The sequence below is a fragment of the Nocardioides sambongensis genome, assembly GCF_006494815.1.
In the GTDB taxonomy this organism is placed as follows: Bacteria; Actinomycetota; Actinomycetes; order Propionibacteriales; family Nocardioidaceae; genus Nocardioides; species Nocardioides sambongensis.
The window spans coordinates 680,748-795,401 of sequence record NZ_CP041091.1 but is presented as its reverse complement, the minus strand read 5'-3'; the positions used below and the strand labels follow the sequence as shown (position 1 = coordinate 795,401).

Below are 114,654 nucleotides of genomic sequence, written 5' to 3'. Positions count from 1 at the left end.
ATGCCTCGGCGAGCCGGTCCTGCCACAGGCGCACGATCGCCTCGAGGTGGGCGTCGTCGAGCGCGGTGAGCCCGTCGGCGTCGAGCACCTCGGTGCGTGCCGCCGTGTGCACCCGCTCGGCCTCGTCGGCGAAGTTCATGCCCTTGGCGCCGAGCTCGGCGAGCACCCGCTGCTCGGCCGCCTCGGCCGCCGCACCCTGCGGCATCGGCGGGCCGCCCTCGGGACGGAACACGACGTCGGCCGGGATGTTCCCGTACACGTCGCGACGCACGCTCTGCTCGTCCCACCCGGGCATGTTCTCCACGACGTTCACGCCGACCGAGGCGTTGAGGTAGACCGCGTGGCCGAGCACGCAGGTCATCTGCGAGACGTGCTCGTCCAGCGCGGCGCCCTCCATCGCGAGCAGTTCGCCCATCACCCGGTTGGTGAAGCGGAGGGCGGTCATCTGCACGCTGATCGTCATCGGCGTCATCGGCCGCGGCAGCGCCTCGGAGGTGTTCGTCGCGGTGAGCACCGACAGGCGGGGGTCGAGCAGGGAGTCGAACTCGCCCTGGTAGTCGGCAGGTCCCGCCACCACGAGCGTGCCGTTGTCGACGGCCGGCAGGTTGTGCGGGATGTGCTCGGTGGGCAGCCCCCACTGGGCCAGGTCGAGGGTCGCGACACCGCCCGCGACCGTGCGTCCGCGCAGGCCTCGTGCCGCATCGGCGAGTGCCTCCGCTGCGGACCAGCCGAAGGCAAGGCCGGTGCCGGGGGTCAGACCCGTCACCGGGGCGGTCGGCTCGACGCCGTCGAACTGCTCCGGGACGCCGAACCCGCTCAGCGCCTGCCGGACAGCCGTGCCGTCGACGGACCCGGGGGCGGCGAGCTCCAGCTCGCCCACCTGGTCGGAGGTCGCGACGGTCGCGAGGTGACGCACCAGGTCATCGTGGTGCAGGACCTGGCCCGCGGTCCCGCCCGCGAGCAGGCCGGCCAGCGTGCCGAGGGTCGCCGAGTCCACCCGGCGGCCGGCCAACGGCGCGGTCCGCACCACCAGCAGCGGGACACCGGCGTCCCGGAGGGGGGTGGCCGCATCATCGTCGGCGCCGACCAGGACCACCCGCGTGCCGCCGTCAGCAGCCGCAGGCGCGAGGTCGGCAGCGCCTTCGTTCCCGAGGTGCACGACGGCGTCGGCGGCGGCGACAGCGGCCGCCACCGTCGCGTCGCCGGTCGTCGCGACGAGCAGCTCGACGTCCGGGTCGATGAATCGGTGGGGCTCGTCGGTCTGGCCGACGACCTGGTGGCCTGCGGCCAGCAGCGTCCTGGCCAGGTCGCGAGCGGTCGCGTCGGAGACGCCGGTGATCAGGACGCGCATGGTCCTCCTCCTCGGGTTGTGCCGTGCACCTGCACAGCGGTGGTCGTCGGACCTTGGCGCCTGTGAGCGCGGTCACGACGGGACGTCCCACTGAGCGGGAGACCGCTCGGTGGGCCCTCGGAGGGCCCCCAGGCTGAGCGACCGGACGGGGCCCTCGCCCGGTCCTCGAACGCCTCCGGCCGACCACGGCCGGGCGCACACAGCGACAAGGACAGGTGGCCGCAGATGACGACCGAGACGCACGACCCCTCGACCGAGCAGACCTACGACGTGATCGTGGTCGGGTCCGGCGGCGGCGCGTTGACGGCGGCATGGACGGCCGCCCGCGCCGGACTCGAGGTGCTCGTCGCGGAGGCCACCGACCTCCTGGGCGGCACCACGGCGTACTCCGGTGGTGGCGTCTGGTTCCCCGGCAACCGGCTGATCCGCGAGCAGGTGGACGCGAACGACGGCGCCGCGGCGCAGGAGTACTTCCGCGCCGTGGTCGGGGACCGCACGGACAGCTCGGTGCAGGACGCGTTCCTCGAGGGTGGGCCGAGGCTGGTCGACGCCCTCCTCGACGACGAGGCGTTCGAGTTCGAGCCGATGTGGTGGCCCGACTACTACGGCGCGATTCCGGGCGCCTCGGTCAAGCGGCAGCTCCGCCCGTTGCCGCTGGCCCGCGAGACCCTCGGCGACCTCGGAGCCCTGCTCCGACCGCCGCTCAAGGTGGAGCGGGGCGGGGTGCCCGCGGCCGACGAGCTCGCCGGCGGGCAGGCACTGATCGGTCGTCTGCTCCTTGCGCTGAGCCGCCTCCCCAACGCCACGCTGCGGACCTCGATGCCCGTCGTCGGGCTGGAGACCGAGGGCGGCGCGGTGGTCGGCGTGCGGGTGCAGTCGACCGGGGACCGGAGCGAGCCGACACTCCTCCGAGTGCGCCGCGGCGTGGTGATCGCCGCCGGCGGGTTCGAGCAGAGCGACTCGCTGCGGACCGAGTACGGCGTGCCCGGGAGCACGGCGGGCTCGATGGGCTGTGCCGGCAACCACGGTCTAGCGCTGCAGGCCGCCGTCGCGCTCGGCGCGGACGTGGACCTGATGGACCAGGCCTGGTGGGCCCCGGGTATCACCCACCCCGACGGCACCACCTCGTTCTCGCTCTGGTTCACCGCCGGAATCTTCGTCGACCACGACGGTCGGCGCTTCGTGAACGAGTCCTGGCCCTACGACCGGCTCGGCCGCGCGGTGATCGATGCCCAGCGCGAGGACCGGGTCGGCACCGGTCCGGCCGGCTACTGGATGGTGTACGACGACCGCGAGGGCGACATGCCTCCGGTGCGGTCCACCACCGTCCCGATCGGCGACCCCGCCGACTACCGACGGGCCGGCCTGTGGCACACCGCCGACACCCTGGACGAGCTGGCCGCCGCGATCGGCGTCCCCGCCGGGGCGCTCACGGAGACCGTCGCGCGGTACAACGACCAGGTCGCCGAGGGCCGGGACACCGACTTCGGCCGCGGTGACGAGCCCTACGACCGGGCGTTCTCCGGCGGGGAGTCGCCCCTGGTCAGCGTCGAGAAGGGGCCGTTCCACGCCGTCGCGTTCGGACTCTCCGACCTCGGCACCAAGGGCGGCCTGCGCACGGACGCCGACGGCGGGGTGCTCGATGCCGCCGGGGCCCGGATCCCGGGTCTCTACGCGGCCGGGAACTCCATGGCGGCCGTGAGCGGTACGACGTACCCCGGTGGCGGCAACCCGATCGCCGCGAGCATGGTCTTCGGCCACCTGGCCGCCCTCGACCTCGCCGCCACGCGCTGACGCCGTCCGACCCCACCCTCGAGAGGATCGACATGCACGACCTGCAGGCCCAGCACCGTTGGGACATCCAGGAGCTCAAGCACACCTACGCCCGGTGTGTGGACACCCGGGACTGGGCGGGCCTGGCCGCCACGCTCGCGCCGGAGATGACCGCGCAGTTCCGGCCGGACTGGATCACCGACGGTGCCGACGCGCTGATCACCGAGATGGAGCAGCGGCTCACCGCCGACCGGATCACCGCCCACTGGATGATCCAGCCGACGCTGGAGATCGACGGCGACACCGCCCGCGGCACCTGGACGATGGCCGACCGCACGATCTGCACCGACATCGGCTACGTGATCGAGGGGCAGTCGCTCTCCCACGACGAGTACCGTCGCGACCCCGAGCGCGGCTGGCTGATCACCTCGATCACCTACCAGCGGGTGTACGAGGCACGGATGAGTCTCGCCGACACCCCGAGCTTCCAGGTCACCACGACCCCGTTCGACCTGCTGGCACCGCGATGAAGTGGTGGATGTCGGCGGCCATGGTGCCCGCCGAGGAGCTCCCCGAGGTGGTCCGGACCGCGGAGGAGGTCGGCTTCGAGGGCGTCACCCTGCCCGACTCCGTCTTCTTCCCCGCCGAGGTGTCCGCGGGATATCCGTACACCTCCGACGGCGAGCGTCACTGGCGGCCCGACACCCCGATGCCGGACCCTCTGGTCACGATCGCCGGACTGGCGGCGATCACCGATCGCCTCCGCTTCATGACCGCGGTGCTGAAGCTCCCGCTGCGCGACCCGCTGCTGCTGGCCAAGCAGGTCGCCACGCTCGCCGTCGCCGCCACCGACCGGGTCGCCCTGGGTGTGGGCCTCGCCTGGATGCCCGAGGAGTTCCGCTTCACCGGCACCGCGATGCGCACCCGGGGCGCGCGGATGGACGAGGCGATCGAGATCGTGCGCGCGGTCTGCGGCGGCGGGCCCCACTGGGTGGAGCACCACGGGCGCCACTACGACTTCGACAAGCTGATGATCTCCCCGGCCCCGTCGAGCCGGTGCCGATCCTGGTCGGCGGCCACAGCGAGGCGGCACTCGCCCGCGCGGCGCGGATCGGCGACGGCTGGATCTCGGCCAACCTCGCGGTGGACGACCTCGAGCGCGACATCGCCCGGCTGGGAGCACTGCGTGCGGACCTCGGCCGGACCGGGCCGTTCACGGTGTGCGCCACTCCGGTCTCCGGTGCCGGCGTCGCCGGCCTGCGCCGACTCGGCGCGGCCGGCGCGACCGACGTCTACCTCTCGCCGACGGGCTTCCTCGCCGCCGAGGGCCGGAGCGTCGGCTCGCGGATCGACGCCGTCCGACGATTCGCCGACGAGATCATCGACCCCCTCCGGTGAGGAACCCCGGGCCCGACCGATGCGCACCACCGCACGTCCCTATGGATGGGACGAACGACCGCTGGCCGCCGACGGTGCGGTGCTGTTGGTCCCACACCCGAACCGAGGAGGAAGTCGATGACGTCAGCCCGCACCGGAAGCACTCCGGCGCCGGACGGACCTGCCTGGGACCACGAGGTCGACCTGCTGGTGGTCGGCAGTGGCGCGGCCGGGATGACCACGGCGCTGACCGGCGCGCTCGAGGGCCTGGACACCCTGCTGGTCGAGAAGGCGCAGGTCTACGGCGGCACCACCGCCCTCTCCGGCGGCGGGGTCTGGGTCCCCAACAACCACGTGCTGACCGCGGCCGGCATCTCCGACCCCGAGGAGCGTGTGCTGGAGTACCTCGAGCACATCACCGGGGGGAGCATCGCTCAGGCTCGTCTCGCGGCGCTGGTCCACGAGGGTCCGGCGATGTTCGAGATGTTCCGCGACCGCACGAGCGACCTCCGCTTCCGCTGGTGCCCGGGCTACCCGACTACCACCCGGAGGCACCGGGCGGCCGTCCCGAGGGTCGCAGTGTCGAGTGCCCGCCCTTCCCCATCGACCGCCTCGGCGACTTGGCGGCCACGCAGCGGGGCAACGTCTTCTCCGTGCCCGGCGGACTGGTGATCACCTCCGCCGACTACGTCAAGCTCAACATGGTGACCCGCACCTGGGCCGGCCGGTGGACGGCGTTCCGCCTCGGGGTGAAGGCGACCTGGAACCGGCTGCGTCGTCGTCGTCTGGTATCGCTCGGGCAGTCCCTGGTCGCCCGGTTGCGCAGCAGCCTGGTCGAGGCCGGTGTCCCGGTCTGGCTGGACACCCCGCTGCTCGACCTGGTCCGTGACGGCGACCAGGTCGTCGGAGCAGTCATCGAGCACGAGGGTCACCCCTACCGGGTCCGCGCGCGACGTGGCGTGGTGATCGCGAGCGGCGGCTTCGAACGCAACGAGGCGATGCGCAAGGAGTACCTCCCCGAGGTCGGCCGTCCCGACGTCTCGGGTGGCGTGGAGAGCAACACCGGCGACGGCATCGTCGCCGGTCAGGCGGTGGGTGCCGCGGTGGACCTGATGGACGACGCGTGGTGGATGCCCGCGGTGCGCAAGCCCGAGGGTCGCGTGCACTCGCTGGTCTCGGAGCGCTCCATCCCGAACTCGCTGATCCTCACCCCCGAGGGTGAGCGGTTCACGAACGAGTCGTCGCCGTACGTGACGTTCGTGCACGAGCAGATCGAGCGGGGCCACCCCTACTTGTGGTTCGTCCAGGACCAGACCGCACGGCGGCGCTACCCGTTCGGCGGCATCGTGCCGGGCACCGACCTGCCGCAGACCTGGTACGACGCCGGCACGGCCCACCGCGCCGACTCGCTCGCCGAGCTGGCCGGCCTGACCGGCATGGACCCCGAGGCGCTGGAGAGCGCCGTGGAGCGGTTCAACGACCTGGCCCGCGCGGGACACGACGACGACCACCAGCGCGGCGACAGCGCCTACGACCGCTACTACGGCGACCCCACGCTGCAGAACCCGGTCCTCGGACCGCTGACCCGCGCGCCGTACTACGCGGTCCGGGTCGCCCCGGGCGACCTCGGCACCAAGGGCGGCCTGACCACCGACGAGCGCGGCCGGGTGCTGGATGCCGCGGGCGAGCCGATCACCGGCCTGTACGCCGCCGGCAACGCCTCGGCCGCGGTGATGGGCAACGACTACGCCGGTGCTGGCGCCACCATCGGACCGGCCATGGTCTTCGGCTACATCGCGGCCCGCGACGCGGCCCGGCGTTGATCAACGAACACGGAGGAAGAGGAATGGGAACGCTGGAGAGCAAGGTGGTTCTTCTCACCGGAGGCGCCCGCGGGATGGGTGCCGCGCACGCGCGTCACTTCGTCGAGGAGGGAGCCCGGGTCGTGATCGGCGACCTGCTCGACCACGAGGGTGAGCTGCTCGCCAAGGAGCTGGGCGAACGGGCGCGCTACGTCCACCACGACGTCACCGACCCGACGAGCTGGGCAGGTTTCGTGTCCACCGCGACCGCGGAGTTCGGTCGGGTCGACGGCCTGGTCAACAACGCCGGCGTGCTGGTGTTCCAGCCGATCGCGGAGATGGACCTGGACGCCTTCCGTCGCGTGCTGGAGATCAACCTCACCGGCACCTGGCTCGGCATCAAGACCGTCGCCCCGCTGATGTCCGAGCAGGGAGGATCGATCGTCAACGTCTCCTCGATCAACGGCATGGTCGGCGCTTCCGGCCTCTCCGCCTACACCGCCAGCAAGTTCGGGGTCCGCGGGCTCACCAAGGCCGCCGCACATGAGCTCGGCTCGCAGGGCATCCGGGTCAACTCCATCCACCCCGGTGGGATCGCGACGCCGATGACCCAACGGCCCGGACAGCCGCCCGAGGGCGAGATCTACGCCAAGGTGCCGATCTCCCGCTGGGGCCAGCCCGAGGAGGTCTCGCCCCTGGCGAGCTACCTGCTCTCGGACCAGTCGACCTACTGCACCGGCAGCGAGTTCACCGTCGACGGCGGGATGCTCAGCGGTGCCGGACTCTGAGGAGCCATCGATGACCGCCAGCACGGACGCCACCCTGACCAGGATCGCCCCCGGTGTGCCGGCCGCCGTGGTCCGTCTCGACGGATCCTGCACGCTGGACCGCAGCGCGCTGGGCGGCAAGGCGTGGAGCGTGAACGCGATGCGCGCACGGGACCTGCCGGTCCCCCGGCCGTCGCCCTCACCACCGGGCACTGCCGCTCCTTCTACGAGGCAGGTGGCCAGATCACCGACGAGGTGTGGGCCCAGGTCCGCCAGGGCGTCGCCTTCCTCGAGCAGGAGACCGGCCGTCGGTTCGGGTCCGTGGAGCGACCGCTCCTCGTCTCGGTGCGCAGCGGCGCCCCGATCAGCATGCCGGGGATGATGGACACCGTTCTCAACCTCGGCCTGAGCGAGACCACCGAGCGTGCCCTCACCGCCGAGACCGGTGACGCCGACTACGTCGCCGACACCCGAGACCGGTTCGTCCACCAGTACCGCGAGACGGTGCTCGGCGCTGCGCCCGAGGACACGACCGCGGTCGTCCCCGACGACGCCTGGGCACAGCTGCGTGCCGCGGTGGCGGCGGTCTTCGGCTCCTGGCAGTCGCCGCGGGCCCAGGTGTACCGACGCTCCCGAGGGATCGGCGACGACCTGGGCACCGCGGTCACCATCCAGGCCATGGTCTTCGGGAACCTCGACGCCGACTCCGGCACCGGGGTGCTGTTCTCCCGCAACCCCAACACCGGCTCGTCCGATCCGTTCGGCGAGTGGCTGCCCGGCGGGCAGGGCGAGGACGTCGTCTCCGGCAAGGTCACGCCGCTGCCGCTCGAGGCGCTCGCGTCCGGTCTCCCCGCGGTCCACACCGAGCTGCTCGACATGGCGCGCCGACTGGAGCGACTCAACGGCGACGTCCAGGACATCGAGTTCACCGTCGAGGCCGGCAGGCTCTGGCTCCTGCAGACACGGTCGGCCAAGCGGTCCCCACTGGCGGCGGTCCGGATCGCCGTCGACATGGTCGACGAGGGCGTGCTGACCCCGTCCGTGGCCAGGTCCCGGGTGGACCTGGCGCAGGTGCGCAGCGTCGCGGAGGCCGGCGCCGGACCCGGCCAGGGTGACCCGATCGCGGTCGGCGTCTCTGCCTGTCCCGGTCTCGCCACCGGCATCGCGGTGACCGACCCCGACGAGGCGGAGGAGCGCGCGGAGGCCGGCGAGGACGTCGTACTGGTCCGCGCGACGACGTCCCCCGACGATCTGCACGGCATGCTCGCCGCGGTCGCCATCGTCACCGAGTACGGCGGCGCGACCTCCCACGCCGCCGTGGTGAGCCGGGAGATCGGTCGGGCCTGCATCGTCGGGTGCGGAGACGGGGTCCTCGACCGGCTGGCCGGTCGGGAGATCACCGTCGACGGCAGCACCGGCCAGGTCTGGCCGGGCCGGGTCGCCCCCGGGGTCGGCGCCCTGGAGCCGAGCCTGGTGCGCCTGACCGAGTGGGTCGAGGCGGAGCTCGATGCAGAGACCGTGGCGTCGCTGCGCGACCTCTCCCCCGCCGAGCGGGCCGTCGCCGCGTTCGAGGCGCTGAACGCCGGCTGAACCGCCCGTCCGCACAGAGCAGCCACGGATCGAGCCACGGATCGAAGACAGAGGGGCCGCAGGTGCTTCCCAGCACCTGCGGCCCCTGTCGTCGTCCCCTCCGGGAACGGGGCGGACGTCAGTGGGCGCGACCCGCAGCGGCCTCCTCGAGTCGGGTACGGCCGCACAGCCGGATCAGGTCCTCGTGCAGCTCGAACCAGACGGTGTGGAAGCTGTCGGTGATCGGGCGCGCCACCCAGGTCTGCTCCCCCGCGGCGATGCGTTCGCACGCGTGGGCGAAGCGGCGCGGGTAGGTGGCCAGGCGCGGAGCGATCGTCCCGAACCGCTCCAGCAGCGGGACGAACCGGTCGTGCAGCGCCACGAGCCGGGTGAGCACCGCGTGGTCATACGTGGCGTCGTCGTGCAGGTTCGGTTCGCCGGACGGCGTCACCTGCCAGTCGGTGATGATCTGCTTGAGGTCCGCGTTGAACCCGCAGAACTCGTCGTACGCCGCGACCATCGCCGCGTCGTCGACGTCGTCGTACTCCGCGTCCAGCAGGGAGCCGACCCGCGCCTTGCCGTCGGGCGAGAGGCGGAAGCCGCGTCCGGCCGCGGCGACCAGCCCGCCCTCGACCAGGGCGAGCACCTCGGCGTGCGCCTGCTCCTCGGACAGCCCGAGTGCCGGCGCGAGGTCCTCGGCCCGCACCCGCCCTTGAGCTCGACCAGCCTCAGCAGCTGCAGCTCCGTTGCCACGCCAGGTTGCGCCATCATCAGTCTCTCCTCCGCTTGCGCCGTCGTTGATCCTCACGAGGGTGACCGCGGATCGGGGCGTGACACGAATCTCTCCCGGTGAACGGGACGAGGGTCTGGGGGGCCTGTCGGCGTGGCGATCGTGGGGGCCATGATCAGGGAGATGGAGCCGACCGGAGCAGCAGAGTCGACGGGCGCCGACGCACGGGACCTCGACGGCGACCGCTGGGTGCGGCTGACCGAGGTGGACAACGTGCGCGACCTCGGCGGCCTCCCGCTGCCCACCGGTGGACACACCCGCTTCGGCGTGGCCTACCGGGCCTCCACCCTGCAGCAGTCGGTCCCCGCGGACGTCGCCGAGCTCGTCCAGCGACGCGGGTTGCGCACCATCCTCGACCTCCGGCTGCCCGACGAGGCAGCCCGCGAAGGTCATGGGCTGTTCGGCGACGCGGGCCTGGAGGTGGTCTCGGCTCCGATCCGCAAGACCACCGACACCGGGCTCGACGTGGTGGTGCCGGACACCCGGACCACCGACTTGGGCGTTCTCTACCAGCAGCTGCTGGCCGGCAGCACCGACTCGATCGTCACCGCCGCACGGGTGGTGGCCGACCCGAGCCGCCAGGGCGTCCTCTTCCACTGCGCGGCCGGCAAGGACCGCACCGGCGTGGTGGCCGCTGTCCTCCTCGACGCGGTCGGCGTCGCGGGCGAGGACATCGTCGCCGACTACGTGCTCACCAGCGAGCGCGCACCTGCCATCCGGGAGCGTCTCGTCTCCATCCCCGCCTACCGCAACCTGCCGCCGGTGGCCAACGGGGTGATGAGCGTGGACGGCGAGGCGATCCGCCAACTGGTCCGAGCACTCCACGAGCAGTACGGCGGTGCCGGGCGGTTCCTGCTCGACAACGGCCTGAGTGCCGCCGAGCTGGCCAGCCTGCGCGCCACCCTGGGCGGCACCGGTACCCACTGACGGTACGGAAGTCCACCGACGCGCGTCACTACCGACCCGGGGCGGTCCGCCGGGTCAGCCGCCCAGGGAGCGGAGCCGGGTCGTCAGAGTACGGGCCTGATCGCCGCCCACCCGCACGTCGCGCCACAGCCGCGCCACCGGATCATCGGCGTCCAGTGCGTGCGTACGCATGCTGGAGAAGACCAGCTCCGCCGCCTGGACCGAGCGGTTGACGGCATAGACCTGGTGCTCCAGTCGATCCTGGGGCAGACCGTCCGGGTCCGTGTCCACGTCGCCTGCCAGCAGCAGCGCGGCCGCGTCCAGCAGTGACGCGGCGCGACCGACCTTGGTGGGCGACAGGTCGCCGGTGCGCACTTCCTCGCCGCCGTGCGACAGCGCCACGCGTGCGGCCACCTGGGCGACGTGGGTGTCCAGGGCGCCGTGCGCGGCTCCGACCAGAGCCATCGCCACGACCGCACCCACCGGCGCCGTGGTCGTCGACGGCAGGCCGTCGACCTCGCACCAGTGTTCCTCGGGCACCGCGACCCCCTCGACGGCGACGTCGAGCGACCCGATCGCGGTCAGGCCGATGGTGTCGATCGCGGGCGCCACCCGGCAGGACTCGATCGGCACCAGGACCACACCGAGCGGTCCGGGCGCTTCGAATCCGCGCCGGCGGGCCGCGAGGATCAGGTGTCCGGCGTACGCCGCCCCGGTGACCGCGGTCCAGCGGCCGTCGAGGCGCAGTCCGTCCTCGGTCTCGGTCAGCCGCCCGCCGGGCTCCAGCGTGAAGGCCACGGGTGGCGCCGCCCCTTCGGGACCGATCAGGTCGGCGCGGACGTCCTTCTCGAACGCGTCGAGGAGCCGGGACGCAGCACCGAGGTGCGCGGTGAGCCAGCCCGTGGAGCCGCAGGCACCGGCGACCAGGTGCACCACCTCGAGGAGCTCCGCCGTCCGCTCCCCCGGTCCTCCGGCGAGGAGGTCGAGAAGATGCCCGTGCTCAGCAGAGCGGCCAGCACCTCGGTCGGCACCGAGCGCTGCGCCTCGGTGCGTGAGGCCTCCTCGCGGATCGAGGGGACCAACTCGGCCACCAGCTCGCGGACCGAACCCACTGCGACTCCCTACTGTCCCGGTGCAGATGCCCCGTGCCGAACGACCATCCCGACCGTCCTACCCTAGTATCCATCTGCACGGTGACACCGGTCACCCGGGCAACGAGAGGCCATGGCCCGGCGACGGTCTCGGGCGGCGATCTCCGGCGGGGCCGATCCATCACGGGTCCGCCGCACCCGCGGGTCCGCAGAGACGAGAGGACGGATTGGTGACCGACCGACTGCTCGACGAGATCCGCGTGATGGTGCCCGAGCTCGCCCGCGACGCCGCCGAGGTCGATGTCCAGGGGGCAGTCGACGAGGCGGTGATCGACCGCTTGGACGACCTCGGTCTCTTCCGTCTGTTCCGCCCCTCCTCCCATGGCGGGAGCGAGAGCGACCCCGTGGAGTTCGCCCGGGCGATCCGCCTGCTCTCCCGTGGCTGCACGGCGACCGGGTGGGTCGCCTCCGCCCTGGCATCGAACGAGTGGCACGTCGCGCTCTTCGACGAGGGCGTGCGCGACGAGATCTGGGGCACCGAGGGCGCGCGCTCCCTGATCGCCTCCTGCTACATCCCCGACGGCACGCTTCGACCGGCCGCGGACGGCTTCGTCCTCTCCGGGCGCTGGCGGGCAGCAGCAGGCGTGCACCACGCCGCCTGGGCCTGCCTGGGCGCGGTGCTGCTGAACGACGCGGGCGAGCCCGCCGACTTCACCCAAGTGCTCGTCCCCGCCCAGGACTTCACCATCGAGCGCAGCTGGGATCCCACCGGTCTGCGCGCCATCGGCGCCGACAGCATCGTGGTGAAGGACCTGGTGGTCCGGGGCCACCGCCTCTTCGGATCGCAGGGACGCGCCGTGCACGGGGCACGCGAGCACCTCACCCAGCGCTCCCCCGTCTACCGGTTGCCGTACTCCACCGTGCACACCCACGCCCTGGCCCTGCCGGCCCTCGGCGCGGCGGAGGGTGCCTACGCCGCCCTCGTCGCCGACCGTCCGGAGGCGGCCTCCCTGCCCGTGGTGGCACGCACCGTGACCGACCTGCACGCGGCATGGCGCCAGATGCAGCGCAACCTGATCGAGCTGATGGACGACGTCCGGGCGAACGTGGTGCCCGACACCGGCCTGGCGATCCGGGCCCGCCGCGACCAGGCGTTGCTGGCCGAACGTTGCAGTCGCGCGATCGGACACCTCCTCGACGCCGCAGGAGCCGAGGCCTGGGGGCGTCACCACCCGCTCCAGCGTGCCTGGCGGGAGGCGCAGGTGGCGCGGTCCAACGCCGTCAACCACGCTGAGGACGTGCTGGGGATCTACGGCCGCTGGGCATTCGGGACGGACATCAACGACCGGTACTGGTGAGCCGGCGCCCGACTCCACGAGGACCGTGCCGGTGGCGCTGGCCGGTGGCGCTGGCCGGTCAGATCCAGCCGTCGGCCGGCAATGTCTGCATGACCCGGCCGAGCACGCCGTCGGTGACGGGACGCGCCACCTCCGTGGTGTTCCTGACGCCGGCGAGCCGCTGACTGATGTGCGCGGCGGCCCGCACCACCAGGGGCCCGAGGCGTTCGATCTTCTCCATCGGGACGAAGCCGCCGATGGAGATCGCACCGACGACGCCGTCGGAGCCGAACACGGCGGCTCCGAGCGCCGAGCAGCCCAGCACGAACTCCTCGTTCTCGAACGCGAGCCCTCGGCGTGAACGGATCCCGGAGCACTCCTGGTGCAGGGTGCCGACGTCGCCGATCGTGCGCGGGGTCCGCTTGCTGATGCCGATCCGGTAGAGGGCCTCCACGTCCTCGGCCGACTGGTGCGCGAGGATCGCCTTCCCCAGAGCGGTGGCGTGAGCAGGGATGCGTCCGCCGACGCGAGTGGGCAGTCCGGTGGTGCTGCGACCGACCACCCGGTCCAGCACGAGCACCTCGGTGCCGAGCAGGACACCGAGATGCACCGCCAGACCGGTGTCGAGGTGCAGCCTGTTGAGCACCGGTGCCGCGACCGCGCGCAGCTCGGGGTGCTCCACTAGGGAGTGACGCGTGGTCGATGCGCCGGCGGAGAGCGAGTAGCCGTCCGCACGGCGTTGGATCCAGCCGGTCGCCAGCAGCTGGTCCAGGATCCGGTGCACCGTCGAGCGGGGAAGACCGGTGCGTACGGCGACCTCGTCGAGGCGGAACCGGGCGCCCGGCTCGTCGAAGACCCGCATGATGACCGCGATCCGGGCCACCATCGAGACCGGCGCGTCGCCGGAGCCTGCCTCGCGGCCGCCTGCCTTGCTGCTGCCAGACTTGCTGCCGCTGCTGGTCCTGCTGGTGCTGCTGGACACGCGGGTCGACCTTCTTCCTGTCGCGGACAACGGCCCCGGACACGGTCGCAACGGGCGCTGTGATGGCGATCATACGGCCCTCCAGCGGCCACTCCAGCGACGGTGGGCCGCCTTCCCCGAACGCTCCCCGGGCCGGGCCGCTCTGGCACGTCCCGATGATCGGGATCACTCCGTTGACCCCCCTGACCCGGACCTACGTTCACGAAAGTGCTCGAGTCCACAGCAGGTGAAGGAGGGTCGCGAGGGTGATCGACGACGAGGTGGAGCAGTTCATCGCCGCGCTCAGCGAGGGCGCCCCGAAGGTGCAGACCATGACGGGCCCCGAGGCGCGGGCGGCCATTGCCGCACGCCGCCAGCCGACCCCCAACCCGGACGACGTGCGCTCGACGGAGGACGTCATCATCCCGGGCGCGGACGGCGACATCCGCGCCCGGATCTACCAGCCGCACGGCGCCGATGACACGCCGGCAGCCCGCCCCCTGGTCGTCTTCCTGCACGGCGGCGGCTTCGTCTTCTGCGACGTCGAGTCCCACGACGCCTTCTGCCGGGCGATGGCCCGCGGGGTCGACGCCGTCGTGGTCTCGGTCGACTACCGGCTGGCGCCCGAGCACCCGGCGCCGGCTGCCGCCGAGGACGCCTACGCGGCGCTCGTCTGGGCCGCGGAGCACGCGAGCGGGCTCGGCGCGGACCCGGCCCGGACCGTGGTCGCCGGCGACAGCGCGGGGGGCAACCTCGCCGCCGTGGTCGCACTGATGACCCGGGACCGCCAGGGGCCCGAGCTCGCCGCGCAGGCACTGCTCTACCCGGTCATCGACCCGGCGTGCGACACCCCGAGCTTCACCACCTACGCCGACGGCCCCTACAACACGCGGGCCGCGATGGAGTGGTACTGGCAGCAGTACCTGGGCACGCCGGACCGCATCCCGACCGAACCCGTCGACCTCGTCGCCCCTGCACGGGCCGCCGACCACACCGGACTCGCCCCCGCCGTGATCGCGGTGGCCGGAGCGGACCCGCTGCGCTCGGAGGCCGAGCAGTACGCCGACCGGCTGGCCGCCGCGGGGGTCCCGGTGATCCGCCGCACCTATCCCGGTCTCTTCCACGGCTTCATGACGATGCTCGCCCTGCGCGCCGGCGAGTCGGCCCGCCAACTGCTCTGGCAGGACCTGCGGGTGCTGCTCGACGGCGTGCGGCCGGAGTCGGCATGAAGGCGGCCGACCTGGACCTGGCCGGCCGCGGCGCGCTGGTCACCGGCGCCGCGCGGGGCCTCGGCGCCGCCATCGCGCGGTGCCTGGCGAGCTACGGTGCGCACGTCGTCGTGGCCGACGTCGATCTCGCGGCCGCCACCGCCACGGCCGCCGACATCTCCGCCGGCGAGGACGGCTCCGCAACCGCGGTCGCCCTCGACGTACGGGATGCGGCAGCGTGGGAGGCCGCCGTCGAGACGCTCGTGGAGCGCCACGGCAGCTTCGACCTCCTGGTCAACAACGCGGGCGTCTACCGCAACGCACCGTTGGCCACCTGGACCGAGGAGGACCTCGACCTGGTCCTCGACGTCAACCTGCGCGGCACGCTGCTCGGCGTTCGTGCGGCCGCCCGGACGATGGCCGACGGCGGCGCGATCGTGAACATCGCCTCCACCGCCGGGCTCGCCGGCCTGGCCGGCGCCACGCCGTACTCGGCGACCAAGTTCGGGGTGCGCGGCATCACCCGCTCCGCGGCTCGCGAGCTCGGCGCGCGCGGGATCCGCGTGAATGCGGTGTGCCCCGGCCCGATCGAGACCCAGATGATGGCCAGCGACCGCGTGAACTGGTCACAGATCCCGCTGGCGCGCGCCGCCCGACCCGACGAGGTGGCCGCCACGGTCGCCTTCCTGTGCAGCGACGCCGCCGGCTTCACGACCGGCGCCGAGCACAGCGTCGACGGCGGCCTGACCGCGTGACCGCCTACGCACCCCACCAGAAGGAAGAGGACATGACCACTCCGACCCCCGAGCAGAACGCCCACGACCTGGTCGTGGTCGGTGCCGGCATCGCCGGTCTGTACGCGATGCATCGCGCGACCGAGACCGGCCTCGACGTGGTCGGGCTGGAGGCGGGCAGCGACGTGGGCGGCACCTGGTACTGGAACCGCTACCCCGGCGCTCGCTGCGACGTGGAGAGCGTCGACTACTCCTACACCTTCGACCGGACGCTGGAGCAGGAGTGGGAGTGGACCGAGCGGTTCGCCGCCCAGCCGGAGATCCTGGCGTACGTCGAGCACGTGGCCGACCGCTACCGCCTGCGCGACCGGTTCCGCTTCGACACCCGCCTGGAGCGCGCCGTCTTCGACGAGGACGCGTCCACGTGGACCCTCACCACCGATGACGGCTCCACGATCCGCACCCGGTTCGTGATGATGGCCACCGGCTGCCTCTCCGCGCCGATCAGGCCGGACCTGCCCGGCATCGACGACTTCGCCGGGGAGACCTACTTCACCGCCCAGTGGCCGCACGAGTCCGTCGACTTCCGCGGCAAGCGCGTCGGCCTGATCGGCACCGGCTCCTCGGGCATCCAGGTGGCCCCGATCATCGCCGAGCAGGCGCGGTCCCTGACGGTCTTCCAGCGGACCGCCAACTACACGGTCCCGGCCGCCAACCGACCGCTGACGACGGACGAGCAGGCGGCGATCCAGGAGGAGTACCCGCAGCGTCGGTCGGTCTCCGCCTACGCCCCGGCCGCCAGCCCGCACCTGTCGCATCCGAAGAAGGCCACCGAGGTCACCGCCGAGGAGCGCGAGGCGGCGTTCGAGGCCCGATGGCAGGAGGGCGGCGTGCTCTTCGCCAAGACCTTCCCCGACCAGTCCAGCGACCTGGTCGCCAACGACTACGCCCGCGAGTTCGCCGAGCGCAAGATCCGCGAGATCGTCACCGACCCGCAGACCGCCGACGACCTCACGCCGCGCGGCTACCCGATCGGCACCAAGCGGATCGTCACCGACTCCGGCTACTACGCGATGTACAACCGCGACAACGTCGAGCTGGTGAATCTGCAGCGCGACCCGATCACCGCGGTCACCGACTGGGGCATCAAGACCGAGACCGGCTCGCACGATATCGACGTCCTCGTCTTCGCCACCGGCTTCGACGCGCTCACCGGCGCGCTGACCCGGATCGACCTGCAGGGCGCGCGCGGCGCGAGGCTCGACCAGGTCTGGGCGGACGGACCGCTCACCTACCTCGGCCTGGGGGTGCCCGGGTTCCCGAACCTGTTCACGGTCAACGGCCCCGGCAGCCCGTCGGTGCTCGCGAACATGATGATCCACTCCGAGCAGCAGGTCGACTGGTGCCTGGCCCTGATGGAGACGTGCCGTCGCGACGGCATCGACCAGGCCGAGCCGCGCCTCGACGCCGCGGAGAAGTGGACCGACCACCTCGGCGAGGTCGCCGCCGGCACGCTCTTCGCCGCAGCGGCATCGTGGTACACCGGCGCCAACATCGATGGCAAGGCACGCACGTTCATGCCCTACATCGGTGGCTTCGGCAACTACCGCACCGCCTGCGACCGGGTCCGCGACTCCGGCTTCGAGGGCTACGTGCTGACCGCCCGCTCGCAGCCCGCCCCGGCGGAGGCCGCCCGATGAGCACCGGACAGGTCCCCGACCGCGAGGCGACCCTGCGCGAGCTCCCGACCGAGGACGGGGTGCTGCGCTACCACGAGGTCGGCGACGGGGAGCCCCTGCTCCTCCTGCACGGCTCCGGACCCGGCGTGACCGGGTGGCGCAACTACCGCCAGAACCTGCCGGCGCTCGCGGAGCACTTCCGCTGCCTGGTGCTGGAGTTCCCGGGCTTCGGCGTCAGCCACGACACGGACCAGTCCCCGTTCGTCTCCGGCCTGAGCGCGATCACCCGGTTCGTCGAGTCGCTCGACCTGCGTGGCGTGCCGGTCGTCGGGAACTCGATGGGCGGGGTGCTCGCCCTGCAGTCCGCGATCGCCGACCCCGCGCTGTTCAGCCGGATCGTGACCGTCGGCGGCGTCGGCACCGGCATCTTCAGCCCGTCGCCCGGCGAGGGGATCGTCCGGCTCACCGACTTCTCCGAGAACCCCACGCGCGAGGCTCTCGTGCAGTGGCTGGAGTCGATGGTCCACGACCCGGCGATGGTCACCGAGGAGCTCATCGCCGAGCGGTGGGAGCAGGCGACCGCGCCCGCGACCCTCGAGGCGTCGCTGCGCATGTACGGTCGCGCGGCCACCGCCGCACGCAAGCGGTCGGCCGCCACGTCCGACCGCGCGCCGTACTGGGCGATGCTGCACCGGGTCACCGTGCCGACACTGCTCACCTGGGGACGCGACGACCGGGTCAGCCCGCTCGACATGTCCCTGGTCCCGATGCGCACCATCCCCAACGCCGAGCTGCACGTCCTCCCCCGCTGCGGCCACTGGGCGATGATCGAGCAGCAGGCCGCCTGGGAGTCCGCCGTCCTCGCCTTCCTCCGCCGGACCGCCCGGTCCGCGGAACCCGCCACCGACAGCGCCGCCGAGGGGCTGGCGCGGACAGGAGTCCTCCGATGACCGAGACCGCCACCACCCACTCGGGGTCCGTGCGCACCGCGATCGACGCTCGCGCCGACGAGCTGATCGCGCTCGCGCCGTCCAACGAGGCGCTGGGACGCCTGGACGACCGGGCCGCCGCCGTGCTGCGCGAGTCCGGCATGATGCGGATGCTGCAGCCCGCCACCCACGGGGGTTCGAGGCGCACCCGCGCGAGTTCGCCGAGACGGTGATGCGGATCGCCTCGCTCGACGGCTCCACCGGCTGGGTGGCCGGCATCGTCGGTGTCCACCCCTGGGAGCTCGCGATGGCCGACGAGCGGGTCCAGGAGGAGGTCTGGGGAACCGACCCGGACACCTGGCTCGCGTCGCCGTACGCCCCGATGGGCGTGCTGACCCCCTCCTCCGACGGGGACGAGCCCGGCTACACCCTCAAGGGCCGGTGGCAGTTCTCCTCCGGCACCGACCACTGCGACTGGATCTTCCTCGGCGCGCTGCTCGGTGACGCGGAGGGCAAGCCGGTCCAGCCCGCGGTGCAGATGCACGTCATCCTGCCCCGCGAGGACTACACGATCGTGGCGGACAGCTGGGACGTCGTCGGGCTCAACGGGACCGGCAGCAAGGACGTCATCGTCGACGGTGCGTTCATCCCCGGCTACCGCACCCTCGCCTACCTCGATGTCGCCGAGGGGGTCGCCGCCCGCCGCGCGGGACTGTCCGAGCCGGGCTATCACGTGCCGTTCTCGGCGGTCTTCCCGCTCGGCATCACCTCTGCCGTGATCGGCATGTGCGAGGGTGCGCTGCGGCTCCACTCGCAGTGGCAGGCCGGCCGCACCCTGATCTCCGGGGCGCAGAGCAAGGACGACCCCTACGCGCTGTTCGCCCTGAGCGAGGCGGCCGCCGACATCCAGGCCTCGCGGGCGGCGCTGCTCGACAACATCACCCAGATGTACGACGCCGTGGCGTCCGGCCACACCCACTCCTTCGCCGAGCGGGCGGTCGGCCGGCGCACCCAGGTCCAGGCGGCCTGGCGCGCGGTGCGGGCCATGGACGAGGTCGTCGCACGTTCCGGCGGCAACGCGATGCGCCGGGACAACCCGCTGCAGCGGGTCTGGCGCGATGCGCACACCGGGCTGGCCCACGCGATCCACGTCCAGGGCCCCACCTTCCACTCCGCAGCGCTGACCGACCTCGGGCTCGAGCCCCCGGCCGGTCCGCTGCGCTCGATGATCTGATCCCGCGCGAACACGACGACAGGAGCAACGCGATGACCCACCTGCGCAGCCTCGGCTACCTCCGGGTGCAGAGCACCGACCTCCCCGCTGGCGCGAGCTGGCGATCGACTCCCTCGGCTTCGGCGAGGGGTCCGGCCCCCGGGCCGACGCCCTCTATCTGCGGCTCGACGAGCGGCAGCAGCGCCTGGCCGTGCTCCCCGGCGAGGACGACCGCGTCCTCGCCGTCGGCTGGGAGGTCCGCGACCAGTACGCGCTGGACGCCGTCGCCCGCGACGTCGAGGCCAGCGGTCGTGCCGTCAAGACGCTGGGCGACGCGGAGTGCCGCGAGCTCGGAGTCGAGGCCGCGATCGCGTTCGACGACCCGGCCGGCACCCGGCTGGAGGTCTTCTTCGGCCCCACGCTCGACCACAGCCCGGTGCTGACCCGCTGGGGCCAGAAGTTCCACACCGGCGCCGAGGGCCTCGGGCACGTGGTGCTGCCGACACCCCACGCCGAGGAGACCGTCACCTTCTACGAGCAGGTCCTCGGCTTCCTGCCCCGCGGAGCGATGCGGATGGGCGACGGGCCCAGTCGGATCCGCTTCCTCGGCATCAACCGCCGCCACCACAGCCTGGCGGTCTGCGCCGCCCCGCACGGGGAAGCCCCCGGCCTGGTGCACCTGATGGTCGAGGTCGACGACCTGGACGCCGTCGGACGCGCGCTGGACGAGATCAACAAGCGGGGCTTCTCGCTCTCCTCCACGCTCGGTCGGCACACCAACGACAAGATGATCTCCTTCTACGTCCGGGCACCCGGCGGCTGGGACATCGAGTACGGCTGCGAGGGGATGCTCGTCGACGAGACCTCCTACACCGCCGAGGAGATCACCGCCGACAGCTACTGGGGGCACGACTGGATCGCGCCGGTGCGCCTGGCCGCCTTCACGCCCCCGTCGTGACCGACCGCGCTGCGAGCAACCCGGTCCGACCGGGCGAGGCCGACGCCGACGTGGTCGTCGTCGGCCTCGGCTGCGCCGGCGCCGCCGCCGCCATCGAGGCGGCAGCGGCCGGAGCGCGGGTCGTCGCCCTGGAGGGCGCCGGCGGCCCCGGCGGCTCCTCCGCGCTGTCGGGCGGCGAGCTCTACCTCGGCGGCGGCACGGACCTCCAGACCGCCTGCGGCGTCACCGACGACCCGGACCGGATGTTCGCCTACCTGACCGCGGCCCTGGGACCGTACGCCGACGAGGCCAAGCTGCGCGCCTACTGCGACGGAAGTCCGGAGCACTACCGCTGGTTCGTCGGTCTCGGCGTGCCGTTCCGACCGAGCCGCTACGACGGCGTGTCGTGGCTGCCGCCGACCGAGGACGGCCTGATGTGGCTCGGCGAGAACGCCTGGCCGTTCACCGAGCTCACCGAGCCCGCGCCCCGAGGCCACCGTCCGGCGACCCCGGGTCACGGCGGGCAGGTCCTGATGGACCGGCTCCTCGCCGCCGTCGACGCCGCCGGGGTCGCGGTCCACACCGACACCCGCGCCCACGCCCTGGAGACGGCGGCCGACGGAACGGTGGTGGCGGTGCACGCCCGCCGGTTCGGCGAGGACGTCACCTATCGGGCGCGCCGCGCAGTCGTGCTCACGACCGGCGGTTTCGCCGACGACGAGACGATGGTCGCCGACCACGCCCCCGTCCTCAGCGGTCACGGCCGGGTCAGTGACGGACGCGACGACGGCAGCGGCATCCGGCTCGGGTTGTCGGTCGGCGGCACCGTCCGCCGGATGTCCACGACCCAGATCGCGCTCTCGGCCGTGCCCGCGCTCGCCTGTCGCGGCATGCTGGTCAACGGTCGCGGCGAGCGGTTCATCAACGAGGACGTCTACCCCGGCCGCTTCAGCCAAGGTGCGGTGCTGCACCAGCCCGGCCCTGGTTCACGTTCGTCGACGAGCAGGGCTGGGACGAGGTCACCGAGTCCGAGCGCTGGGGCGTCCAGCCGCTCGCGGTCGGCTCCGACCTCGCCGAGCTCGAGTCCGAGGTCGGGCTGCCGCCCGGCTCCTTGGTCGCCACCGTCGACCGCTACAACAGCGACGCTGCGGCGGGGGTGGACCAGCTCCACCACAAGGACCCCCGCTGGCTGCGGCCGCTCCGTGCGCCGTACGCGGTGATCGACGCAGGCCGTGGCTTCGGGCCCGCGTTCGGCGGACGTCCGGGCTCGACCGGCGTCTCGGGCTTCACGCTCGGTGGCCTGCGGACCGATCTGGACGGCGCCGTCCTCGACGCGGCCGGCGCGCCGGTGCCGGGGCTCTTCGCCGCCGGCCGCGCGTCCTCGGGCATCCACGGCTTCGGCTACGTCAGCGGCACCTCGCTCGGCGACGGCACGTTCTTCGGGCGACGGGCGGGCCGGGCGGCCGCGGCCGAGGGCCGCTGAAGTGCCGGTCCCGCTCGCCGGGACCGGTGCCCGTCTCCCCTCGGTCCGGCTCCAGCATCGAGGCGTGACCAGAGTTCTCGACATCCTCCGTCCCGCGATGCCGACGATCGCCGCCCGATCGGGGATCGCGGACGAGCAGCGCCGGCTTCCGGCCGAGACCATCGACGAACTGATCTCCGCCGGGGTGCTGCGCATGCTGCAGCCCAAGCGGTACGGCGGTCACGAGGCGAGCCCGCAGGAGTTCTTCGAGGTGATCCGGGCGCTGGCCGCTGCCTGCGGGTCGACCGGCTGGGTCGCCTCGGTGCTCGGCGTGCACCCGTGGCACGTCGGACTCTTCTCCGAAGTCACTCAGGACGAGGTCTTCGGCGACACCCCCGACGCCGTGCTGTGCTCGGCGTACGCTCCGGTCGGCCGGCTCGACGCGGTCGAGGGTGGATTCCGGGTCTCGGGCCACTGGAGCTTCTCCTCCGGTTCCGACCACGCCGACTGGGCGCTGCTCGGCGGCCTCGTCTCCGACGGCAGCGAGACCCCCGTGCACACCACCGTTCTCCTGCCGCGGTCGGACTTCCGGGTCGAGGACACCTGGGACGTCGTCGGCCTGCGCGGCACGGGGAGCAACGACATCCTCGTCGACGAGGCGTTCGTCCCCGCCCATCGGGCGCTCACCCACGCCGCCCAGCAGTCCGGCGGGGCCCCGGGACTCCAGGTCAACGACGGCACCCTCTTCCGGCTCCCGTTCGCCTCGATCTTCACCAACGCGGTCACCGTCCCCGTGCTCGGCGCGGTCGAGGGGTGCCTGATCGCCTGGCAGCAGCACATGCGCGACCGGGTCCGCGTCAGCCCCGCCGGCGGCAGGTTCGCCGACGATCCGTTCGCCCAGGTCGCCGTCGCCAGGGCCGCCTCCGAGCTGGACGCGTCCTGGCTGCAGCTGGAGCGCAACCTCGACGACCTCTGGTCGGCCGCCGACGCCGGACCCGGACCGGTCGGCCTGGATCTCCGCGTGCGCGCACGACGCGACCAGGTGATCGCCACCGAACGCGCGCTGCACGCGGTCGAGCTGCTGTTCAAGACCGCCGGGGCCAACTCGCTGCACCGCGGCAACCCGATCGAGCGCGCCTGGCGAGACGCGCACGCCGGCAGCGTGCACGTCGCCAACGACATCGACCGGGCCCTCACCCAGTTCGGCCGTCACTCGTTCGGCCTCGACGTACGCGACAGCCTCATCTGACCACCGGTCCGGCCGCGCTCCTGCTGGTTCAGCGATCGGCTCCGACCGCGGCCCGCCGAGCCCGCAGGCCCTGCGACCCGCCCGTCCACCACCGACCCACGTAGAGAGAGGCTCTCCATGGCCGACGGCCCGAAGATCGGACGAACCCTGGACGACTCCGTCCCCTGGCATCCCCCGCGGCCCCGCCCGGCCGGGGCGCCCAACGTCGTCGTGGTGGTCCTCGACGACGTCGGGTTCGCCCAGATCGGCGCCTTCGGCGCCGACATCAAGACCCCGACCATGGACCGTCTCGCCGCCGAGGGCCTGCGCTACAACCGGTTCCACGTCACCGCCCTCTGCTCGCCGAGCCGCGCCTCGTTGCTGACCGGCCGCAACCCGCACGCCGTCGGCATGGGGCTCCTGGTCGACATGCCCACCGGGTTCCCCGGCTACAACGCACGGATCCCCCGGTCGGCCGCGAGCGTCGCCCGGGTGCTGCGCGACGCGGGCTGGAGCACGATGGCGGTCGGCAAGTGGCACCTGACCCCGCGGTTCGACCGGACCGCCGCCGGTCCGTTCGACAGTTGGCCGCTGGCCCAGGGATTCGAGCGGTTCTACGGGTTCCTGCACGGCGACGCCAACCAGTGGACGCCCAACCTGGTGCGGGACAACACACCGATCCAACCGCCCGAGGCACCGGTGGAGGGTTACCACCTCACCGAGGACCTCACCGACGAGGCGCTGCGAATGGTGCGTGACCAGAACAACGCGGCCCCGGAGAAGCCCTTCTTCCTCTACTTCGCCCCGGGCACGGCCCACGCACCGCACCAGGTGCCCCGGGAGTGGGCCGACGAGTACGCCGGCGCGTTCGACCAGGGGTGGGAGAAGTGGCGCGAGGAGGTCTTCGCCCGCCAGGTGGCAGCCGGGATCGTGCCGGAGGGCACCGAGCTCAGCGAGCGGCCGGACTGGATCCCCGACTGGGAGGAGTGCACCGAGGAGGAGAGGCGCCTCTTCGCCCGCTTCCACGAGGTGTACGCCGGTTTCATGACCCACTTCGACCACCACCTCGGTCGCCTGATGGCGGGCCTGGAGGAGATGGGCGTCGCGGAGAACACCATGGTGATCCTGACCTCCGACAACGGCGCGAGCGCCGAGGGCGGGACGGTGGGCTCCATCAACGAGCACCGCTACGGCTACCGCGTGCCGGAGAGCATCGAGGACAACCTGGCCGGGATCGACGAGATCGGCGGAACGCGGGCCTACAACCACTATCCGTGGGGCTGGGCCTGGGCGGGCAACGCGCCGTTCAAGCTGTGGAAGCGCCACACCTGGCTCGGGGGCACCCGCACCCCGTTGATCGTCAGGCCGGCCGGCGGCGTCAGTGATCCCGGTGCCGTCCGCGAGCAGATGTGTCACATCGTCGACATCGTCCCGACGATCCTGGACGTGTGCGGGGTCAGTGCCCCCGACGAGGTCGACGGGGTGCCCCAGCAGGAGATCGCGGGCCGGTCCTTGCGGGCCTCCTTCGACGACGCCGGGGCCTCGGACACCATGACCACCCAGTACTTCGAGATGATCGGCTCCCGCTCGGTCGTGCACGACGGCTGGAAGGCCACCACCGACCACGTCCCGATGGGGATGCTGGACGAGGAGGCACTGCTGCCGGGCAGCAGGTCCTTCGACACCGACCGGTGGAGCCTCTACCGGCTGGAGGACGACTTCGCGGAGAGCCGGGACCTGGCCGACGACCACCCGGAGGTCGTCAAGGAGCTCGACGGACTGTGGTGGGAGCTCGCCGAGCGCAACCAGGTCCTCCCGCTCCAGGACGACATGCAGCGCCGGGTGATGACGATGGAGCCACCGCTGTGGCCCGCCCCCGACCCGCTCGTCGTCCATCCCGGCGGCTCCCCCGTCGCCGACGAGGCGGTGCCCTCGCTGGGCGGCGGCGCGTTGCTGGAGGCGGACGTGGACGTCCCGGCCGGGGGCGGCAGCGGTGTCCTGGCGGCCATGGGCGACTGGACCAACGGCTGGGCGTTCGTCGTCCTCGACGGCTGCCCGGCGATGTTGCTCAACCTGACCAGCACGCCCTACAGCGTGCGCACGGCCAGTCCGTTGCCCGAAGGGCGGCACCGGGTCGGCTTCCAGTTCCTCCCCTCGGGTGCGGGCGGGGGCACGGCGTGATCCTGTGCGACGGCGTCGTCATCGGTAGCGGAGAGCTCCCCCAGGGCATGGGCATGAGCGGCATGCAGATCGGCGGAGGAGGGCTCCATCTCGGGCACGACTCCGGCTTCCCGGTCAGTGACGACTATGCGCCGCCGTTCCGCTGGACCGGCACGCTGCGGACGGTGACCTTCAGCGGCGCCGCTCGACCCGACGGCGCCGCCAACGAGCAGCTGATGCGGGACCTGATGCGCACCGAGTGAGGTCCCGCCCCGGGGCCACGTTCCGGTCACCCGCGCGACGGCGTCGCGCGGGTGATCGGCGTCCCCGCACCTCAGCGCCGCCCGGCACCGTGATCGTCGGAGTCTTCGCAGGTCAGAGGCGGTTTTCTCAGTCAGCGGGACGTCTGTGATCCCAGCCACAGTGCACTCCTACGTTCAACCCACCTCGCCGCTGTCGACGCACGCGGTCCCGCTACGAGTGGAAGATGGGTGGACAGCTTGACCAGATTCGTGGGCTACCGAGTGCTGTTGGCCGTGCCGACCCTGGCACTGGTCACCTTCCTCGTCTTCCTGCTGATGCAGCTCTCGCCGGCCGACCCGGCGGTGGTGCTCGCCGGCGACGATCCGTCCCCGGAGAGGCTCGCGGCGATCCGTGACTCCCTCGGGCTCGACGAGCCCTTCCTGCACCGCTACCTGGAGTGGCTCTCGCACGCGGTGACCGGCGACCTCGGCACCTCGCCCGTGACCCACCAACCGGTCAGCGACGACCTGATGCGTCGCCTGCCGATCACGCTCTCCCTGGTGCTGCTCTCACTGGTGTTCACCGTGGTCATCGGGGTCGCCCTCGGCACGGTCGCCGCGCTCAACCGCCGGGGGTCTTCGACTGGATCTCCAACACCCTGGCCAACCTGCTGATGGCGATCCCGCCCTTCGTCGCAGCGGTGCTCCTGGTGCTGCTCCTCGCGATCGCCTACCCGCTCTTCCCCGCGACCGGCTACGCGCAGCTCTCCGACGGGATCGGTGCATGGCTGGAGTTCATGACACTGCCGGCACTCGCACTCGCGGCGGTCCCCGCCGCGCTGCTGACCCGTCAGGTGCGCGGGGCCCTGATCGACGCGATGGAGGAGGACTACGTCCGGACCGCCCGCGCCAAGGGCCTGCGCAAGGGTCCGATCGTGGCCAAGCACGCGGCGAAGAACGCCGCGGTCCCGGTGGTCACCGTCGTCGGCCTGGTGGTGACCCAGATGATCGGCGGCGCGGTCGTCGTCGAGCGGGTCTTCGGCATTCCCGGGCTCGGCTCGGTGAGCGTCGAGTCCGTCCTCACCGGCGACCTCATCACCTTGCAGGGACTGGTCCTGGTCACCGCCCTCGTGGTGATCACGGTCAACCTCCTGGTGGACATGTCCTACGGCTACTTCAACCCACGACTGAGGACGCGATGAGCAACGACTTCGTGGCCGGCGCGCAGCCGTCCCCGCCCCGCCCGTGCTCGCCACCGAGCAGGTACCGGCCGCCACCGGCGAGCAGGACCTCGGGACACCCGCACCGACCTCACGCCGGCGTGGACCGCAGCGCAGTCGCGTCCTGCGTCGGCTGATCCGCAACCGTTCGGCGATGGCCTCCCTCGCGGTCCTGGTGCTGCTGGTCCTGATAGCGATCTTCGCCGACGTGCTCGCACCACACCCCCCCAACGTGGGCGAGCTCGCCGACCGCCTGCAGGGCCCGTCCAGCGCCCATTGGTTCGGCACCGACGCGCAGGGTCGCGACGTGCTGAGCCGGACCATCGACGCCACCCGGGTGGATCTGCTGGCATCGCTCCAGGCCGTGGGTCTGGCCCTCCTGGTCGGCGTGCCGCTGGGCCTGGTGGCCGGTTATGTCGGCGGCGCGAGCGACGCCGTGCTCAGCCGGATCATCGATGCGCTGATGACACTGCCCCCGCTGATGCTGGCCGTGGTGGTCGTCGCCATCCTGGGTCCGGGCCTCGGCAACGCGATGATCGCGATCTCGATCCTGATCGTGCCCTCGTTCTACCGCGTCGTCCGCGGCGCCACCCAGTCGGCACGGACCGAGCTCTACATCGAGAGCGCGCGAGCGATCGGGTGCACGCACCGACGCATCCTGGGCCGACACCTGCTGCCGGCGGTGATGCCGCCACTACTGGTGCAGGCCTCGTTCTCCGCGTCGGTGGTGATCGTTGCCGAAGCGAGCCTGTCCTTCCTGGGCCTGGGCGCCCGACCGCCCCAGGCCACCTGGGGCGTGATGCTCCAGGACGCGACCAGCAACATCGCGTCCAGCAGCTACCTGATCTACCCGCCGATCGTGATGGTCGCCGCCACCATCCTCGCGCTGTCGCTCTTCGGCGACGGCCTGCGAGACGCACTGAGCCGCCAGCCCAACCAGGAGCGCTGAGATGACGACGATGACCGAACCGAGCGGGCGCCCGATCGCCCCGCCGTACGGCGAGACGGTGCTCCGGGTGCGCGACCTCTCCGTCGAGGTGGCCACCGAGCACGGTCGCGTCACGCTGGTGGACCGCGTCGACCTGACGGTCCGTCGCAACGAGATCGTGGGCCTCGTCGGGGAGTCCGGCTCGGGCAAGACCGTCACCTCGTTGACGGTCATGGGTCTGCTGCCGGAGAACGCGCGAGTGGCGACCGGCTCCATCCAGATCGCCGGGACCGAGGTGGTCGATCTTCCTGAGCGGAGTCTCGCCGACGTCCGCGGCACCCGGGCCGCGATGATCTTCCAGGAGCCGAGGCGCTGCCTGAACCCCGCTTTCACGGTCGGCGACCAGGTCGCCGAGTCGTTGCGTCGTCACCGCGGCTGGTCGCGCCGCCGCGCTCTGCAACGCACCATCGAGCTGTTCGACCTCGTCGAGATCCCCGACCCCGCGCACCGGGTCACCCAGTATCCGCACGAGTTCAGTGGCGGAATGTGCCAGCGGGTGATGCTCGCCATGGCGCTGGCCTGCGAGCCCGACCTGCTCATCGCCGACGAGCCGACCACGGCACTCGACGTCACCGTGCAGCGTCAGGTGCTCGAGCTGATCCGGCGTCTGCAGGCCGAGTTGGGCATCGGCGTACTGCTCATCACGCACGACCTGGGCGTGGTGGCCGAGATGTGCGACCGGGTCACCGTGATGTACGCCGGCCAGGTGGTCGAGCGCACGGACGCCGACGACCTCTTCCACCGCCCGGCGCACCCCTACAGCAGCGCGCTGCTCCAGTCGATGCTGCCGCTCGCCGACCATCACGGCCCGCTGGCCTCGATCCCGGGGATCGTGCCTCCGCCTCACGAGTTCGGCACGACCTGTCGCTTCGCGGCACGCTGCGCGCACGTGCGCAGCGAGACCTGCGACGTGCCGGTCGAGCTGACCGAGCACCGCGCGGGCAGTTGGAGCCGGTGCGCGCGCACCGCCGACCTCGAGCTTCCGGGGGTGCAGGCATGAGTGGGACGGACACCGCCACGGTGACGGCGTCCGCGCGCGGTCTGACCAAGACCTACGGCCGCCGGCGACTCGGCCGCGGGCGGACCTTCCGTGCCGTCGACGGCGTCGACCTCGACGTCGCCGCTGGTCGCACGCTGGGACTGGTGGGCGAGAGTGGCGCGGGCAAGTCCACCGTCGGACGCCTGGTGCTCCGTCTGATCGAGCCCGACGACGGCTCCATCGAGCTGCTCGGCACCGACGTGCGCACACTCTCCGGCAGCAGCCTGCGAGCCCTGCGTGCCCGCGCGACCATGATCTTCCAGGATCCCTACACCAGCCTCGATCCGCGGATGCTGATCCAGGACGCGGTCGCCGAGCCGCTGGTGGTGCACGGTGGCACCACTCGTGCCCAGCGCAACGCTCGCACCCGCGAGCTGCTCCACCGCGTCGGACTGGGCGACGCCCACCTCGAGCGCTACCCCTACGAGATGTCCGGTGGGCAGCTGCAACGGGTCGCCATCGCCCGCGCCCTGATCACCGACCCCGCCTTCATCGTCTGCGACGAACCCGTCGCCGCGCTGGACGTGTCGACCCAGGCTCAGGTGATCAACCTGTTGCGCGAGCTCCAGCAGGAGCGCGACCTCGCGTACCTCTTCATCTCGCACGACCTGCGCCTGGTGCGGCTCATCGCCGACGACGTCGCGGTCATGCGGCACGGGAAGGTGGTCGAGTCGGGCACCGCGGACGCGGTGTTCTCCGACCCCACGGACCCGTACACCCGCGAGCTCCTGGCCGCGATCCCGGGCAACAGCCCGCGACACCGACGCTTCTCGGCACACCCACACGGTGGCCGGATCACAGACCCCGGGATCCGCACCCGCGGACCCGGCACCGAGACCGTCGGCACCGAGCCGACCGGCGAGAGGACAACGACTCATGAGGTGGACTAGAGGGAGCAGGAGCCGTCGGCTCGCTGCCGCCGGAGCCGCGGTCGCGATGACCGCGACGCTGGCCGCGTGCGGCGGCGCGAGCGGCGACTCGTCGTCGAGCGGGACCGTGGACCCCGACGGGGAGCTGCGGGTGAACTACCCGCTGGGCCAGACCCTGGACCCGCACATGGCGCCCGAGCCGGCCCAGCTGACCATCGCGACCTGGCCGGTCTACGACCGGCTGCTCCAGGTGGCGCCGGACGCGTCGTACCAGCCGATGCTGGCGACCGAGTGGTCCTTCTCCAAGGACGGCAAGACCCTCACCCTCGAGCTGCGTGACGACGTGACCTTCAGCGACGGGACGCCCTTCGACGCCGCTGCCGTCAAGGCCAACCTCGAGGACTCCCTGGCGGCCGAGGGCACCGCGCTGCAGGCCAACGTGGCCAGCATCGCGAGCGTCGACGTCGTCGACTCCGACACGGTGGAGATCGGACTGCTCAAGCCCACGACGACGATCCTCAACGCGCTGGCGAGCCCGATGGGTGGGTCGATGATCTCGCCGAAGGCGCTCAAGGGCGGAGACCTGGCCACCGAGCCGGTCGGCACCGGCGCCTACGTCATCGACAGCTTCGTGCCGGGCGACGAGGTGGTCTACACCCGTCGCACCGACGAGGGCGGGATCTGGGACGACAAGACCGGCAAGCCGGCGACGATCAGCATCAAGGCGATGGACCCCGACGCCGCGGTCAACGCCCTCAAGTCCGGGCAGCTCAACGTGATGGCGTGGTCGGGGCCGCTCGACCAGGTCCAGCCGCAGATCGACTCCGGGCAGATCACGCACACGGTGCTGGACGGCGCGCTGCCGATGCTCGGCATCGCCTTCAACCAGACGATGGCTCCGTTCGACGACCCGGACGTCCGCAAGGCCGTCAACCTCGCCATCGACCGCGAGACCATCGTCGGGGCCTTCAACCCGGACAACCCGGCCCGGGTCCAGCCCTGGCCCGAGGGGGTCAGCGGCTTCGACGAGGCCCGCGAGGACGTGTACGCCTACGACCCGGAGGCGGCCAAGGATCTGCTCGCGCAGGCCGGCCACCCCGACGGGCTCGACGCCGGCGAGCTCCTGGTCGCGCAGAGCAGCGGCATCCCGGAGGCCGCCGAGGCGATCCAGGCGGACCTCGCCAAGGTCGGTATCGACGTGAAACTGCGGGTCGTCGACATCTTCTCGCTGATCGGCGAGTGGGCCCAGGGCAAGTCGACCGCTGAGCTGATGTACATGTCGGTGCCCACCATCGACCCGTACATGTGGGCTCAACGCCTCTTCGTCAACCCGGCGTGGGTGCCCGGCGGTCCCGACACGACGATGGCGGGGCTGGCCGAGGCCGACCTCGACGACCCGAGCCTGAGCGCCGAGGACCTGGAGGCGAAGGCCGATGCTGTCGTCGACTACGCCACCGACCAGGCGCTCTACGCCCCGCTCTACCAGGGATCGGGCTCAGTGCTGGCCGCGCCGACGGTCGGCGGCATGGACGACCTGGCCTCCTTCAACGGCGGCCCCGTCGACCTGCGCAACGCCTACGTCACCGAGTGACGCTCGCCGCTGACCCGACAGCGGCGAGATGACCGAACGACCGGCCCGATGGCACTGCCATCGGGCCGGTCGCATGTTCGCGGCCCGGAGCACCGCGGGCGACCAACCAACCGGGCGGTCGCCTCGACGTCCTCCGCCGTGCGCTCAGTTGCCGCGCGCGGGCCTCGGCGGCAGCGCACGGACCCGCTCGACCATCGACTCCAGCTCGCGCCGGACGTCCTGGCGGGTGTAGCCGAGCACGGTGGTCTCCGCGGGGTCCGGCTCGTAGGAGAGCACGTAGCCGCGGCCCGGGACGATCATCGCGTCGGGGAGGAACGGGTGGGACTCGTCGCGCTCCTCCACCGTCCGGTCGCTCCCCGCGGCCTCGAAGACCATCTGGAAGTACTCGGCGAAGGTGAGGTTCTCGTCGCCGATCAGGTAGGCCTTGCCGGGCTCGCCGGCCGCCACCGCACCGGCCACGGCCTCGGAGAGGGAGCGGACCGACATGTAGTTGGTGCCGCCGGCCGGAGCGAAGTCGGGCACGTCGGGCAGCTCGCCGTCGGCCCACCGCACGATCTTGGCGAACCGGTACAGCGCGATGCCGGGGATCGCGCCGACGATGTTCGGCGGGTTCAGGGTGATGGCCGCGAACGACGCGTCACTCAGGGCCCGGGTGCGCTCGTCGGCGAGCCGGCGGGCGTCGACGTAGACGTTGCCGTCGCAGAGCCGGGGCAGGACCTGGTGGTAGTAGCTGCCGACCTGGACGAACCGGCCGACGCCGGCACGCTTGCACAGCTCCGCGAACGCCGGGACCCCCGAGCTCTGCACACGTTCCCAGTAGTCCGCGAGCGCCGCCGCGTCCGTGACGTCGAGGTCGCGCGGGAGGTGGCGGAAGTCCTGTCCGGCGGCGAACACCACCGCGTCGTACGGCGCCAGCTCCGCCTCGGTGAAGGTGCCGGCGGTGTAGTCGCCCTTCAGCTGCGGGAGGCCGGCGACGAGTGAGTCCTCGGCCACCTCCCCTCGCGCCGAGACCGTGACGTGGTCGCCACGCTGCTCCAGGAGCCGGGCGATGTGCCCACCGATCATGCCAGTTCCGCCCACCACGAGGATCTTCATGTCGGCGAGTCTCCCCACCCCACCCACCCCCACCGGGGCATGTCCCGCTCATCGGGAGGGTCGTGATCGTGCTCACCTGCGACTCCTAGCGTCCACCGCATGACAACGGTCCAGCGAGTCTCAGTGATCAGTGGAGGGGCTTCCGGCATCGGCGGCGCGGTCAGTCGGCGCCTCGCCGCGGCCGGCGACCTGGTCGTGCTCAACGACATCGACGCCGAAGCCGCGAAGGCCGCCCAGAGCGACATCGAGGGCACCGGCGGCGAGTGCCTGCTGGTGGTCGGCGACATCAGCGACCAGGCTGTCGTCGAGCAGGTCCGCGACGTCGCGCTCGGCGCGGCCGACGGACGCATCGACGTGCTGGTCAACAACGTCGGCGACTTCCGCCCGGCCTCCAAGACCTTCCTGCACAGCACCCCCGAGCAGTGGCAGCGGCTCTACGAGGTGAACCTGCGCAACGTGCTGCAGCTGACCCACGCGCTGCTGCCGACCATGGTCGAGCAGGGCCACGGTGCGATCGTCAACAACTCCACCGTCGAGGCGTTCCGCGGCATCCCCGGCCACGTCGCCTACTCGGCGTACAACGCCGGCGTGGTCGCGTTCACCAAGAGCCTCTCGGTCGAGGTCGGACGGTACGGCGTCCGGGTCAACGCGATCGCGCCGGACCTCAACGACACGCTCCAGACGCCGGCGGCGGCGATGCTGCGCGGCCGCGACGCCGGCCAGCTCCCGCTGTGGGTGCCGCTGGGTCGGTTCGGGCAGCCGGACGACTGCGCCCGGGTGGTGGAGTTCCTCGCCTCGGACGCCGCGGCGTTCGTGACCGGGCAGACGCTCCCGGTCGACGGAGGCACCCTCGCCGCCTCGGGCTGGTACGCCCGTGAGGACGGCAAGGGCTGGACCAACATGCCGGACCACCCGTGAGCGCGACCCTCGGCCCAGTCGCCGACACCGGGACCGGCGCGTTCGCTCGGTCGCTGCTCGAGGCGGAGGAGCTCGTGCGCACGGCGCCGCACGTCCGCGACGACCGCGACCTCGCGGAGGGGCTGGACTACCTGGCCGGCCTCGTCAAGGTCGCGATCGGCAGCGCGTGGGCCAGCGACCCGACCGACCCGCACTTCGCCCGCCCCTCGACGATGTGGACGAAGATGGGGCTGGACAACCCGGACACGCTCTACTTCGCGGCCCAGATCTCCGGTGACGCCGAGTACGAGGTCGTCGGAGAGCGCGGCACCGCGGCGGACATGGTGTTCCAGGTGCTGGGCGGCTCGCACGCCCAGAAGACCTCGCCGGCCAGCCACCTCGCGTTCGACGACCGGGACTTCCCGATCGACGAGGACGGTCGCTTCACGATCCGCTTCGGCCCGCGCACCGATGGTGGCCCCGGCTACTACACCCTGCAGCCCGACTCCTCCCGCCTGCTGGTCCGCCAGACCTTGAGCGACTGGACCACCGAACGCCCCGGCACGGTGCGGGTGCAGCGCGTGGACCGGATCGGCATGCCGGCCCGCCAGCCCGGCTCCGCCGAGCTCGCCGAGCGCTTCACCAGAGCGGGCCGCATCCTCACCGGCTACGTGCGGACCTTCCTGGAGTTCGTCGAGCTCTTCTACCTCGACCAGCCGGTGAACACGATGTATGCCCCGAAGCTGACCCCCGGCGGACTGGCCACCCAGTACAGCTCGGCCGGCCACTACCAGCTCGCCGAGGACGAGGCCCTCGTGGTCACCGTCCCCGCCTCGGGGATGCCCTACCAGGGGTTCCAGCTGGGTTCGATGTGGTACGTCTCGCTCGACTACGCCAGCCACCAGACCAGCCTCACCGCCGAGCAGGCCGGCGTCGACCCCGACGGCATGATCCGCTACGTCGTCAGCCACCGGAACCCCGGGCTGACCAACTGGATCGAGACCACCGGACACGACCGCGGCTACCTGCAGGTCCGCTGGCAGCGGGTCAGCGAGCCGCTGACGCCGGACCACGGCCCCACCACCGAGGTCGTCGCCGTCGACGACCTGCCCACGGTCCTCCCGTTCCACGCCGAGCAGCGGATCGACAACACGGCCTGGCGGGAGCGGATCGCCGTCCGGCAGGCCGCCGTCGCCGACCGGATGCCGTCGTGACCGACGTCGCCGTGCCGGCGGCGCCTGCGGCACCGACGACGAACGTGCTGACCGGCAAGGTGGTCCTGGTCGCCGGGGTCGGCCCCGGCCTCGGGGCGGCCCTGGCGGTCCGCAGTGCCGCCGCCGGCGCGAACGTCGTGCTGGCCGCCAGGAACGAGGAACGCCTGCACGAGGTGGCGGCCGCCGCCACCGCCGCAGGCGGCCGGACGCTGGTGGTGCCGACAGACCTCGGCGACGGCGCCGCCGTCGACCGCTTGGTCGCGGCCACCCTCGCGGAGTACGGCCGACTGGACGCGGTGCTGCACAACGCCACCGTCCCGCCCAGCCGGGAGGACCTGCTCGCCACCGGCGTGGACACCGTCCGCGCCGAGCTGGAGTCGCCGCTGATGGCCCTGGAGGTGATCCGCCGGTGCGCGGCGGCGTTGACCGACGGCGCCGGCTCCGTGGTGATCGTCAACTCGATGGTCCTGCGCAACCAGCTGCCGCGGTTCGGCGGCTATCGGATGGCCAAGTCCGCGCTGCTCGCGCTGGCCCGCGGCCTCTCCGTCGAGCTCGGCCCGCTCGGCGTGCGGGTCAACTCGGTCGCCCCCGGCTACATCTGGAGCGACGCCGTGGCTGGCAGCTTCGAGAAGGCCGCCGCCGCCCGCGGCACGACCGCCCAGGCCGTCCACGACGAGATCGCCGCCCAGGCGGACCTGCGCCGCCTGCCGCTGCCCGAGGAGATCGCCGACGCCGCGGTCTTCCTCGCCTCGGACCTGGCCCGCGCCATCACCGGCCAGTGCCTGGACGTCACCGCCGGCGCCACGCACCACTGAGCCGGATGCCCACACCCTCGTGAAGGACGGATCAATGTCTCCACTCGCTTCTCCGACCACTGTCAGCGCAGCGATCGACCAGCTCCACGAGGAGGCGACGACCGTCACCGGACTCGACGACTTCGGCAGCGACGACTACCTGGACGGGCTCGAGGTCCTGCTGGAGGGCTACCGCTCGGAGGCCGCGTTGACCGGGCCGGGTTGGGCCAAGATCAGCGGGAACCTGGGGCAGGCCCTGCGCTCGCGACTGTGCGCGGAGGCGCAGTGGCGCGAGACCGACGGCCACGGCCGCACCAGACCGCTGCTGCGCCCGATCTTCGTGACCGGGCTGCCCCGCTCGGGCACCACCGCGCTGCACCGACTGCTCTGCGCCGATCCGCGCCACCAGGGGCTGGAGATGTGGCTGGCCGGCGCGCCGAAGCCCCGCCCGCCCCGGGAGTCCTGGGCCAGCGACGACGCCTACCTGGAGACCAGCGCCCACGTCGCCCGGCGGGTCGCCGCGGTCGACGGGATGCAGGGCATGCACTACCTGGCGCCGGAGGCGGTCGAGGAGTGCTGGTGGCTCGAGCGTCAGAGCATGCGGTCGCTGGCCTTCCCCAGCGGCGCCCACCTGCCGACGTACCGGGAGTGGCTGGCGGAGCAGGACCTGACGGTCACCTACCGGCGCCACCGGCGACTGCTGGAGATGATCGGCTCCAACGACCAGGATCGCCGCTGGGTGCTGAAGAACCCCGGCCACCTGTTCTCCCTCGCCGCCCTGACCGCCGTCTACCCGGACGCGCTCGTGGTCACCACCCACCGCGACCCCCGCCGGGTGATCGCCTCGGTCAGCAGCCTGACGGCGCGCACCTCGGCCGGCACCTCGACGGCCTTCACCGGCGCGACGATCGGCAGGGACCACCTGGACCTGTGGAGCGCCTCCACCGAGCGCTACCTGGCCGACCGGGACCACGCGGACGAGCGCCGGTTCGTCGACGTCCGGTACGAGAGCTTCGTGGCCGACCCGGTCGGGACCGTGGCCGGCATCTACGCGGCGTTCGACCTCGACTTCGACGACGACGCGCGGGCATCGGTCCGGGCCGCCGACGACGTGAGCCACCGCGGCGAGCGCCGACCCGACCACCAGTACTCGCTGGCGGAGTTCGGACTCAGCGACGCCGAGGTGACCGAGCGGTTCGCTCCCTACCTGGCCCGGTACGGCGCGACCGGCTGACCGTTCAGCGCGACGTGGCCCGCTCCCCCGGGCGCATCCACGTCCAGTCGCTCGGCAGCGTGATGCCGTCCAGCCCGATGCCCTGGTAGATCAGTCGGTAGGCGTCCGGGTCGGTACGGCGCTGCTGGTCGAAGAGCCGGTCCAGATTGGCCCACAGCGGGGTGCTCCGCGCGGAGCCCAGGTATTCGCCCTCGCCGGTGCCGGGCAGGATGCTGGGGTGCAGGCCGGCGGCCGACAGCAGGCGTCGCGCGCGGGCGTCCATGATCATCACCACGGACTCGATGCCGTTGGCCTGCGCGGCGGTGACGATGCCGTGGTACAGCGCGGCCGAGCAGAGCGGGTTGCGCCCCTGCATCCGGCGCACCGCGATGGTGGCGATGTCCCAGGTCCGCGACGGGTCCAGCCCGACGGCGCGGGCCGAACGGTCACCGTCGTTGGCCCAGGGCTCCCGGGCGATGTCGTTGAGGCTCTTCAGGCCGGCCGGTCCGGGCGCGATGATCCGCGTCGTGGCCAGCGCCAGGCCGCACTCGTCGAGCACCGTCATGAAGCCGGTGTCGGCGGCGTAGGGCCCGTACTCCCGCTCGAACTCCTCCGGGGTGTTCCCGTAGGTGGCCAGGAAGACCTCGGCCTCGCAGGCCAGAGCGGCCTCGAGCTCGGCGCCGGCCGGGTCGAGCACCAGTCGCAACGGTGTCGTGTTCACGCATCTCCTCGGGTCGCTGCGAGCGCGCTCACGCCGCTCTGCATCCTGCTCATCGGTCCTCCGGCAGGCCGAAGCCGGCGCCGGGGTCGGTCAACGACGACCGTGCGCCGCGCACCACGCTGCGTCGTACGTCGTCACGGGGGTCGTCGTCGCGGGGTCCGTCGTGGCGAGGCCCGGGGTCGCTGCCGCTCTCCGTAGGACTCCCCACGGAGCCGGACGACGGAGCCGGCCGCCCGGCCTGCGCGTCCTCGCTGCTCGCGGTGCGATCGGCCCACCAGTGCACCCACTGCTCGACGTCCGCGGCCGGCATCGGACGGGCGACGTGGTAGCCCTGCAGGCTGTCGATCCCCATCGCCACCAGCTTGGTCATGTCGGCGGCGTCCTCGACGCCCTCGGCCACGGTGCGCATGTCCAGCGCGTGGGCGAGCTGGATCGTGGACGCCACGATCATCCGGCTCCGATCGTCGGTGGTCACGTCGCGGACCAGTGACCGGTCGAGCTTGAGCTCCTGGACCGGAAGGTCCCGCAGGTAGGTCAACGACGAGAAGCCGGTCCCGTAGTCGTCGATGGCGACCTTGATGCCGCGCTGGCGCAGCTCCAGCAGCACGTCGCGGGCCCGCTGCGGGTCGGCCAGGAACGAGTCCTCGGTGACCTCGACGAGCACCCGGTCGGCCGGCACGTCCCACTCCTCCATCGAGCTGTAGAGCCGCGGCAGGAACGTCTGGCTGAGCAGCTCGGGGGGCGCGCAGTTGATCGCCACCTGGAGGTCCAGCCCGGCGTCCAGCCACTCCCGCAGGTCGCGCACCGCCTGCCAGGCGATGTTGTCCGAGAGCAGCCCCATCAGGCCGACCCGGCGTGCGGCGGGCAGGAAGGCCACCGGGCTGAGCAGACCCTGCTGCGGATGCCGCCAGCGCACCAGGGCCTCGACGGCGTGCACCCGCATCGATCGGGCGTCGACCTGAGGCTGGTACCAGACCTCGATCTGCTGGTCCGCGATCCCCTTGCGCAGGTCCTCGGCGAGCTCCAGCCGGGAGCGGGAGAACTCGTCGAGGTGGGCGTCGTACAGCGCGGCACCCGAGCGTGAGCTCTTCGCCTGGTACATGGCCACGTCGGCCCGGCGCAGCACCTCGCCGCTGTCGGTGTCGCCCTCGTTGAGGACGGTGATCCCGATCGATCCGGACGGACTGATCTCGATGCCGTCCACCACCACCGGCTCCGCCAGCTCGTCGAGCACGCTGCGCGCGGTCTCCATCAGGTCGATCTCGTCCACGGTGTCCAGCAGCAGCGCGAACTCGTCGCCGCCCAGTCGTGCCACCATCACGTCGTTGCCGACGGCCTCCTGCATCCGCACCGAGACGAAGGTCAGCACCACGTCGCCGGCGTGGTGGCCGAGCGAGTCGTTGATCTCCTTGAAGCCGTCCAGGTCGAGCAGCATCAGCGCCAGCGGCTGCCGGTCGGTGAGGCACTGGGCCAACCGGGCCCGGACGGCCCGCCGGTTGGGCAGCATGGTGAGGTCGTCGGTCATCGAGAGCGTGAGCGCCTCGGCCGCGTTGTTGGCGTCCCGCAGTGCCAGCACCATCCGGGTGCCCACCGCGGCCATCGTCAGCACCGCCGGCGGGACGACGTAGAAGGCCAGCGTGTCGTCGGGACGGATCGACAGCACCGCCAGCGCCACCACGCCTGCGGAGACCAGCAGCCGGGTCCCGGCGGGCTTCGGGATCGCCCGGATCACCCGCTGCTCCGGTCGGGACGCCGCCGCGACCAGCAGCGCCCAGGCAGCGCCCCACAGCGCGATGCTGGTGTTGCCGAAGTCGTACGTCGGCGTGGAGACCTGCAGCGCGAACCCGGACTCGGCGCAGGCCAGCAGCACGAAGGCGACACCGAGCATCAGCGACTTGCGCCGGTCGGTCCGGGTCTGCAGCAGGTGCTGGGCGAGCACCACGGTGGCCATCCCGAGCGCGGCGAGCGGATACATCAGGGCCAGCAGGAGCGGCAGCCCCTCCTCGTGCGAGGCGAGCCGGATCGGGGTGACCAGCAGCAACGAGGCCAGGCAGGAGGTCGCGCCGCAGATCACCGCCACGTCGAGCCAGCCCCGGGCGCCGTGCACCTGCCGCCGGTCGACGTCGGTGACCAGGTAGCCGGCCAGGCCGAGGTAGGCGGCCACGAACAGCCACTCGCCGGGCGCCGGGAAGTGGGTCTGCTCCTCCAGGCTGGCGGCGTTCACCAGCATCGACCCCAACGACCACACGGCGACGGTGACCAGCAGCAGCAGGATCGGGAACCGCCGGGCCGGATAGAGCCGCGCCGCCAGCGCGAGCCGCAGCAGGAGCAGCGGGAAGAAGACGCCCAACGACGTCAGCAGGATCGCCTGCCCGGTCTGGTACGACGCGGTCTCGGCGATCTGGTTGATCACCAGCCCGCCGATCAGCACCACCCAGGAGGCACGCGCCACCACCCGCAGCGCCGTCGCCGTACGGTTCCGGCTGCCGCCGTCGCCGCCGGGAGCGCCGCGATCGGCGCCGACAACGGTGCTCGGGCCCGATCCCGTGCCACTGCGTTGCATGTCTCCTCTATCCGCTGCCCTTCGGTCTCCTCCGCACGATTCCCCGGGTCCGGGGTGTGCGGTTGCGTGTGCCCACCGTGGGTCAGGGCGGATCGGCGATCAAGCTCTCCAGCAGCAGGTCGACGTCCGTCTCGCTGGTGCGCGGGTTGACGAAGCAGAACCGGAGCACGGTGCTGCCGGCGAAGATCGTCGGCGTGACCAGCCCGAACCCGGTCACCCGGACGTGGTGCGACCAGCGGGCGTAGTCGGCCGGCTCCCAACCGATCCGCCGGAAGAGAACCACGGAGAGCTGGGGCTCGCCCGCCAGCTCCAGCACCGCGCTCGCCTCGATCTGCTTGGCCGCGTGGTCGGCCATCGCCAGGCACCGCTCGACGGCGTCGACGTAGGCGTCGGTGCCGTTGGCCAGCAGGGAGGCCCACAGCGGCAGCCCGCGGGCGCGGCGGGTGAGGTGGACGGCGTAGTCGGACGGGTTGTCCGCCTCCTCGCCGTTCACGGCGTCCAGGTAGTGCGCCTGCTGGCGGTGCGCGGCGCGAGCCCGCGAGGGCTCGCGATACAGCACGGCCGCGCAGTCGTAGGGGGTGAACAGCCACTTGTGGGGGTCCACGGTCACCGAGTCGGCCCGCTCGATGCCGGCGAACGCGTCGCGGGCCGCCGGCGCCAGCATCGCGGCTCCGCCGTAGGCGGCATCGACGTGCAGCCAGTGGCCGCGCTCGGCACAGACGGTCGCGATCTCGGCGAGGGCGTCCACGGCGCCGGTGTTGGTCGCGCCGGCGCTGGCCACCACCGCCACCACGTCCGCGGGGTCGACGGAGTCGAGAACGGCCGCCAGATCGACCGCATGCAGGGCCGAGTCGGGCACACCGGCCACCGCCACCGTGCAGCCCATGATCGCCGCTGCCGACCACACCGAGGAGTGCGCCGACGCGCCGGCGACGATGATCCCCGGCGGTCGTCCCGTCGCCGCGGTGCGGCCGTGGCGGGCAGCGACCAGGGCGCTCAGGTTGGCCAGCGAGCCGCCGCTGACGAACGCGCCGTGCGCCTGCGCCGGATAGCCGAGGACACCGCAGAGCCAGCCGATCGCGGCTCGTTCGGCGGCCACCACGGCGCCGGCCTCCAGTTCGCTGCCCCGTAGACCGACGCCGCGGAGAGCGCGGCATCGGCCATCACCGCGACCGGGGTGGGGGCGCCGCCCACGAAGGCGAGGTAGCGCGGGTGGTCGGTCGGGAAGGAGGTCGGCAGGACCGCGTCACGCAGGTGGGACCAGGCGGCTTCCGAGCCGAGTCCCTCCCGGCCGATCTCGGGCAGCGGGTCCCGGCCGTGGGCCAGCCCCTGCTGGGTCACCTCGGGCGGGTTCGATAGGCGTTCGACGATCCAAGCGGTGATGCTGGCGAGCGCCTCGCGGTCCGGAGCGACGAACTCATGCATCGCGGCCCGTCGGCACAACGGAGGAGAAGGGGAAGCGGTCACCGGACATCGGGACCAGCCTAGTGCGGCCGGGACGCCCGTCGTTCATCATTCGCCCCAACCGACCCGAAATCCGTGCTCGCCGCCGTGCGAGCGGGTACCACTGGAGATCGGCGGTCGTCGCGTGTCCGACCGGGAGCGAGGTGAGCGTGGTGAACAGTACGCAGAGGCCGAGCGGACCCCGCCCGCCCGAGCAGCTGACCCGGAACTGGAACGAGCTGCTCCAGGAGTTGCGAGTGATGCAGACCGGTGTCCAGATCCTCACCGGCTTCCTGCTCACGGTGCCGTTCTCCACCCGGTTCGACGACCTGGCCCCGCACCAGCGCGACCTCTACCTCGCCGTGCTCGCCGGAGCGGTGCTGACCACGCTGCTGATCGTCGCGCCGGTCTCGTTCCACCGGGTGCTGTTCCGGCAGCAGCAGCGCGGCTGGCTGGTCGCCGCCGGCCACGTCTGCGCCCGCGCGGGCCTGGTCTGCTTCGGGCTCGTCTCGGCCGGCGTCGTGGTGCTGGTCTTCGACGTGGTCGCCGGCACCGTTCCCGGCCTGGTCGCCGGCGGTGTCGTCGTGGTCGCCTTCGCCACGCTCTGGTACGGCGTCCCCCGGCTCGTCGCCCGCGCCGACCGACTGCCCGACGACGAGCCCGAAGAGCTGCGCGACGAGCGCCCCGACGACGTGGAGCGATGAGCCCGGGGGTCCGCCTCGGTCCCGGGCAGCGCCCCGGCCCACCTTCTGGCATCGTCACCGCCATGCAGACCCCTGTGCCCGACTACCTCCTCGAGGTCCTGGAGTCGTGCGGCAGCAGCGCCGACGGTGCCGTCGCCGACTACATCCCCGAGCTCGCCGCGGCCGACCCGGACCGGCTGGCCGTGGCGCTGGCCACGATGGACGGTCAGGTCCACGCGGCCGGCGACGCCACCGTCCGGTTCACCATCCAGTCGATCTCCAAGCCGTTCGCCTACGCCCTGGCCCTGCGCGACCACGGCCTCCCCGCGGTGCTGGCCTCGGTCGGGGTGGAGCCCAGCGGCGACGCGTTCAACGAGATCTCCCTGGAGGAGGCGACCGGGCGGCCCCGCAACCCGATGATCAACGTCGGCGCCCTGGTCACCCACTCCCTGGTCGGCGACGCATCCCTGGAGCCCGACGCCCGCGACCGGCTGCTCCTCGACGGCCTCTCCTCCTTCGCCGGGCGGCCGCTCGACGTCGACGAGCGGGTCTTCGACTCCGAGCTCGGCACGGCCGACCGCAACCTCGCGCTCGCCTACCTGGTGCGCAGCTACGGCGTGACCGCCGCCGATCCCGAGGAGGTGGTCCGCGGCTACACCCGGCAGTGCGCGATCCGGGTCGACGTCCGCGACCTCGCGGTGATGGCGGCGACGCTGGCCCACGGCGGGGTCAATCCGGTCACCGGTGCTGCGGTCGTGCCCGCCTGGGTGGCCCGCCAGGTGCTGAGCGTGATGGCCACCTGCGGGATGTACGACGCCGCCGGCGACTGGTTCTCCCACGTCGGCATCCCGGCCAAGAGCGGCGTCGCCGGCGGATTGATCGGCGCGCTGCCGGGACAGGTGGGCATCGGCACCTTCTCCCCGCGCCTGGACGAGTTCGGCAACTCCGTGCGCGGGGTCCGGGTCTGCGAGCGGCTCTCCGACGACATGGGCCTGCACCTGATGGGCACCCCGGCCACCGGCGCCCACGTGCTCCGCCGCAGCGTCCGCGACGGCCACGCGCACACCCTGGAGCTCCAGGGCGCGGTCCGGTTCTCCGGTGCGGAGGCGGTGCTGCGTGCGATGAGCGACCTCGGCCCCGAGGTGCACGAGGTCACCGTCGACCTCAGCCGGATCACCAGCATCGACGACGTGGGCCGGCGGATGCTGCTCGAGGGCGTCCGACGGCTGGGTCTGGACGGGGTGCGTGTCGCCCTCGACCGTCCGGACTACCTCGAGCGCAGTCCCGACCAGTCCTGAGTGGCTGCCCGACCGCATCTGTTCCGCTGCTTCACCCGAGGTCCTACGGTGGAGGGCATGAGCGAGATCCCCACGATCACCCTCAACGACGGCGCCTCCCTGCCCGCGATCGGCTTCGGCACCTACCCGCTGACCGGGGCGGACGGGGTCGAGGCGATCACCAGCGCGCTGCACACCGGCTACCGACTGCTCGACACCGCGGTCAACTACCGGAACGAGGAGGAGGTCGGGCAGGCGCTGCGGGCCTCCGGGCTCCGCCGCGACGAGGTGTGGATCGCCTCGAAGATCCCCGGCCGCCACCACGGGTACGACGACGCCATCGCCTCCACCGAGGAGTCGTTGCGGCGGCTCGGTGTCGACCACCTCGACCTGCACCTGATCCACTGGCCGAACCCCGGCGTCGACCGGTACGGCGAGGCCTGGCGGGCCCTGGTCGACCTGCGCGAGCGGGGCCTGGTGCGCTCGATCGGCGTCTCCAACTTCACCGAGGCCAACCTGGACCGGATCATCGCCGAGACCGGGGTGACCCCGGCGGTCAACCAGATCGAGCTGCACCCCTACTTCCCCCAGATCCGGATGCGAGCGGCCAACGAGGCGCGTGGCATCCGGACCGAGTCGTGGAGCCCGCTCGGCAAGCGTCAGGCGCCGTTCACCGAGGCCCCGGTGCGCGCCGCCGCCGAGGCGCACGAGGTCACCCCCGGCCAGGTGATCCTGCGCTGGCAGCTGCAGATCGGCTCGCTGCCGATCCCCAAGTCGGCCACCCCCGAGCGGCAGCGGGAGAACCTGGACGTCTTCGGCTTCGAGCTCACCGCCGAGGAGGTCGGCGCGATCACCGCGCTGGGCCGCCCGGACGGACGCCTCTTCGACGGCGACCCGGAGACCCACGAGGAGATGTAGCTCCGCGCCGTCCCCGGTCCGCTGCCGCCCTCGGTCAGGCGTCGGCCGCGTCGCGGATCGGGGTGATCCACGACTGGTGCGTGGTGCTGCTCTTGGTGATCGCGAGCAGCTCGTCCATGTGCGGCTCGAGCCCGGTCACCTTGTCCAGCGGGACCCCGATGATCAGCTGGAAACCCAGCCCGCGCCAGGCCCGCACGGCACGACCCGCGAACTCCGAGTCGGCCTTGACGAACCCCTCGTCGAGGAAGACCGGTGCGAACCGGGGCCGCGACCGCATCTCGTCGCCCAGCCGGAAGCGCAACGCCGAGCCGACGATGAAGGCGACCAGCTCCTGGCTCTCGCCACCGCTCTTCTCCCCCAGCGTCCGGTACGTCGCACGCACCTCACCGGTGAGCGAGTCGTAGCGCTCCGCGCTGATCTCGACGTGGCGCCGCACGTCGAGCAGGCGGTCCCGATCGGTCGGCTCCCCCGTCGGCCCGGGACGGCGGAGCTGGTGCATGAAGCGACTCAGTGCGGTGAACCGCTTCTCCAGGTCGGCCTCGCTGAGCTCTTGCCCGGCCTCCGCGCCGGTCGCGGCGCTGCCGGCCGAGAGGGTGCGGAGGTCCTTGAGGAAGGCCTGCACGTGGGCCGGGGCGAGCCGGCGCAGTCGGATCCGCAGCCGGTCACCGGCACTGCCGAACTCCAACCGCCGCAGGATGGCGTTGATCGGCTCCAGCCGGTCCTCGATCTCCTCCACCGAGGAGGCCATCGCCCCGAGCAGGGGCACCAGGTCCTGGCCGCTCCACTCGGTGAGCCGACGGCGCCACTCCGTGCGGCGCTCGGCCAGGCCCGTGGCCCGGATGTCCTCCAGGATCCGGGCGTAGTCGGGGTAGGACTCCACCCCCGCGGCGAGGTTGGGCGAGTCCCACTGGAACTTGTACATCCGGAAGATGGCGGTCAGGTCGTCGGTGACCCGGCGGATCTCCGCCTCTGCGTCGGCGACCGCCGACCGCAGCCGCTCGGCCAGCCGGTGGGAGTTCTCGGTGAACCGGTCGAGCTCCTCGGGGTCGCCCGGGGCGACGGCGGCGGCGAACTCCTCGGTCAGCGCGGCCGACTGCGCCTCGGTCACCTCGGCGGTCCCGGCCCGCTCGAGAGCCTCGATGCGGTCCTTGACCAGGTCCTCGGAGTCGACCAGCTCGGCGTGCTGGGCGTTGAGCTCGCGCTGCCGTTGGTCCAGCCCGTAGCGCTGCTGCCGGGCGTCCTCCAGGCGCACGCTCAGGTCCTCGATCTGTTCCTGCAGCACCTGCAGCCGGTCGTCGGCGCCCAGGATCTCGGTACGGCGACGCTCCAGGTCGGCGATGCGTCGCTCACTGCCGGCGACGTCGATGTCCTCGAAGCGGGCGACCGCCACGGCGTCGTACGCGGTGCGGCGCTGCTCGAGGACGCCGGCCCGGCGGTCGAGCTCGGCGAGCTGGGCGTCGATCCGCTCCAGGTCGCGCTCCAGCGCGGCGGCCTCACCGTCGATCTCGGCCAGCGCCTCGTCGTTGGAGAAGCCGATGATCGCGCGGGAGTCGTTGCGCCCGTGCGACCCACGGCGACCGCTGCGGGTCTGGCCGGACTCGGTGACCCGGAAGCCCCCGCCGTCCAGTCCGGCGGCGCTCTCCACGCACAGCGCGTTGCGGCCCGGCTCGGCGACGTGGGCCTGCACCCAACCGGAGAACGGGGAGTCCTTGAAGACCAGCTTGCCGGCGACCCGCTCCGGGTCCTCGGGGCCGGTGTCGGGCAGGCCCAGCTCGACGCCCTCGAAGGTGAGTCTCCCCCGCAGCCGGAGGCCGTCGATGGCCGCGGAGAAGCCCGCCAGGCGGTCGATCGGCACCAGCATCATCCGCGCCGAGGCGCCGAGCACGGTCTCGATCGCGGTGCGCCACCCGGCTTCCTCGGGCGCCACGTCGATCAGCTCGGCGACGAAGGGCAGCTCCTCCACGCCGAGCCCGCTGGCACGCGCCACCTCGCTGCGCAGGTCGTCGAGGTGCGCCGGGACCCGCCCCGAGCGGTGCGCCAGCGACGCGCGCTCCCGGCCGAGCTCGTCCTGGCGCTGCTTGATCGGGAAGAGACGGTCGCGGACGGCGTCGCGCTCCCGCTTGAGCCTCGCCTGCTCGTCGTTCCAGCCGTCCAGCCACTCCCGCGCGGTCCGCTGCAGGTCGGCGAACGCCTCCGCCGAGACCAACGCCTCCTCGAGGTCCTCGGTCGACTCGTCGGCGACCTCGAGCAGCGGGAGGATCCGCTCCTGCAGCGCGGCCCGGCGCCCGGCGCGGTCGTCCCGGACCACCTGCTCCTGCTCGACCGAGGTGCCCAGCGACTGCAGCGTCGAGCCACCGGCGGCCCGGTGCGCGTCCTTCGCGTTCTCCAGGTCGGCGAGCAGCGCCGCCTCGGCGTTCGCGCCGGCGGCGAGCGCCTCCGCGGTGGCGAGCCGGTCCACCCGGTTGGTGCCGACCGCCGTCTCGAGCAGCCGCAGGTGGGTGCGCAGCAGCCACTGCCGCAGCGGCGTCTCCCCCGCGCGGGTGACGCCGAACGCGTCCAGGTCGTCGGCGCGCCGCTGCGCGGCGACGAGCCGTTCGTGCAGGTCGTCGATCGGCTCGAGGAGGGCCAGCTTCTGCTCCTCGGTGCGCATCGCGGTGTAAGCGGCGTCGAGGTCGTCGAAGTGGTCAATCGCGCGGTCGGCGGCGGCATAGGTCGCCGGCCGCTCCAGCACCATGTCCTTGTAGAGCTCGTCGACGCTGCGGACCTGGTTGCCGGCCTGGATCCGGGCCAGCAGGCGCAGCGCCTTCGCGCCGTCGCCGTTGGCGCCGATGCCGAGCCGGGCGTGCAGCACCGCGGAGAACTCCGCATAGGTGCGGTGCACCCGGATGCCGGGGAAGAGCTTCTTCAGCGTGCTCGCGTGGAACCGCTCCGGTACGGCGACCTCCAGGGCCTGCAGTGCCAGCGGACCCTCGTGGGTGGCCAGCTGCATCTGAACGTCCGCGGAGCGCAACGCCCGCCGTGGCACGTAGTAGGTGCGCAGCGCGGTGAACTGCCGGCCCTGGTCGTTCACGAACGTGACCGCCACCGCGCCCCAGGTGTCGGCGCCCTTGCCACGCAACAGCTTCTCCACCGGCCGACCGGTCTTCGGATCGTCGATCACGTCGACCGCACCGCGCAGGTAGGAGAGCAGGTTGCGCTGCCCGACGCTCCGGGCACGGCCGGCGACCGCGTCGTTGGAGGCGCCGTTGAACTTGGTGTCCGAGGGCATCATCAGCGCCGTGTAGGCGTCGAGGATCGTCGACTTCCCGACACCGGAGGCGCCGGAGATCATCGTGGCGTCGGCGCCGAGCGGGACCGTGGTCAGACCGCCGAAACCACCCCAGTTGACCAGCTGCAGGAGGCTGGCGCGCCACTGGACGGTGTCGTCGACAGGCGTGGCGACCAGCCTGTGCTCGAAGAGGCCGTCGGCGCTCTCGGCGTCGATGCTGTCGGTGTCCGTGGTCGCGGTGTCCGTGCTCTCGGGGCCGGCCGGATCGGTCACGTCGCTGCTCATGCGGGCTCCCCCGTGCTGTCGGTGCCGTCCCGGCCGCCCAGGCCGTCCCGCCCGCCGGCGTGGTCCGTGCGTCCGGTGATCGCCTCGTCGCCGTCCTGCTCGAAGAGATCGGTCGGCTCGGGCTCGGGCTCGGTGCCGTTCGTCCGCCGCAGCGCTTCCAGCAGGTCCTGCAGCAGCTCCAGCGGCAGCAAGGGCTCGACGGCCTCGCTGATCTCGTAGCGGTCGTCGGCCGGGGCGCCGATCAGCAGCCCGGCCTTGACCACGCTCAGGACGGCGTTGCGGGCGCGCTTCTCGTCGCCGGACTCGTCGGTCGCGTGCGTGGGGCGGAAGCTGGCGACGTACTCGACGATGTCCTCGCGGTCGATGTAGACCCGGGCGTCGCCGGCGGAGAGCCCGGCACGCAGCCGATCACGCAGGTGCACCAGCACCAGCGTCTCCTCCCGCGACCAGGCGGCGTCGTAGAGCAGCGTGGGGAACCGGCCGCCGGTCTCGGAGGTGGCCTGCCGCTTCCAGGCGACCTCGCGGGTGCGGTCCACCGCGAGCTCGAGGAAGAGCTCGTTCAACCGCGAGCGCAGCATCCGCTCGTGGTCGAGCAGCACCTGCCAGTCACGGGGGTGGGTGCGGGCGCTGATGAAGCGCTGCTTGAGCAGGGCCACCAACGCCTGCCGCTGGGCATACTCCAGACCGCCCTCGTCGCCCTCGAAGAGAGAGACCGACATCTCCTCCGCGCGGTCGCCCGGGTCCCCCGGGTCGCTCCAGGTCTGCTCGGTCGGGTCGGCCTCGACGCTCACTGGGTCTTCTCCTCGGGTGCGGTCTCTGCGGGGGCGGGCTGCCGGTCCGGCGCCAGGTCGGGGTCCGGCAGGGCCAGCCTCGGCACGGCGAGGTCCCGCCGGCTCCCGTCCGGCCGGATCGTGCCGTAGGTCTCCAGCCCGCCCGACGCGGACTCCGCGCCGGCCGGCGGATCGTCCGCGGCCAGCCAGCCCCGGTCCGCGGCCAGGTGGAGCAGCCCGAAGATCTCTACCGGGCGGCGCAGGGTCGGCTCCAGCCGCTCGAAGAGCGCGCCGAGCGAGTCGGCCGGCGAGGCCGAGGCGAGCGCGTCGTCGATGCGGCGGCGCAGCGTGGTGAACTGCGGGCCGCCCTGGGCGCGCAGGTCGGCGAGCGCGGTCCGCGGCGCGCCGTCCTGGTCCGCCGCGCCGATCGGCTCGGGCAGCACGTCGTCGGCCGGATCGTAGAAGCGCTCCCGGAGGTGGTCGACGCTGACCCGGGCCGGCAGCAGCGGGACGGCGTGCGTGGCCCGCGGCCCGGTGGTCGCCATCCACGTCATCAGCTCCGACTCGACCTGGCGCAGGGTCTGCTCCAGCTCACGGTCCCGAGCCACGTCGTGGGAGACGATGTACTCCTTCAGCGTGGCGGTCACCCGCGAGCGCTGGGCGAGCACCCGGTCCAGTCCGTCCCGGACGAGCTTGACGGTGCCGCGCAGCTCGGCCCGCTCGGCGTCGGCGAGGATCCGGTCCGAGAGCGGATGATCGAGCAGCGCCCCGAGGTCGTCGCGCAGCTGGGTGACCAGCGCGTCGTCGCGCAGCAGCGCGAACGCGCCCTCGAAGGCGCGACCCTCGTGGGTCGCCGTCATCAGCGTGTCGGCGCGCGCCAGGTACTCGTCGATCACCTCGCCGGCCGGCCGGTCCTCGGCCCGGAAGGCCGCCAGGATCTCGCTGCGGATCTGGCCGAAGCGTTCCTCCACCCGGGCGAAGTCACTGGGGAGCGCGGAGATCAGCGACAACAGCTCGGTGAAGCCCTCGTGCATGAAGTCCTCGGTGGCGCTGACCAGCTCCGCCCCGTCGACGAGCCGGTCCCGCTCGGTCTGGAGCCGCGCGATCTCCTCGTTGAGCAGCGTGACCCGCGCGGTGCGGTCGGGGTTGGCCTCGGAGTTGAACCGCCGGACGGTGCCCAGGATGGTCGCGATCCGGTGCTCGCTCAGCGTCGCCCGGTCCCGGGTCATGCCGGTCACCAGCTCCAGCGCCTGCTGTGCGTGCGAGGTCAGCGAGTAGACCTCGTCGCCGGTCTCGTCCAGCGCCCGGACCAGCCACTGGCCGCGCATCCACCGCTGACACAGGTCGCGTCCGCTCCCGCTGGGCACCTCGAGCTCGCCGGACTGGCGGATCTCGGCGAGGTGCTCCTCGACCTGGGTGTGCAGCCGCGCGGTCGGGATCGGCCGGTTGTTGCGCCCGAACGCCGCCCGGAACACGGTGATCACCACGGGCGCCTGCCGCTGGTGCAGCAGCGTCAGGGTCGGTTGCGCGAACGCGCCCTTGACGCGCGCCAGCTCACCGGCGATGTCGCTCATGCTCTGCGTGCCTTCCTAGCGCCATCCCGGGCGCGCGCGTGTGGTGGGCCAGCATGTCAGAGCGCCCCGCGCGGTCACGGACGGGGATCGGACCGATCCGGGGCCGGGCGGGGGCCGGACACGGTGAACACTGCGTTGCGGCTGCCCGTCCACCCTTTACGCCCGCGATGCCGCCGACGATGCTGAGCGTCATGTCTCTCGGGAAAGGCCGCCGTGCGGCCGCGACCTCCTCCGCCCTGCTCGTCCTCCTCCTCACACTGATCGGCGCGGCCCTGGTCGCGCCGTCGCCGGCCCAGGCCGCCGGCATCTCCGTCGCCGCGGCACGGTCGGGCCAGGACGGCTCCACCGCCACGGTGACCGGGTACGTCGTCGGCCAGCCGACCGCCTCCGACACCGTCGTGACCGACGACTTCCCCAACGACTACGCGCTGGCCCTGTCGGACTCCGCGAGCACCACGAGCACCTCCCAGATGCTCTACGTGCAGATCCCCGGCTCGTTCCGGGCGTCCTGGGGTCTCGCGTCCAACCCCGACCTGCTGGGACAACGGATCGAGGTGACCGGCGCGCTGACGGCGTACTTCTCCCGACCGGGGCTGAAGTCGGCCACCGCCTTCACCGACGTCGGCAGCACCGACCCGACCGACCCGACCGACCCGACCGACCCCGGTGGCGCGACCGGCGGCACCGACGCCTACGACGACACCTACTGGGCCGACGCCCTCGACCTGACCGGCGCGGCCCTCGAGACCGAGCTGCACGAGATCATCTCCACCGGCGTCACCCGGCTCTCCTACTCCCAGGTCTGGGAGGCACTGAAGGAGACCGACGAGGACCCGAGCGACTCCTCGAGCGTGATCGCCCTCTACACCGGATGGTCCCTGCCGAAGTCCGACAACGGCGGCGGCGTCGACCAGTGGAACCGCGAGCACGTCTGGGCGAAGTCGCACGGCGACTTCGGCACCGCGACCGGGCCCGGGACCGACATCCACCACCTGCGCCCCACCGACGTCACCGTCAACTCCGACCGGGGCAACCTCGACTTCGACGACGGCGGCACCGAGAACGACGAGGCTCCCGGCAACTACGCCGACGGGGACTCCTGGGAGCCGCGCGACGCCGTCAAGGGTGACGTGGCACGGATGATCTTCTACATGTCCGTCCGCTACGAGGGCGGCGACGGCTTCGCGGACCTGGAGGTCAACGACCGGGTGAGCAACGGGAGCGCGCCCAACCACGGCAGGCTCTCCACGTTGCTGGAGTGGAACGCCGAGGATCCGCCGAGCGCGTTCGAGATGCATCGCAACGACGTGATCTACGAGGAGTTCCAGTTCAACCGCAACCCGTTCATCGACCACCCGGAGTGGGCGGACGCCATCTGGAACTGACCGGCCCGGTCACCCTCGCCCGGACGGCGGGGGCTCGGGAAGGGGCGCCGCGACCTGGACCACCACGCCGAGCACCTCCGCCGAGGGCCCCAGCCACACCGAGCCGTGGTCGCTGCGCAGGGCCACCCGGCCGAGCTCGAGTCCGTAGACACCGACGCGTCGCCGGCCGCCGTCGATGACCAGGGCGACGTCGCCCCGGCGCGGCCGGCGTCCCCGGGCGACGAGCAGCTCGGTGCCCTCCGGCCAGCCGCGGGAGGCGAGCGCATCGGTCGCCATCCGGTGCCGCAACGGCACCGGGACCACGTCCTGGGGCGCCGCTCTCGCCGCACGTCGTGGGCGTGCGGCCTCCGGGACCTCCAGCTCGAAGGGCAGCATCCCCTGCTCGTCACCCGCCGACCGCTCCGAACGCATGTTCGAAGCCTAGGGGACGGCGTCGGCGGGATCCAGGCCGCGTGCGGCGGTCAGCCGACGGCGACCGGCGGCAGGGCCACCACCTGGCCGGCATAGCTCAGCCCCGCGCCGAAGGCGATCAGCAGGGCGGTGTCACCGGGCTCGGCCTGACCGTCGCGAACCATCCGCTCGATCGCCAGCGGCACCGACGCCGCCGAGGTGTTGCCCGAGTCGACGATGTCGCGGGCGATCCGCACCTCCTCGGGGAGCTTCAGGTTGCGGGCCAACGTCTCGGTGATCCGCAGGTTCGCCTGGTGCGGCACGAAGGCGTCGAGGTCATCGAGGGTCAGGCCGGCCGCCTGCACCGCCGCGCGGGCGACGTCGGCCATCGCGAAAGGTGCCCAGCGGAAGACCGCCGTCCCCTCCATCTGCACCACCGGCGGGTGGTCGGCGTCGACCGAGCGGCAACCGGGCTCCTGCCGGATGACGTGCGCCTGCGACCCGTCGGACCCCCAGGCGACCGGGCCGATCCCCGCCGTCTCCGAGGGACCGACCACCACCGCCCCCGCCCCGTCGGCGAAGATCATCGCCGTCGACCGGTCGGTCGGGTCGAGGAAGCTGCTGAGCCGCTCGGCGCCGATCACCAGCGCGTGACCGGTGTTGCCGCCGCGCACCAGGTCCGAGGCGACCGAGAGCGCGTGGCAGAAGCCGGCGCAGCCGGCTGAGACGTCGAACGCCGCCGCCCTCGAGCCGAGACGGTCCGCGACCAGGGGCGCGGCGTGCGGCGTGTGCTGGGCGTGGGTGGAGCTGGCCACGATCACCAGCCCGATCTCCTCGACCCCCACCCCCGCCACGGCGAGTGCCTTCTCCGCCGCCGCCGTCGCCATGTCGACCAGGCTCTCCCCCTCGGCGGCGAACCGCCGCGAGGCGATGCCGGTCCGGGTCCGGATCCACTCGTCGTCGGAGTCCAGCACCTCGCAGATCTCCGCGTTGTCCACCATCCGCGCCGGGCGATGCACCCCAACCCGAGCAGGGCGGTCGCTGCGGCACCGGTGCGCTGGCTGATCGGCATGTTGTCCTCCTCGACGACGGGGCCGCGGCACTCCGCGACGGCCCCCGGCAGCGTACCGATCCGGATCGTCCCGGGACCCGGAGTCCCGCTCGCCGCGACCTGGGCTGGTGGATGATGGCCCGCGTGAGCGACGAGACGATCCGCCCCGCCGACCAGGACGCCCCCGCCACCGGACTCGACGAGCTGCTCGCGCGGCGCTTCCTGACCACCGACGCCGCCCGGCCCGAGAAGGTCGCCGCCTGGCACGCCAAGGGGCGTCGTACGGCGCGGGAGAACATCGCCGACCTGATCGACGCCGGCTCCTTCGTCGAGTACGGACGCTTCGTCACCGCGGCGCAGGAGCAGCGTCGCCACCTCGCCGACCTGGTCACCGAGACCCCCGCGGACGGCATCATCGGAGGCACCGCCACGGTCGACGGCACACCGGTCGCGGTCCTCTCCTACGACTACCTGGTGATGGCCGGCACCCAGGGCATGCGGGGTCACCGCAAGTCCGACCGGCTGATCGAGGTCGCCGGGCGGATGCGCCTCCCGGTCGTCTTCTTCACCGAGGGCGGCGGCGGACGCCCCGGGGACGTCGACATCCCCCTCGTCTCCGCCCTGGACGTCGGCTCCTTCGCGCTGTGGGGAGAGCTGCAGGGTGCGGCGCCGCGGATCGCCGTGGTCTCGGGGCGTTGCTTCGCCGGCAACGCGGTGCTGGCCGGATCGGCCGACCTGCGGGTGGCCACGCCGGAGGCCAACCTCGGCATGGCCGGCCCCGCGATGATCGCCGGCGGCGGCCTGGGCCGATTCGCGCCCGAGGAGATCGGACCGGTGGCCGAGCAGGCCGCCAACGGCGTGCTGGACGTGGTGGTGGACGACGAGGCCGAGGCCGTCGCCACCGTACGACGTCTCCTGGCCTACACCGCCGAGCCGGTCGCCCCCGCGGCGCCGAGCGACCCCACCGCCCTGCGCGACCTGCTGCCCGACAACGATCGCGAGGCCTTCGACGTACGGCCGCTGGTGGAGGGGCTCGCCGACTCCGGGAGCGTGACCTGGCTGCGCGAGGGGTGGGCGCCGGAGCTGGTCACCGGCCTGGCCCGGGTGCACGGCATCGCGGTCGGCGTGCTGGCGAACCAGTCCACCAGCCTCGCCGGGGCGATCACCGCCGCGGCGTCGCAGAAGGCGGCCGACTTCCTCGGGCTGTGCGAGCGCTGGAGGCTGCCGGTGGTGTCCCTGGTGGACACACCGGGCTTCATGGTCGGCCCCGAGGCGGAGCGCACCGGGCTGGTGCGGCACGCCTCGGCGATGGTCACCGCGGGCTCCCGGCTCACCGTGCCCCTGGTCGGCGTGGTGCTGCGCCGCGGCTACGGGCTGGGCGCGCAGGCGATGCTCGGCGGCAGCACGCACCGCCCGCTGCTGACGGTCGCCTGGCCGCATGCCCACCTCGGGCCGATGGGCCTCGAGGGTGCCGTCCGGCTGTCGATGGCCCACGAGCTCGCGGCGATGCCGCCGACCGAACGCGAGGCGGTCGTCGCCGAGCAGACCGAGCAGATGCGCAAGCACGCGCACGCCCTCAACGTCGCCCGGGTCTTCGAGATCGACGACGTCATCGACCCCGCGGAGTCCGCCGCCGTGATCGCGGCGACCCTGCGCGCCGCGGGCGTCAGCCGTCGAACAGGTGCGGACGGTGCCGGAGGCCCGCCGCGCTGAGCCGCTGCACGATCACCCGGCTGCGCACCACCTGGGCGCCCGCCTCGACCGCCAGCTCGAAGACCTCGCTCGGCACGTCGTAGTGGTCGTTGCTGAAGGCTCGCGGGGGACGCCGAGCCCGGCGGCGAACGCGTGCAGCTCGTCGAGCGAGTGGTCCGAGACGAGGTGGGACCACATCCGTCCGCGCCACGGCACCAGCGGCGGGTCGATCAGCAGCACCATCCCGGCATCCTATGCCGCGTCGCGGGCGCCGGACCCGCCCGCTCCCGGGCCCGAACTATGGTGGGCAGCATGAACCTGACGCACGCTCCCCTGCGCGCCGCGACCGGCGCCTTCATCCTGAACTCGGGCCTGACGAAGCTCGGAGCGGACGCCGAGACGGCGCAGAAGCTGCACGGCTTCGCCTCGGCCGCCTATCCGAACCTGCAGGGCATCGAGCCCGGACAGTTCGCCAAGATGCTCGCGATCGGCGAGATCGCCCTCGGCGGCGCACTGCTCACCCCGAAGGTTCCCTCGGCCGTGGCCGGCACGGCCCTCGCCGGCTTCGGGGCCGGGCTGCTGGGCCTCTACATCAAGGTCCCCGGCCTGCGCCAGCCCGGCAGCATCCGCCCCAGCGAGGACGGTCTTCCGATCGCGAAGGACGTGTGGCTCGTCGGCGCCGGGGCCACCCTGGCCCTCCAGGGCTTCTTCAACGGCGCCCGGCGCGCCGGCAAGAAGGCGGCGAAGAAGGTCGGCACCGCCGCGGACAGCGCGCACGACGCGCTGCCGTTCTGAGCGGTCGTCCTCCCCACACCGGCCGTGCCTGACTCCGGGCGGCGGCCTGCGCTGGTAGGAATAGCCGGACAGTGCATCCACGCCGTGTGCCGGCGTCCGTCGTCCGGAGGTAGTCCCATGGTCCGTCTGTTGTGGAAGACGCTGGTCTTCCTGCTCTCGTCCGCGGTCGGCATCCTGGTGGCGGACATGCTGCTGGAGGACATGCGCCTGGAGGCCACCGGCTTCATCGTCGTGGTCGTCGTCTACTCGATCATCCAGGCCGTGGTGCAGCCCTTCGTCACCAAGATGGCCGCGCTGCACGCCTCCGCCTTCCTCGGCGGCACCGCCCTGGTCGCCACCCTGATCGCGCTGCTGGTCGCGAGCCTCCTGGGCGGCGATTCGATGGAGATCGACGGTGCGGTCACCTGGATCGCCGCCACGGTGATCGTCTGGCTAGTCACCGCGGTCGCGTCGTTGGCGATCCCGTTCCTCCTGGTCAAGGCCGGGGTGGAGCACCTGCGCGAGGACGACGACAAGAAGAGGGTCCGCTGACCACCGCGTCCTCACCGACCCGGTCGCCCGGGGGATCACGCCGCCTGCTGCTGGCCGTCGACGCCCCGTCGCTGCTGCACCGCAACCACCACGCCCGCGCCGAGACCGGCTTGCGCGACCGTTCGGGCCGCCCGGCATGGGCCCTGCACGGGATGCTGCGCCAGATCCTGGAGGCCATCGACCGGTTCGCGCCGGACGCCGTGCTGTTCGGACTCGACGACCGGCAGCACTCGGTGCGCTCGGCCCGCTATCCCGCCTACAAGGCCGGGCGTGCGGAAAAGGACGCCGACCTGGTCGACCAGCTCGAACGGGCGGGCGCGCTGCTCGACGCGCTCGGCCTGGCCACGCTGACCCCGCCGGGGCTGGAGGCCGACGACGTCAACGCCTCGGCCGCCACCTGGGCGGGGCGGCACGGGTGGGACTGCGTGATCATCACCTCCGACCGCGACTCGTTCGCCCACATCAGCGAGCACACCCGGGTGCTGCGGCTGATCAACGGTGGGATCAACGGCTCCCCGCTGCTCGACCCGGCCCGGCTGCGCACCATGTACGGCGTGGCCGCCGAGCACTACCTCGAGTACGCCGCCCTGCGCGGCGACGCCAGCGACAACCTGCCCGGCGTCGCCGGGATCGGTGAGAAGTCCGCGGCCCTGCTGCTGGAGGCCGCCGGGCCGATGGCAGCGGTCTGGGCGGACCTCGAGCACGCCGGCGGCCTGCACGTCGCCGCCGCGGTGGACTCCTACAGCCTCGAGCTCGGCGGCCGCCGGATCGGCACCGGTCTGGTACGCCGACTGGCGGCCGACGGAGCCCGCGAGATGTTCGAGTTCAACGTGGAGATCATGGCCGGCCGCGACGACCTGGACCTGGGCTTCGACCCGGAGCGGCCGGGCTCGGCGGGCATGCTGCCGCTCGACCCTCCGACGGTGTCGCGCGTGGTGGCCCACCTCGACGTCGAGTCGACCCGGCAGCTGGCGCTGCGGGTGCTCACCGAGCCACCGGCCTCACAGGCCCGGTAGCACGTCGCGGACGATGGTCAGCAGCGCCCGGCTGAGCAGCAGGTGGGCCTGGGGCCGGCTGAGGTTCTCCTCCCGGGACCATTCCCGGATGGCACCCCGGGCGAGCTCTCCGTAGGCGCGCACCACGGCCCGGGCCGCCCGGTCGCCGGGGTCGCCGCCGACCATCTCCAGCACCCGCCCCGCGGCGATGTCCTGGGCCTGGTCCAGGATCGCGCGGGTCTCCGCGTCCTCCCCCACCCCCTCGGCCGCGCGGACCGTCAGATAGCTGGCCCGCTGCCGGGTGATCGACCCGAGGAACCAGGTGACCGCGACCTCGACGCGCTCCTCGAGGGAGCCGCGCGGCAGTGGCGCGTCGCCGAACTCCGGAAGCAGCGAGGCGCGGCGCACCACCTCCAGGTAGAGCGCTCGCTTGTCACCGAAGTAGTGGTTGAGCAGACCGCGGGCGACGCCGGCTTCCTGGGCGATCCGCGTGGTGGAGACCTGTGCGTAGGGCCGCTCGGCGAAGAGTCGCTCCGCGGCCTGCAGGATCTGCTCGCGGCGCTCGTCGGGGTCCAGTCGGCGACGCGGAGGCACGGCGGTGGTCATGGCGGCATCCTACTATTGGCACCCTGCCAACAAGCCACTAGCCTGGGCCGCGACCGCCCGCGAAAGGACCCGCGATGACGCTCTCCCCCGACGCACCCGCACGCCCGCTCATCTGATCCCACCCCCGAACGAGAGAAGCATCCCCATGGACTTCGACCTGCCCGAGACCGCCGAAGCCGTCCGCGAGGGCGTGGCGGCCGTCGCCGCGCAGTACGACCACGCGTACTGGTCGCGCTGCGAGGAGGAGCACCGGTTCCCCCAGGAGGTCTTCGACGACCTGGGCAGTGGCGGCTGGTTCGGCCTGTGCGTGCCCGAGGAGTACGGCGGCGGCGGGCAGGGACTGCTCGAGCTGGCCGTCGCGAACATGACGCTGTGTGCCTCCGGCGGCGTGGCCGGCACCTTCTTCTACGTGACCACGCCCGGCTTCGGCGCGATGACGCTGACCAGGCACGGCACCGATCAGCAGAAGCAGCGGATCCTGCCCGGCCTGGCCGACGGGTCGATCCAGTTCTGCCTCGCACTGACCGAGCCGGACGCCGGTTCGAACGCGATCGAGATCAAGACCTCGGCGCGCCGCGACGGCGACGAGTTCGCGATCAAGGGCCAGAAGGTGTGGATCTCCAACGTCGAGAACGCCGACTGGATGGTGGCGGTCACCCGCACCGTGCCGGCGGCGGAGACCAAGGAGCGCGGTCTGCCGCGCACCGCGGGCTTCACCCTGTTCCTGGTCGACGTGAAGCAGGCGTTGGCCGACGGCACGCTCTCCTACACCCCGATCCCGAAGATGGGCAGCAACATCCTGCACTCCTCCCAGGTCTTCTTCGACGACGTCCGGGTGCCGGCGGAGAACGTGATCGGCGAGGTCGACGCCGGCTTCTCCGTGCTCTGGGACGTGCTCAACCCGGAGCGGATCCTGGCTGCCTCCGGCGGGGTCGGCACCGCCGACGCCGCACTGAGGATCGCCAGCGACTACGCCCGGGAGCGGGAGGTCTTCGGTCGCCCCATCGGGGCCAACCAGGGGCTGCAGTTCCCGCTCGCGCAGCTGAAGGCGAAGACCGAGCTCGGTCGCCTGATGACCTACAAGGCGGCCTGGCTGTTCGATCAGGGGCGGCCGTGCGGCAACGAGGCCAACGTGGCCAAGCTGACCGGCGCCCAGGTCGGCTGGGAGGCCGCCAACCAGGCGTTCCAGACGCTCGGGGGGATGGCCTACTCCAAGGAGTACCCGGTCGAGCGGATCTTCCGGGACGCCCGGATCGCGAAGAACATCCCGGTCGCCGAGGAGCTGGTGCTCGCCCACATCGGCACCCAGATGCTCGGCCTGCCCAAGAGCTACTGACGCGGTCGGACCTTCATCCGCATCACCTCCGTGCTATCGTTTTTCGATAGTTAAACATCGTTGCTCGGTAGGCAATGAGGCGGAGAGGAAGCGATGGGACGACTGACGACGGGGGCCCTGCGTGTGGTCCTGGCCCTGGTGCTCGGCGGCTCGCTCTTCGTGCAGGCCGTGATGCTGCCGGTGGTCTACCTCGACCTGGACGACGCCGGCCGCGCCGCGCGCGACCTCCGCATCCCGGCCCTGTCCATCGTGCTGGCCGGGATCGTCTGCTGCCAGGTGGTGCTGGTCTGCACCTGGCGCCTGCTCACCCTGGTACGACGCGGCACGGTCTTCTCGCCCGCGTCGTTCCGGTTCGTCGACATCATCATCGGTGCGGTGGCGTTCGCCGCACTGCTCCTGGTCGGACTGGGCGGCCTCCTCGCACCGGGCGAGGAGGTCGCACCCGGGGTGGTCCTGCTGCTGGGCGGCGCGGGACTGACCGTGGCCGGGATCGCCCTGGTGATCGTGGTGATGCGCGCGCTCCTGGTCCAGGCGGTCGCCCGGGACCGGGAGGCCGTCCATCTGCGGGCCGAGCTGGACGAGGTCATCTGATGCCGATCGTGGTCGACATCGACGTGATGCTGGCACGCCGGAAGATGTCGGTCGGGGAGCTCGCCGAGCGCATCGGCATCACCCCGGCGAACCTCGCCGTGCTCAAGAACGGCCGCGCGAAGGCGGTGCGCTTCAGCACGCTGGAGGCGGTCTGCGCCGTGCTGGAGTGCCAGCCCGGCGACGTGCTCCGCTGGGAGCCCGCCGCCGCACCGGGCGGTGCCGTTGGATCGGCCGACGGCGTCGCGCCGACCGACGCGCGCTGACCGGGCGGACCCGGGGTCAGCCCCGGGGCGCGCCGCCTCCGGTGCGTCGCGAGCGGCGACGGCCGGCCTGACCCGACGCACCCTGCCCGGAACCGCCCTGGCCGGAGCCCTGCTGACCGCGACCGGACTGGCCCCGACCGCCCTGGCCCCGACCGGACTGGGCGGACCCGCCCTGGCTCCGTTGCGCGGAGCCCGAGCGCCGGGACCGCCCACCGCCGGACGCGCCGTTCGCGGAGCCACCGCGCTGGCGACCACGGCCGCCTCCGCCGCTGTTGGCGGGCTGTGCGACGGTCAGCTCGAGGGCGCCGGGACGCTGCCGCTCCCCCGGTGCGAGCTCGGACAGCACCGGGTGGTCGCTGCCGGAGATCCGCGTGGTGGTCGGCTGGATGCCGGCCGCCCGGGTGAGCGCCCGCACGTCACCGCGCTGGTCGCTGGTCATCAAGGTGACCACGGTGCCCTCGGCACCGGCGCGGGCCGTGCGACCGGACCGGTGCAGGTAGGCCTTGTGCTCGGCGGGCGGGTCGGCGTGCACCACGAGCGCGACGTCGTCGACGTGGATCCCCGAGCAGCGATGTCGGTGGCGACCAGCGCCATCGCACGGCCGTCGTGGAAGGCGGCGAGGTTGCGGGTGCGGGCGTTCTGGCCGAGGTTGCCGTGCAGCTCGACGGCCGGCACCCCGTTCCGGTTCAGCTGCCGGGCGAGCGCCTTCGCGCCGTGCTTGGTCCGCGTGAAGACCACGGTGCGACCGGGCGCACTGGCCAGGTCGACCAGCACCGGCACCCGCTGCTCGCGCTCGACGTGCAGCACGTGGTGGCTCATCGTCGACACCGGCGACTGCGCCGAGTCCGCCTCGTGGGTCACCGGCTTGTCCAGGAACCGCTTCACCAGGACGTCGACGCCCGCGTCGAGGGTCGCCGAGAACAACAGGCGCTGACCCTCGCGCGGGGTCTGCCCGAGCAGTCGACGTACCGCCGGCAGGAAGCCGAGGTCGGCCATGTGGTCGGCCTCGTCCAGGACGGCGATCTCGACCGATCCCAGGTCGCACTTGCCCTGGCCGATCAGGTCCTCGAGCCGACCCGGGCAGGCGACGAGCACGTCCACGCCCCGCGCCAGCGCGTTGACCTGCGGCTGCTGGCCGACGCCACCGAAGACGGTGAAGGTGCGCAGGCCGGCGGCCTCCGCCAGCGGCGCGAGCGCCTCGTGGATCTGTCCGACCAGCTCGCGGGTCGGCGCCAGGATCAGTGCACGCGGCGCCCGGGCGCGAGCGGGAGCGCCCGAGGAGAGTCGTGCGACGACCGGCAGCAGGAAGCCATAGGTCTTGCCCGAGCCGGTGCGGCCCCGACCGAGGACGTCACGACCGGCGAGCGCGTCCGGCAGGGTCGCGGCCTGGATCGGCGTGGGCGTGTGGATGTCCCGGGCGGCCAGCACCTCGACCAGGGAGGTGGGCAGGCCGAGCTCGGCGAAAGTGGTCATACGGCGTTCCTCGTTCTCGCGCCCGCCGGCAACCCGGAGCTCCGCGGGTCGCGGTGGGCCCCGCACGGAGCGCCGGACAGACCCGGCACTGCGACATGCGGCCAACTCGCGGCGGGACCTGCGAGCTGATTCCTCCACGCTAGCGGCGACCGGCCCGAGGGGCGGCATCGCCGGGCCGGTTCGACCCGTGGCGTTGCTCACGCAGGTCGACGTAGGATTGAGGACAGGTCAACCATCCACCCCGCGGCTCCCCGTCGCGATCGACGCCGGGTCCACGGACCCGGGAGGAGAGGACCCGTGCCGACCTACACCGAGCAGGGCAAGGCGTTCGACCGGGACATGAACTACATCCCGGACCGGATCACCCGCACCGAAGGGCGCTCCGAGGACGGCCACGACGACCAGGAGCTGGCCGTGCGGACCTGGCCGGTGGAGCCCGGACGCTATCGGCTGGTCGCCGCCAAAGCCTGCCCGTGGGCGAACCGCGCCATCATCGTGCGCACGCTGCTCGGCCTCGACGACGTGATCTCGCTCGGCCTCACCGGCCCCACCCATGACGCCCGCTCCTGGACCTTCGACCTCGACCCGGGGGGCGTGGACCCGGTGCTCGGCTACGAGCGCCTCCAGGAGGCGTACTTCGCCCGCTACCCCGACTATCCGCGGGGCATCACCGTGCCCGCGATGGTCGACGTCCCGACCCGGTCGGTGGTCACCAACGACTTCCCCTGGATCACCCACGACCTCTTCTTCGAGTGGCGCGACCACCACCGCGCGGACGCGCCCGACCTCTGGCCCGACGCCGTGAGGGACGAGATGGAGCAGGTGATGCAGCGGGTCTTCACCGAGGTCAACAACGGCGTCTACCGCTGCGGCTTCGCCGGCTCCCAGGACACCTACGATGCGGCCTACGACCGCCTCTGGGCGGCGATGGACTGGCTGGAGGAGCGCCTGTCCGACCGACGCTTCCTGATGGGTGGCTCGATCACCGAGGCCGACGTGCGCCTGTTCACCACGCTGGCCCGGTTCGACGCCGTCTACCACGGCCACTTCAAGTGCAACCGGAACAAGCTCACCGAGATGCCCGCACTGTGGGGCTACGCCCGCGACCTGTTCCAGACGCCGGGGTTCGGGGAGACCATCGACTTCGACCAGATCAAGGCGCACTACTACGTGGTGCACGAGGACATCAACCCGACCGGCATCATCCCTCGCGGACCCGATCCGTCGGCCTGGCTGACCCCGCACGGTCGCGAGCGGCTGTAGCCCCAGCACTCTCCCCTGTGGGCTAGCCCGTGGCGCGCGGAGGGTCGGCGTCCGCCATCGGGCGCAGGTGCGCCGCGTCCACCCACTGCTGGTAGACGATCAGGTCGTCGGGCGAACGCGGCGGCGGGACCAGGGCGAACACGCAGAGCCCCTGCCACACCCACACGCCCTCACGACGCTCCTGACGCCGCCAGGTCAGCAGGATCCCGGGCAGGGCGCTCGGCCCCCACCGCATGGTGGTGTCCACCCACACGTGCACCGGCGGCGTACGGCGACGCGTGCCAGGACCGACTCCGGGCATGGTCCGAGGATACCGCTGGATCGAACACCTGTTCGAGCCGCCTCGGACCCGACCTCCGCTCCACCCGTGCCTCTGGGGACGCCGCGACGTCGACGCGCGACCGCGCCGAACCGCCCGGGAAAAACAAGATCGGGCCGCGGCCTCTGGGGGGTCGGCCGCGACCCGACGCGACAATCATGGCATACCGTCGGTGAGATCGGCATACTCGCGAGTAGCGACGCGCCGGGAATCTCGTGCGACGCGGCTGCGCGACGCGCCCTAGTCCCAGAACACGCGGTCCACGACCAGGTGCGCGTGCCGCGTGGTGCGGAGGTAGTCGTTGGCCAACGCGTCGGTCTGGTCCAGCGGATAGCCCATGATCCCGGCCACCGCCGTGCGTTCCAGCGACGCACGCGGGAACTGGTCGGCCGGCTTGCCGCGCGCCAGCAGCACCGCGTTGCGGACCCGGCTGACCATGCGCCAGGCGTCGGTCAGCGTCGCGGCGTCAGGCACGCTCAGCAGACCCGCCTCCGCGGCCGCCTCCACCGCCGCCAGGGTGCGCACCGTGCGCAGACCCTCGTGCTCGGCGCCGTAGCGCAGCTGGAGCAGCTGCACCGTCCACTCGATGTCCGCCAGTCCCCCGCGGCCGAGCTTGAGGTGGGTGGTCGGATCCGCCCCACGCGGGAGCCGCTCGGTGTCCACCCGCGCCTTGATCCGGCGCACCTCCTGGATGTCCTGGGCGCTCAGACCGTTCTCGGGGTAGCGCAGCGGGTCGATCAGGTCGGTGAAGCGGCGACGCAGCCCCTCGTCGCCGACCACGGCATCGGCGCGGAGCAGCGCCTGCGCCTCCCACACCTTCGACCACTTCGCGTAGTAGGCGGCGTAGGAGTCCAGCGTCCGCACCAGCGGGCCCTGGCGGCCCTCGGGGCGCAGGTCGGCGTCGACCACCAGCGCAGGGTCCGGGCCCGGTGCCCCCAGCATCGAGCGCACCTGCTCGGCGACCGCCTTGGCGTAGCCGGACGCGGCCTGAGGATCCTGGTCCGGATAGGGGTCGTGCACGAAGAGCACGTCCGCGTCCGAGGCGTAGGAGAGCTCGAACCCGCCGTAGCGACCCATCGCCACCAGGGCGAGGGCGGTGGGCGCCTCGTCCAACCCGCGCTCGGTCCGCACCGCCGCCTCGGCGACCTCCAGCGCTGCGCTCAGGGTGGCGTCGGTCAGGCGGGTCAGCGCGAAGCCGACGTCGGCCACGTCGGTCAGCCCGAGCACGTCGCCGGCCGCGATCCGCAACAGCTCGCGACGTCGTACGGCGCGCAGCGCGCGGATCGCCTTCGTCGGGTCGGACTGACGGCGGGCGGTGGCCACCATCTCCTCGCGCATCTGCTCCGCGCTCAGCGGCGTGAGGTCGCCACCGAGCAGCCGGACGCCCTGCGGCTCCCGCTCGAGCAGGTCGGTGCAGTAGCGGGACGTGCCCAGCAGGTGGGCGAGCCGTTCCGCGGCCTGCCCCTCGTCGCGCAGGGTGCCGAGGAACCACGGGCTGGATCCGAGCGAGTCGCTGAGCCGACGGAAGCCGAACAGGCCGGCGTCCGGGTCGGCACACTCGGCCAGCCACTGCAGCATCGCCGGGAGCAGAGCCCGCTGGATGGAGGCGGTGCGGGAGACCCCGGCGGTGAGCGCCTCCAGGTGTCGCAGCGCGGCCTCCGGGTCGGCGTACCCCAGCGCGGCCAGTCGGTCGCGCGCGGCCTCGGAGGAGAGTCGTGCCTCAGCGCCGGTGATGTGGGCGACGGCGGTGAGCAGCGGTCGGTAGAAGAGCTTCTGGTGCAACCGGCTGACCTCGCGGCGGTGACCCTCCCAGGTCTCCTCCAGGGCCTTGCCGGAGTCGCGGTACATGCCGAGGCTTCGGCCGAGGCGGCGCAACGCGTCGTCGTCGTCGGGCACCAGGTGGGTGCGCTGCAACCGGTGCAGCTGGATCCGGTGCTCGAGCTGGCGCAGGAAGGCGTAGGCGCGGTGCAGCTTCTCGCCGTCCTCCTTGCCGACGTAGCCGCCCTCGGTGAGCCGGGCGAGCGCGCTCAGCGTGGTGGGTGGCCGGATCCGCTCGTCGGTGCGGCCGTGGACCAGCTGCAGCAGCTGGATCGCGAACTCGACGTCGCGCAGTCCGCCCGAGCCGAGCTTGAGCTCCCGGTCCGCCTCCCGCGCCGGGATGTGGTCGAGGACCCGGCGCCGCATCGCGCGCGCCGCCTCGACGAACCCCTCGCGGTCCGCGGCGGTCCACACCATCGGCTGCACCATCGCCACGAACTCGGCGCCGAGCCCGAGATCGCCGGCGACCGGGCGCGCCTTCAGCAGCGCCTGGAACTCCCAGGCAGCCGCCCATCGCTCGTAGTAGCCGCGATGACTGGCGAGGGTGCGACTGAGCGGCCCCGCCTTCCCCTCGGGCCGCAGCGCCGCGTCGACCGGCCAGATCGTCCCCTCGCGGGTCTGGTCGGAGCAGACCTGCATCATCTGCGCCGCCAGCTTGGCCGCGGTGCGACCGGCCGCGGCGACCGCAGCCTGGTCGGCCTCCGGGTCCGCCGCCTCGTGCACGAAGACGACGTCGACGTCGGAGACGTAGTTGAGCTCGTGGCCACCGCACTTGCCCATCGCGATCACTCCGAGCCGGACCTCGGCCGCCTGCTCGACGCCCACCCGCGCCCGGGCCACCGCGAGCGCCGCCTCGAGGGTCCCCGCGGCCAGGTCGGAGAGCTCGGCGGCGCAGTCGTCCACACCGAGGTCGTGGGCGAGGTCGCGGGCCGCGATGCGCAGCAGCAGCCGGCGATACTCGACGCGCAGGGCGTCGACGGCCTCGTGGTCGGGCAGCGTGGCCACCGGACCGCCGGCTCCCCCGGCGTCCTCGGCGGCGACCGCCGCGAGGAGCGCGTTGCGGTAGGCGAAGGCGGGGGTGCGGGTGGAGCCGAGCCTCGGGTCGCACAGCTCACGCCAGTGCTCGGGGTGGGTCACCAGGTGATCGGCCAGCGCACAGCTGGCGCCGAGCACGGAGAGCAGGCGCATCGCCAGCCCCTCGTCGGCAGCGACCTCGCCGATGAAGGCCTCGCGGTCCTCGACCGCATCGGCCAGGTCGGCCAGCGCCGCCAGCGCACCGTCGGGGTCGGCGACCCGGCCGAACATCGCCATGACCTCGCGACCGACCTCACCCAGCCGAGTCAGGTCGGCCTGCGCCCGCTCGGTGTCGACGAAGCCGAGCCGCACCAGCTCGGTGCGCACCGTCCCCCGGATCACCGCAGCACCCGCCGGCAGTCCTCGGTCCCGGCCCCGGTCACAGGACCGGCAGCATCCGGTCCCGCTCGAAGGCCGACACCTGGCCGCGGTACTCGTCCCACTCCGCGCGCTTGTTGCGCAGGAAGTGGTCGAACACCTGCTCGCCGAGGGTCTCGGCCAGCAGTTCCGAGCTCTCCGCGATGATGATGGCCTCGTTGAGGTTCTTCGGCAGCGGCTCGATGCCGAGGCTGCGCCGCTCCCGCTCGGTCAGGGCCCAGACGTCGTCCTCGGCCTCGGGCGGGAGCTCGTAGTCGTGCTCGATGCCCTTCAGGCCGGCGGCCAACACGGTGGCGTAGGCGAGGTAGGGGTTGCAGGCGGCGTCGATGGTCCGCAGCTCGACCCGGGCCGACTGACCCTTGTGCGGCTTGTACATCGGCACCCGGACCATCGCGGAGCGGTTGTTGTGTCCCCAGCAGATGTACGACGGCGCCTCTCCCCCGAACATCATCCGCTTGTAGGAGTTGACCCACTGGTTGGTCACCACGCTGATCTCGGGGGCGTGCTTGAGCACTCCGGCGACGAACTGCCGCCCGGTCTTGGAGAGCTGGTACTCCGCGCCCGCCTCGTAGAAGGCGTTCTGGTCGCCCTCGAAGAGCGACACGTGGGTGTGCATGCCCGAGCCCGGGTGGGTGGTGAACGGCTTCGGCATGAAGGTGGCCCAGATGCCCTGGCCGAGCGCCACCTCACGGATCACGGTGCGGAAGGTCATGATGTTGTCGGCGGTGGAGAGGGCGTCGGCGTACCGCAGGTCGATCTCCTGCTGACCCGGCCCGGCCTCGTGGTGGCTGAACTCCACCGAGATCCCCATCGCCTCGAGCATCGTGATCGCCTCGCGGCGGAAGTCCGACCCGTAGGAGTGCGCGGTGTGGTCGAAGTAGCCGCTGCGGTCGATCGGCTCCGGCTCCACGCCCGGCGCGGGGTCGTTCTTGAAGAGGTAGAACTCGATCTCGGGGTGGGTGTAGAAGGTGAAGCCCTGGTCGGCGGCCTTGGCCAGGGTGCGCTTGAGCACGTTGCGCGGATCCGCGTAGGACGGCGACCCGTCGGGCATCACGATGTCGCAGAACATCCGGGCCGTCGCCGGTCCCTCGGTGCTGCGCCACGGCAGGATCTGGAACGTGGTGGGGTCCGGCAGGGCGAGCATGTCCGCCTCGTAGACGCGGGCGAAGCCCTCGATCGCCGAGCCGTCGAAGCCGATGCCCTCGGAGAAGGCGCCCTCCAGCTCCGCCGGTGCGACCGCGACCGACTTCAGCGAGCCCAGGACGTCGGTGAACCACAGCCGGACGAACCGGACGTCACGCTCCTCGAGAGCGCGGAGAACGAAGTCTTCCTGCTTACCCATGACTGAAGCCTAGGGCGTGAGCGCACACCGTCGGCGGCGGGTGAGCAAAGATGGGCGCCCGGCCTGCCCGGCGTCGCCGCCGAAGCAGCGCAACGCCCCTGCCCGGCGTCGCCGCCGAAGCAGCGCAACGCCCCTGCCCGGTCCCGGGCAGGGGCGTTGCGCGTGGGTGTCCCGCGTGGGCGCTGCGTCAGTCCTGCAGCAGGCCGGAGAGCTGGTCGATCAGCACCGGCAGACCCTCGTCCCACTCGAAGGTGAGGGCGGTCGGCGGCGAGACCGAGGAGATCTGCGGGTTGCCGATCACCTGGGCGACCTGGCCGTCCTTGACGGCCGGGATCGCCTGCGCCTTCTTGTCGGCGAGCATCGCGTCGGCCTCGTCCTGGGTGCTGTGATAGCTGACGACCACGTCCGACTCGAGCTGGTCGGCCTTCTCGTAGCTCATGTCGTAGTAGAAGCCACCGTCGGAGGTGTCCAGGTCCGCGACGCTCTCCGCGACCTCGAAGCCGAGGTCGGTGAAGATCGCGACCCGCGGGTCGAGACCGGTGTAGACCGACAGCGAGTTGGGGGCGGCCCAGATCGCGGCGATGGACTCGCCCTCGAACTCGGGGTGCGCCTCGGCTTGCTCGGCCAGGTAGCCGTCGATGCCGTCGAGCACCTCGGCGCCCTTCTCGCTGCGTCCCAGCGCCTCGGCGGTGAGCTCGATCGTCTTGTCCCACGGCGTGGTCCAGGCGGCGTCCTGGAACGGCACCACCGGGGCGTATTTGCTGAGCTCCTTGTACTGCTCCTCGGTCAGACCCGAGTAGGGAGCCAGGATGACGTCCGGCTTGGCCTCGATGAACTCGTCGTAGACGATCTCGGCACCGCCGGCGGCGTCGGAGAGCACGGCCGGGTGCTCCACGCCGGCGTCGTCGTAGGCGTCCTCGACCCACGGCAGCAGGTTGCCCTCGCCCACCGTCCAGATCTGCTCCGCGACGGCGACCGGGTAGACCCCGACAGCGATCGCGGCCTCGGTCGAGCCCCAGCCCCAGGTGGCGACCCGCTCGGGCGCCTCCTCGATGGTGGTCTCGCCGTAGGCGTGCTCGATCGTGATCGGGAACTCGTCGGTCACGTCGGTGGTCGATGCTGCTTTGGTGTCGTCGCCCGACTCGTCGGCGCCACAGGCGCCCAGGGCGAGGACGGAGGCGAGCCCGGCGATCACGGCCGCGGTCTTGCGGAAGCCACGTGTCGTGCGCACGTGCGTCTCCTTTGCTCTCGGGATAGGTGAGGCAACCCTAACCGATCAGCCGGCGCTCGGGAGCACGACCCCACCCCGCGGACGTCCGCGCGGCACCACCAGCGGGCCGCCGGTCACCGGGTCCGGTATCACCTCCGCATCCAGGGCGAACGCGGAGCGGATGGTCTCGACCGTCATCACCTCCGCCGGAGGACCCTCGGCCACGATCCGCCCTCCGGCCATCACGACCAGGTGGTCGGCGTACCGGGCGGCGTGGTTGAGCTCGTGGAGCACCATCACCACGGTGGTGCCGCGGTCGACGTTCAGGTCGACCAGCAGCTCCAGCAGCTCCAGCTGGTGGGTGACGTCGAGGTACGTCGTCGGCTCGTCGAGCAGCACCGCACTCGTCTCCTGGGCCAGCACCATCGCGATCCAGACCCGCTGCCGCTGACCGCCGGAGAGCTCCTCCAACCGTCGCTCGGCGAGGTCGGCGGTGCCGGTGGCGGCCAGCGACCGCATCACCACCTGGTCGTCACTGCTGGTGTGCCGGCCGAACCAGCCCTGGTGCGGGAAGCGACCGCGAGCGACCAGCTCGGCCACGCGGACGCCGTCCGGCGCCACGGAGGCCTGCGGCAGCACGCCCACCCGTCGGGCGAGGTCCTTGCGGGACAGCGAGGCGATGTCGGTCCCGTCGACCGTCACCCGCCCCTCCTCCAGCGGGTGCAGCCGGGCCAGCCCACGCAGCAGCGTGGACTTGCCGCACGCGTTCGGCCCGACGATCGCCGTCATCTTCCCGGGCGGGATCTCGAGGTCCAGGCCCTCGATCACCCGACGTCCGCGGTAACCGAGGCTCACACCCTCGGCCCTGATCGCCGTGCTCATCGCTTCCTCCTCAGGATCGGCCGGGGGCCGTGTGGTTCGTGGACACTGCTCGCGGTGCCGGGCATCGGCCTCATCTCCCCCGCTCGCTGCGCGCGAGCAGCCAGAGCAGGTACGGCGCGCCCACCACGCCGGTGACCACCCCGACCGGTGCGATCACGGGCAGCGCGTACTGGCCGATCACGTCGGCGGTCAGGGTGAGCGTCGCGCCGATCACCGCCGAGGGCAGCAGCGCCGGTCCGCCGTCGTCGACCAGGCGCCGGGCGATCGCCGGCGCCACCAGCGCGACGAAGGCGATCGGACCGGCGATCGAGGTGGCCAGCGCCACCAGTCCCACCCCGATCAGGAGGGCGATCACCCGTGCCCGGTCCGGGCCGATGCCCAGTCCCCGGGCGTGCTCGTCGCCGAGTGCCAGCACCCGCTGCTCGCGGCCGAACAGCAGCGCCAGCAGCGTCAGCAGCGCCACGCCCACGACCAGCAGTCCCAAGGTGCCCTCGCGCACGTCGGCCACCGACCCGACGGTCCACAGCAGCACCGTGCCCGCCTCGCGCAGCTCGGCCTCGGCCAGGCGCCAGGAGATCAGCGAGGTGCACACGTAGGCGATGCCGACGCCGACCAGGACGAACCGGATGCCGTGCAGGCCACCGCGCCAGGCGAAGAGCCAGATCGCGGCGGCGGCGGCCAGCCCGCCGGCGAAGGCGCAGAGGGTGACCATGTTGCCCGTCGCGCCGTAGCCCATCACCGCGGTGATCGCGCCCAGGGACGCACCGCCGGAGATGCCCAGGATGTCCGGGCTGGCGAGTGGGTTGCGCAGGGTCGACTGGAACAGCGCACCGGCCAGCCCGAGCGCGGCGCCGGCGACGATCGCCGCGACCCCGCGCGGGACCCGCAGGTCCTGGACCAGCAGGACGTCGAAGCGGTCACCGATGCCGACCAACGCCGGGATCGAGCGCGCCGGAGGCAACCCGGCCGCCCCCATCCCGAAGGTCAGCACCAGCACGGTGAAGCAGACGACGGTGCCGATCAGCACCACCGCGCACGCGCGCAGCCACTGCCGTCGGCGCAGCTGCCGGACGGTCTGCGCGGCCGATGCCGCCTCGGGCGACTGGTCGGGAGCGGGCGTCGGCCGCTCGGCGGTCGCGGTCACAGCCCGGCCACCCGCGGGCTCCGGGCGACGGCGATCAGAACGGGGGCGCCGATCAGGGCGGCGACGACGCCCGCCTCGAGCTCGTCGGACTTGACCAGTCGGCCCACCACGTCGGCGGTGACCAGCATCACCGGTCCGAGGACCGCACAGACCGGCACGATCCAGCGGTAGTCGGTGCCGACCAGTCGGCGGGCGGCGTGCGGCACCACGAGGCCGACCAGGGCGATCGGACCGGCCAGCGCGGTCGCCGTACCGGCCAGCGCGATGATGGCCAGACCCGACCAGGCGCGGGTCACGCCCACGCCCTGCCCCAGGGCGGTCGCGACGTCGTCGCCCAGGGCCAGTCCGTTGAGCCGGTGCGAGACGAGCGCGGCGACCACCATGCCGAACGCCAGGAACGGCCAGAGCGCCTGCGCGGTGTCGAGCTCGCGGCCGACCAGCGAGCCGACCGACCAGAACCGGAGCAGGTTGAGCGCGTTGACGTCCTGGAACAGGAACAGGGTGCTCAACGGGGTGAGCAGCGCGGTCACCGTGGCTCCGGCGAGCGCCAGCTGCACCGGGCGTCCGTGACCGATCGCGAAGACCACGATGGCGGCGAGGGCGACACCGGCGAAGGCGAACCAGACCGCGGCGACCGGCGAGGTGATGCCGAACCAGACCGCCGCGATCACGATGCCGACCGAGGCCCCGGCGTTGAGGCCGAGCAGGCCGGGGTCGCCGAGCGGGTTGCGGGTGATCGCCTGGGCCAGCACTCCGGCCAGCCCCAGACCGATGCCGGCGAGCAGACCGATCACGGTGCGCGGTATCCGCTGGTCACGGACCACGTCGTGGTCGACGTTGCCCGCCACCGGATCCACCAGGGCGCGCCACACCTCGCTGGGCGCGACGTCACGCACCCCGAGGGCCAGGCTCGCGATCAGTACGACGACGAGCAGCACGACGGAACCCACCAGCACCAGGGTGCGCTGGGACCGACCGACCGAGGTCACCGGCGGCGCGGAGACGCCCGGCGCCTGTAAGGCTTGCATTACCTAATCGTGACACAAGCGCGCCGCGCCGCCGCCTCGCGGGGCGGGTGCTTCTCAGGCCGTCCGGGTCTCGCGGCCGTCCAGCATCCGGTTCGCGACACCGGCGAGCAGCACCAGCATCGCGCAGACGGCCGGCAGGAACAGTGCCGTGTCGGTGCCCACCCGCTCGGCCACCGCACCGGTGATCGCCGACGCCGAGGCCTGGCCGACGATCACCGCGGAGCCGAGCATGGTCATCACGGTCGCCGAACGTCCGACCGGGCTGCGCTGCGCGCCGAGGCTGTACTGGGTCACCATGGTCGGCCCGATGCCGATGCCGGTGACCAGCAGCGCGACCGTCATCCCGGCCACGGTGCCCGCGGTGGGGATGAGCAGCGTGCCGGCGAGCAGCGTGCCGGCGAAGACCAGCCACCGCGCGGACAGGCGGAACCGTTCCGGGAGGAGCGCGACGCCGAGGGCGAGGGCGGCCGAGCCGACCCCCATCGCGCCGTAGACCAGTCCGGCCTGCTCGGGCCTGCCGAGGTCGCCCATGAAAGCGGTCAACGAGGTCAGCGTGGAGCCGAAGAAGAGGCCGATGCCCCCGATGCCCAGCACCGTCACCAGCAACGGCGCACGGAACAGGTCTCGGGCCGGTGCAGTGACCGGGGGCTGGTGCAGGTCGCCGTGCTCGGCCCGCAGGGCGGTCGGGTGCAGCGCGAACGCGGTGACGAAGCAGGCGGTCAGCGCCGCCGCCCCCAGCACCGGGGCCGACGGGCCGAAGAACGTGCCGAGCACACCGACCACGACCGGGCCGACGATGAAGACCAGCTCGTCGGCGGCCGACTCGTAGCCCATCGTCGCCTGGAACGAGCGGGTACGGCGCGCCGGGTGCACCCGGCGTCCGATCAGGCCCACCAGCCGGGCCCGCGACATCGGCGAGACCTGCGGTGCGCTCGCCCCGATCGTGAAGGCCACCGCCAGCACCGCGGCGTCGGGGAGGTCGCTGTGCACCACCCAGGTGAGCGCGACCAACGCCACCGTGCTGAGCAGGCTGGTGGTGAGCAGCACCGGACGCTGCCCGAACCGGTCCGCGGCGGCCCCCGCGAGCGGCCCGCAGCACGCGGTGCCGATCCCGACCATCGCCGAGACCAGACCGCCGAGTGCGAGCGAGTCGCGGCCGGCCACGACCAGCGTGAGCACGCCGACGACCATCATCGCGTAGGGCAGCCGGGCCGCGAGCGCGACGGGGAAGTACGACGCGCCGCTGGCCTCGATCACCCGGTCGGCGTAGCCGGGGTCGGCTCGGTGCGCGGCGGGCGCATGCACCTGGTGGGACATCTTCTACCTCGTACGGATCGGCTCGGGCGCTCGGGCGGTGGTGCCGCCTTGGCCCCGCTCGGGACTAGGTAGATGCACGTCCAACGACCGCGAGTGCGGCCGTTACCTCGATGTTACCGACCGCCGGCGTCCCGCGGGCAATCGTCGGCGGCACGGATCCGGGCGCGGCTCACGCCTCCGGGACGCGCTCCAGGTCCTCGAGCCACGCGGCGGCACTCGCATCCGACGGCATCCGCCAGTCCCCACGCGGCGACATGGTCCCCCCGGCCACCACCTTGGGCCCGTTGGGCAGCGCCGAGCGCTTGAACTGGTTGGCGAAGAAGCGACGGACGAAGACCTCGAGCCAGCGCCGGATGGTCGGCAGGTCGTAGGCGACCCGGGCGTCGGCGGGAAAGCCCGGGGGCCACTCCCCCTGGTGGGCGTCCCGCCAGGCGTGGTGGGCGAGGAAGGCGATCTTGCTCGGCCGGTAGCCGCGTCGGATCACGTGGTAGAGCGTGAAGTCCTGCAGCGCGTAGGGACCGACGAAGTCCTCGGTGGCCTGGGGCCGCTGCCCCTCCTCGGTCGGGATCAGCTCCGGGGTGATCTCCTGGTCCAGGATCTCCTGCAGCACCAGGTCGCTCTCGGCGTCGTAGGAGCCGCCGTGCAGCTGGCCGGTGTCGATCACCCACCGGATCAGGTGCTGGATCAGCGTCTTCGGCACGCCGGCGTTGACGTTGTAGTGGGACATCTGGTCGCCCACCCCGTAGGTGCACCAGCCCAGCGCCAGCTCGGAGAGGTCGCCGGTGCCGAGCACGATGCCCCCGCGGTGGTTCGCCAGCCGGAACAGGTAGTCGGTGCGCAGCCCCGCCTGGACGTTCTCGAACGTGACGTCGTAGACCGGCTCACCGTCGGTGAAGGGGTGGTCGAGGTCGTGGAGCATCTGGGTCGCGGCCGGCTTGATGTCGAGCTCGGTGAAGGTGCAGCCGAGCGCCGTGGCGAGCCGGGTGGCGTAGGACTTGGTGGTCGCCCCGGTGGCGAAGCCCGGCATGGTGAACGCGTGGATGTCGCTGCGCGGGCGGCCCAGCCGGTCCATCGCCTTCGCCGCCACGATCAGCGCGTGGGTCGAGTCGAGCCCTCCGGAGACGCCGATCACGATCTTCGGCCAGAACTCGGGTCCGCCGATCGCCCGCAAACGCTGCTCGAGCCCGGAGACCTGGATGTTGTACGCCTCGTAGCAGTCGAGCGCGAGCCGCGCCGGGTCGTCCGGGACGAACGGATACCGGTCCACCTTGCGGAGCAGCCCCAGGTCCCGCTCGGGCGGGGCCAGCTCGAAGCCCACGGTGCGGAAGCCCTCGGCCGCCGCGCCCACCGCGCGCCGGTTGTCGTCGAAGGTCCCCTGACGCAGCCGCTCCTGCCGCAGCCGGTCCAGATCGACATCGACGACCGTACGACGTGGGCCCTCCGGGAAGCGCTCGGACTCCCCGAGCAGGTCGCCGCACTCGTAGACCATCGTCTGCCCGTCCCAGGAGAGATCGGTCGTCGACTCCCCCTGGCCGGCCGCGGCATAGACGTAGGCGGCGTTGCACCGGGCGCTGGCGCTGCGCGCGTGCAGGTGCCGGTCCTCGGCGCGGGCGATGGTGATCGGGCTGCCGGAGAGGTTGGCGAGCACCGTGGCGCCGGCCAGCGCGGCGTGGGCGCTGGGCGGCACCGGCACCCACATGTCCTCGCAGACCTCCACGTGCAGCCGCAGGCCCGGCACGTCGGCGGCCTCGAAGATCAGGTCGGGGCCGAGCGGCACCCGCTCACCGGCGATCTCGATGCTCTCCCCGCGCAGGTCGTCGCCCGGCGCGAACCAGCGCCGCTCGTAGAACTCACGGTAGGTCGGCAGGTGGGACTTGGGTGCCACGCCGAGCACCCGGCCGCCCTGGATCACCACGGCGCAGTTGAGCAGCCGGTTGCGGTGCGTGAGCGGTGCGCCGACGACCAGCACCGGGGACAGCTCGGCGGACGCGACGGCGAGCTCGGTGATCGCCTCGGTGACGGCGTCGATCAGCGTGTCCTGGCCGAAGAGGTCGTCGACGGCGTACCCGGTGAGGCAGAGCTCGGGGAACACCGCGACCGCGACGCCGTCGTCGTGGCAGGCGCGGGCCTGCTCCAGCACGCGCTCGGCGTTGGTGGCGGGGTCGGCGACGGCCACCGGCACGGTGACCGCGGCGACGCGGGCGAAGCCGTGGGCGTAGGCGGAGTAGAAGTCCACGTCGCGAGTCTAGGGATGCGGGCGCGGGTGACCGAGGACACACCGCCGCGGTGACCGCGGCCCTCCCCGTGGACCCGGGTGCCGGTCTAGCCTCGGTCACGTTCCTGACCGTCCGTGGACTCCCCCGGTGGAGCCGCGAGATCGAACGAAACGGAGCTCGACGATGAGCGAAGAGACCGCCCCCTACGGGTCCGGGTCGGGTGGCGCGCCGGCATCCGGCGCCCCACCGATCAAGAGGATCCGCACCCAGCACCTGCGCGAGATGAAGCAGCGCGGCGAGCGCTTCTCCATGCTGACCAGCTATGACCAGTACACCGCCGAGATCTTCGACGAGGCGGGCGTGGAGGTCCTGCTGGTCGGGGACAGCGCATCCAACAACGTGCTGGGCAACGCCACGTCCCTGCCGATCACGGTCGACGAGCTGCTCCCGCTGACCCGCGCGGTCAGCGGCGCCGTCTCGCGGGCGCTGGTGGTCGGCGACCTGCCGTTCGGCTCCTACCAGGCCTCCCCGGAGCAGGGATACCTGACGGCGGTGCGGTTCATGAAGGAGGCCGGCGCCCACTGCGTGAAGCTCGAGGGCGGGGTGGAGATGGCGCCGCAGATCGAGCGGATGACCCGTGGCGGCATCCCGGTGATGGCCCACATCGGCTTCACCCCCCAGTCCGAGCACACCCTGGGCGGCTACCGGGTGCAGGGCCGCGGCGACGCCGCGGACCGGGTCCTGCGCGACGCCCGCGCGGTGCAGGAGGCCGGTGCGTTCGCGGTGGTGATGGAGATGGTGCCCGGCGACGTGGCCGCGCAGGTCACCGCGGAGCTGGAGATCCCCACCATCGGCATCGGTGCCGGCAACCGGTGCGACGGGCAGGTCCTGGTGTGGCAGGACGCCTTCGGCCTGCGCACCGGCCGGATGCCCCGCTTCGTCAAGCAGTACGCCGACCTGCGGTCGGTGCTGCTGGACGGCGCCCGCGCCTACGACGCCGAGGTGAAGTCGGGCGCGTTCCCGGCCGAGGAGCACACGTTCTGACGACGCGCTGATCCGCGGCGCCGGGCGGCGTACGGTGCAGCCATGCGCACCGTCGCCGCCCTGGCCGCCGCGTCCACGCTGGTCCTCACCCTCGGGCTGTCCGCTCCCGGGGTCGCCGAGCCGCCTGCCTCGCACCCCGATCACCGGGCCGCCCAGCCCGACCGGACCGCCGACGCGCCGGCGCCACGGCTGCGCGTGCGGGTGGTCACCCGTGGCCTGGACATCCCGTGGGACGTGCGGCCGACCGGGGACGGTGCCCTCCTGCTCACCGAGCGGGACCGGCAACGGCTGAGCCTGATCGAGGACGGCCGACGCAGCACGGTGCGGCTGCGCGGCGAGCGGATCTGGTCCTCCGGCGAGACCGGGCTGATGGGCCTCGAGGTCGATCCCCGGTTCGCCCGCAACGGCCGGTTCTACACCTGCTCGGGCTGGTCAGCCCCGTCCGGAGGCCACGACATCCGGGTGATCCGGTGGCGGCTGAACGAGGCACGCACGTCCGCAAGGATCAGCCGCACGCTGCTCACCGGGCTGCCCACCACCTCCGGACGGCACGGCGGCTGCCGCCTCCTGATCGCGCGCAACGGCTCGCTGCTGATCGGGACCGGCGACGCCGCGGTGAGCCGGAACCCGCAGAACCGGCGCTCCCTGGGCGGCAAGGTGCTGCGCATCGACCGGAACACGGGGAGGCGCTGGCCGGGCAACCCGTGGGCCGGGAGCAAGACCCGCAGTCGCTTCGTGCTCACCTACGGGCACCGCAACGTGCAGGGCCTGGCCCAGCGCGCCGACGGCAGCCTGTGGTCGGTGGAGCACGGCAGCTATCGCAACGACGAGGTCAACCTCCTCCGCGGTGGCCGCAACTACGGCTGGGACCCCGGACCCGGCTACGACGAGTCGGTGCCGATGACCGACCACTCGCTGCCCGGCAAGCAGTGGAACGCCCGCTGGCGCTCCGGCAACCCGACCATCGCCACCTCCGGTGCCACGTTCCTGCCGCGCCGCGGGTGGCGGAGTCTCGGCGGCACGCTGGCGGTCGCCGCCCTCGCCGGTGAGCGGCTGGTCTTCCTCCGCTTCGACCAGCGGGGGCGCCTGACCTCGCAGCGGGTCCGCCTGCGCGGGGACTTCGGCCGGTTGCGCAGCGTCACCGTGGACACCAACGGGTCGCTGCTGGTCACCACCAGCAACGGCGGCGGACGCGACCGGCTGCTCCGGGTGCGCGTGCGCCGCTGACCGCGGCGAGGTCCACCGGTCAGGCCGGCTCGGCCAGTCCGCGCCGCCGCAGCAGTGGCTCCAGGGGCGCCGGCCGCCCACGCCACGCCTGGTACGACGCCAGCGGGTCCGTCGTACCGGCGATGTCGAGGACGTGGCGGCGGTAGACCTCGCCGTTGGCCCGGGTCGGTCCGCCGTTCTCCTTGAACCAGGCGACCGTGTCGGCGTCGAGCACCTCGCTCCAGATGTAGGAGTAGTAGGCCGAGGCGTAACCGGCGCAGAAGGCGTGCGCGAAGTAGGGCGTGGAGTAGCGCGGCGGCACCGCCGGCAGGGCGAGGCCGGCCGCGGCGAGGGTGTCGGCCTCGAAGCGCTCGACGCCGTCGGCGTCGTCGGGGATGTCGGCGGCACCGAGCTCGTGCCAGGCCAGGTCGAGCAGGGCCGCCGCGAGATACTCGCTGGTTCCGAACCCCTCGTTGAAGGTCGCCGCCTCCTCCAGCCGCGCGACCACCGCCGGCGGGATCGGCTCTCCGGTCTCGTGGTGGACCGCGTAGGCCGCGAGGATCGAGGGCCACAGCATCCACATCTCGTTGACCTGCGAGGGGTACTCGACGAAGTCGCGGTAGACGTTGGTGCCGGCCAGCTTCGGGTAGGTCGCCCGCCCGAGCAGGCCGTGCAGGGCGTGGCCGAACTCGTGGAAGAGCGTCGAGGTCTCGTCGAAGGTGAGCAGGGTGGCCTCGCCGGGCGCCGGCTTGGGCACGTTGAGGTTGTTGAAGACCACCGCGGTCGAGCTGCCGACCAGGGTCGCGTGGTCGACGAAGCTGCTCATCCAGGCCCCGCCCCGCTTGGAGTCGCGGGTGTAGAGATCGAGCAGGTAGAGCCCGACCGGGGTGCCGTCCTCCTCGGCGACCTCGAAGACCCGCACCTCGGGGTGGTAGCCGTCCAGGTCGGTGCGCTCGGTGAAGGAGAGGCCGAACAGCTCCGTCGCGGCGCGGAAGACGCCCTCGTGCAGCACCCGCTCGGCCTCGAACCACGGCCGCAGCGTGGCCAGGTCGACGTCGTGGTCGCGGGCGCGCACCTGCTCGGCGTAGAAGGCCCAGTCCCACGCCTCGACCTCGAACCCTGCAGCGGCGCAGAGTGTGGCGTGCTCGGCGCGGGCGTTGCGCGCGGCCGGACCGGCCAACCGGATCAGCATGCCCCGGACGTTGGCGGGGGTGCGGGCGGTGTTGTCCTCGGTGACCAGCGCCGCGTGGTCGGGGTAGCCGAGCAGCGTCGCCCGCTCGGCCCGCAGCCGCAGGATCTCCAGGACCAGCGTCCGGGTGTCGTTGCCGTTGCCGCGTCGGCCCCGAGCGGACTGGGCCTGGAAGAGGCGTCGGCGTACCTCCCGATCGGTCAGCGAGGCGAGGTGGGGGTGGGAGGTCGGGAGCACCAGGGTCAGCAGGTAGCCCTCGTCGAGCCCGCGCGACTGCGCCGCGGCGCGGGCCGCGGAGACCTCCCCGGGCGTCAGTCCGTCGAGGTCGGCGACGTCGTCGACGAGAACGGCCAGGTCGTTGGCGTCGGCCTGCAGCGCCAGCTCGAACGCGGTCTCCTTCTCCGAGAGCGCCGCGTTCGCGGCGGCCAGGCGCTCCTGCTCCGCGACCTCGAGTGCCGCTCCGGCCTGGGTGAACTCGGTGACGTACCGCTCGACCAGGTAGCGCTGCTCCGGGGTCAGCGAGGAGCGCTGGGCGTGGACCGCTCGTAACCGCTCGAAGAGCGCACGGTCGTGGCGGATCCGGTCGGAGTGCGCGGAGAGGCGGGGCGCCAGCTCGGCGCGCAGCGCGTCGATCGTCGGGTTGGTGTCGGCGCTGGCCTTGTTGAAGAAGATCGACAGCATCCGGTGCAGGCCGACGCCACTGAGCTCGAGCGGGACGACGGTGTTGTCGAAGGTGGCCGGTGCGGGGTCCGCGGTGATCGCCCGGATCGCGTCGAGCTGGGCGGCCGTGCCCTCCGCGAACGCCGGGGCGAAGTCGGCGTCGTCGATGTCGGCGAAGGACGGCAGGTGGTAGGGCAGGCCGCTGGTCCCGAGAAGGAAGTGCGTCACCGGGTCACCATAGGACGGACGGACGAGGACGGATGCGAGAATGCCGAACGTGGCTGAGCTGACCTTCCGGACCGGGACGATGGATGCCGGGAAGTCCACCCTGGCCCTGCAGACCAACCACAACCACGCCGCCCGCGGGCGGGTCGGCCGGCTCTTCACCTCCCACGACCGGGCCGGCGCCGCGATGGTCTCCTCCCGTCTCGGCCTGACCGCGCAGGCGCAGGAGGTCGGTGCCGACTTCGACTTCTGGCGCTACACCGTCGACGCGCTCACCCAGGGCGCCCGCCTCGACTACCTGATCTGCGACGAGGCACAGTTCTACACTCCGGCCCAGATCGACCAGCTCGCCAAGGTCGTCGACGAGCTGCAGGTCGACGTCTTCTGCTTCGGCATCCTCACCGACTTCCGCACCCGGCTCTTCCCCGGCTCCGCACGACTCGTCGAGCTGGCCGACCGCACCGAGGTGCTCCAGGTCGAGGCGCTGTGCTGGTGCGGCAAGCGAGCCACCCACAACGCACGCACCGAGGACGGAGCGATGGTCACCGAGGGTGAGGTGATCGTGGTGGGCGACGTGGAGAGTGCGGAGGCCCCACCGGCGCCGCTGCCGGCCGATGTCGAGGTCGCCTACGAGGTGCTCTGCCGCCAGCACCACCGGCGCGGGATGACCGCGGCCCGGGCCCGCGCGGTCAGCCTCTCCCCCGAACCGCTGCCGTTCCCGGGCTGAGCCCGGGAACGGCAGGTCGGTGGGTCGGGCTGGGCGGGAGCTCAGCAGCGGGTGTAGAGCCGCCGGACGGTGGCCTTGCCGCCGCCCTTGAGGTTCAGCTGGGCGACGATGCGGTTCGTGTTGCCCGGCAGGTCAGGCAGATAGGTGGTGCGTCCCGGTGCGATCTGACGGTCGAAGAGCCGGGCGACGACCTTTCCGTTGCCCTTGATCACGGCCGAACGCACCTTCTGGGACTTGCCCCGCCAGGTGACGTTGGTGTCCAGGTTGGCGCAGGAGAACGATCCCGGCATCGACAGGTACTTCTTGCCCGGGCCGGAGGCGGGATAGATCGCCTTGCCGCCGGGGACCTCGATGTCCATCTTGAAGCTGACGCCGCTCTGGGCGAACGTGTCGTCGAAGACCACCAGCCGGTAGGTACGGCCGTCCTCGACGTCGAGGGTGACCGTCTTCTCACCCGCCGGGGTGTCCACGCTGTTGTCCGCGGCGAGGCAGTTCTGGGTGCCGTTGGTCGGGTCGAACGGACCGTCGTAGACGTAGAACGACGCGATGTTCCCGGGGGTGCTGGTCAGCCGGAACTCGGTGGTGCCGCCGACCGGTGCGGTCCACGGGATCACCTCGTACCGGACGTCGGTGGCGCCCTGCGCGCCACAGGTGTCGTTGGTGCCGTTGATGAAGACGACGTCCATGACCGGGTCGTTGGCGTTGATGGTGCCGGATCGGGTGATGACCGCGGCGTCGGCCGGGGAGGTGCCGGCGAGGCCGGGGAGGACCGCCACCAGGGCGGCCGTGGCAAGCACGGAGAGGGCCGTGCGCCCGTGGTTTGCTCGCTTCATGGAGCGAGGACCCGCGACGGCGGCGAAAAGATACCTCGCGAGCTCAGTCGACCAGTACCGGGATCAGCATCTCGTCGGCGGTGAGCGAGCCGTGCATCCCGATCAGCTTCGCCTCGTAGGGGAAGTGCTCGCTGGCGAGCACCGCGGTGTGGTCGCGGCAGGCGACGACGACGTCCCCGATCCGGGGCAGCACCGACGGGTCGACCCGTCCGAACCAACCGCGCTGGACCGCCTCGGCCCGGGTCAGCACGTCGGCGCGCGCACCGAGCTCCTCGCGCCAGGTGGCGACGACGTCGTCCACCGCGCCACCGACGCAGTAGAGGTGGCGGAACCGGGCCTCGCCGCCGACCAGGGCGACCCCGGAGTGCAGGTGGTCCTGCACGCTGACGTCGATCCGGTCCGACGCCGGCACGTCCACCATCCCGTGGTCCGCGATCACCACCATCCGGCGGTCCGCGGGCAGGGCCTCGCGCAGCTGCTCGGCCTCGTGGTCGATCATCGCCAGCTGCTGCAGCCACTCGCTGGAGGCCACGCCCCACCGGTGCCCGGTCCAGTCCAGGTCACCGTCGTAGACGTAGGTCAGCGACGGACGGGGCGCGGAGCACTCGACGACCGCGGCGATCCTCTCGCCGACCCGGTCGACACCCACGTAGTCGGCGCCGCGGTGTGCCGCCACGGTCAGCCCGCTGCCGTCGAACTCACGCTTGTTGACCACGCTCACCCGCACCCCCGCGTTCTGCAGCCGGGTGAAGGCGGTCGGGTGCGGCTGCCACTGCACGGGGTCGATGTCGACGTCCCAGAGCAGCGCGTTCAGCAGCTCGTCGGTGCCCGGCACACGGGTGGTGAACCCGACCAGGCCGTGCCCGCCGGGCGTCAGCCCGGTGCCCAGCGAGGTCAGGCTGGTCGACGTGGTCGACGGCACGGTGGCGGTGGCGCGCGGTGACCCCACCAGCAGCGAGGCCAGGTACGGCGCCGCCTCGGCGTACCGCTCCAGCAGCCGGGCGCCGAGCCCGTCGATCAGGAACACCACGTAGGAGGACGCGTCGGGCAGCTGGAGCCGGTCCGTCGGGACCGCCGCTCCCGGGGCGGGCGCGAGCGGGCTGCCGAGGGCCGCGGCGACGGCCGGGACGATGTCGCTGAGCGAGCGCTCCCCGTAGGCGGGCGGGCAGAAGCCGCCGGAGGCCGGTGTGGGTTCGCCGATGGTGGGGACCTGGGTCACCGCGCGCCTCGGGTCCGGGCCGAGAGGCTGGCGGCGAAGCCGAGCAGGCCACCGACGGCGTCGTTGCCGTCCGCCGCGGCCGAGACCCGCAGCGAGAAGTCGTCGGAGGAGAGCACGCCGGTGTAGCCGTGGTCGGCGTCGCACTGGGGGTCGCTGCAGGTGGCCGGCTCCAGGTCCATCCGGCTGACGCCGCCCCACCCGATGGTCAGCACCGCCTCGACCGGCGGGGTCGGGCCGTCGGTGGGGCTGGTGACCATCCGGGTGACCACGACGGAGGTGACCGAGGAGAGCGCCACCGCCTCCGTCGAGGTCGACGTGTAGGGCTCGGGCAGCAGGTCGTCGCCGGTGTGCTCGTCGGTGTGGGCCAGGATCAGGCGGGTCGGGGTCAGCACGATCACGCTCTGGTGCCGGCGGACCTCGTCGCGCTCGAAGGTGGGCTCGTGGTGGACGTAGAAGGAGATCACGCCCTCCCCGCCGACGGCGTCGGTGACCGCGGCGGCCACCACCTCCGGGTAGTACCCGGTCCGGTCGATCGCGGTGCGCAGCTCGGCGGCGCGGTCGGCGGGCGGTTCGGTGGTGGCGCGGGACATGGTCCGGATCCTGCCACGCCGGGTCGGTGCCGCGTCGACCGATCCCCCGGGTCCGTGCTCACCGGACGGCCGGGGAATCAGTCGGGGATCGTCGTGATCAGGTCCGGCATCCGGCGGACGAAGGAGTCGGGGCGGGGGTCCTTGATCCGGGCCACCCGCACACCGGCGGTCAGCACCGCGGCGCTGCTGGCCCCGGCCAGCACCAGGGACAGCTCCAGACCGCTGATCTCCGGCAGGTCGTTCTGCATGGCGGCGACCTTCGCGATCAGGTGCTCGACCGCCGCCACGTCGATCGGCTCGGTCCCCCGGTACCCGAACAGCAGCGGCGAGCTCTTCACCTCGCGCACCATGGCGCTCACCGTCTGCTGGTCCAGCGGCGGGATCCGGTAGGACCAGTCGCCCAGCAGCTCGATGACCGGACCGGAGATGCCGAAGGAGACGACCGGACCGAACAGCGGGTCCTCGGTGGAACGGATCGCCACCGGCACACCGGGCGGCGCCGTCTTCTGCACCGCGAACTCCGCGGTCGCCGGATCCGCCGCGTGGTGGTTGAGCGTCTCCCACGCCTCGGTCATCTCGTAGGCCGAGCCGATGTTGCGCCACACGTGGGCCATGTCGGGCCGCTCCCGCACGGACGGGCTGGTCGACTTCAGCACGACGTCCCACTCCAGCCGCTCCCCGATCGCCTTCGCCTCCTCGAGGTCGGCCACCGGGTAGACGGGCCACACGTCGATGCCGTAGGTCGCGAGCAGCGCGGAGACCTCGGCGGAGTTGAGCTCGATGCCCGCGTCGGCGGCCTCCAGACCGCCGTCGGTGAGCACCCGGGTGATCAGGCGCTTCGCGGCCTGGTCGTCGACCTCGCCGGGCTCGGTGTGCTCGCCGTCCGGCGTGCGCACCCACACGGCGTACTCCACGACGCGCGCCAGCGCCCGCACCGCGGCCTCCACGGCCGGGTACGACGGCACCGAGCCACGTCCGGCAGAGGAACCCGCGACGTCGGGCACCCGCAGCAGCTCGGGCACGCCCTCGGCGCCGAGGAAGCTGGAGACCAACGGCTTGTCGGACTGCTCCCCGACGGCGGCCAGCACGTTCGCGACCTCCTCGCCGGTGACGTCGAGCGGCGGGATGTAGACCGCGATCACCGAGTCCACGTCCGGGTCGTCGATCGCGCCGTCCAGCGCGTCCTCGAAGTCCTCGGCGGTCGCCTCGGAGCCGAGGGCCACCGACCGGTTCACCACCAGTCCGACCGCCGAGGCGGCGTCGGCGGCGAGCAGGCCGAGCGCGTCGGAGTTGCCCACGATCGCGACGCGGCGCCCGCGCGGCAGTGGCTGGTGCGCGAGCAGCTGGGCGACGTCGAACATGTCGTCGAGGGTGTCCACCTGGATCACGCCGGCCTGCCGGAACATCGCGTCGACGGCGGCAGGCGGTGCGCCGATCCGGCGTACCGTGTGTCCCATCGGAACGCCCTGGGTGGTCCGGCCGGAGCGGACCGCGACGATCGGCTTGCGCCGCGACACCCGGCGCGCGATGCGGGAGAACTTGCGCGGGTTGCCGATCGACTCCAGGTACATCATCACCACCTCGGTGGCGTCGTCCTCCTCCCAGTACTGCAGGAGGTCGTTGCCCGAGACGTCCGCGCGGTTGCCGGCGCTGACGAAGGTCGAGATGCCCAGGCCCCGGTTGCGGACCTTCTCCAGGATCGCCGAGCCGAGCGCGCCGGACTGGCAGAAGAACCCCGCGCGACCGCGGGTCGGCATCACCGATGAGAGCGAGGCGTTGACCTGGACGCCCGGGTCGGTGTTGATCACACCGAGGCAGTTGGGTCCGATCAGGCGCAGGCCGTAGGAACGGCAGAGGCCGGCCAGGTGGCGCTGCCGCTTGCGCCCCTCCTCGCCGGTCTCGGCGAAGCCGGAGGAGATGACGACCAGCCCGTGCACGCCCTTGGCCGCGCAGTCGAGGACCACGTCGGTCACCGAGTCGGCCGGCACCGCGACGATCGCCACGTCCACGTCGTCGGGGATCTCGTTGACGTTCTTGTACGCCGGCATCCCGGAGACCGCGCGGGTGTTCGGGTTGACCACGAAGACCCGGCCGGTGAAGTCGGCGGTGACCAGGTTGCGCACCAGGACGTGACCGATCGTCTCCTGCCGGCGGCTGGCCCCGATGATCGCGACCGACCGGGGGTGGAAGAAGCGGTGGATCGAGGCGGACTCGGCCACGTGCTCCCGGTTGTGCATCACGCCGATCGCGGTGTCGGTCGGGTCGATCGGGAACTCGAGCGTGATCACCCCGTCGGCGTAGCCGCTGGCCACCCGGTAGCCGGCGTCCCGGAAGGTCTGGATCATCCGCGAGTTGTCGGGCAGTACGTCGGCGGTGAAGCGCTCCACCCCGCGCTCCCGGCCGGCCTGGGCCAGGTGCTCCAGGAGCAGCTGGGCGATGCCGCGCCCCTGGTGCTGGTCCTCGACCAGGAAGGCCACCTCGGCCTCCTTGCCCGAGCCGTGGTTGCCGACCACGTCGTAGCGTCCGACCGCGATCATCTTCCCCTGGAGCAGCACCACCAGGGCGACCCGGTCGCGGTGGTCGACGTGGGTGAACCGGCGCAGGTCGGTGGGCGAGAGGGTCGGCATCGGCGAGAAGAACCGGTAGTACTTCGACTCGTCGGAGACGCGGGCGTAGAACTCGGTCATCAGCTCGCCGTCGGCGGCCTCGATCGGCCGGATGTGTGCGGTGCGCCCGTCCCGCAGCAGCACGTCGCCCTCCCAGTGGGTCGGCGGTGCCTCGATCTCGTCCGTGGTGGGGAGGTCCTGGGGGGTCACGCCCCGAATCTATCGGGCGGACCCGACGAGATGAACAGGTCCGCGCCGGATCGCGCGGGCCCCCACGGCGTGCCCTGCCCGGCGTCGGGCCCCTCGGCCGGGGAGAATGACCCCCATGGCACGTCGCACCAAGCCCGATCCGCTCCCGGAGGACTTCGAGGAGCACATCCTCGACACCGACATCCGCGACGAGATGCAGACCTCGTTCCTGGAGTACGCGTACTCGGTGATCTACTCCCGGGCCCTGCCCGACGCCCGGGACGGGATGAAGCCGGTGCAGCGCCGGATCCTCTACACGATGAACGACATGAACCTGCGGCCCGACCGCGGTCACGTGAAGAGCGCCCGAGTGGTCGGCGAGGTGATGGGTCGCCTGCACCCGCACGGCGACAGCGCGATCTACGACGCCCTGGTCCGGATGTCGCAGCCCTGGTCGATGCGGCTGCCGTTCATCGACGGACACGGCAACTTCGGGTCGCCGGACGACCCGCCCGCGGCGATGCGCTACACCGAGTGCCGGATGGCGCCGCCGGCGATCGCGATGACGGAGTCCATCGACGAGGACACCGTCGACTTCCGCCCCAACTACGACAGTCGCGAGTTCGAGCCGACGGTGCTGCCGGCCGCCATCCCGAACCTGGTGGTCAACGGCACCACCGGCATCGCGGTCGGCATGGCCACCAACATGGCTCCGCACAACCTGGTCGAGGTGATCCAGGCGCTGCGCCACCTGGTCAAGCACCCCAAGACCGACGTCGACGGGCTGATGCGCTTCATCCCCGGCCCCGACCTGCCCGGCGGCGGCAAGATCGTCGGGCTCGACGGCATCCGCGACGCCTACGAGACGGGCCGCGGCACCTTCAAGATGCGCGCCACCGCCCGGATCGAGACCTTCGGACGCCGCAAGGGCATCGTGGTCACCGAGCTGCCCTACGGCGTGGGCACCGAGAAGGTGGTCGAGCGGATCAAGATCCTGGTGCAGAACAAGAAGATCCAGGGCATCGCCGACGTCAAGGACCTCACCGACCGCGACCACGGCCTGCGCCTGGTGATCGAGGTCAAGAACGGCTTCGTGCCCGAGGCGCTGCTCGAGCAGCTCTACAAGCAGACGCCGCTGGAGGACTCCTTCGGGATCAACAACGTCGCGCTGGTCGACGGGCAGCCCCGCACGCTCGGCCTCAAGCAGCTGCTGGAGGTCTTCCTCGAGCACCGCTACGAGGTCGTCCGCCGGCGCAGCCAGTTCCGCCGGAACAAGAAGGCCGACCGGCTGCACCTGGTCGACGGCCTGCTGATCGCCCTGCTCGACATCGACGAGGTCATCCAGGTGATCCGGTCCAGCGACGACTCGGCGGCCGCCAAGGAGCGGCTGATGAGCATCTTCGACCTCTCCGTGGCGCAGACCGAGTACATCCTCGAGATGCAGCTGCGCCGGCTGACCAGGTTCTCCCGGATCGAGCTGGAGAAGGAGCAGGAGACGCTGCGCCACGAGATCGAGGAGCTGGACGCGATCCTGGCCGATGTGGAGCTGCTGCGGAAGGTGGTCTCCGACGAGCTCGCCGAGATCGCGAAGACGTTCGGCACCCCGCGTCGTACCGTGCTGCTGGAGTCCGCCGGTACGGCGGCGGTGGCCGCGGCCACCGCCCCGCTGGAGGTGCCCGACGCCCCCTGCTTCGCGCTGCTCTCCGCGACCGGTCTGCTGGCCCGGACATCCTCGGCCGGGGAGATCGGCTCCGGCGGCGGTCGGGCGAACCACGACGTGATCCTGGCCGCGGTGCGCACCACCGCCCGCGCCGACGTCGGCGTGCTGACCTCGACCGGACGGCTGCTGCGGCTGGGGGTGCTCGACCTCCCCGGCATCCCGCCCTCGGCGAACGAGCCGAACCTGCAGGGCGGCCTGCCGGTGAGCGAGATGCTCTCGCTCACCGCCGGCGAGCGCGTGGTCGGGATGACCGCACTGACCCCCGAGGGGCCCGGTATCGCGCTGGCCACCCGCAACGGCGTGGTCAAGCGGGTCAACCCCGAGGTGCTCAACAAGGACGAGTGGGAGGTGATCGGCCTCAAGGAGGGCGACGAGGTGGTCGGTGCCGTCCAGCTGCTGGCCGGCACCGAGGAGCTCTGCTTCATCACCAGTGACGCCCAGCTGCTGCACTTCCCGGCCTCGGACGTGCGGCCGCAGGGACGCGCCGGTGGGGGCGTCGCCGGGGTGCGGGTGACCGAGGGTCACCAGGTCGTCTGGTTCGGCACGCTGGCCAACGGCGACGTGGACAGCCCCGACGGGGCGGTCGTGGTGACCGCGTCGGGCTCGTCGACGGCGCTGCCCGGCACCGACTCCGGCTCGGTGAAGGTGACCCCGTTCGGCGAGTACCCCCGCAAGGGCCGTGCCACCGGTGGGGTGCGCTGCCACCGATTCCTGAAGGGCGAGGACCGCCTGGTCTTCGCCTGGTCCGGGCCCGCCCCGGCACGCGGCAGCGCCGCGAGCGGTGCACCGGTCGACCTGCCGCCCGCCACCGGCCGCAGGGACGGCTCGGGCGTGCCGAGCAGCCAGCCGATCACCGCCTGCGCGGGACCGCTGACGGCTACCGTCGGCGTCGCCCCGGCGCCTCCCGCGGATGCCTGACCGGACCGCTTCGGCGGTGTGTCAGGGTGAGCGCATGAACCGTGCTCCCCTGCGCCGTGGTGGCGCGCGACGCCTCGCGCTGGCCATCGCCGTACCCGCCGTCGCATCCCTCGCCCTGGCCGGCTGCACCGGCAGCGACGAGCCCGAGACCGCCGACCAGACGCCCGAGGACGTGCTGTCGGAGGCCAAGTCGTTGCTGGACGAGACCAGCGGGATCACGGTCCGGATGAGCACGCCGGACGACCCGGGCACCGACTACCTCTCCGAGGCGACGGGCACCATCGTGGCCGATCCCGCCTCGTTCGAGGGGAAGATCTCCGGCCGCGTGGCCGGCTTCCCCGGCAGCGACATCGGCGTGGTCTCCATCGACGGCTCGGTCTACATCGACGTGCCGCTGCAGGGCTGGACCGACCAGTACCAGCCCGCCGACTTCTGCGCACCGGACCCGGCCACGCTGCTCGACCCCGACAGCGGCGTCTCCTCGCTGCTCACCGCGGCCGACGACGTCGAGGCCGGCGAGTCGCAGCGCAGCGAGGACGACGCCTCGGTGGTGATCACCCCTACGCCGGCACCGTGCCCGGCGACGCGCTGCGGACGGTGCTGCCCTGCGCCGCCGCGGAGGACGTCGAGGCCACCTTCGAGGTGGACGGCGACGGCTACCTGCGCACCGTGGAGATGACCGGTTCCTTCTTCGAGAGCGCCGACCCGATCACCTACACCATCGACATCGAGGAGTACGACGTCAGCGAGGACATCACCGCGCCCGAGTGAGGGGTGCGGTGGGAGCGGAGCCGAGGCGATGAACCGCGTCCTGCTGGCGTTCTGTGCCTTCGCCGTCGCGTTCGCGGCCGTCGACACCTACGTCGTGGTGCTGGCGCTGCCGGACATGATGGCCTCGGTCGGCATCTCGGTGGAGCAGCTGCAGCGCGCGGCCCCGATCGTCTCCGGCTTCCTGCTCGGGTACGTCGCCGCCCTGCCGCTGATCGGGAGGATCGCCGACCTGCGCGGCCAGGTGCCGGTGGTCGCGGCGTCGCTGACGCTGTTCTCCCTCGGCTCACTGCTGACCGCGGTCGCCCCGGAGCTGGTCACCATGGTGGCCGGGCGGTTCCTCCAGGGCATGGGCGGCGGAGGGCTGGTGCCGGCCACGATGTCGCTGGTCGCGGCGCTCTACCCGGCCGAGCGCCGTGGCGTTCCGCTCGGGATGGTCTCCGCGGTCCAGGAGTTCGGCAGCGTGCTCGGCCCGCTCTACGGGGCCCTGGTCCTCTCCTTCGCCACCTGGCGCGGCATCTTCGCGATCAACCTGGCGGTCGGCGCGCTGCTGGCCGTGGCGGTGCGCCTGATCGCTCGGGACGCCCGTGTTCCGTCGGGAGCGGTCCCGTCCGGCACGGCCCGGCCCCGCTCGCGGATCGACCTGGTCGGACTGCTGCTCACCGTAGCCGTGCTGGCCGCGGGCCTGATCACCTATCTCGAGCCGTCCGCGATCAAGCGGGACCTCACCTGGGGCCGGCTCTTCATCCCCTACGTCGAGGACGGCTCGCGCTGGATCACCCCGATCGGCGTCATCACGATCGTGGCGGCACTGCTGTGGACCGGCTGGAGCTGGTTCGCGCGGGCTCCGATCGTGGACCTGCGCGGCTGGCTCGGTGCCGCACGGGAGGCCGACCTGCTCGGCGCGGTGCTGCTCGGTGTGGCGCTCGCCGGGGTGGTCCTCGCCTTCGCCACGGCGGACCCGGCGGTGGCGGTCTTCTCCCCGCAGGGTCCCTGGTTCCTGGCCGGCGCAGCGCTGGCGGCGGTCGGCTTCGTGGTCCACCTGCGCCGTGCCGACAACCCGGTCGTCCCGCGCGGGGCGCTCCGGGCCCGCCCTGCCTGGGGCTCGCTGGTGGTCAGCTTCCTGGTCGGGTGGTCGCTGATCGCGGCGCTGGTCGACATCCCGCTCTTCGCCCGGACCACGATCCACCAGGACTCCCAGCTCGGTGCGGCGCTGGTGCTGCTCCGCTTCCTGGCGGCGCTCCCGGTCGGGGCCGTCCTCGGCGGATGGCTGCTGCGTCACTTCGCCGCGGGGCCGGTGACAGCGGTCGGCATGGTGGCCGCGTCCGGCTCCTTCGCGGCGATGACGCAGTGGGAGGCCACCACGCTGGACTCGTTCGCCTCCAACCTGCCGCTGGTGGTCGGCGGGCTGGGCTTCGGGCTCGCCCTGGCCCCGGTCAACGCGGCGATGCTCGCCAGCACCACCGGGGACAGCCACGGCCTGGCCTCCGCGCTGGTCGTGGTCGCCCGGATGGTGGGGATGCTGATCGGGATATCCGCGCTCACCACGATCGGGCTGCGTCGGCTGCACCAGGCCCAGGCCGACCAGCCCGACCTCTCCCTGACCCAGCTCGGCATCCTGCAGGAGCAGGCCGTCTTCGCCGGGGCCGCGGTCACCGCGGGGCTCGCCGCGGTGCTGGCACTGGTGCTGCTGCGCGACGCGGCGACCCGCTCCCTTCCGACCTCTGAGGCGCTGCGCTCGGCCGGCTGAGACCCCACTATTCTGAGCCGCATGGCTGACCTCGACGACCTGCACTTCGACGACCTGCTCAGCGCGAACCGGGAGTTCGCGACCGACTTCCAGTACTCCGGCTTCGACGGCGTCGCCCGTGCCGGCGTCGCGCTGGTGACCTGCATGGACTCCCGGATCGCGCCGCTGGAGATGATCGGCCTGCGACCGGGGGACGCCAAGATCTTCCGCAACCCGGGCGGCCGGGTCACCGACGCCGCGCTCGAGGCGATCGTGCTGGCCGTCCACCTGCTCAACGTCCAGCGTGTGCTGGTGATCCCGCACACCCGCTGCGCGGTGGCCTCCAACAGCGAGGAGACGCTGCGCGACCGGGTCTCGGCCTCGGCCGGCACGGACGCGGCCTGGCAGCGCTTCCACGTCATCGAGGACCAGGTCGCCACCCTCGGCCAGGACGTGCACCGGGTGACTTCGCACCCGCTGGTCCCCGACACCGTCAAGGTCGGCGGCTTCATCTACGACGTCGACACCGGTCTGCTCGACCAGAAGTACTGATCCCGGCCCACCGGCCGCTGCCCGCAGCGGCCGGTGTCAGCCCTCCAGCAGCTCGCGCAGCGGTACGTCGACCAGCGCGCCCGGCAGCTCCACCATCCGCACCGCCAGCGTGCCGAGGTCCCCGATCTGGCCCACCAGGTCCAGATAGCGCTCTGTCTCGGCCAGCGGGTCCTCCCCCAGCTGCAGGTCGACCAGCAGCGGGCAGTCGACCGCGCCGCCGTCCGGCTCTGGTGGCAGCTCGGGGGTCCAGCAGCCGAGCTCGAGGCGGAGCGGAGCAGTCGGTCCCGGGGACTCGGCGCGGAGGTCGACGTACCAGAAGAGGTCGCCGACGGGCAGGCGCAGGTGGCCCTTGCGGGCCTTGCCGCCGCGCTGCTTGAGCAGACGGGTGACCGCCTTGCGGGTCTCGGGGACGTTCATCCGGATCAGGCGTCGAGCGCTTCGACGTCGACCTCGTAGGCACCCTGGACGATGAACTCCTTACGGGGCGCGACGTCGGAGCCCATCAGCAGCTCGAAGACCTCCGCGGCGACCTGCGCGTCGTCGACGGTCAGCCGGCGCAGCGTGCGGCGACGCGGGTCCATGGTGGTCTCGGCCAGCTGGTCGGCGTCCATCTCACCGAGCCCCTTGTACCGCTGTACCGGGTCCTTCCACCGCTGGTTCTTCTTGCGCAGCTCGGCGAGCTTGCGCTGCAGCTCGTCGTCGGAATAGGTGTAGACGTACTTGTCCTGGCCCTTCTTCGGGTTGGTCAGCTCGATCCGGTGCAGTGGTGGCACCGCGGAGAAGACCCGGCCCTCGGCGACCAGCTCCGGCATGTACTTGAAGAACAGGGTCGCCAGCAGCGTGCGGATGTGCGCGCCGTCGGAGTCCGCGTCGGCCATGAAGATGATCCGGCCGTAGCGCGCGGCATCGAGGTCGAAGGTGCGTCCGGACCCGGCGCCGACGACCTGGATGATCGACGCGCACTCGGCGTTCTTGAGCACGTCGGCGACCGAGGCCTTCTGCACGTTCAGGATCTTGCCGCGGATCGGCAGCAGCGCCTGGAACTCCGAGTTGCGGGCGAGCTTCGCCGTGCCCAGCGCCGAGTCGCCCTCGACGATGAACAGCTCGGTGCGCTCGTTGTCCCCGGAGCGGCAGTCGGCCAGCTTGGCCGGCAGGGTCGAGGACTCCAGCGCGTTCTTCCGCCGCTGGGTCTCCTTGTGCTGACGGGCCGCGATCCGCGTCTTCGCCGCGCCCGCGACCTTCTCCATGAGCAGCTTTGCCTGAGCCTTCTCCGCCCTCTTCGAGGAGGTCAGGAAGTCCTTCAGCTGCGTCGCCACCACCTTGCGGACGGCGCCGCGGACCGCCGGGGTGCCCAGGATCTCCTTGGTCTGGCCCTCGAACTGCGGCTCGGCCAGACGGACCGTGACCACCGCGGTCATGCCCTCCAGGATGTCGTCCTTGACCACGTCGTCGTCGTTGACCTTCAGCGCCTTCGTGGCGCGCATGGCGTCGTTGAAGGTCTTGGTCAGCGCCGCCTCGAACCCCGCGACGTGGGTGCCTCCCTTGGGGGTGGCGATCACGTTGACGAAGGAGCGGACCTCGGTGTCATAGCCGGTGTCCCAGCGTGCCGCGATGTCCACCAGGAGCTCCCGGTCGACCTCCTGGGGCGTCATGTGCCCCTTCTCGTCCAGCATCGGGACGGTCTCGGTGAAGGTGTCCGATCCGGTGATCCGGAGCACCTCGGTGACCGGCTCGCCGTGGCTGAGTGCCTCGGCGAACTCCGAGATGCCGCCGTCGTGGCGGATCTTCTCCTCCGTCGGCTCGTCGCCGGAGCGGTCCCGGATGACCAGCTCGAGGCCGGGCACGATGTAGGCCGTCTGCCGGGCACGCCCCAGCAGCCCGGCGAGCTCGAACCGAGCATCCTTGGTGAAGATCTGCCGGTCCGGCCAGAAGCGGATCCGGGTGCCGGTGCGGCCCTTGGCCACCCGCTTGCCCTTCCGGGTCAGTCCCGAGGTGGGGGTGAACGCGGCGGTCGGGCCCTCGCCGTCGAAGACACCCGGCACGCCGCGCTGGAAGGAGAGCCCCTGGGTCGCCGGGGAGCGGTCGACATCGATGTCCATCCGACTGGACAGCGCGTTGACCACGGAGAGACCGACGCCGTGCAGGCCGCCGGACGCGTTGTAGGAGCCACCGCCGAACTTGCCGCCGGCGTGCAGCTTGGTGGCGACCACCTCGACGCCGGGCAGACCGGTCTTGGGCTCCTTGTCGGTCGGGATGCCGCGACCGTCGTCGTACACCTCGACGGAGCCGTCCTCGTGCAGCGTCACCTCGACGCTGTGGGCGAAACCGCCGAGCGCCTCGTCGACGCCGTTGTCGATGATCTCCCACAGGCAGTGCATGAGTCCGCGCGTGTCCGTGGACCCGATGTACATACCGGGTCGCTTCCGGACCGCCTCCAGTCCTTCGAGGACCAGGAGGTGCGCGGCGTTGTAGGTGTTGTCGGCGATGGTGGAACTCCCTTCGAACGCCCCCAATCTACCGGCGACACGCCGGGCGTCGGTGCAGGCACACGGGCCCGGGCCGGTCCACGATGTGCGCATCGCCTCCGCTGTTGGTCACAAGGTTGTTTCGGGCAGTGGAAATCCCGTCGCCGGGGACGATCTGCGTGGTTGGATGTTCGTGGGTTAGACCACACGGGGACGGGAATCTTTGAGCAAGTCGCTACGTTGATCCCGGCACCACCCCCATCAGGTGGTGAACGAAGAGAGAGAGGCCGTCGTGACAACCACAGTTGCCCCCAGCGCTCCGCTGACCGCCGAGGACCGGTGTGACCGGTGCGGTGCTCAGGCCTACCTCCGCGTCGAACTCGCCTCCGGCGGTGAGCTCCTCTTCTGCGCTCACCACGCACGCGAACACGGCGCGGCACTCAAGGACATCGCCGTCCAAGTGCAGGACGAGACCCACAAGCTCACCGGTACCCCGTCGACCGACGCGGACGACGAGCGCTGACGCCACCCATCGACCACCTTCGAAGGGTCCCGGGACATCCTCCTGGGCCCTTCGTCATTTCCGAAGGGTGCACCCCCGATGGGCGTCCTGCTCTCCCTCGCCGCGGCCCTGGCCTACGGCGTCTCCGACTTCATCGGCGGCATCGCCGCACGTCGTACGTCGGCCTGGCCGGTCGCCCTCGCCTCGGGCATCGGCGCCCTCGTCGGCGCCGTCGTGCTGGCACTCGCCTTCCCCGGCGACCCGGCCCCCGCGCACCTGGCCTGGGGCTGCTGGCCGGGCTCGGCAGCGGCGCCGGCACCGCCTTCCTCTACCGCGGCTTCGCGTCCGGGCGGATGGGCGTGGTGGCGCCGGTCTCGGCCGTCGGCGCCGCGCTGCTCCCGGTCGTGATCAGCGTGCTGACCGGGGAGCGTCCCGCGCCGCTGGTGTGGGTCGGGATCGTGGCCGCCCTCCCCGGTATCTGGCTGGTCGCGCGTGAGCCCGACGTCGCCGACCCACTGACGGCGGCGGGTCCACCGGCGGACGAGGGCTCGGCCCGCGGGGTCGTGGACGGGCTGCTGGCCGGTGTCGGCTTCGGCCTGCTGTTCGTGGCGCTCGGCCAGATCCCCGACGGCGCCGGCTTCTGGCCGCTGGCGCTCGCGCAGGTGGTGGCGGTGGTCACCGTGATCGCCCTCGCCACGGGGTTCGGGGTCGCCTGGCGGATGACCCGGCCGGCCGAGGCCTGGGGCATCGTCGCGGGACTGGTGGCCAGCGCCGCCGTGCTCTTCTTCATGCTGGCCAGCCAGAGCGACCTGCTGACGGTGGCCGCGGTGCTGACCTCGCTCTACCCGGCCGTCACCGTGCTGCTGGCGGCCGTGGTGCTCCGTGAGCACATCTATCGCCCGCAGCTCCTCGGCCTGGCGTTCTGCGGCGTGGCCGTGGCGCTGGTCGCGATCGGCTGAGGCGGCGCTCACCGGGCCCGCCCGGCTCCCGCACCCAGGTCGACCGCTCGCGCCCTCACCAGGCGCAGGTCGAACCGACTCCCCCGCGCCAGGCACGGCACGTCACGCACGATCCTGAGCCGGGCCCGGTCCACTCCCACGGTCAGGAACGCTCCCGTGGTCCGAACCTCCTGTCCGAGGGGGATCGAGCGGGCCACGGAGGTCAGGACGCTCCGAGGCGCCTCTCCGTCCAGCTGCAGCCGTCCGGAGCCCGGCAGCACGAGCGTGCACGCCCCGGAGGAGCCGCCGCGGGCCGGCAGCGACGCGGACTCCAGCACGCTGGTCACCGCGGCCACCGACCAGAGTGCTCCCGGCTCGGCCCGGCCGGCCCACCCCAGCTCGGGCAGGTAGGGCAGGCTCTGGACGTAGGCGGAGCAGGAGACCACCACGGTGGCACGCGGGCGGGCGCGCCAACCCCGGTGGCAGGGCTGGGCCGGGACGTCCCCGGGGAGACCGTAGAGAGCGGCTGCCGCGCCACGCTCGCGCTCACCCGTCCCGTCGACGGTCTGCGTGACGCCGTCGTACTCCGCGACCAACTGGAGCTGCTCGGGCTCGATCGCCGCCGACGGGATCCGCAGGTAGAGGCCGTCGGTCGGCACGACGGCGGGGAGGTCGAAGCCCTCCCCGGCGAGCCGCAGCGTCAGCGCCGCCCGCGGCGCCTCGGAGAAGTCGACCCCGAGGCCCCGCAGGCCGAGGCCGGCGCCGACACTCACCCCCACCGGCAGGAAACGCATCCCCGGCGCCGCCGCGATGGACTCGCCGGACTCGGTGCGGCCGGCCGGGATCGTCGCGACCGGGTCACCCACCACGACCTCGACCTTCCCGGTCGGCACTCGCACCCACAGTGTGGTCCCGCGGACCGACCCCGGGCTGGCCCCGGCGACCGTGGACGTCGCCGGCGACTCGGGGCGTTGACCGGCCAGGCCCGCGACCACCAGCGACACGACGACCACCACGAGGACGGCTCCGGCGACCCGCATCGCCGGCCCCCGGTCACGCCACATGGTTCAGGTTGAGGTCGATGATCCGTCGCGCCTGCCGCGCGTAGGAACGCTCGACCTGCGCGTCGACGAGTCCGATCATCCGAGCCGCGTCGCCCAGGGCAACGCCCGCGTCGTCCAACTCCCCCGCAGTGTTGCCGAGCAGCCGGAGTGCGGTCTCCTGGAGCTCCTGGTAGGCCGCCATCGGTCCCGCGACGCCCAACCCGATCCCGGCCGGTCGTTGCCAGGCGCCGGCCGACTCCCAGACGAGCAGGCGTCGAGCGGTGCGCAGGTCCGCGCTGATCGTGGGGATCCACAGCGCGGTGATCCGGGCGATGATCTCCGGTGTGACGATGACGGACTGGGTCCGGTCGAGCAGGTCGCCGGCACCGACGTCGGCCACCTCCGGCTCCGGCAGGTCGAACATGCCGCGTCGGGCTCCGCGCGCGGCCCCTGAGACCGCGGCCAGCATCTGTCGGATCGAGCGCTCCTGGGACCGGATCGACGCGCTGAGCGAGTTGCCACTGCCGCTCAGTGCCGCGCGCAGGTTGGCCAGCACCGCGTGCGGGTCACCGGCACCGAGCGGCAGCTCCGGAGCGCTGTCGTCCGACGGACTGGCGATCAGGTCGCCGGCGCCGCCGGCGCCCGCTGACAGCAGGGCGGCGGCCACGGCAGCGGTGCTGCCGACGGTGGCGAAGGCGGTGACGCCGGCCGCGACCGCGCCGACCACGGTCAGCACCACGCTCCAGTCGATGTCGCCCTCGGAGGCAGTGCCGGAGCCCTGCATCGCGGCGAGGCCGAGTCGTCTCACCTCGGCGACGTCGTCGGCGGCACGGGCCCACACCTCACCCTCGGCGGCCGCGGCCACCGCCAGCACCCCGACCATCGAACGCTGACGCTCGATCACCGCCGGCAGCGGGGTCACGTAGGTGTCGGCGAACGTCGCGGCGTATCGGCCGCTCAGCTGCTTGGTGCGCTCCTCGAGGTTGCTGAGATCGCTGGCGAGGCGCGGGTTGCCGGGTGCGTAGCCGGCGGCGGGGTCCTCCTCCACGACGCCGGCGCTGATCTCGCTCACCGCCGCGCGGGCCAGGCTCGCCGCGATCTCGAACGGCATCGGGCACGGCAGCACCCCCGGCTCCCAGTCCGCGAAGAGCCCGTCGATCGCAGAGGGCCAGTATCCGAAGACCGAGAGCTGCAGCGCGTTCGCGAGCGCCGCCTCCTCGGCCGCGAAGTCGGTGGCGCGGTAGGGCGGGCTCTCCTCGATCCGGGTGTGGACCCGCCCGTCCGCCGCCCAGACCCAGTGCTCGATCTTGACGTGGCCCATCGCGCCGGCCGCGACGGAGCGGTGGAACTCCCCCGGCCCGGTCTCCCGGTAGCCCCGGTGCTCCATGTCGGCCTTGATCGCGGCACGCGCGATCTCATCGTTCGTCGCCACTGCTGCATCCTCCCGAGATCGGTTGCGGGCATCACTGTGCCGCTTCTCGGGGGAGCGCGTGAACGTCATCCACAGGCGGTCGGGATCCGTGCCTGCGGCGCCCAGACAGCTGGGCGGTGGGAGTGTCAGTCCAGGTAGTCGCGCAGGACCTGCGAGCGCGAGGGGTGACGCAGCTTGGACATCGTCTTGGACTCGATCTGCCGGATCCGCTCGCGGGTCACGCCGTAGACCTTGCCGATCTCGTCCAGCGTCTTCGGCTGGCCGTCGGTCAGGCCGAAGCGCATCGAGACCACGCCCGCCTCACGCTCGGAGAGGGTGTCCAGCACCGCGTGCAGCTGCTCCTGGAGCAGGGTGAAGCTGACCGCGTCGGCCGGGACGATCGCCTCGGAGTCCTCGATCAGGTCACCGAACTCGGAGTCGCCGTCCTCGCCCAGCGGGGTGTGCAGCGAGATCGGCTCGCGACCGTACTTCTGGACCTCGACGACCTTCTCCGGGGTCATGTCGAGCTCCTTGGCGAGCTCCTCCGGAGTGGGCTCGCGGCCGAGGTCCTGCAGCATCTGCCGCTGGACCCGGGCGAGCTTGTTGATCACCTCGACCATGTGCACCGGGATCCGGATGGTGCGGGCCTGGTCGGCCATGGCCCGGGTGATCGCCTGGCGGATCCACCACGTGGCGTAGGTGGAGAACTTGTAGCCCTTGGTGTAGTCGAACTTCTCGACCGCGCGGATCAGACCAAGGTTGCCTTCCTGGATCAGGTCCAGGAAGAGCATGCCGCGGCCGGTGTAGCGCTTGGCGAGCGAGACGACCAGGCGGAGGTTGGCCTCGAGCAGGTGGTTCTTGGCGCGCCGACCGTCCTCGGCGATCCACTCGAGCTCCTCGAAGGCCTTCGGGGTGATCTTGCCGCCCTTGGCGAGCTTCTCCTCGGCGAAGAGACCGGCCTCGATCCGCTTGGCGAGCTCGACCTCCATCTCGGCGTTGAGCAGCGGGACCTTGCCGATCTGCTTGAGGTAGTCCTTGACCGGGTCGGCGGTCGCGCCGGCGACCATGACCTGCTGCTCGGGCTCGTCGGTGTCGTCCGCCGCGGAGACCACGAAGCTCTGCTTCTCGGCCTCCTTCTCGTCCTCCTTGATGGAGGGGTCGGCAGCGACGTCCTTCTCGAACTGGTCGTCGGGGATGTCGGGCAGGACCTTCTTGCCGTCGGGGCCGACCACGGGCGCCTCCACGGCGGGCGCCTCCACGACGGCCGCGTCGGCCTGCTTCGCGGCGACCTTCTTGGCGGGCGCCTTCTTCGCGGCCGTCTTCTTCGCCGGCGTCGAGGTGTCCTCGGCGGCGGGCTCGGGCTTCGCGGCCGGAGCCTTCTTCGCGGCAGGCTTCTTGGTCGCGGCCTTCTGGGTCGCGGTGCGCGAGGAGGCGGCGACGGCACGGGTGTCGGCCGGCATCGCGACCGAGATCCCGAGCCCGGCGATGTGCGCCATCAGCGGCTTCAGCTGCGCCGGCGCCACGTCAGCGTCGGTGAACGCCTGACGCACGTCCTCGGGCGTGACACTGCCGGTGGGGGCAGCTCGCTCGACGAGGGCGACGATGGAGGGGTGCGCGAGCACCTCGGTCGGGACCTTGCGTGCGTTCGAGGACACGAACACCTCTCGATAGTGGCAGCGAAGCGTACAAGCGGTCAGGGCGCAGCGAAGCCCGCAGGCGTCAAGAGCGCTGACACTCATTGTGCCACGGCCCCGGTGAGCCCTCCGCATCCCCCGTGCCGATTCGAACCTCCCACTGCAGAGGCACTGCACGACTTCGCGTACTCCCCGGAGTCGTCGGCCGTTCACCGACCGTTCGATCCCACCTCAGTCATGACTCAGGCGGCCCTCAGGCAACACTCAGGAAACCACACGCCTGGTCAGCCTGCGGCCTTGGCCGCCTTCGCGGCCGCCTTGGCGGCCTTCTTGTGGTCCCGCACCTTCTGCAGCGAGGCCGGATCGACCACGTCGGCCACCGAGCGGTATCCCTCCAGCGCATAGTCACCGGCGACCTTCTCCCACCCGGCCGGCACGACGCCGAGCTGCTTGGCGAGCAGCGCGACGAAGATCTTCACCTTCTGGGCGCCGAAGCCCGGCAGTGCGGTGAGCCGCTTGGCGAGGTCCCTGCCGTCGGACGCCTCGGTCCAGATCCGCTCGGCGTGGCCGTCGTACTCGTCGACGACGATCCGGGCCAGCTCCTGCAGGCGCCCGGCCATCGAACCGGGGAAACGGTGGATCGCCGGCGTGGTGGCGCACAGCGCCGCGAACTCCTCGGGGTCGGCCGCGGCGATCTGCGCGGGGTCGAAGCCACCCAGACGGCCGTTGACCTTGTGCGGGCCGGCGAACGCGTGCTCCATCGGATACTGCTGGTCGAGCATCATCCCCACCAGCAGGGCGAACGGGGAGTCGGTCAGCAGCTGGTCGGCGGCGTCATCGCCGGTGATGTGGATCGCCATGCGCCGAGTATCCCGCACCGCTGCGACCGGGTCCGACGCGCCGCTGAGGAGCAGCGCCGGCGAGCACCCGCCAGTTGAACCCCCCTGGGGGTTGTAGGATGGGGCAGCGACCGGCGCCGCCGACGGAGCCGGGACGGGACGCGAAGGACGAAGGAGCAGGGATGGACCTCGAACCCACCGAGATCAAGGCGATCATCACGCGGATGAAGCGCGCCAACGGACACCTCGCCAGCGTGATCCGGATGATGGAGGAAGGGTCGGACTGCGAGTCCGTGCTGACCCAGCTGGCCGCGGTCAACAAGGCGCTCTCCCGTGCCGGCTACGCGATCGTCGCGACCGGACTGCAGCACTGCCTCGCCGAGGGCGAGGAGGGACTCGACGGCGTCGACGCGAAGAAGATGGAGAAGCTCTTCCTCGCCCTGGCCTGAGCCCCGCTCGGGAGGGCCGGTCGGCCGCAGTCAGCCGGACCAGCCGAACGCGATGCCGCCGCCGATCACCACGACGGCCCAGACCACGATCGAGGCGATGCCGATCCGCACGGTCCGCGGCGGGTCCTCGGTCCAGGCGCGCAGGCAGGACAGCAGGAGCCCCGCCCACACCACCAGCAGTAGCACGACCACCCACCAGGGTGCGATCACTCCGCTGGCGGCGTTGAGGAAGAACGAGGACGCCAGCAGCACCAGGGCCACGAACGGCAACGGCGAGACCACCTCGCCGCTCGCCGGGTCGACGGCGAGCGGGCGGACCCGGCGTCGCCGGCGCCACACGATCAGTCTCGTCCGTCCGCGCCGTCCCGCGCCTCGACGTCGTCGTTCCACTGGGGGTCGTTGTCCCACTCCTCGGTCCGCTCGGCAGCCGTCTCCAGCGCCCGGGACGCCTCCGCCTCGGTGTCGTAGGGGCCGAGCCGGTCCTTGGCCCGGCAGCCCTCGTCGCCCTCGACGGTGTGGTGCTTGATGCAGAACCAGAAGGCCATGCGCCCGAACCTACCCCTCTACCCCGTCACGAGCGGTGGGGCGGCGCGCCGGGCCACTCGGGCGCAACGTGCGCGTTACCCGACATGAGTAGGGTCCGAACATGAGCAGCATGTTCGAGGGGTACGGGACGGTAGAGCCGGCCAGCCCGGCCTACGACGAGATGTTCGACGGGGATGCCCTGCGCTCGCCGTACCTGCGACTGCGCGACTCGCTGGGGAGGATGACGACGCCCGAGCTGATCAGTCGGGTCGAGGCGTTGCAGGCGAGCTATCTCGACCAGGGCGTGACGTTCGACATCGGCGGGGAGGAGCGGGCCTTCCCGCTCGACATCCTGCCGCGGGTGATCGAGATGGACACCTGGTCCACGATCGAGAGCGGCGTCCAGCAGCGGGTGAAGGCGCTGGAGATGTTCCTCGCCGACGTGTACGACGCCGGCACCGTCTTCGAGGACGGCGTCATCCCCCGCCGGGTGATCACCACCTCCTCGCACTTCCACCGGGCGGCCGCCACGATCCGCCCCGCCAACGGTGTGCGGGTGCACGTGTCGGGGATCGACCTGATCCGCGACAACGCCGGCGAGTTCCGGGTGCTGGAGGACAACGTGCGGGTGCCGTCGGGGGTCTCGTACGTGATGACGAACCGCCGGGCGATCGCCGCGGCGCTGCCCGAGACCATCGCCCAGCACCGGATCCGACCGGTGGCCGGCTACCCGCAGCGGCTGCTGGCCGCGCTGCGTGCCGCGGCCCCGGCCGGAGTCGCCGACCCGACGGTGGTGGTGCTCACACCGGGCGTCTACAACGGCGCCTACTTCGAGCACGCGCTGCTGGCCCGCACCATGGGCGTGGAGCTGGTGGAGGGTCGCGACCTGGTCTGCCACCGCGGCGAGGTGATGATGCGCACCACCAAGGGTCTGGCCCCGGTGCACGTGGTCTACCGCCGGATCGACGACGAGTTCCTCGACCCGGTCCACTTCCGGCCGGACTCGGTGCTCGGCTGCCCCGGCATGATCGACGCGGCCCGCGCCGGCAACGTGACCCTGGCCAACGCGGTCGGCAACGGCGTGGCCGACGACAAGCTCGTCTACACCTACCTCCCCGACATCATCCGCTACTACCTGGGCGAGGAGCCGGTGCTGCGCAACGTCGACACCTGGCGCTGCGGCGACGCGGACGCCCGCGAGGAGGTGCTCGACCGGCTGGACGAGCTGGTCCTGAAGCCGGTCGACGGGTCGGGCGGCAAGGGCATCGTGATCGGGCCGCGGGCGTCGAAGGAAGAGCTCGACGAGCTGCGCGGCAAGGTGCTGGAGGACCCCCGCTCCTGGATCGCGCAGCCGGTGGTCCAGCTGTCCACGGTGCCGACCTTCGTCGACGGCGAGCTCGGCCCGCGACACGTGGACCTGCGACCCTTCGCGGTCAACGACGGCGACCGCACCTGGGTGCTGCCCGGTGGGCTGACCCGGGTGGCGCTGGCCAAGGGCGAGCTGATCGTGAACTCCTCGCGCGGCGGTGGATCGAAGGACACCTGGGTCCTCGCCGGCCACGGTGACGCCCGGCAGCAGGAACAGCAACAGCAGCAACAACAGGTCGGAGCAGTCACCACGAGCCCGGAGGGTGTTGCCTGATGCTGAGCCGGATCGCCGAGTCGATGTTCTGGATCGGCCGCTACGTCGAGCGGGCCGAGGACACCGCCCGGATCCTCGACGTTCAGACGCAGGTGCTGCTCGAGGACGCCGGGGTGGACGAGGAGCAGACCTGCCGGGACCTGCTGGCCAGCATGGGGATCGAGCCCGAGGACTTCCCCGCAGCGCTCGACATCGACCACGTGCTCGCGGTGCTGGCCTACTCCCCCGCGTCCGCCTGGTCGATCGCCACCGCGCTCGCCAATGCCCGCGAGGCAGCACGCGGCGCCCGGGAGACCCTGCCGGTGCCGCTGTGGGAGGTCATCAACACCACCTACCGCTCGATCCCGGCACGGCGCTTCGAGGCGCTGCGGCCGCCGTACGTCTTCCAGTGGGTGCGCGAGCGAGCGGCGCTGATCAACGGCACCGCCGACGCGACGATGACCCGGGACGAGGGATGGCAGTTCCTGATGCTGGGTCGCAGCATCGAACGGGCCGACATGACCTCGCGACTGATCGCCTCGACCACGTTGACCGGCGGCACCGGCGAGCAGTGGACCTCGACCCTGCGCTCCTCGGGCGCCTACGAGACGTTCCTGCGCACCTACCGCGGCGTGGAGACCGAGCGGGCGGCAGCGGAGTTCCTGATGCTGGACCGGCTCTTCCCGCGGTCCGTGGTCTTCTCACTCGGCCGCGCCGAGCAGTGCCTGGACAACCTCGGTGACGACCCGCGCAGGGCCGGCTTCCAGGACGAGGCGCACCGGCTGATCGGCCGCACCCGCGCCGAGCTGGAGTACGGTTCGCTGGCCGACCTGGTCGCCGACCTGCCCGACGAGATGGAACGGCTGCAACGCACCTGCGCGGCAGCCACCGACGCGATCACCCGGCGCTACTTCGCGGGCGCCGAGGCGGTCTCCTGGAAGGGGGTCCAGCTGTGATGCAGCTGCGCATCGTGCACCGCACGGAGTTCGACTACGACGACCGCGCCTCGGCCTCCTACAACCAGGCGAGGATGACGCCGAGCACCACGCCCGAGCAGATCGTCATCCACGAGCGGCTCGACGTGACGCCGTCGCCGTGGACCTACCCCTACACCGACTACTTCGGCACCCAGGTGATCGCCTTCGAGATCGCCGACCCGCACGAGGAGATGACGGTGGTCGCCACCTCGACGGTGCAGGTGAACCGTCCGGCGCCGCCGGCTCCCAGCACCCCCTGGGACGCGTACGACGACCGCGCCATCGCCGATCGCTGGACCGAGTACCTGGTGCGGCCCGAGCTGGTCGCGCCGCCCGAGGACCTGGTCGCCCGGGTGCGGGAGATCGCGGCGTCCGCCGCGCTGCCCGGTGAGGCGGCGCGGGCCGTCGTACGGCTGGTGCACGACGAGATCCGCTACGTCCCCGGCGCGACCGACGCGGCCAGCACCGCGCGGCAGGCGTGGGAGCAGCGGACCGGGGCGGTGCAGGACATGGTGCACCTGACGATCGGCGCGCTGCGCGCGATCGGGATCCCCGCACGCTACGTCTCCGGCTACGTGCACCCGGTCCCCGAGCCGGTGATCGGCGAGACGGTCGCCGGCGACTCCCGGGCCTGGGTGGAGTGGTGGGACGACGGCTGGCACGCACTGGACCCGAGCACCGACACGGCGCCCGACGACCGCTACGTGGCCGTCGGCTTCGGTCGTGACTACGAGGACGTCCCGCCGCTGCGCGGGATCTACTCCGGCACCGACAGCTCGGAGATGTCGGTCTCGGTGGAGATGACCCGGCTCGCCTGAGGTTCCCACGAGCTCTGTGCAGGTCGCACCTATCGACGGGGCGCCGGTGCTCCCTAGCATCGCGACCAGCGGCGGGCGAGGCCCGCCACCCGTCTCGGAGGAGCTCTCATGCGCCGTCGTCTGCACTCTGGTCTGCGCCTGGGTCCGACCCACCGTTCCCGACCGGCCCGTGCCGGAGTTGCCGTCGTGCTGGGTCTCACGCTCCTCGCCGCCGGCCTCGGCACGGCGACGTCACCGGCCTCCGCGCGCCCCGACAGGCTCGGGGGCGAGCCGGTCGTCCGCACCCAGGAGGGGGCGGTGCGCGGCGTGGACCGGGGCGACCACCGCACCTTCGAGGGCATCCCGTACGCCGCTCCCCCGGTCGGGGATCTCCGGTTCCGTCCGCCGCGGCCGGTGCGTGCGTGGCGCGGCACCCTGGACGCGTCCGCACCGCGCAGCCAGTGCGCCCAGCTCTCCAACGGGACCGGAAACGCGACGACGGTGGAGGAGGACTGCCTCTACCTGAACGTCACCACGCCGACCTCGCGCCACCCCCGCCCGGGTGGCCGTCCGGTGATGGTGTGGATCCACGGTGGCTCCTTCCTCACCGGCACCGGCGGCAGCTACGACGCCGCCAAGCTGGCCACTCAGGGCGACGTGGTCGTGGTGACGATCAACTACCGGCTCGGGCCGCTCGGCTTCCTGGCGCAGTCGGACCTGACGGCCGAGGCCCCCCGTCTCGGGTCGGGCTCCTACGCGCTGCTCGACCAGCAGGCGGCGCTGCGGTGGGTCCAGCGCAACATCCGGGCGTTCGGCGGCAGTCCGGACCGGGTGACCATCGTCGGTGAGTCCGCGGGCGCGTCCTCGGTGTGCGCCAACGTCGTCTCACCGACGGCCCGCGACCTCTTCGACCGTGCGATCGCGCAGAGCTATTCGTGCACCACCGACGTCGAGACACTGCCGCAGGCCGAGACGGTCGGCGCCGGTGTCGTCGAGGAGGTCGGCTGCGCGGAGGCCGGGGACGTGGCGGCCTGTCTCCGGGCGGTCGACACGCAGACCCTGCTGGAGGCCTGGCCCGGTGGCCGGATGGTGGCCGGCGGCGCCGCGCTCCCGCAGCAGGCGCGAGCCGCCTTCGTGGATGGCACCGCCAACCGGGTGGACCTGATCCACGGGAACACGCTGGACGAGAACCGGCTCTTCGTCCCGCTCGACTACGGCACCTCCCTGACCGCCGAGCAGTACGTCGCGATCCTCACCCGGACCTTCGCAGCGGCCGCCCCCACGGTGCTGGACCGCTACCCCGTGGCGGCCTACCCCTCGCCGATCATCGCCCTGTCCACCGTGTTCAGCGACGCCAACAGTCCGCTGTCCACCTGCGAGCACGTGGACGCCTACCAGGTCACCGACCGGGTCCGCGGCACGCGGGTCTACGCCTACCAGTTCCAGGACCGCACGGCCGACCCGCTCATCGAACTCCTCGGCGACCAGAACGGCGCCGCCCACGCGACCGAGCTGCCGTTCCTCTTCCCCGGGCTCTTCGGCGACGGGCTGAGCGCCGAGCAGGAGTCGCTGTCGGACGCGATGGTCGAGTACTGGACCAACTTCGCCACCTACGGCGTGCCCTTCGGTCGGGGCCTCCCCCGTTGGCCGGAGTACCGGAGCCCACGTGACGTGCTGGCCCTCGACATCGGCTCCGCCGGAGGGATCAGGCGCGAGGACGTCGCCGCGGCGTCGAACTGCGCCTTCTGGGCCTCGCTCGCCCCCTGAGCCCCGGCCCTGGACCTGGCCCCTCGAGCCCCGCTTCGTGGGCCCTGCCCGGAGAGCTCGTGCGCGCGCTCCGGTCAGACCTTCCCGGCCAGCCGCTCGACGCGGAGTACGTCGAGCTCGTGCTCGACATCGCCGCTCATCACGGCTGCCAGGCGCAGGTGCGGCAGCGCGTCGTCGTACCTGCTCTGGCGCTCGAGGGCGCGACCGAGGGCGTGGCGGGACCACACGTCGGAGGGGTCGTCCTCGACGAGTCCACGCAGCACCTTCTCGGCGGGACCGAGCTGCGCGCGCATCAGGAAGGCCCACGCCTGCAGGCCGCGCAGGCCGTGGTTGTCCGGGTCGGCCTCGAGCGCGGGCTCAATCAGCTCCAGCGCCTCGCGCGGGGCCCGGCGGGACAACAGGTCCCAGGCGTTGCGGAATGCCGCGGCGTGCCCGGCCGATTGCCCGGGGAACACGATCGCCGGGGCGGCGAGCATCTGCTCGGGGTCGAAGGGCATGCTGTTCATGTCCACCTGAACTGTCCCGGGGACACGGTTGTTCCCGGTCGATGGCCTAGGCTGACCTGCGGACGGGCTGGCCGGGCGACCGCGTGATCCCTTCGGGGGTCCCGAGGAAAGTCCGGGCTCCACAGAGCAGGGTGGTGGGTAACACCCACCCGAGGTGACTCGCGGGACAGTGCCACAGAGAACAGACCGCCGACTCCTCGTGGGTCGGCAAGGGTGAAACGGTGGAGTAAGAGCCCACCAGTGCCCCGGGTGACCGGGGCAGCTCGGCAAACCCCACCCGGAGCAAGTCCAGACAGTGCACGACGACCTCGGTCGGGAGGGCTGCTCGCCCGAGTGCACGGGTAGGGCGCTGGAGGCCACCGGCAACGCTGGTCGTAGATGGATGGTCGCCCCCTGGCAACAGGGACAGAACCCGGCTTACAGGCCAGCCCGTCCACAAAACCACTTCTGACCTGCGGGTTCTCACTTTTCTGTTGAGTGTAGTCCGCACACAGTCCGCAAGAAAAGTCGCTACGGTCGTCACCGACTGCGGCCAACCAGCCACGGCAGTCGGCACCGAGCGAGTCGCGACGGCGACGTGCCCCACCCGCACGCAGCGGGCGTCGGCGCTGGGTCATCGCCGAAGAGGGAGAGATCGTCAGACACGGGGCAATCCTACGAAGCGGGCAGCGCGACCCGGTGACGTGCGCCCGCGGCCCGCCGCGCAGCGACGGAGATCCTACGGAGACCGACGGCCAGGGCAAGGCATCCGACCTTGAGCGTGTCCCATGCGAGAACGAGCACGACCAGGTTGAGCCAACCAGGGGCACCGGCCGCGATGGACCCAGCGATGACGTGCATCAGCACCAGCAGCACGGCGGCGAACGCCAACAGCGCCAAGACCATGCGAAACGTCGGGAACGCCGTGCGGACTCGACGCGCGAGCACGTTCGTGGGCGCGTAGAACTGCAGGTAGCGATGGACCGCCGCGACGGCGACGAGGACGGGCAACGCGATCAAGATCAGCACAGGTCCCTCCAGGTGGTCGAGACCTTCTCGATACGCCGCGCCACCCATTGCGCGGAGGACGTCCCATGTCCCTTGTGGACAACAACACCCCGCGGCCGCCTATGGAACCGGAATGGCTCGAGACTCCATCGACGGCGACGCAGCGGGGCGCTCGAACGCCGACCCAGCCCGACGGAGGGCGGCCAACACACGCTGACGATCCGCCCGTTGGGCGTCATTTTTGGTGCTGCCGCCCACCGGCGGATCAGCGATGATCTTGTAGCGGTCCCGGTATGCCGCGACCGTCGACACCGCATTGAGCCAGGCTTCGTCAGGACCCGGGCCACGCGGACGAGATCCGAGCCGCCGCGTCCACGCCTCATTGCTGGAGACTGCGTCGTTGGCGAGGGCGCGAGCACGCGACTCGATCAGCTCCTTCCGTTCGTCGATCGCCTCCCGGTCCTCAGCTGACATCGGGCCGAGCGGCTCGGGGATCAGGCCGGCGATCAGTCGTGGACGGAGCCGGCAGCCGCGCGGCGGAGTCGCTGCAAGCTTGTCGACTCGGTAGCGGAGCACCGCGGCGATGTCGTCGGCGTCCTCGAGACCGTGCCGCCCGACGACTCGAGGCAGAAGACGCTCAAGGTCGTGGTGGTATGCCTCGGCGCGACGAAGTGCCGCAGCGAGGGGGCCGAAGGCTGTCGACTCGACGACCGCGGCGTGCTGCCCGGCGGTCAGCCCGGAGCGGCTGAGCAGGTCGGCGAAGCGGTCGTGCTGAGCTTCGGCGGCAATCGTCTCGAGTTCGGCCGCGAGACGGTCGATGCCCCCGTGGAGCTCGTACTCGGCCTCGATCGTTTGGGTGGCCGACAGGTCGGCGCCACTGTGCTGCAGGACGCCATACAGAACCGTCCTGGCAGTGACGTCATCCGCCCCGGGGGTGGAGTGGCTGTCGTCGGGCTGATCGAGGGCGACGTACGCGATGTTGGACTCGCGGCCGCGGGTCATCGAGACGTAGAGGTTCTCGCGGGTCGTGGATGCGGTCACGACGACGTGCGCGGTGTCGACGGTGACGCCCTGGGCTCTATGCGCGGTGACGGCGAACCCGAGGTCGAGGTGTTCGGCAACATACTGCGGCGGCAGGACTGTTCGCCGGCCGTCGCCTCCGAGGCGCTTGACGACGACAGAGCTGTCCCGCCGTATGTCGGTGATCAGCCACCGGTCGCCGTTCTTCACCCACCCGCCTCGCGTGGTCCGGATCCGGCGGTCGTTCTGGCGCGTGATGACGACGTCGCCGACCGAGGCTCGGCAGCCGTCGATCAGGTCGACCTCGCGGTGGTCGACCGCACCCTCCAAGAGCAGCCGCTCGGCCCGGGCGCGTTCGTTGAGCAAGCGGACGTCGCGAGCCGACTCCGTCACGAGGATGCTGGCGCGCCCGGCGGCGCAGTCGGAGCGCCAGGCGCCGTATGCGGCGTCGACCATCTCCTCAGTGAGCCCTTCGCGGATCCGCTGGTGGCGGCCGTAAGTCGAGATGACCTGGACGTCTCCGCGGCTCAGCGCGAGTGAGGCTTCCTTCTCCCACTCGTTGGCGAACCGGTGGATCTCGTTCAACCGCGGAGCGTCCGTACGCCGATCGACCAGGAGTGCGAAGGCTCCGCCGACATCGACGGACTGAAGCTGGTGAGGGTCACCGACCAGCAGGACCTTGGCGCCCGCGCCAGCGGCGATTCCCGTGAGCCGATCGATCGTCACCGTGTCAGCCAGAGTCGCCTCGTCGACGATCACCAGCTGACCGCGGCGCAGTTCGGTTCGGCCGTGGTCGTACTCGTGAAGCCACTTCGAGGTGTTCTCGCAGGCGACGCCGAGGTCATCGGCCAGCGCCTGGGCTGCGGCGGCAGACGGCGCCAGGCCGACCACACTCCCCCGCCCGTGCTCGCTGACCCAGGCCGCGCGGAGCGCCCTCATCGTGGTGGTCTTCCCAGCCCCAGCGGGCCCGACCAACACGTCCACTTGGCGCCCTGAGCGACAGATGCTCTCAGCCGCACGCCGCTGCTCGTCAGTCAGCGGGACCGTGCCACCACCACCTGCTCGCCCCGCGGCCCTGGCTGCCACCGTTGGCGCAGTCACCTTCTCGGCGCGTGCCAACAATCGCGCCTCGGCCTCAAGCGCTGCGGTCGAGGAGTACTTCTCGCCATGCCGGGGTCGGAACCGGCTCGTGCCGTCCTCGCGCTGGAGCCTTGTCGGGGTGCTCGCGAGCTCCGGCGGCGTGAGGACTACTGAGCGTGCCTGGGCCGCGTCCACGATGAGGCCGGCGACGGCCTCGCGGTCGGTGGTGGTGGCGAACCGTAGGTCCATGGTCTGCTTCGCCGCCTCGGCCACCAGATTCCAATGCGTCCACACCGCCCGCTTCACCGACACCGCCGCGACCACGTCATCGGCGATCGTCTGGATCGCGGTCGGTGGGACGTCGTCCACCGTCAACGCATCGGGGTCGCGCCCGACCAGGGTCTGTGCCCACCTCGTGGGGTCGGTGCCCAACCGTTCGGCAGCCCGCTGACGCCACTCGGTGGTCAGGTCGGCGAGGGACCGGACCTCCTTCGCCGGACGCGTAGCCAGCGTGGCTTGCGCCCGCAACTCCACAATGGTTTTGGCTGAGGGTCGGCGTCCGTGGCGGGTGAGGTAGTCGGCGATGAGCTCGTCCTTTTTCACCTCGATCTCGCGCGTTCGGCTGGAGAACTCCGTGATCAGGTCATCGGTCACGCCGGTGATCTCCCACCGCGGGTTCCGATCCGGCCCCCTCTGCCGCAACTCCCACTCGATGCCGAGGTCGTCGTCGTTGGTGGCCTCCGACGACGATGTCGGCGCCGAAAATGGCGGAGGCGGGAGGGCCATCAACGATCGTGACATCATCGGGCGGGTCGAAAGTGGCTCTGGGGGCACCTCCAAAGAGGCCGGGTGTCGCAAGGTCACTCTGACCAACAGGAAGCACAACATCTCCCATACTCAGGTTCTGTACAAGTACATTACGTGGACCAAGTGGTGCTGGTTCCGAACACAACGCTGGATCACGGTGAACACTGTGAAAACCGGTTGGGACATTGACGTAGAATGGGGCACGGTGTCCTGGGAGGGCAATGTGAAGACCAAGAAGTACTTCTATGAGTGGTCAGACGGCTCTGACATTAGCGGGCACTATTACTACAAGAAGGGCCACCTCAAGAACGAGTTCGGCGGAGTCACTTTTGGGCACTCGTATCCCGAGAACACAATTCGCGCACACTCAAACGGCACTTGGACCTGGTGGACGAATGACTGACAGGAAAAGTAGGGCACCTCTCATAGGCGCCGTCATGGCGATTCTTGGAGTTGCCGTCCTCGCAGTTTCGGGATTCGCTGTAGGATGGTTCGAGTTAACTCTCGCTGGCACCTTGGTGCTGACCGGCACTCTTGTGCTTCTCCACTCGTTCCGGAACCGACGCGCTAGGGGCGACGACTGAATTTCGGCTTCCCGATATTCGATGGTTGGAGGTCGGGACCTCCCCGCGCAGATCCCAGGATCGTCACACGTGGTCTATCACCTGGATCGTGCCACCGTGGGGCGTCAGTTGGACTCGATGCCCAGCGCGTGAATGAGTTCCCGGGATTGCGAGGGGGGAGCGGGTCGTATGCAATGTTTTCGTGACCGGCGACGCGGAAGCTGATCTGCGGGAAACGGCCGCGGGATCTGGACGACCTTGCGGATGCTGAGCCCGGTCACGTCTTGTAGGCGACGCGCGACAGCGGGCGCGCGGCGAACACGATGCTCAGGTGGCCTCTCGATCGCGTCGGGGGGTGTGGTGGAACATCGGCCGCGCCCGTAAATCGGTATTGCCCATCCGGAAAGACTGCTCGACCCTCCATAGGTCGTGGTAGCAGGCGGTGACCTCGACGGCGGGCATCACGGCGGCGGGGATGTTGGTGGCGTAGCCCTTCAGCCCGACCAGCCGATGTGCCCGAGATTCTCCATCGAGGGTTCTGGTGCCGTTGATGATCATCACGAACCGTGGTGCCTTGGCGATGTTCTCGCCGTTTGACCTGACTCGAGCCAAGTTAGTGCCCCAGTTGATCTGTGCGAGCGCGTCGCGTAGATCGACGGGCAGCGGATCCTCGGCGGTGATCGTGTGTTCGCCGACCTTGATCTGGACGGTGGGATCGCGGCGTGCGGTGCGGGCGAAGTGCTTGATCGACCAGTCGGTCGCGGACTCGACGAGCCGGGTAACGGCGAGCGCGGCGAACACGATGTTCATGTGTGCCTGGATCGATTCGCGCTTGTAGTGGTAGATCGACCGTGCCTTGAGATCGTGTTTGGACATCCGGAAGCTCTTGTCGATGTGCCACAGCTGGTGATGGGCGCCAATCACGAACTCCGGTTCGGCGTCGACCAGGCTGGTGGTGTAGCTCGTCCAGCCAGCCAGCATCCGGGCTTGGCTTCGAGTTCCCGGTTCACCGATCTGGTGCCGCCGGCGAGCTGGAGGTAGCGGTTCCGCTTGACCGCGATCTTCCCGGCGACTGCCTTCTCGGCCTTGCCGACCTGCTCATCGATCCCGCGCAGCGTCCTGCGGGCACGGTCGGCGCGGTACCGGTAGTTGATGACCCGATCCTCCTGAGTCGTGCCACCGGGGTGTGTCACTCGGCAGCGGTGTCCAGGGCGTGAAGGATGGCGGCGGCGCCGGGTGTGAGCGGGTCGTTCGCGAGGTGCTCGTGGCCGGCGATCCGGACGGTGACCTGCTGTAGCGGACGCAGGGTCTGCACGATCTTGCGGATGGTAAGCCCGGTGGCGTCTTGAAGGTGACGCGCGATGGCGAGTGCAGCGAACACGATGGTCAGGTGCGCCTCGATCGCATCGCGGGTGTGGTGGAACATCGGCCGGGCCTTCAGGTCGGTCTTGGACATCCGAAACGACTGCTCGACTCGCCACAGGTCGTGATAGCTGGCGATGATCTCCCCGGGACCCATCACGGTGGCGGGGATGTTGGTGACGTAGCCCTTCAACCCGACCAGCCGCCGGGCTCTGGCCAGCGACGCCTCGTCCAGGCTCCGGTTGCCGTTGCTGGTCTTCACGAACCGCGGGGTCCGCGCGGTCTTCTCCCCGTTCACGACGGCACGGGCCTTGTTCTCCTGCAGCGTGAGCGTCTTGTTGTCGCGCACTGCTCGTTTCGCGGAGTAGGCCCACACCGCGCGCCAGGACCGCTGATGGATCTCGGGGTCCCACACCGGCTCGGCGCGCACGTTCGGGTCACTCGCCGCCGGACCGGTGCTGGAAGTCGACTTGGTGGCGCGTTGGTCGCGTGGGGTGAGGGTGTCGATGATCTGGGCGTCGGTGAACGCATCCCCGTGCCAGCGGAAGTGGGACTCCAGATCCTTGGGCGCCTTGGTGACGCGTGATCCGACGATGAACCGCAGCCCCGCTTCGTCGAGTTCACGCAGGTTGGTCGCGGACAGCATCCCGGCGTCAGCAACCACGACCATGTCCGTCAGGCCGTGGCGGGTCTGGAACTGCTCGATGATCGGCAAGATCGTCAACGTCTCCGCTTTGTTGCCCTCGAAGCAGCCGATCTCAAGGGGAACCCGGTCCGGTCGACCAGCAGCCCGACCACGATCTGCGGGTCGACCCTGCGTTCCTTGGAGTAGCCGACCTTGCGCAGCCCGGGCTTGCCGCCCGCGTCGAGATCTTCCTTCTCGGCCTCGAAGTAGAGGGTGGTCACGTCGTAGAGGCACAGGCTGACGTCGCCGTGGCTGAGCGCGTGGCGGAAGCACGCTGCCGCGATCGTCGATCGGTAGTCCCGCTCCTGGGCACGGGCCAGCGAGCGGAACATCGTGCGTAGCGAGGCGTGCGGGACACCGAGCTCGTCCAGAACACGAAGTGAGTCGGCCTTGCTGGTCGGCTCCACGATCCGCGCCAGGACGAGCTGGGCGAACGCCTCGTCGCCGATGGTGTCGAACCCGAGCCGGTCGTAGCCGGCGCGCAGGGCCTGCCACAACACCGCGTTCGACTTGCTGGTGATGACCGCCGTTCCCGGTCGAGGATCTGCTGCCGTGCTGGTGATGCCGTCCAGCGGCAGCTCGCCCTGGCCGGGGTAGAGCTTCTTGCGGGCTACCGCTATCAGCGCCGCCAACTCGGCCTCGTCGTGGGCGGTCCCGACGTGCTCAAGCACGACGTCACGGCCGTCGCGGCGCTCGGCGATCTGGACCTTGGTCGCTCCCGACCGGCCCGCAGCCTTCCGCACGAACACCATGAACCCCGACCGTAGTGCCCCGCGGGGTGTGTCGATCAGCCCGCCCGCAGGCCGCTGACCAGCACAGATATCAACGCGAACTGCGAATCCGGCTCAAGTGGCACGAGTCAGGCCTGCGGGCACGGTCGGCGCGGTACCGGTAGTTGATGACCCGATCCTGCTTCCCGCGAGCCTTCTCCAGTTGCGTTGCGGGCCACGGCTGGGTCAACACCAACCGGACGGGGGTCGGATCATCGGGATGGCCCTCGTGCCACTCCTTCAACTGGTAAGGGATGTCGGGGATCTTCGCGTGGAGGATGAACGACAACCGCGTGTCCTCCAGCGCCTGCTGGTTGCCTGTGGAGACCATCCCGGCATCGGCGACCACGGTCGCGTCCTCCAGCCCCTGGCGGTCTTGAACGCCTCGATCACCGGCACCGTCTGGCACTCGGCCTGGCTCGATGGCCTGGCCGTCGGTGGACGCGTCGCCGTGCCAGCGGAAGTGGGGCTCCAGGTCCACGGGCGCCTTGGTGACGCGAGAGCGGACGATGATCCGCAGCCCCGCCTCGTGGACCTCGCTCAAGTTGGACTAGAGCATCCCGAGATCCCCCACTACGACCATGTCGGCGATGTCGTGGGTGTCGTGTCAGGCTTGGAGCTGCTTGATGATCGGGGTCGTCGTCAACGTCTTGGCCTGGTTGCCCCTCGAGGCAGCCGATCTTGAGCTCGAACC

98 protein-coding genes, 1 other RNA gene and 10 pseudogenes (2 of these 109 running past the window's edge) are annotated in these 114,654 nt (G+C 71.9%); 61 read left to right on the top strand and 48 right to left on the bottom strand.

What is annotated here, in order from left to right:
• Positions 1-1,351, bottom strand: the 5' portion of a protein-coding gene (locus FIV43_RS03655; RefSeq protein ID WP_141013032.1) for a PEP-utilizing enzyme. 1,064 nt of this gene lie to the left of the window's left edge; the window shows 1,351 of its 2,415 coding nt (coding positions 1-1,351); the start codon lies at positions 1,349-1,351; the stop codon falls past the left edge of the window.
• 225 nt (positions 1,352-1,576) lie between these two features.
• Here FIV43_RS03655 and FIV43_RS03650 point away from each other — a divergent pair, with 225 nt between their 5' ends.
• The 8 genes and pseudogenes from FIV43_RS03650 (at position 1,577) to FIV43_RS03625 (ending at position 8,660) form a co-directional block, all read left to right on the top strand.
• The gene (locus tag FIV43_RS03650; RefSeq protein WP_141013031.1) at positions 1,577-3,145 is read left to right on the top strand and encodes an FAD-binding protein; all 1,569 of its coding nucleotides are present in this window, start codon (positions 1,577-1,579) and stop codon (positions 3,143-3,145) included.
• A gap of 32 nt (positions 3,146-3,177) precedes the next feature.
• Positions 3,178-3,654, top strand: a complete 477-nt coding sequence (locus FIV43_RS03645) for a nuclear transport factor 2 family protein (protein ID WP_141013030.1) — start codon at positions 3,178-3,180, stop codon at positions 3,652-3,654.
• Positions 3,651-4,145 (top strand): annotated as a pseudogene (locus FIV43_RS23680) (LLM class flavin-dependent oxidoreductase); the annotation flags it as partial. The gene FIV43_RS03645 and the pseudogene FIV43_RS23680, both read left to right, overlap by 4 nt.
• 35 nt (positions 4,146-4,180) lie before the next feature.
• Entirely contained in the window at positions 4,181-4,522 is a 342-nt protein-coding gene (locus FIV43_RS21925; protein WP_231123669.1) for an LLM class oxidoreductase, read from the top strand.
• Between the two features lie 117 nt (positions 4,523-4,639).
• Complete coding sequence (locus tag FIV43_RS21920; RefSeq protein WP_231123668.1) at positions 4,640-5,173, top strand: FAD-dependent oxidoreductase; 534 nt, start codon at positions 4,640-4,642, stop codon at positions 5,171-5,173.
• Positions 5,122-6,324 carry an FAD-binding protein gene (locus tag FIV43_RS03635; RefSeq protein ID WP_231123667.1) on the top strand — a complete coding sequence of 401 codons (1,203 nt, stop codon included), beginning with the start codon at positions 5,122-5,124 and terminating at the stop codon, positions 6,322-6,324. Before FIV43_RS21920 ends, FIV43_RS03635 begins: the two co-directional genes overlap by 52 nt.
• A gap of 23 nt (positions 6,325-6,347) precedes the next feature.
• Positions 6,348-7,091 carry a glucose 1-dehydrogenase gene (locus FIV43_RS03630; protein ID WP_141013029.1) on the top strand — a complete coding sequence of 248 codons (744 nt, stop codon included), beginning with the start codon at positions 6,348-6,350 and terminating at the stop codon, positions 7,089-7,091.
• A 123-nt stretch (positions 7,092-7,214) separates the two neighbouring features.
• Positions 7,215-8,660 carry a pyruvate, phosphate dikinase gene (locus FIV43_RS03625; protein WP_196780964.1) on the top strand — a complete coding sequence of 482 codons (1,446 nt, stop codon included), beginning with the start codon at positions 7,215-7,217 and terminating at the stop codon, positions 8,658-8,660.
• 118 nt (positions 8,661-8,778) lie between these two features.
• On the opposite strand, the gene FIV43_RS03620 is transcribed toward FIV43_RS03625, so the two are convergent.
• Positions 8,779-9,345, bottom strand: coding sequence for a hypothetical protein (locus FIV43_RS03620; protein ID WP_141013028.1), 567 nt, complete (start codon positions 9,343-9,345; stop codon positions 8,779-8,781).
• A gap of 195 nt (positions 9,346-9,540) precedes the next feature.
• Here FIV43_RS03620 and FIV43_RS03615 point away from each other — a divergent pair, with 195 nt between their 5' ends.
• The gene (locus FIV43_RS03615) at positions 9,541-10,356 is read left to right on the top strand and encodes a tyrosine-protein phosphatase (RefSeq protein ID WP_141013027.1); all 816 of its coding nucleotides are present in this window, start codon (positions 9,541-9,543) and stop codon (positions 10,354-10,356) included.
• Positions 10,357-10,410: 54 nt separating this feature from the next.
• On the opposite strand, the gene FIV43_RS20820 is transcribed toward FIV43_RS03615, so the two are convergent.
• Entirely contained in the window at positions 10,411-11,271 is an 861-nt protein-coding gene (locus FIV43_RS20820; protein ID WP_181407672.1) for an acyl-CoA dehydrogenase family protein, read from the bottom strand.
• 385 nt (positions 11,272-11,656) lie between these two features.
• Between FIV43_RS20820 and FIV43_RS20815 the strand changes: the two genes are divergently transcribed.
• Complete coding sequence (locus FIV43_RS20815; protein WP_181407671.1) at positions 11,657-12,784, top strand: acyl-CoA dehydrogenase family protein; 1,128 nt, start codon at positions 11,657-11,659, stop codon at positions 12,782-12,784.
• Positions 12,785-12,842: 58 nt separating this feature from the next.
• Here the strand turns inward: FIV43_RS20815 and FIV43_RS03600 are convergent, their stop codons facing one another.
• Positions 12,843-13,745 (bottom strand): IclR family transcriptional regulator, encoded by a 903-nt coding sequence (locus tag FIV43_RS03600; protein ID WP_141013024.1) that lies wholly within the window; start codon positions 13,743-13,745, stop codon positions 12,843-12,845.
• A 245-nt stretch (positions 13,746-13,990) separates the two neighbouring features.
• Here FIV43_RS03600 and FIV43_RS03595 point away from each other — a divergent pair, with 245 nt between their 5' ends.
• The 19 genes and pseudogenes from FIV43_RS03595 to FIV43_RS03525 all read left to right on the top strand — a co-directional run bounded on the left by FIV43_RS03595 (position 13,991) and on the right by FIV43_RS03525 (position 31,223).
• Positions 13,991-14,953 carry an alpha/beta hydrolase gene (locus FIV43_RS03595; RefSeq protein ID WP_231123666.1) on the top strand — a complete coding sequence of 321 codons (963 nt, stop codon included), beginning with the start codon at positions 13,991-13,993 and terminating at the stop codon, positions 14,951-14,953.
• The gene (locus FIV43_RS03590) at positions 14,950-15,687 is read left to right on the top strand and encodes an SDR family NAD(P)-dependent oxidoreductase (RefSeq protein ID WP_141013023.1); all 738 of its coding nucleotides are present in this window, start codon (positions 14,950-14,952) and stop codon (positions 15,685-15,687) included. Before FIV43_RS03595 ends, FIV43_RS03590 begins: the two co-directional genes overlap by 4 nt.
• Before the next feature lie 32 nt (positions 15,688-15,719).
• Positions 15,720-17,366, top strand: a complete 1,647-nt coding sequence (locus FIV43_RS03585) for a flavin-containing monooxygenase (protein WP_141013022.1) — start codon at positions 15,720-15,722, stop codon at positions 17,364-17,366.
• The gene (locus FIV43_RS03580) at positions 17,363-18,295 is read left to right on the top strand and encodes an alpha/beta fold hydrolase (RefSeq protein ID WP_141013021.1); all 933 of its coding nucleotides are present in this window, start codon (positions 17,363-17,365) and stop codon (positions 18,293-18,295) included. Before FIV43_RS03585 ends, FIV43_RS03580 begins: the two co-directional genes overlap by 4 nt.
• Positions 18,292-18,507 (top strand): hypothetical protein, encoded by a 216-nt coding sequence (locus FIV43_RS21915; protein WP_231123665.1) that lies wholly within the window; start codon positions 18,292-18,294, stop codon positions 18,505-18,507. The genes FIV43_RS03580 and FIV43_RS21915 overlap by 4 nt, the downstream gene beginning before the upstream one ends.
• A complete protein-coding gene (locus tag FIV43_RS03575; RefSeq protein ID WP_231123664.1) occupies positions 18,507-19,508 on the top strand; it encodes an acyl-CoA dehydrogenase family protein in 1,002 nt (333 codons plus the stop codon). The genes FIV43_RS21915 and FIV43_RS03575 overlap by 1 nt, the downstream gene beginning before the upstream one ends.
• 97 nt (positions 19,509-19,605) lie before the next feature.
• A pseudogene (locus FIV43_RS23675) lies at positions 19,606-19,653 on the top strand (hypothetical protein); the annotation flags it as partial.
• 45 nt (positions 19,654-19,698) lie between these two features.
• On the top strand, positions 19,699-20,445 hold the full coding sequence (locus tag FIV43_RS03570) for a VOC family protein (protein WP_231123663.1): 747 nt from the start codon (positions 19,699-19,701) through the stop codon (positions 20,443-20,445).
• Positions 20,442-21,368, top strand: a pseudogene (locus tag FIV43_RS23060) (FAD-dependent oxidoreductase); the annotation flags it as partial. The gene FIV43_RS03570 and the pseudogene FIV43_RS23060, both read left to right, overlap by 4 nt.
• Positions 21,305-21,907, top strand: a complete 603-nt coding sequence (locus tag FIV43_RS23055; protein ID WP_269204079.1) for an FAD-binding protein — start codon at positions 21,305-21,307, stop codon at positions 21,905-21,907. The pseudogene FIV43_RS23060 and the gene FIV43_RS23055, both read left to right, overlap by 64 nt.
• Positions 21,908-21,971: 64 nt before the next feature.
• Positions 21,972-23,135 carry a 3-hydroxy-9,10-secoandrosta-1,3,5(10)-triene-9,17-dione monooxygenase oxygenase subunit gene (gene hsaA / locus FIV43_RS03560; RefSeq protein WP_196780961.1) on the top strand — a complete coding sequence of 388 codons (1,164 nt, stop codon included), beginning with the start codon at positions 21,972-21,974 and terminating at the stop codon, positions 23,133-23,135.
• A 117-nt stretch (positions 23,136-23,252) separates the two neighbouring features.
• Positions 23,253-25,295, top strand: a complete 2,043-nt coding sequence (locus FIV43_RS03555) for an arylsulfatase (protein WP_141013020.1) — start codon at positions 23,253-23,255, stop codon at positions 25,293-25,295.
• Positions 25,296-25,348: 53 nt separating this feature from the next.
• A complete protein-coding gene (locus tag FIV43_RS03550) occupies positions 25,349-25,537 on the top strand; it encodes a hypothetical protein (protein ID WP_141013019.1) in 189 nt (62 codons plus the stop codon).
• Positions 25,538-25,774: 237 nt separating this feature from the next.
• Complete coding sequence (locus FIV43_RS21910; protein ID WP_231123662.1) at positions 25,775-26,191, top strand: ABC transporter permease; 417 nt, start codon at positions 25,775-25,777, stop codon at positions 26,189-26,191.
• Positions 26,191-26,718, top strand: coding sequence for an ABC transporter permease (locus tag FIV43_RS03545; RefSeq protein ID WP_231123661.1), 528 nt, complete (start codon positions 26,191-26,193; stop codon positions 26,716-26,718). The genes FIV43_RS21910 and FIV43_RS03545 overlap by 1 nt, the downstream gene beginning before the upstream one ends.
• Positions 26,719-26,890: 172 nt before the next feature.
• On the top strand, positions 26,891-27,685 hold the full coding sequence (locus FIV43_RS03540; protein WP_141013018.1) for an ABC transporter permease: 795 nt from the start codon (positions 26,891-26,893) through the stop codon (positions 27,683-27,685).
• A gap of 1 nt (position 27,686) precedes the next feature.
• On the top strand, positions 27,687-28,724 hold the full coding sequence (locus FIV43_RS03535; protein WP_196780959.1) for an ABC transporter ATP-binding protein: 1,038 nt from the start codon (positions 27,687-27,689) through the stop codon (positions 28,722-28,724).
• On the top strand, positions 28,721-29,653 hold the full coding sequence (locus FIV43_RS03530; RefSeq protein ID WP_141013017.1) for an ATP-binding cassette domain-containing protein: 933 nt from the start codon (positions 28,721-28,723) through the stop codon (positions 29,651-29,653). Before FIV43_RS03535 ends, FIV43_RS03530 begins: the two co-directional genes overlap by 4 nt.
• Before the next feature lie 46 nt (positions 29,654-29,699).
• Positions 29,700-31,223, top strand: a complete 1,524-nt coding sequence (locus FIV43_RS03525) for an ABC transporter substrate-binding protein (protein ID WP_141013016.1) — start codon at positions 29,700-29,702, stop codon at positions 31,221-31,223.
• Positions 31,224-31,367: 144 nt separating this feature from the next.
• Here the strand turns inward: FIV43_RS03525 and FIV43_RS03520 are convergent, their stop codons facing one another.
• Positions 31,368-32,318, bottom strand: coding sequence for an NAD-dependent epimerase/dehydratase family protein (locus tag FIV43_RS03520; protein ID WP_141013015.1), 951 nt, complete (start codon positions 32,316-32,318; stop codon positions 31,368-31,370).
• A gap of 99 nt (positions 32,319-32,417) precedes the next feature.
• On the opposite strand from FIV43_RS03520, the gene FIV43_RS03515 reads away from it, so the two are divergent.
• Genes FIV43_RS03515 through FIV43_RS03500 form a run of 4 tightly spaced genes read left to right on the top strand, consistent with a single transcriptional unit; the run spans position 32,418 to position 36,457 of the window.
• The gene (locus FIV43_RS03515) at positions 32,418-33,236 is read left to right on the top strand and encodes an SDR family NAD(P)-dependent oxidoreductase (protein ID WP_141013014.1); all 819 of its coding nucleotides are present in this window, start codon (positions 32,418-32,420) and stop codon (positions 33,234-33,236) included.
• The gene (locus tag FIV43_RS03510; RefSeq protein WP_141013013.1) at positions 33,233-34,429 is read left to right on the top strand and encodes a hypothetical protein; all 1,197 of its coding nucleotides are present in this window, start codon (positions 33,233-33,235) and stop codon (positions 34,427-34,429) included. Before FIV43_RS03515 ends, FIV43_RS03510 begins: the two co-directional genes overlap by 4 nt.
• Positions 34,426-35,244, top strand: a complete 819-nt coding sequence (locus tag FIV43_RS03505) for an SDR family oxidoreductase (protein ID WP_231123660.1) — start codon at positions 34,426-34,428, stop codon at positions 35,242-35,244. The genes FIV43_RS03510 and FIV43_RS03505 overlap by 4 nt, the downstream gene beginning before the upstream one ends.
• 34 nt (positions 35,245-35,278) lie before the next feature.
• Positions 35,279-36,457: a sulfotransferase family protein gene (locus FIV43_RS03500; RefSeq protein ID WP_141013012.1), complete on the top strand. Its 1,179-nt coding sequence runs from the start codon at positions 35,279-35,281 to the stop codon at positions 36,455-36,457.
• A gap of 4 nt (positions 36,458-36,461) precedes the next feature.
• Here FIV43_RS03500 and FIV43_RS03495 read toward each other — a convergent pair whose 3' ends face one another.
• From FIV43_RS03495 to FIV43_RS20810, 4 genes are all read right to left on the bottom strand, one after another.
• A complete protein-coding gene (locus FIV43_RS03495; protein WP_141013011.1) occupies positions 36,462-37,157 on the bottom strand; it encodes a hypothetical protein in 696 nt (231 codons plus the stop codon).
• A gap of 49 nt (positions 37,158-37,206) precedes the next feature.
• On the bottom strand, positions 37,207-39,720 hold the full coding sequence (locus FIV43_RS03490; RefSeq protein ID WP_141013010.1) for a putative bifunctional diguanylate cyclase/phosphodiesterase: 2,514 nt from the start codon (positions 39,718-39,720) through the stop codon (positions 37,207-37,209).
• Between the two features lie 82 nt (positions 39,721-39,802).
• Positions 39,803-40,819: a pyridoxal phosphate-dependent decarboxylase family protein gene (locus tag FIV43_RS03485; RefSeq protein ID WP_181407670.1), complete on the bottom strand. Its 1,017-nt coding sequence runs from the start codon at positions 40,817-40,819 to the stop codon at positions 39,803-39,805.
• A complete protein-coding gene (locus tag FIV43_RS20810; protein WP_181407669.1) occupies positions 40,717-41,145 on the bottom strand; it encodes a hypothetical protein in 429 nt (142 codons plus the stop codon). The genes FIV43_RS03485 and FIV43_RS20810 overlap by 103 nt, the downstream gene beginning before the upstream one ends.
• 191 nt (positions 41,146-41,336) lie before the next feature.
• Between FIV43_RS20810 and FIV43_RS03480 the strand changes: the two genes are divergently transcribed.
• The 3 genes from FIV43_RS03480 to FIV43_RS03470 all read left to right on the top strand — a co-directional run bounded on the left by FIV43_RS03480 (position 41,337) and on the right by FIV43_RS03470 (position 44,041).
• The gene (locus FIV43_RS03480; protein WP_196780958.1) at positions 41,337-41,867 is read left to right on the top strand and encodes a DUF6328 family protein; all 531 of its coding nucleotides are present in this window, start codon (positions 41,337-41,339) and stop codon (positions 41,865-41,867) included.
• A gap of 62 nt (positions 41,868-41,929) precedes the next feature.
• Positions 41,930-43,144, top strand: coding sequence for a glutaminase (locus FIV43_RS03475; protein WP_141013007.1), 1,215 nt, complete (start codon positions 41,930-41,932; stop codon positions 43,142-43,144).
• 57 nt (positions 43,145-43,201) lie between these two features.
• Entirely contained in the window at positions 43,202-44,041 is an 840-nt protein-coding gene (locus FIV43_RS03470) for an aldo/keto reductase (RefSeq protein WP_141013006.1), read from the top strand.
• A gap of 34 nt (positions 44,042-44,075) precedes the next feature.
• Here the strand turns inward: FIV43_RS03470 and FIV43_RS03465 are convergent, their stop codons facing one another.
• Genes FIV43_RS03465 through FIV43_RS03455 form a run of 3 tightly spaced genes read right to left on the bottom strand, consistent with a single transcriptional unit; the run spans position 44,076 to position 49,938 of the window.
• The gene (locus tag FIV43_RS03465; protein ID WP_141013005.1) at positions 44,076-47,594 is read right to left on the bottom strand and encodes an ATP-binding protein; all 3,519 of its coding nucleotides are present in this window, start codon (positions 47,592-47,594) and stop codon (positions 44,076-44,078) included.
• Positions 47,591-48,385 carry a DUF4194 domain-containing protein gene (locus FIV43_RS03460; RefSeq protein WP_231123659.1) on the bottom strand — a complete coding sequence of 265 codons (795 nt, stop codon included), beginning with the start codon at positions 48,383-48,385 and terminating at the stop codon, positions 47,591-47,593. Before FIV43_RS03460 ends, FIV43_RS03465 begins: the two co-directional genes overlap by 4 nt.
• Positions 48,382-49,938 carry a DUF3375 domain-containing protein gene (locus FIV43_RS03455; protein WP_141013004.1) on the bottom strand — a complete coding sequence of 519 codons (1,557 nt, stop codon included), beginning with the start codon at positions 49,936-49,938 and terminating at the stop codon, positions 48,382-48,384. Before FIV43_RS03455 ends, FIV43_RS03460 begins: the two co-directional genes overlap by 4 nt.
• 191 nt (positions 49,939-50,129) lie before the next feature.
• On the opposite strand from FIV43_RS03455, the gene FIV43_RS03450 reads away from it, so the two are divergent.
• Positions 50,130-51,323, top strand: coding sequence for an endonuclease (locus tag FIV43_RS03450; protein WP_141013003.1), 1,194 nt, complete (start codon positions 50,130-50,132; stop codon positions 51,321-51,323).
• Positions 51,324-51,332: 9 nt separating this feature from the next.
• On the opposite strand, the gene FIV43_RS03445 is transcribed toward FIV43_RS03450, so the two are convergent.
• Entirely contained in the window at positions 51,333-51,734 is a 402-nt protein-coding gene (locus tag FIV43_RS03445) for a hypothetical protein (RefSeq protein ID WP_141013002.1), read from the bottom strand.
• A gap of 50 nt (positions 51,735-51,784) precedes the next feature.
• Positions 51,785-52,714: a beta-ketoacyl-ACP synthase III gene (locus FIV43_RS03440; RefSeq protein WP_141013001.1), complete on the bottom strand. Its 930-nt coding sequence runs from the start codon at positions 52,712-52,714 to the stop codon at positions 51,785-51,787.
• Between the two features lie 194 nt (positions 52,715-52,908).
• Between FIV43_RS03440 and FIV43_RS03435 the strand changes: the two genes are divergently transcribed.
• Complete coding sequence (locus FIV43_RS03435; RefSeq protein ID WP_231123658.1) at positions 52,909-54,477, top strand: acyl-CoA carboxylase subunit beta; 1,569 nt, start codon at positions 52,909-52,911, stop codon at positions 54,475-54,477.
• Here FIV43_RS03435 and FIV43_RS03430 read toward each other — a convergent pair.
• A pseudogene (locus FIV43_RS03430) lies at positions 54,431-54,654 on the bottom strand (DUF4031 domain-containing protein). The gene FIV43_RS03435 and the pseudogene FIV43_RS03430 overlap by 47 nt on opposite strands.
• Positions 54,655-54,768: 114 nt before the next feature.
• Here FIV43_RS03430 and FIV43_RS03425 point away from each other — a divergent pair.
• From FIV43_RS03425 to FIV43_RS03415, 3 genes are all read left to right on the top strand, one after another.
• A complete protein-coding gene (locus FIV43_RS03425; protein ID WP_141012999.1) occupies positions 54,769-55,251 on the top strand; it encodes a hypothetical protein in 483 nt (160 codons plus the stop codon).
• 117 nt (positions 55,252-55,368) lie between these two features.
• Positions 55,369-55,782 (top strand): phage holin family protein, encoded by a 414-nt coding sequence (locus FIV43_RS03420; protein ID WP_141012998.1) that lies wholly within the window; start codon positions 55,369-55,371, stop codon positions 55,780-55,782.
• The gene (locus FIV43_RS03415) at positions 55,779-56,798 is read left to right on the top strand and encodes a 5'-3' exonuclease H3TH domain-containing protein (protein ID WP_141015716.1); all 1,020 of its coding nucleotides are present in this window, start codon (positions 55,779-55,781) and stop codon (positions 56,796-56,798) included. The genes FIV43_RS03420 and FIV43_RS03415 overlap by 4 nt, the downstream gene beginning before the upstream one ends.
• Here FIV43_RS03415 and FIV43_RS03410 read toward each other — a convergent pair.
• Positions 56,784-57,383: a TetR/AcrR family transcriptional regulator gene (locus FIV43_RS03410; RefSeq protein ID WP_141012997.1), complete on the bottom strand. Its 600-nt coding sequence runs from the start codon at positions 57,381-57,383 to the stop codon at positions 56,784-56,786. The two genes, FIV43_RS03415 and FIV43_RS03410, sit on opposite strands and share 15 nt — an antisense overlap.
• A gap of 145 nt (positions 57,384-57,528) precedes the next feature.
• Between FIV43_RS03410 and FIV43_RS03405 the strand changes: the two genes are divergently transcribed.
• From FIV43_RS03405 to FIV43_RS03395, 3 genes are all read left to right on the top strand, one after another.
• Positions 57,529-58,719: an acyl-CoA dehydrogenase family protein gene (locus tag FIV43_RS03405; RefSeq protein WP_141012996.1), complete on the top strand. Its 1,191-nt coding sequence runs from the start codon at positions 57,529-57,531 to the stop codon at positions 58,717-58,719.
• A 93-nt stretch (positions 58,720-58,812) separates the two neighbouring features.
• Complete coding sequence (locus FIV43_RS03400; RefSeq protein ID WP_141012995.1) at positions 58,813-59,310, top strand: DUF2975 domain-containing protein; 498 nt, start codon at positions 58,813-58,815, stop codon at positions 59,308-59,310.
• Positions 59,310-59,573: a helix-turn-helix domain-containing protein gene (locus FIV43_RS03395; RefSeq protein WP_141012994.1), complete on the top strand. Its 264-nt coding sequence runs from the start codon at positions 59,310-59,312 to the stop codon at positions 59,571-59,573. The genes FIV43_RS03400 and FIV43_RS03395 overlap by 1 nt, the downstream gene beginning before the upstream one ends.
• 16 nt (positions 59,574-59,589) lie before the next feature.
• Here the strand turns inward: FIV43_RS03395 and FIV43_RS21905 are convergent, their stop codons facing one another.
• Together FIV43_RS21905 and FIV43_RS03390 are read right to left on the bottom strand one after the other, a co-directional pair.
• Positions 59,590-60,012 carry a hypothetical protein gene (locus FIV43_RS21905; protein WP_231124002.1) on the bottom strand — a complete coding sequence of 141 codons (423 nt, stop codon included), beginning with the start codon at positions 60,010-60,012 and terminating at the stop codon, positions 59,590-59,592.
• 84 nt (positions 60,013-60,096) lie between these two features.
• Positions 60,097-61,046, bottom strand: a pseudogene (locus FIV43_RS03390) (DEAD/DEAH box helicase); the annotation flags it as partial.
• 339 nt (positions 61,047-61,385) lie between these two features.
• On the opposite strand from FIV43_RS03390, the gene FIV43_RS03385 reads away from it, so the two are divergent.
• Complete coding sequence (locus tag FIV43_RS03385) at positions 61,386-62,309, top strand: glutathione S-transferase family protein (RefSeq protein WP_141015715.1); 924 nt, start codon at positions 61,386-61,388, stop codon at positions 62,307-62,309.
• 22 nt (positions 62,310-62,331) lie between these two features.
• On the opposite strand, the gene FIV43_RS03380 is transcribed toward FIV43_RS03385, so the two are convergent.
• The 9 genes from FIV43_RS03380 to FIV43_RS03340 all read right to left on the bottom strand — a co-directional run bounded on the left by FIV43_RS03380 (position 62,332) and on the right by FIV43_RS03340 (position 75,057).
• Positions 62,332-62,610 (bottom strand): hypothetical protein, encoded by a 279-nt coding sequence (locus tag FIV43_RS03380; protein ID WP_141012993.1) that lies wholly within the window; start codon positions 62,608-62,610, stop codon positions 62,332-62,334.
• A gap of 258 nt (positions 62,611-62,868) precedes the next feature.
• Entirely contained in the window at positions 62,869-65,862 is a 2,994-nt protein-coding gene (locus tag FIV43_RS03375) for a bifunctional [glutamine synthetase] adenylyltransferase/[glutamine synthetase]-adenylyl-L-tyrosine phosphorylase (protein ID WP_141012992.1), read from the bottom strand.
• 37 nt (positions 65,863-65,899) lie between these two features.
• The gene (gene glnA, locus FIV43_RS03370) at positions 65,900-67,240 is read right to left on the bottom strand and encodes a type I glutamate--ammonia ligase (protein WP_141012991.1); all 1,341 of its coding nucleotides are present in this window, start codon (positions 67,238-67,240) and stop codon (positions 65,900-65,902) included.
• 187 nt (positions 67,241-67,427) lie between these two features.
• The gene (locus FIV43_RS03365; RefSeq protein ID WP_141012990.1) at positions 67,428-68,471 is read right to left on the bottom strand and encodes an ABC transporter substrate-binding protein; all 1,044 of its coding nucleotides are present in this window, start codon (positions 68,469-68,471) and stop codon (positions 67,428-67,430) included.
• A gap of 45 nt (positions 68,472-68,516) precedes the next feature.
• Positions 68,517-69,332: an ABC transporter ATP-binding protein gene (locus tag FIV43_RS03360; protein WP_141012989.1), complete on the bottom strand. Its 816-nt coding sequence runs from the start codon at positions 69,330-69,332 to the stop codon at positions 68,517-68,519.
• A 70-nt stretch (positions 69,333-69,402) separates the two neighbouring features.
• A complete protein-coding gene (locus tag FIV43_RS03355; protein WP_196780957.1) occupies positions 69,403-70,476 on the bottom strand; it encodes a FecCD family ABC transporter permease in 1,074 nt (357 codons plus the stop codon).
• Complete coding sequence (locus tag FIV43_RS03350) at positions 70,473-71,504, bottom strand: FecCD family ABC transporter permease (RefSeq protein ID WP_141012988.1); 1,032 nt, start codon at positions 71,502-71,504, stop codon at positions 70,473-70,475. The genes FIV43_RS03355 and FIV43_RS03350 overlap by 4 nt, the downstream gene beginning before the upstream one ends.
• Positions 71,505-71,558: 54 nt before the next feature.
• Positions 71,559-72,821 carry an MFS transporter gene (locus tag FIV43_RS03345; RefSeq protein ID WP_141012987.1) on the bottom strand — a complete coding sequence of 421 codons (1,263 nt, stop codon included), beginning with the start codon at positions 72,819-72,821 and terminating at the stop codon, positions 71,559-71,561.
• 169 nt (positions 72,822-72,990) lie between these two features.
• Complete coding sequence (locus FIV43_RS03340; protein WP_141012986.1) at positions 72,991-75,057, bottom strand: NAD(+) synthase; 2,067 nt, start codon at positions 75,055-75,057, stop codon at positions 72,991-72,993.
• Positions 75,058-75,220: 163 nt separating this feature from the next.
• Here FIV43_RS03340 and panB point away from each other — a divergent pair, with 163 nt between their 5' ends.
• Together panB and FIV43_RS03330 are read left to right on the top strand one after the other, a co-directional pair.
• Positions 75,221-76,081, top strand: a complete 861-nt coding sequence (panB, locus tag FIV43_RS03335) for a 3-methyl-2-oxobutanoate hydroxymethyltransferase (RefSeq protein ID WP_141012985.1) — start codon at positions 75,221-75,223, stop codon at positions 76,079-76,081.
• Positions 76,082-76,123: 42 nt separating this feature from the next.
• Positions 76,124-77,308 carry a PQQ-dependent sugar dehydrogenase gene (locus tag FIV43_RS03330; protein ID WP_141012984.1) on the top strand — a complete coding sequence of 395 codons (1,185 nt, stop codon included), beginning with the start codon at positions 76,124-76,126 and terminating at the stop codon, positions 77,306-77,308.
• Between the two features lie 19 nt (positions 77,309-77,327).
• On the opposite strand, the gene FIV43_RS03325 is transcribed toward FIV43_RS03330, so the two are convergent.
• Positions 77,328-79,364, bottom strand: a complete 2,037-nt coding sequence (locus FIV43_RS03325) for a M3 family metallopeptidase (protein WP_141012983.1) — start codon at positions 79,362-79,364, stop codon at positions 77,328-77,330.
• A 49-nt stretch (positions 79,365-79,413) separates the two neighbouring features.
• Here FIV43_RS03325 and FIV43_RS03320 point away from each other — a divergent pair, with 49 nt between their 5' ends.
• Positions 79,414-80,088: a thymidine kinase gene (locus FIV43_RS03320; RefSeq protein ID WP_141012982.1), complete on the top strand. Its 675-nt coding sequence runs from the start codon at positions 79,414-79,416 to the stop codon at positions 80,086-80,088.
• 41 nt (positions 80,089-80,129) lie between these two features.
• Here FIV43_RS03320 and FIV43_RS03315 read toward each other — a convergent pair whose 3' ends face one another.
• The 4 genes from FIV43_RS03315 to FIV43_RS03300 all read right to left on the bottom strand — a co-directional run bounded on the left by FIV43_RS03315 (position 80,130) and on the right by FIV43_RS03300 (position 85,546).
• On the bottom strand, positions 80,130-80,921 hold the full coding sequence (locus tag FIV43_RS03315) for a hypothetical protein (RefSeq protein WP_141012981.1): 792 nt from the start codon (positions 80,919-80,921) through the stop codon (positions 80,130-80,132).
• 43 nt (positions 80,922-80,964) lie between these two features.
• Entirely contained in the window at positions 80,965-82,140 is a 1,176-nt protein-coding gene (locus tag FIV43_RS03310; protein WP_231123657.1) for an alkaline phosphatase family protein, read from the bottom strand.
• On the bottom strand, positions 82,137-82,730 hold the full coding sequence (locus tag FIV43_RS03305; RefSeq protein WP_141012980.1) for a DUF5998 family protein: 594 nt from the start codon (positions 82,728-82,730) through the stop codon (positions 82,137-82,139). The genes FIV43_RS03310 and FIV43_RS03305 overlap by 4 nt, the downstream gene beginning before the upstream one ends.
• Positions 82,731-82,807: 77 nt before the next feature.
• Positions 82,808-85,546: a bifunctional acetate--CoA ligase family protein/GNAT family N-acetyltransferase gene (locus FIV43_RS03300; protein WP_196780956.1), complete on the bottom strand. Its 2,739-nt coding sequence runs from the start codon at positions 85,544-85,546 to the stop codon at positions 82,808-82,810.
• Between the two features lie 115 nt (positions 85,547-85,661).
• Here FIV43_RS03300 and FIV43_RS03295 point away from each other — a divergent pair, with 115 nt between their 5' ends.
• The 4 genes from FIV43_RS03295 (at position 85,662) to FIV43_RS03280 (ending at position 91,212) form a co-directional block, all read left to right on the top strand.
• Positions 85,662-88,163, top strand: a complete 2,502-nt coding sequence (locus tag FIV43_RS03295) for a DNA gyrase/topoisomerase IV subunit A (RefSeq protein ID WP_141012979.1) — start codon at positions 85,662-85,664, stop codon at positions 88,161-88,163.
• Between the two features lie 34 nt (positions 88,164-88,197).
• A complete protein-coding gene (locus tag FIV43_RS03290) occupies positions 88,198-88,842 on the top strand; it encodes an LppX_LprAFG lipoprotein (RefSeq protein ID WP_181407668.1) in 645 nt (214 codons plus the stop codon).
• Positions 88,843-88,962: 120 nt separating this feature from the next.
• Entirely contained in the window at positions 88,963-90,681 is a 1,719-nt protein-coding gene (locus FIV43_RS03285) for an MFS transporter (protein WP_141012977.1), read from the top strand.
• A gap of 21 nt (positions 90,682-90,702) precedes the next feature.
• Positions 90,703-91,212: a beta-class carbonic anhydrase gene (locus tag FIV43_RS03280; protein ID WP_141012976.1), complete on the top strand. Its 510-nt coding sequence runs from the start codon at positions 90,703-90,705 to the stop codon at positions 91,210-91,212.
• A gap of 36 nt (positions 91,213-91,248) precedes the next feature.
• Here the strand turns inward: FIV43_RS03280 and FIV43_RS03275 are convergent, their stop codons facing one another.
• Together FIV43_RS03275 and FIV43_RS03270 are read right to left on the bottom strand one after the other, a co-directional pair.
• Positions 91,249-91,629, bottom strand: a complete 381-nt coding sequence (locus FIV43_RS03275) for a hypothetical protein (protein ID WP_141012975.1) — start codon at positions 91,627-91,629, stop codon at positions 91,249-91,251.
• Between the two features lie 5 nt (positions 91,630-91,634).
• On the bottom strand, positions 91,635-93,725 hold the full coding sequence (locus FIV43_RS03270) for a DNA gyrase/topoisomerase IV subunit B (RefSeq protein WP_231123656.1): 2,091 nt from the start codon (positions 93,723-93,725) through the stop codon (positions 91,635-91,637).
• Between the two features lie 220 nt (positions 93,726-93,945).
• Between FIV43_RS03270 and FIV43_RS03265 the strand changes: the two genes are divergently transcribed.
• The 3 genes from FIV43_RS03265 (at position 93,946) to FIV43_RS03260 (ending at position 95,138) form a co-directional block, all read left to right on the top strand.
• Entirely contained in the window at positions 93,946-94,200 is a 255-nt protein-coding gene (locus tag FIV43_RS03265; protein ID WP_196781055.1) for a DUF7455 domain-containing protein, read from the top strand.
• Between the two features lie 78 nt (positions 94,201-94,278).
• A complete protein-coding gene (locus tag FIV43_RS21350) occupies positions 94,279-94,587 on the top strand; it encodes a hypothetical protein (protein WP_196780955.1) in 309 nt (102 codons plus the stop codon).
• Positions 94,542-95,138 (top strand): EamA family transporter, encoded by a 597-nt coding sequence (locus tag FIV43_RS03260; RefSeq protein ID WP_196780954.1) that lies wholly within the window; start codon positions 94,542-94,544, stop codon positions 95,136-95,138. The genes FIV43_RS21350 and FIV43_RS03260 overlap by 46 nt, the downstream gene beginning before the upstream one ends.
• 8 nt (positions 95,139-95,146) lie before the next feature.
• Here FIV43_RS03260 and FIV43_RS03255 read toward each other — a convergent pair whose 3' ends face one another.
• The 4 genes from FIV43_RS03255 to FIV43_RS03240 form a co-directional block, all read right to left on the bottom strand.
• Complete coding sequence (locus FIV43_RS03255) at positions 95,147-96,181, bottom strand: hypothetical protein (protein ID WP_141012973.1); 1,035 nt, start codon at positions 96,179-96,181, stop codon at positions 95,147-95,149.
• Positions 96,171-97,592 (bottom strand): hypothetical protein, encoded by a 1,422-nt coding sequence (locus FIV43_RS03250; protein ID WP_141012972.1) that lies wholly within the window; start codon positions 97,590-97,592, stop codon positions 96,171-96,173. The genes FIV43_RS03255 and FIV43_RS03250 overlap by 11 nt, the downstream gene beginning before the upstream one ends.
• 125 nt (positions 97,593-97,717) lie before the next feature.
• A complete protein-coding gene (locus FIV43_RS03245) occupies positions 97,718-99,067 on the bottom strand; it encodes an RNA polymerase sigma factor (protein WP_407938881.1) in 1,350 nt (449 codons plus the stop codon).
• Positions 99,068-99,489: 422 nt separating this feature from the next.
• On the bottom strand, positions 99,490-100,065 hold the full coding sequence (locus FIV43_RS03240) for an HhH-GPD-type base excision DNA repair protein (protein ID WP_141012970.1): 576 nt from the start codon (positions 100,063-100,065) through the stop codon (positions 99,490-99,492).
• A 161-nt stretch (positions 100,066-100,226) separates the two neighbouring features.
• Here FIV43_RS03240 and FIV43_RS03235 point away from each other — a divergent pair, with 161 nt between their 5' ends.
• Positions 100,227-100,493 carry a metal-sensitive transcriptional regulator gene (locus FIV43_RS03235; RefSeq protein WP_141012969.1) on the top strand — a complete coding sequence of 89 codons (267 nt, stop codon included), beginning with the start codon at positions 100,227-100,229 and terminating at the stop codon, positions 100,491-100,493.
• A gap of 30 nt (positions 100,494-100,523) precedes the next feature.
• On the opposite strand, the gene FIV43_RS03230 is transcribed toward FIV43_RS03235, so the two are convergent.
• Positions 100,524-100,832, bottom strand: a complete 309-nt coding sequence (locus FIV43_RS03230) for a hypothetical protein (RefSeq protein WP_141012968.1) — start codon at positions 100,830-100,832, stop codon at positions 100,524-100,526.
• Positions 100,833-100,834: 2 nt separating this feature from the next.
• The gene (locus FIV43_RS03225) at positions 100,835-101,038 is read right to left on the bottom strand and encodes a hypothetical protein (RefSeq protein WP_141012967.1); all 204 of its coding nucleotides are present in this window, start codon (positions 101,036-101,038) and stop codon (positions 100,835-100,837) included.
• Between the two features lie 101 nt (positions 101,039-101,139).
• On the opposite strand from FIV43_RS03225, the gene FIV43_RS03220 reads away from it, so the two are divergent.
• The 4 genes from FIV43_RS03220 to FIV43_RS03205 all read left to right on the top strand — a co-directional run bounded on the left by FIV43_RS03220 (position 101,140) and on the right by FIV43_RS03205 (position 106,180).
• Positions 101,140-102,660 carry a circularly permuted type 2 ATP-grasp protein gene (locus FIV43_RS03220; protein WP_141012966.1) on the top strand — a complete coding sequence of 507 codons (1,521 nt, stop codon included), beginning with the start codon at positions 101,140-101,142 and terminating at the stop codon, positions 102,658-102,660.
• Positions 102,660-103,595, top strand: coding sequence for an alpha-E domain-containing protein (locus FIV43_RS03215; RefSeq protein ID WP_141012965.1), 936 nt, complete (start codon positions 102,660-102,662; stop codon positions 103,593-103,595). The genes FIV43_RS03220 and FIV43_RS03215 overlap by 1 nt, the downstream gene beginning before the upstream one ends.
• On the top strand, positions 103,595-104,434 hold the full coding sequence (locus FIV43_RS03210) for a transglutaminase family protein (RefSeq protein ID WP_141012964.1): 840 nt from the start codon (positions 103,595-103,597) through the stop codon (positions 104,432-104,434). Before FIV43_RS03215 ends, FIV43_RS03210 begins: the two co-directional genes overlap by 1 nt.
• A 186-nt stretch (positions 104,435-104,620) precedes the next feature.
• Positions 104,621-106,180: a carboxylesterase/lipase family protein gene (locus tag FIV43_RS03205; protein WP_181407667.1), complete on the top strand. Its 1,560-nt coding sequence runs from the start codon at positions 104,621-104,623 to the stop codon at positions 106,178-106,180.
• 74 nt (positions 106,181-106,254) lie between these two features.
• Here FIV43_RS03205 and FIV43_RS03200 read toward each other — a convergent pair whose 3' ends face one another.
• Positions 106,255-106,686 carry a tetratricopeptide repeat protein gene (locus FIV43_RS03200; protein ID WP_141012962.1) on the bottom strand — a complete coding sequence of 144 codons (432 nt, stop codon included), beginning with the start codon at positions 106,684-106,686 and terminating at the stop codon, positions 106,255-106,257.
• Positions 106,687-106,749: 63 nt separating this feature from the next.
• On the opposite strand from FIV43_RS03200, the gene rnpB reads away from it, so the two are divergent.
• Positions 106,750-107,122, top strand: an RNA gene (rnpB, locus tag FIV43_RS03195) — RNase P RNA component class A.
• Between the two features lie 218 nt (positions 107,123-107,340).
• Here rnpB and FIV43_RS03190 read toward each other — a convergent pair.
• From FIV43_RS03190 to FIV43_RS24015, 7 genes and pseudogenes are all read right to left on the bottom strand, one after another.
• Positions 107,341-107,694 (bottom strand): hypothetical protein, encoded by a 354-nt coding sequence (locus FIV43_RS03190; protein ID WP_141012961.1) that lies wholly within the window; start codon positions 107,692-107,694, stop codon positions 107,341-107,343.
• 99 nt (positions 107,695-107,793) lie between these two features.
• Positions 107,794-110,661, bottom strand: coding sequence for an AAA family ATPase (locus FIV43_RS03185; RefSeq protein WP_141012960.1), 2,868 nt, complete (start codon positions 110,659-110,661; stop codon positions 107,794-107,796).
• Positions 110,662-111,315: 654 nt separating this feature from the next.
• A pseudogene (locus FIV43_RS24020) lies at positions 111,316-111,758 on the bottom strand (IS1634 family transposase); the annotation flags it as partial.
• Positions 111,759-111,770: 12 nt separating this feature from the next.
• A pseudogene (locus tag FIV43_RS21895) lies at positions 111,771-112,306 on the bottom strand (IS1634 family transposase); the annotation flags it as partial.
• A gap of 26 nt (positions 112,307-112,332) precedes the next feature.
• Positions 112,333-113,942 (bottom strand): annotated as a pseudogene (locus tag FIV43_RS03175) (IS1634 family transposase).
• Between the two features lie 112 nt (positions 113,943-114,054).
• A pseudogene (locus tag FIV43_RS03170) lies at positions 114,055-114,380 on the bottom strand (IS1634 family transposase); the annotation flags it as partial.
• Positions 114,379-114,654: pseudogene (locus tag FIV43_RS24015) on the bottom strand (IS1634 family transposase); its annotated part runs 31 nt beyond the window's last position; the annotation flags it as partial. The pseudogenes FIV43_RS03170 and FIV43_RS24015, both read right to left, overlap by 2 nt.

Bases quoted from the DNA above. Each gene is read 5' to 3' on its own strand.
- FIV43_RS03650 (WP_141013031.1), top strand. From the start codon at position 1,577: ATGACGACCGAGACGCACGACCCCTCGACCGAGCAGACCTACGACGTG.
- FIV43_RS03645 (WP_141013030.1), top strand. From the start codon at position 3,178: ATGCACGACCTGCAGGCCCAGCACCGTTGGGACATCCAGGAGCTCAAG.
- FIV43_RS21920 (WP_231123668.1), top strand. From the start codon at position 4,640: ATGACGTCAGCCCGCACCGGAAGCACTCCGGCGCCGGACGGACCTGCC.
- FIV43_RS03630 (WP_141013029.1), top strand. From the start codon at position 6,348: ATGGGAACGCTGGAGAGCAAGGTGGTTCTTCTCACCGGAGGCGCCCGC.
- FIV43_RS03615 (WP_141013027.1), top strand. From the start codon at position 9,541: ATGATCAGGGAGATGGAGCCGACCGGAGCAGCAGAGTCGACGGGCGCC.
- FIV43_RS03590 (WP_141013023.1), top strand. From the start codon at position 14,950: ATGAAGGCGGCCGACCTGGACCTGGCCGGCCGCGGCGCGCTGGTCACC.
- FIV43_RS03585 (WP_141013022.1), top strand. From the start codon at position 15,720: ATGACCACTCCGACCCCCGAGCAGAACGCCCACGACCTGGTCGTGGTC.
- FIV43_RS03580 (WP_141013021.1), top strand. From the start codon at position 17,363: ATGAGCACCGGACAGGTCCCCGACCGCGAGGCGACCCTGCGCGAGCTC.
- FIV43_RS21915 (WP_231123665.1), top strand. From the start codon at position 18,292: ATGACCGAGACCGCCACCACCCACTCGGGGTCCGTGCGCACCGCGATC.
- FIV43_RS03575 (WP_231123664.1), top strand. From the start codon at position 18,507: ATGCGGATCGCCTCGCTCGACGGCTCCACCGGCTGGGTGGCCGGCATC.
- FIV43_RS03555 (WP_141013020.1), top strand. From the start codon at position 23,253: ATGGCCGACGGCCCGAAGATCGGACGAACCCTGGACGACTCCGTCCCC.
- FIV43_RS03550 (WP_141013019.1), top strand. From the start codon at position 25,349: ATGAGCGGCATGCAGATCGGCGGAGGAGGGCTCCATCTCGGGCACGAC.
- FIV43_RS03545 (WP_231123661.1), top strand. From the start codon at position 26,191: ATGGCGATCCCGCCCTTCGTCGCAGCGGTGCTCCTGGTGCTGCTCCTC.
- FIV43_RS03540 (WP_141013018.1), top strand. From the start codon at position 26,891: ATGGCCTCCCTCGCGGTCCTGGTGCTGCTGGTCCTGATAGCGATCTTC.
- FIV43_RS03535 (WP_196780959.1), top strand. From the start codon at position 27,687: ATGACGACGATGACCGAACCGAGCGGGCGCCCGATCGCCCCGCCGTAC.
- FIV43_RS03530 (WP_141013017.1), top strand. From the start codon at position 28,721: ATGAGTGGGACGGACACCGCCACGGTGACGGCGTCCGCGCGCGGTCTG.
- FIV43_RS03525 (WP_141013016.1), top strand. From the start codon at position 29,700: ATGACCGCGACGCTGGCCGCGTGCGGCGGCGCGAGCGGCGACTCGTCG.
- FIV43_RS03520 (WP_141013015.1), bottom strand. From the start codon at position 32,318: ATGAAGATCCTCGTGGTGGGCGGAACTGGCATGATCGGTGGGCACATC.
- FIV43_RS03515 (WP_141013014.1), top strand. From the start codon at position 32,418: ATGACAACGGTCCAGCGAGTCTCAGTGATCAGTGGAGGGGCTTCCGGC.
- FIV43_RS03500 (WP_141013012.1), top strand. From the start codon at position 35,279: ATGTCTCCACTCGCTTCTCCGACCACTGTCAGCGCAGCGATCGACCAG.
- FIV43_RS03490 (WP_141013010.1), bottom strand. From the start codon at position 39,720: ATGCAACGCAGTGGCACGGGATCGGGCCCGAGCACCGTTGTCGGCGCC.
- FIV43_RS20810 (WP_181407669.1), bottom strand. From the start codon at position 41,145: ATGCATGAGTTCGTCGCTCCGGACCGCGAGGCGCTCGCCAGCATCACC.
- FIV43_RS03475 (WP_141013007.1), top strand. From the start codon at position 41,930: ATGCAGACCCCTGTGCCCGACTACCTCCTCGAGGTCCTGGAGTCGTGC.
- FIV43_RS03470 (WP_141013006.1), top strand. From the start codon at position 43,202: ATGAGCGAGATCCCCACGATCACCCTCAACGACGGCGCCTCCCTGCCC.
- FIV43_RS03465 (WP_141013005.1), bottom strand. From the start codon at position 47,594: ATGAGCAGCGACGTGACCGATCCGGCCGGCCCCGAGAGCACGGACACC.
- FIV43_RS03455 (WP_141013004.1), bottom strand. From the start codon at position 49,938: ATGAGCGACATCGCCGGTGAGCTGGCGCGCGTCAAGGGCGCGTTCGCG.
- FIV43_RS03450 (WP_141013003.1), top strand. From the start codon at position 50,130: ATGTCTCTCGGGAAAGGCCGCCGTGCGGCCGCGACCTCCTCCGCCCTG.
- FIV43_RS03445 (WP_141013002.1), bottom strand. From the start codon at position 51,734: ATGCGTTCGGAGCGGTCGGCGGGTGACGAGCAGGGGATGCTGCCCTTC.
- FIV43_RS03440 (WP_141013001.1), bottom strand. From the start codon at position 52,714: ATGGTGGACAACGCGGAGATCTGCGAGGTGCTGGACTCCGACGACGAG.
- FIV43_RS03425 (WP_141012999.1), top strand. From the start codon at position 54,769: ATGAACCTGACGCACGCTCCCCTGCGCGCCGCGACCGGCGCCTTCATC.
- FIV43_RS03420 (WP_141012998.1), top strand. From the start codon at position 55,369: ATGGTCCGTCTGTTGTGGAAGACGCTGGTCTTCCTGCTCTCGTCCGCG.
- FIV43_RS03410 (WP_141012997.1), bottom strand. From the start codon at position 57,383: ATGACCACCGCCGTGCCTCCGCGTCGCCGACTGGACCCCGACGAGCGC.
- FIV43_RS03405 (WP_141012996.1), top strand. From the start codon at position 57,529: ATGGACTTCGACCTGCCCGAGACCGCCGAAGCCGTCCGCGAGGGCGTG.
- FIV43_RS03400 (WP_141012995.1), top strand. From the start codon at position 58,813: ATGGGACGACTGACGACGGGGGCCCTGCGTGTGGTCCTGGCCCTGGTG.
- FIV43_RS03395 (WP_141012994.1), top strand. From the start codon at position 59,310: ATGCCGATCGTGGTCGACATCGACGTGATGCTGGCACGCCGGAAGATG.
- FIV43_RS21905 (WP_231124002.1), bottom strand. From the start codon at position 60,012: ATGACCAGCGACCAGCGCGGTGACGTGCGGGCGCTCACCCGGGCGGCC.
- FIV43_RS03385 (WP_141015715.1), top strand. From the start codon at position 61,386: ATGAACTACATCCCGGACCGGATCACCCGCACCGAAGGGCGCTCCGAG.
- FIV43_RS03380 (WP_141012993.1), bottom strand. From the start codon at position 62,610: ATGCCCGGAGTCGGTCCTGGCACGCGTCGCCGTACGCCGCCGGTGCAC.
- glnA (WP_141012991.1), bottom strand. From the start codon at position 67,240: ATGGGTAAGCAGGAAGACTTCGTTCTCCGCGCTCTCGAGGAGCGTGAC.
- FIV43_RS03360 (WP_141012989.1), bottom strand. From the start codon at position 69,332: ATGAGCACGGCGATCAGGGCCGAGGGTGTGAGCCTCGGTTACCGCGGA.
- FIV43_RS03350 (WP_141012988.1), bottom strand. From the start codon at position 71,504: ATGCAAGCCTTACAGGCGCCGGGCGTCTCCGCGCCGCCGGTGACCTCG.
- FIV43_RS03345 (WP_141012987.1), bottom strand. From the start codon at position 72,821: ATGTCCCACCAGGTGCATGCGCCCGCCGCGCACCGAGCCGACCCCGGC.
- panB (WP_141012985.1), top strand. From the start codon at position 75,221: ATGAGCGAAGAGACCGCCCCCTACGGGTCCGGGTCGGGTGGCGCGCCG.
- FIV43_RS03330 (WP_141012984.1), top strand. From the start codon at position 76,124: ATGCGCACCGTCGCCGCCCTGGCCGCCGCGTCCACGCTGGTCCTCACC.
- FIV43_RS03315 (WP_141012981.1), bottom strand. From the start codon at position 80,921: ATGAAGCGAGCAAACCACGGGCGCACGGCCCTCTCCGTGCTTGCCACG.
- FIV43_RS03305 (WP_141012980.1), bottom strand. From the start codon at position 82,730: ATGTCCCGCGCCACCACCGAACCGCCCGCCGACCGCGCCGCCGAGCTG.
- FIV43_RS03295 (WP_141012979.1), top strand. From the start codon at position 85,662: ATGGCACGTCGCACCAAGCCCGATCCGCTCCCGGAGGACTTCGAGGAG.
- FIV43_RS03290 (WP_181407668.1), top strand. From the start codon at position 88,198: ATGAACCGTGCTCCCCTGCGCCGTGGTGGCGCGCGACGCCTCGCGCTG.
- FIV43_RS03285 (WP_141012977.1), top strand. From the start codon at position 88,963: ATGAACCGCGTCCTGCTGGCGTTCTGTGCCTTCGCCGTCGCGTTCGCG.
- FIV43_RS03280 (WP_141012976.1), top strand. From the start codon at position 90,703: ATGGCTGACCTCGACGACCTGCACTTCGACGACCTGCTCAGCGCGAAC.
- FIV43_RS03275 (WP_141012975.1), bottom strand. From the start codon at position 91,629: ATGAACGTCCCCGAGACCCGCAAGGCGGTCACCCGTCTGCTCAAGCAG.
- FIV43_RS21350 (WP_196780955.1), top strand. From the start codon at position 94,279: ATGGGCGTCCTGCTCTCCCTCGCCGCGGCCCTGGCCTACGGCGTCTCC.
- FIV43_RS03255 (WP_141012973.1), bottom strand. From the start codon at position 96,181: ATGTGGCGTGACCGGGGGCCGGCGATGCGGGTCGCCGGAGCCGTCCTC.
- FIV43_RS03245 (WP_407938881.1), bottom strand. From the start codon at position 99,067: ATGGCGCACATCGCCGGGCTCGGGATCTCGGTCGCGATGCCGGCCGAC.
- FIV43_RS03240 (WP_141012970.1), bottom strand. From the start codon at position 100,065: ATGGCGATCCACATCACCGGCGATGACGCCGCCGACCAGCTGCTGACC.
- FIV43_RS03235 (WP_141012969.1), top strand. From the start codon at position 100,227: ATGGACCTCGAACCCACCGAGATCAAGGCGATCATCACGCGGATGAAG.
- FIV43_RS03225 (WP_141012967.1), bottom strand. From the start codon at position 101,038: ATGGCCTTCTGGTTCTGCATCAAGCACCACACCGTCGAGGGCGACGAG.
- FIV43_RS03220 (WP_141012966.1), top strand. From the start codon at position 101,140: ATGAGCAGCATGTTCGAGGGGTACGGGACGGTAGAGCCGGCCAGCCCG.
- FIV43_RS03215 (WP_141012965.1), top strand. From the start codon at position 102,660: ATGCTGAGCCGGATCGCCGAGTCGATGTTCTGGATCGGCCGCTACGTC.
- FIV43_RS03210 (WP_141012964.1), top strand. From the start codon at position 103,595: ATGCAGCTGCGCATCGTGCACCGCACGGAGTTCGACTACGACGACCGC.
- FIV43_RS03200 (WP_141012962.1), bottom strand. From the start codon at position 106,686: ATGAACAGCATGCCCTTCGACCCCGAGCAGATGCTCGCCGCCCCGGCG.
- FIV43_RS03185 (WP_141012960.1), bottom strand. From the start codon at position 110,661: ATGTTGTGCTTCCTGTTGGTCAGAGTGACCTTGCGACACCCGGCCTCT.